This window comes from Novosphingobium huizhouense, assembly GCF_020179475.1.
Taxonomy (GTDB): Bacteria; Pseudomonadota; Alphaproteobacteria; order Sphingomonadales; family Sphingomonadaceae; genus Novosphingobium; species Novosphingobium huizhouense.
The window spans coordinates 277,567-391,025 of the sequence record NZ_JAILXZ010000002.1 but is presented as its reverse complement, the minus strand read 5'-3'; the positions used below and the strand labels follow the sequence as shown (position 1 = coordinate 391,025).

Genomic DNA, 113,459 nt, shown 5'->3' with positions numbered 1-113,459 from the left:
CGCCGCCGTGCACCAGCGCGATGCCTACGAGCTATGGCTGGCCATGGTGCCGCCAAAAACCCCGCGCGGCGTGGTCGTGGTCGATCCGCCCTACGAACAGACCGACGAGCGCGAGCGCATCGCCACGACGCTCGCCGCCGCGCATCGCAAGTGGGCACATGGCGTCACCGTGATCTGGTATCCGCTCAAGGACCGCGCCGCCCACGCACGCTGGAAGGAAAAGCTGCGCCGGCTCGGCATCCCCAAATTCCTGAACGTGGAGCACTGGCTCTACGATGCCGACCAGCCCGGTATCTACAACGGCGCCGGCCTGTTCATCGTCAACCCGCCCTATGCCTTCACGCAAGACCTGCTGCCCCTGCTCGAAGCCCTGCGCACCGCCCTCGCGCCCGCAGGCCACAAGGGCACGCTCAAGGCCGAATGGCTGGTGCGGTAAAAGAATGGTTCGCGCAGAGGGCGCAGGGGACGCAGAGAAGAAGAGAGTTTTCGCGCAAAGACGCAAAGACGCGAAGAAGGGAAGGTAGGGACAAACCAGTCCGTCCGCCCTGAGCTTGTCGAAGGGCTGTCCATCACTTGCGGACTGACGCCGACCTTGAGGGGAAGGACGCTCCTTCGACAAGCTCAGGTTGGCCGCAAACAGGTGCGGGCAAAAACAGCGGCGCAGCCGCGCAGCCGCAAACGTCCCGGCAGCACACAACCGCGCGCCCACTCGCAACCTCTTCGCGCCTTTGCGTCTTTGCGTGAGAAAGGTCTCTCCAGCGCTCGCCTCCCGGCGCTGACCCTGCAAGCATTGATCGCACGCAAAGACGCGAAGACGCAAAGAAGGGAAAGAAAAGGGACACAAAAGTCCGTCCGCCCTGAGCTTGTCGAAGGGCTGTCCTTCACTTGCGGACCAGCTCGACCTCGAGCGAAACGACGACCCTTCGACAAGCTCAGGATGGCCGGTGACAGGGGCGCGCAGAAACTGCGGCGCAGCCGCGCTCCTTCGAGCGACCCCGCGCCGCCCTCGAACTTGGTCAGAACCCCTTCGCGCCTTCGCAACTTTGCGCGAAAACTCTCTTCGTCTCCGCGATCTCTGCGCCCTCTGCGCGACCCCCCGCTAAACGCCTTCCCCAACCGCAGCCCACGCGATACCAAGCCGCGCCATGACCCAGCGCCTCTATCTCCGCCCGATCGCCTTTGCCGACAGCCCGCAGAGCGAACACGGCGCCGCCGTCCGGCTCGCCGGGGGCCTGGTCTATGCCAGCCGCTTCGCGCTGATCGTGCGCGAAGGACGCAGGATCGTCGCGCGCACGCTCGTCGCCGCGCCCGACATGGCCGAGGCGCTGGCGCGGTTACCCGATGACCTCGCCGCAGCAGGCGAGGCGCAGTGGTCCGCCTTGCGCACCGCGCACCCGCCGCTTCAGTGCGGGCAGCGCACGGTGCGGCTCGACCAGCCGCAGGTCATGGGCATCCTCAACGTCACGCCCGACAGCTTTTCGGACGGCGGCAAGTTCCTCGACGATCCCGCCGCCGCGCTCGAACACGCCCACGCCATGCTCGAGGCAGGCGCTTCAGTGATCGACGTCGGCGGGGAATCGACCCGGCCCGGCGCCGCCGCGGTGTGGGAGGGCGACGAGGTCCGCCGCGTCGTTCCGGTGATCGAGCGGCTGGCGGCGAGCGGCGCGGCGATCTCGATCGACAGCCGCCGCTCCTCGGTGATCGAGGCGGCGCTCGCCGCAGGCGCGCAGATCGTCAACGACGTTTCGGCGATGCGCCACGATCCGCGCACGCTCGATGTCGTCGCCCGCTCGGGCGCGCCGGTCGTGCTGATGCACGCGCCGGGCGGGGAAGGGGACCTGCACGCCGATGGCGCCTATGCCGACGTCGTGCTCGACGTGTTCGACTGGCTCGGCGAGCGGCGCGACGCCGCGCTGGCTGCCGGCATTGCGCGCGAGAAGATCCTGCTCGATCCGGGCATCGGCTTCGGCAAGTCGCTTGCCGAGAACCTCGCGCTCGTCAACGCGCTGCCGCTGTTCCACGCGCTCGGCCAGCCGGTGCTGTTCGGCGCCAGCCGCAAGCGGCTGATCGGCGCGCTGTCGAACGAGGCGGCGGCGCACCAGCGCCTTGGCGGATCGCTCGCGCTCGCCTGCCGCGCCTTCGATGCCGGGTGCCAGCTGGTGCGGGCCCACGATGTCGCCGAGACGGTCCAGGCGCTCCACGTCTGGCGGGGCCTGCGCGATGCCGCGCTGACCGACTTTTCCCAGCTCGAGGCAAGTTGACACGTTCCTGACGCGTGCGTCAGGTATTTTGCGCTGTCCTACACCGGCCGGCTTGCGCACAATCGCCGCGTGACCACCGACTTCCCCTTTGCTTCAGCAACTTGGCTCGACGGGCGGGAGCGCGAACCGGGGCCCGGAATTTTGCTCCAGGACTGTGTAAACCCCGTCACCCCCCCCCCTGCTTTTCGCGTTCCTCAGGCTGCGCGGTCGGGGGCCGAATCGATGCCGAGTTCGGCGAGCTTGCGGTAGAGCGTGGACCGTCCGATCCCCAGCCGGCGGGCGACTTCGGTCATCCGGCCGCGGTAGTGCCCGATGGCGAGGCGGATGACGTCGGCCTCGATGTCGTCGAGCGGGCGCAGGTTGCCGTCGGGGGTGAACAGGACGATGCCGGCGCCCTCGCCGATCTGGGGCGAGGGGCGCGGGGCGTCGCCGACCATGCTGGCGAGGTGGGGGAAGTCCTGCGCGGTCAGCATCTCGCCGTCGCAGAACACCGCGGCGCGGAACAGCGTGGCCTGGAGCTGGCGGACGTTGCCCGGCCAGTCGTAGGCCGAGAGCAGCGCCAGCGCGCCGTCGGTCACGCCCAGCGGCCGCAGGCCGGGCTGCTCGCCGATCCGGGCGAGGAAGTGGCGGGCGAGCGCGGGAATGTCGGCCACCCGCTGGCGCAGCGGCGGCAGGTGGACAACGAGGCCGGCGAGCGCGTCGGCGAGCGGGCCGCTGAACATCCGCGCGTCGGCAAGGTCGCGCAGCGAGGCGTTGGCGCAGAGCAGCAGGCGGACGTCGACCTTGAACGAATGGCGCGCGCCGATCGGCTGGACGTCGCCGCGCTCGAGGAACTGGACGAAGCGCTCCTGCACGCCCGACGGCATGCGCTCGATCTCGTCGATCACTAGCGTGCCGCCGTCGGCCTGCTGGAGCGCGCCGGTCTGGCGGTCGAAGGCGCCGGGGAAGGCGCCCTTCTCGTGGCCGAACAGCACGGATTCGAGCTGGTTGGCCGGGATGCCGCCGGCGTTGACGATCCGCAACGGGGCGCGGGCGCGCGGGCTTGCGGCATGCATCGCGCGCACCAGCATCTCCTTGCCGGTGCCGCTCTCGCCTTCGATCAGCACGGTGTTCTGCGTCCGCGCGGCCTTGGCCGCCACCGCCAGCGCGGCGCGGAAGGCGGGCGCGGCGCCGATCATCGAATCGAAGTCGAGCGCGGTGTCGAACTTCTCGGTCAGCGGCTGCAGCTCGGCCGCCGGCTGCTCGCGCGTGGTCGCGCTGCGCAGGGCCTTGAGCAGGCGGTCGGGCGAGACCGGCTTGATCAGGTAGTCGGTCGCCCCGGCGCGCATCGCCTCGACCGCGAGCAGCGGCGAGGAGCTGGTGGTGACGACGAGGATCGGCAGGGCCGGGCGCCGCGCCTTGAGCTCGGCGATCAGCGCGCAGGTCTCGTTCCCGACCGCTCCCTGGTGGAGCATGATCGCGCCCAGCTGCATCCCCTGGCGCGTGCCGAGCGTGGCGATCCCGGTTTCGCCATCGCGCGCCACGATCGTGCGCCAGCCCTCGCGCCCGGCCAGCGCGGTGACCAGGCGGCACTGCGCGGGGTCGTTGTCGATCAGCAGCAGCAGGCGATCTTCGGGCTCGGCCATCGTCGGAACGTCTCTCGCAAGTCGGTGTCCGTGCCGGCGGCCCCTTCTTTTGGAGAGCCCCTCATTTGGACAGGAGCCGCGTTAAACGGATCGGGTAAAGACCCGATTAAGCGAAACACCCGAGGCAACGTCGCAAGCGCATGCTTGAGTACGTCAAGGCCATGTGGTTAGAGCATGCGCGCGCTACAGCGCGGGATTTTGAGGGAAACGAACACATGGCTCCGGCAAACGACATCAAGGCCGCCAAGGCGACCTACGAAGGCTTCATCAACATGATCAAGGTCTCGACCCCGATCATCGCGCTGATCGTCGCCTTCGTCGTCCTGATCATCCAGTAAGACCGTCATGGCGGGGGCAACCACGATCGCCGTGCTGCGCGAGCGGGCGGAAGGCGAAACGCGCGTCGCGGCAACGCCCGAGACGGTGAAGAAGTTCATCGCGCTCGGCGCCGTCGTGCGGATCGAGAGCGGCGCCGGCGCGACCGCGTCGATCGGCGACGACGACTACCGCGCGGCAGGAGCCGAGGTCGTGGCCGAGGGCGCGGCGGCGACGGGTGCGGACATCGTGCTCGGCGTGCAGGGGCCCGAAGCGGAGCTTCTCGCCGGGGCAAAGCCCGGTGCGTGGGTGGCGGCAGGGCTCGATCCTTTCCGCCGCCGCGACCGGGTCGACGCCTATGCCGCCGCCGGCCTGGAAGCACTGGCGATGGAGTTCATGCCGCGCATCACCCGCGCGCAGTCGATGGACATCCTCTCCAGCCAGTCGAACCTCGCCGGCTACAAGGCGGTGCTCGTCGCGGCCGACCACTACGGCCGCGCCTTCCCGATGATGATGACCGCCGCCGGCACCGTTTCGGCGGCCAAGTGCTTCGTCATGGGCGTCGGCGTCGCCGGGCTGCAGGCGATCGCCACCGCCCGCCGCCTCGGCGCGCAGGTTTCGGCGACCGACGTGCGCTCGGCCACCAGGGAGCAGATCCAGTCGCTCGGCGCCAAGCCGATCTTCGTCGAGAGCGTCGCCGGGATCGAGGGCGAGGGCGCCGGCGGCTATGCGACGGAGATGAGCGAGGAATACCAGAAGGCCCAGGCCGAGCTGGTGTCGAGCCACATCGCCAAGCAGGACATCGTGATCACCACCGCGCTGATCCCGGGCCGGCCTGCGCCGCGCCTGGTTTCGGACGCGCAGATCGCCAGCATGAAGCCCGGCTCGGTCATCTTCGACCTCGCCGTGGCGCAAGGCGGCAACGTCGAAGGTTCTGTGGCGGACCAGGTGGTCGTGAAGCACGGCGTAAAGATCGTCGGCTATTCGAACACGCCCGCGCACCTGCCGGCCGACGCTTCGGCGCTGTTCAGCCGCAACCTCTACAACTTCCTCTCGGCGTTCTGGGACAAGGGTTTGGGCAAGCCTGTGCTCGACGAGGAAATCGGCACCGCCATCCGCCTGACGCAAGGCGGCAAGGTGGTGCATGAGAGGCTGCTCGGGTGATCGGTTCGGGGGACCGGAAGCAGTTCGGGGGATTCTCCCCCATTGGGGGAGGTGGCAGCGCGAAGCGCTGACGGAGGGGGAAGCCGATGGAAGACCACACGCCCGAGGCGTTGGCATCCGCCCGCAGGTTGCGGCGGCTCATGTCGTTGCCCGAGGGGCTGCTCTGGCAACAGCTTCGCCGCCGCCCCATGGGGTTCAAGTTTCGCAACCAACATCCCGTCAGTCGCATGGTGGTCGATTTCTACTGCGCGCAAGCGCGTCTCGTGATCGAGATCGACGGTATCGCCCATTCGATGGGCGACAATCCGGACCACGATGAAGTCCGCGATTCCGTTCTCCGTTCCCGAGGCTTCGCGGTCATGCGTATTGCCGCCGCCGAGGTCCTGCGCGACCCCGAGGCAGTCGCCAATTCCATCGTCGCCCAGTGCGGCAAAGTTCCCCCTCCGTCAGCCCTTCGGGCTGCCACCTCCCCCAGAGGGGGAGACTCTTTCGGAGTCACGTGCTGATATGGACTTCATCTCAATTCTCTCGATCTTCGTGATGGCCTGCTTCGTGGGCTATTACGTGGTCTGGTCGGTTACCCCGGCGCTGCATACGCCGCTGATGGCGGTGACCAATGCGATTTCCTCGGTGATCGTGGTCGGCGCGCTGGTGGCTTCGGCGGCGGAAGGGTCTGCCGTGTCGAAGTGGCTGGGCCTTGGCGCTGTGGTGCTGGCTTCGGTCAACATCTTCGGCGGCTTTGCCGTGACCGAGCGCATGCTGGCGATGTACAAGAAGAAGGAGAAGAAGTGATGGAACACGTCACTGCCGTTCCTTCGTGGGCGATGCTCGCCTACCTCGTCTCGGGCGTCCTCTTCATTCTCGCGCTGCGCGGGCTTTCCAGCCCGGCGACGAGCCGCGCGGGCAACCGCTATGGAATGATCGGCATGACCATCGCGATGGTCACCACGCTGGTCACGCACGGCATCGCCAGCCTGCCGGAAATCGCAGGCGCGATCGCCATCGGCGGCGGGGTGGGCTTCGTCACCGCGCGCAAGATCAAGATGACCGACATGCCGCAGCTGGTGGCGGCGTTCCACTCGCTGGTCGGCCTTGCCGCCGTGCTGGTGGGCCTTGCCGCCTACCTCAACCCGCAGGCTTTCGGCATTGCCGGCGCTGACGGAATCATCGAACCGCAGAGCCGGATCGAGATGGGCCTTGGTATCGCCATCGGTGCGATCACCTTCTCGGGTTCGATCATCGCGTTCCTGAAGCTGGCGGGCAAGATGAGCGGATCGCCGATCCTGCTGCCGGGCCGCCACGTGCTGAACCTCGGCACGCTGATCGCGATCCTCGGCCTCGTCGCCTATTTCACGCAGGACCAGAGCCAGTGGGTGATCGCGACGATCACCGTCCTGTCGTTCATCATCGGCTTCCTGCTGATCATCCCGATCGGCGGCGCGGACATGCCGGTGGTCGTCTCGATGCTCAACTCGTATTCGGGCTGGGCCGCGGCGGCGATGGGCTTCACGCTCCACAACACCGCGATGATCATCACCGGCGCGCTGGTGGGCTCTTCGGGCGCGATCCTTTCGTACATCATGTGCAAGGCGATGAACCGCGGGTTCCTGTCGGTGATCGCGGGCGGCTTCGGCGCGGAAGCGGCGGCCGGCGGCGGCGCGGCCAAGGAGCAGCGCCCGTGGAAGCGCGGCAGCGCCGAAGACGCCGCCTACATGATGAAGGAAGCCGAAAACGTCATCATCATCCCGGGCTACGGCATGGCCGTGTCCCAGGCGCAGCACGCGCTGCGCGAGATGGGCGACGTGCTGAAAAAGGAAGGCGTCAACGTGAAGTACGCCATCCACCCGGTGGCGGGCCGCATGCCCGGCCACATGAACGTGCTGCTGGCCGAAGCCAACGTGCCCTATGACGAAGTGTTCGAGCTGGAGGACATCAACTCCGAGTTCGCGCAGGCCGACGTTGCCTTCATCATCGGCGCCAACGACGTGGTCAACCCGGCCGCCAAGACCGACAAGTCCTCGCCGATCTACGGCATGCCGGTGTTCGACGTCGACAAGGCCAAGACGATCTTCTTCGTCAAGCGCTCCATGGGCGGCGTGGGCTATGCCGGCGTGGACAACGACGTGTTCTACATGGACCAGACCATGATGCTTCTGGCCGACGCCAAGAAGATGGTCGAAGACATCGTCAAGGCGCTGGCGCACTAAGCGCCGGCAGCCACGATTTCGAAAGGCCCGTCACCGCGAACACGGTGGCGGGCCTTTCTGCGTTGAGCCGATTGCGCGATCGCGATTGACTTACACGAATGTCAGCGCATTCTCTCGGGCCATGAGGATGCCAGAAAAGAAGCTCGCCGTGGCGGGAGCGCTCGCCCTTGCCGCCATCTCCCACCTTGCCGTCGCCAGGACGATCGCGGTCGCGCCCGGGGACGGCGCGCAAGGCCGGCTGCAGGAGGCGCTGATCACCGCGCACCCGGGTGATGTCGTAGAACTCGGCGCCGGGCGCTTCGCGCTCGACGACGGGCTATCGCTCGATGTCGACGGCGTGACCGTCAAGGGCGCAGGGATGTACGCGACGGTCCTCGACTTCGCCGGGCAGAAGGGCGCGGGCGAGGGCCTGCTGGTCACGTCCGACGACGTCACCCTGCGCGACTTTGCGGTCGAGGACGCACACGGCGACGGGATCAAGTCGAAGGGCGCGGACCGGGTGGTCTATCGCCGCGTCCGCGTGACATGGAGCGGCGCGCCCAAGGAGACCAACGGCGCCTATGGCATCTACCCGGTGCAGAGCACGGGCGTGCTGATCGACGGCTGCGTGGTGCGCGGCGCGTCCGATGCCGGGATCTACGTCGGACAGAGCAAGGACATCACCGTGCGCCATTCGATCGCGCGCGAGAATGTGGCCGGGATCGAGATCGAGAACAGCCGCAACGCGCTGGTGACCGCCAACATGGTGACCGGCAACGCGGGCGGCATCCTCGTCTTCGACCTCCCCGGCCTGCCGGTGATGGGCGGCGGCAACACGGTGATCGAGAACAACCTCGTGGTCGCCAACGACACGCCGAACTTCGCGCCCAAGGGCAACATCGTTGCGGGCGTGCCGCGCGGAACCGGCGTGATGGTCATGGCCAACGACGGCGTGCTGGTCGAACACAACACGCTCGAGAACAACCCGACCGCGCAAGTGCTGGTCGTCGCCTATCCCAAGGCGTTCGAGGACAAGCGCTACAATCCTTATCCGCGCAACGTGGTGGTGGGCGACAACCTCGTGCGCGGGGGCGGCGACGATCCGCAGCTTCCGGGCGGCGCGCAGTTGAAGGCGGCGCTGGGCGGCGCGCTGCCGCCGGTGCTGTGGGATGGCCTGGGCAAGCCCGGAGAGGCGCTGATGGTGGCCGCCTCGCTGCCCGGCCTCTCGCTCAACCTCCCGGCGCAGGGCGCATCGGCCGAGGCGGCAAGGCCTTCGCCGCTCAAGCTGACCGCGCCGGTCAAGCGCGTCGACCGCGCGAGCGTCGGCGCGCCGGCGGCGCTGGAGGCGCGGATCGCGCGATGAAGCGGCTGGTGCTGCTGGCCGCGGCGCTGACCGCGCTCGTCGCGGCAAGCCCGAGGCCCGACGCGCTGGCGGACGGCGCGCGGGTGAACGATGCGGCGGTGACGGCGGAGGGTTACCCGCAGACGCTGGCCGAGTTCGGCTTCTTCGCCGATGCCGCGGCGCAGGTTCCGGCCGACGGGGTCGTGCCCTACCGGCTCAACACGCCGCTGTGGTCGGACGGGGCGGAGAAGCTGCGCTTCGTCTATCTGCCCAAGGGCGCGAAGGCGCGGGCGCAAGGCGAGGGGCTGCTCGACCTGCCCGTCGGCGCCGCGCTGATCAAGACCTTCGCCTTTCCGGCCGGGGGCAAGCGCCGGCTGATCGAGACGCGCGTGCTGCTGCATCGCGCTTCGGGCTGGGTGGCGCTGCCCTATCGCTGGAATGCGGAACAGACCGAGGCGCGGTTGGCGCTGGCCGGCGCAAGGCTTGCGCTGACGACTCCGGCCGGGGTCGCGATCGACTATGCCATCCCCAACAAGAACCAGTGCAAGGAATGCCACGCGCTGTCGGGCGCGGTGACGCCGATCGGGCCGAAGGCGCGCAACCTCGCGGCGACGTGGCTCGCCGCGCAGGTCCGGGCGGGCAGGCTCGATGCCGTGCCGGTGGTCAAGACGCGCCTGCCGGTGTGGGAGGAGCGCGACGGTGCGCCGGTGGCGCTTGCCGCGCGCGGTTATCTCGAGGCCAACTGCGCCCATTGCCACAACCCGGAAGGCTCGGCCTCGAATTCGGGGCTCGACTTGCGCTGGGAGCAGGACGACCCCTATCGCACCGGCGTGATGAAGCGTCCGGTGGCGGCGGGACGCGGCGCGGGCACGTTCGAGTTCGACGTGGTGCCGGGGGACCCCGAGCATTCGATCCTGCCGTTCCGCATGGCCAGCACCGAGGGCGGCGTGGCGATGCCCGAACTGGGCCGGGCGAGCGTCGATCCGGCGGGGATCGCGGTCGTGAAGCGGTGGATAGCCACGATGAGGCGGTGACCGGGGCGCGGCGCCCGCTTGCCGCCCGCGCGGCGGTTGCGTAATCCCCGGCGGGACGGGGGGACCGTCATCCCGCGGGGAGATTCCACGTTGCGCAAGATTGGCCTGATCGGAGGCATGAGCTGGGTTTCGACCCGGACCTACTACGAGCATATCAACAAGCTGGTGCAGGCGCGCACGACCAGGCTCGCCAGCGCGCCGATGCTGATCGAGAACCTCGACTTCACCAACCTCGTCCGCCTGTCGACGCCCGAGGAATGGGCGCGCGCGGGCGACGTGCTCGAAGCGAGCGCGCGGCGGCTCGAACAGGCGGGGGCGACGGCGATCCTGATCGGCGCCAACTCGATGCACAAGGTCTATGACCGGATCGCCGCTGCGGTCGGCGTGCCGGTGCTGCACATCGCCGACGCGGTGGGCGACAAGATGCAGGCGGCAGGCGTCAAGACCGCCGCGCTGATCGGATCGCGCAACGTGATGGTCGAAAGCTTCTACCGCAAGCGGCTGGTCGAGCACGGCGTCACGCTGCTGCCGCCGGTGATGGACAATGTCGAGGAGATCGACCGGATCATCTACGAGGAGCTGATGCAGGGCCGCGCCACGCGCAGCGCCGAACGCACGTTCCGCACGATCCTGACCAACATGGGCCAGGCCGGCGCGCAAGCGGTGGTGCTCGGCTGCACCGAGCTCGACATGGTGATCGACGTCGATGCCAACGTGCTGCCGATCTACGACGGCACGCGCATCCACGCCGAAGCCGCGGTGGAGTGGATCCTCGGCGCGTGACGACGGCGTGCGCGCCCTATGCCTCGGACCCGGCGCGCACGCGCGGGCGGGAATACGGGCTCGAGCCGGAGACGGCGCGCGGGCCCCGCTCGGCCTTCCAGCGCGACCGCGACCGCATCGTCCATTCGATCGCGTTCCGGCGGCTGCGCCACAAGACGCAGGTGTTCATCGCGCCCGACGGCGACCACTACCGCGTGCGGCTGACGCACAGCCTGGAAGTCGCGCAGATCGGCCGGGTGATCGCGCGCACGCTGGGCCTCGACGAAGACCTGACCGAGGCGCTGTGCCTGGCGCACGACATCGGCCATCCGCCGTTCGGCCACGCCGGCGAGGACGCGCTCGAGGCGGCGCTCGCCGATGCCGGCGGGTTCGACCACAACGCCAATACCTTGCGCGTGCTGATGCGGCTTGAAAGCCCCTATTGCGGGCACGAGGGGCTGAACCTGTCGTGGGAGACGCTCGAAGGCATCGCCAAGCACAACGGGCCGATCCACGCGCCGACCTGGGCGCTGGCCGAGCTGGACGCGGCGTTCCCGCTCGATCTTGCGAGCCACGCTTCGCTCGAGGCGCAGGTGGCGGCGATCTCGGACGACATCGCCTATGACAACCACGACATCGACGACGGCCTGCGCGCCGGGTTCCTGACGCTCGACGACCTGATGGAGCTGCCTTCGGTGGCGGAACAGTGGCGCACGATCGAGCAACGCTTCCCGGGCGCCCCGCGCGAGCGGATGCAGCGCGAGCTGGTGCGCGGCCAGATCGGGCGGATGGTCAACGACGTGCTGGCCGAGACGCAGGCGCGGATCGCGGCGAGCGGGGTGCGGACGGTCGAGGACGTGCGCGCCGCCGGCGTCACGCTGTGCCACTTCTCGCCGGCGATGCGCGAGGAGGAGCGCACGCTCAAGGCGTTCATGTACGAGCGGCTCTACTACCATCCCGAGCAGATCGCCGCGGCCGAGCGCGCGCGGCACGTCGTCGCACGGCTGTTCGAGGCCTATCGCGCCGAACCTGCCGCGATGTCCGAGGGCTGGCGCGCGCGGCTGCCCGATGCCGAGCCCGCGCGCAGCCGCCACATCGCCGATTTCATCGCAGGGATGACCGATCGCTACGCCGCCGACTGCTACGCCAGGCTGTTCGGCGAAAGCCCGGAGGGTTTGCGCAATGTATGATGCCGCGCGGGTGATGCTGGTGGGGGCGACCGGGCTGGTCGGGCGCGAGGTCATCGCCGCCTGCGCCCGGCGCCCGGACATCGCGCTGTCGGGCCTCGCCCGGCGGGAGTTGGCCATGCCGCAAGGCGCGCGGATCGAGCTGCTGCTGGCAGACCCGTCGCACTGGCCGCAGGCGATCGCCGAGACGCGGCCGCCGACGCTGGTGGTCGCGCTCGGCACCACGATCAAGGCGCAGGGCGGCGACCGGGCGAAGTTCCGCGCCGTCGACCACGACCTCGTGCTGACCTGCGCGACGGCGGCCAAGGCTGCCGGCACGCGGCAACTTATCCTGGTATCCTCGGTCGGTGCCGCGCTTTCCTCGCGCAATTTCTACCTGTCGGTGAAGGGCGAGGTGGAGGAACGGCTGGCGCAACTGCACTTCGCCCGGTTCGACATCCTGCGCCCGGGACTGCTGCGCGGGAAGCGGGAAGGGCCGCCGCGCCCTGCCGAACGGCTGGGCATGCTGGCGAGCCCGCTGGTCGATCCGCTGCTGCTCGGCAACCTCGCGCGGTTCCGGTCGGTGCGCGCGCGAGACCTCGCGCAGGTGATCGTGGCGCTGGTCGGTGCGCGCCCGGACGGGCGGTTCATCCATCATTACCCCGAGTTCCGCCGGCTGCTGGCCCGCTGAGCGACCTTTCCGCCGAAAAGTCGGGTCGCGCGGATTGACTTCGCCATGCTGCATGCGCGAAGGGTCGTGCGTCGCTGATCGCGCGGGAGAGCTCCTGCGATTCGGGCTTCCGCCAGGTGGAGGCCGGGTTCGCAGGGCGCCGAAGGAGCAACCGCCCCGGAATCTCTCAGGCAAAAGGACCGCGTGGGTCGATAGCGTCGCTCTGGAAAGTGTTCCCGCATCGCGCATGGCGCGGATGGGGGGGCCGCCGAAGGGGTAACCCCGCCGCCATGCGATGGCGCGGGGGAAAGCTCTCAGGTTTCCGTGACAGAGGGGGCACCGGAAATGGTGCCATCCTTGCGCGCGGAGTCCACGTTTGTGAGCGACTTGAACGACATTCCTGCGAACGATTTCGAAGATCCGGAGGTCCCTTCGGGTCCGCTCGAACTGCCGCTCGACGCCTGGCACCGCGCTCGCGGCGGCCGCATGGTCGACTTTGCCGGCTATGCAATGCCGGTGCAGTATGAAGGCATCATCGCCGAGCATGTGTGGACGCGGACCAGCGCCGGGCTGTTCGACGTCAGCCACATGGGCCAGCTCTACATTTCGGGGGAGGGCGTGGAAGCCGCGCTCGAGGCGGCGCTGCCGATCGACCTGTCGACGCTGCCGCTGGGCGGCGTGCGCTATTCGCTGCTGCTCGACGAGACCGGCGGCATCCTCGACGACCTGATGGTCACCCGTTGGGGCACCGGCTTTTATCTCGTGGTCAACGGCGCGACCAAGTGGGACGACATCGCCCACTTGCGCGAGATCCTGCCCGATGCGGTAACGATCAACCACCTCGACGACAGCGCGTTGCTCGCGCTGCAGGGGCCGAAGGCCGCCGAGGCGCTGGCGCCGCTGGTGCGCGGCGAGCAGGCGCTCGAGGACCTGAGCTTCATGCGCGGCGCCGCGTTCACGTTTGCCGGCAAGCTGGGTGACGTCGACGCGTGGATCAGCCGCTCGGGCTACACCGGCGAGGACGGCTTCGAAATCTCGATCCCGGCCGGGAAAGCCGCCGAGATCGCCGACCAGATTGCCGCGCAGCCGCAGGTCAGGCTGGTCGGACTGGGCGCGCGCGACAGCCTTCGCCTCGAAGCCGGGCTGCCGCTCTACGGCCACGACATGACCGCCGACAACGAACCGGTCGAGGCGGGCCTTGCCTTCGGCATCAACAAGCGCCGCCGCGCCGAGGGTGGTTTTCCCGGCGCCGAGCGCGTGATCGAGGCGCTGATGGAAGGCCCCGCGCGCCGGCGCATCGGCCTTTCGATCGAAGGGCGCATGGCCGCGCGCGAAGGCGCGGTGGTGCTGCTCGGCGACAATCCGGTCGGCACGGTCACTTCGGGCGGGTTCTCGCCCAGCCTCGAGCGCCCGATCGCCATGGCCTACGTCGAGAGCGCGCATGCCGCGCCCGGCACCAGCCTGTTCATCGACGTGCGCGGACGCAAGCTTTCCGCGACGGTCGTTCCCATGCCTTTCGTACCCCACCGCTATCATCGCAAAGGAGCCGCCTGATGCCCCGCTATTTCACCAAGGACCATGAGTGGATCGAGGTCGAGGGCGATGCCGCGACCGTCGGGATCACCGAGTACGCGCAGAGCCAGCTGGGCGACATCACCTTCGTCGAACTGCCCGCCGCCGGTGCGAGCGTGGGCAAGGGCGACAGCTGCTCGGTGGTGGATTCGGTCAAGGCGGCGAGCGATGTCTATGCACCCGTCTCGGGCAGCGTGACCGAAGGCAACGCCGCGCTGGAAGACCAGCCCGAACTGGTCAACTCCGACGCCGAAGGCGCGGGCTGGCTGTGGCGGATGACGCTGTCGGATGCCGGCGAACTGGCCGACCTGATGGATGAAGGCGCCTACAAGGCCTACGTCGCGGAGCTTTGAGCCGATGCGTTATCTGCCCCTCAACGATGGCGACCGCGCGGCCATGCTCGAGCGCGTCGGCGCGGGCTCGGTCGACGACCTGTTCGCCGACGTGCCGGTCGAAGCACGCCTGGCGGGTCCGGTGCCCGGCCTGCCGATGCACGCCAGCGAAATGGCGGTCGAGCGCCACATGGCGCGGCTTTCGGGCGAGAGCCTGACCGCCGGGCAGGCGCCGTTCTTCCTCGGCGCGGGCGCCTATCGCCACCACGTGCCCGCCAGCGTCGACCACCTGATCCAGCGCGGCGAGTTCCTGACCGCCTACACGCCCTACCAGCCCGAAATCGCGCAGGGCACGCTGCAGGTGCTGTTCGAGTTCCAGACGCAGGTGGCGCGTCTGTTCGGCACCGATGTCGCCAATGCCTCGCTCTACGACGGGTCGACCGCGTGCTGGGAGGCGATCACCATGGCCGGCCGCGTGACCAGGCGGAGCAAGGCGGTGCTGTCGGGCGGCGTGCATCCGCACTATGTCGAGACGGCGCGGACGATGGCGAAGTTCACCGGCGACAGGCTGGTGACGCGGCTTCCCGAACTGGTGGCGGCGAGCGACGACGATGCCGTCATCGCCGACATCGACGGCGAGACCGCCAGCGTGGTGGTGCAGTATCCCGACGTGATGGGGCGCGTTCCCGACCTCGCGAAGATCGCGCAAGCCGCGCAGGCCAAGGGCGCGCTGCTGATCGTGGTGGTGACCGAGCCGGTGGCCTTGGGCCTGCTCGAAAGCCCGGGCGCACTCGGCGCCGACATCGTGGTGGGCGAAGGCCAGTCCCTCGGCGTCGGCCTGCAGTTCGGCGGGCCGTACCTCGGCCTGTTCGGCTGTCGCGAGAAGTACGTGCGGCAGATGCCGGGCCGGCTGTGCGGCGAGACGCTCGATGCCGATGGCAAGCGCGGCTTCGTGCTGACGCTGTCGACGCGCGAGCAGCACATCCGGCGCGAGAAGGCGACGAGCAATATCTGCACGAATTCCGGGCTTTGCGCGCTGGCTTTCTCGATCCACCTGACCTTGCTCGGCGGCAAGGGGCTGGAAAAGATGGCCAAGCTCAGCCGCATTCGTGCGGTGCAGACCGCGCAGGCATTGGCGAAGGTGCCGGGCGTCACGATCGTGAACGACAGTTACTTCAACGAGTTCGCGGTGGTTCTTCCCAAGGATGCAAGGACGGTGGTGCGCGACCTTGCCGACAAGGGTGTGCTCGGCGGGGTGTCGCTGGGCCGGCTTTATCCGGGCGCCGAGGCGCTTTCGGGCGGGCTGCTGGTGACGGCGAGCGAATGCACCAGCGCGGACGATATCGCGGCGCTTGTTTCCGCACTCGAGGAGGTGCTGGCATGAACGAGATCAATCCATCGGGCTGGCGCCCGTCGATCAGTGCATCCGGCGTCGCCGCCCCGTCGATCGAAACCTTCACCGACAACCGCGCGCTGCAGCTGGAAGAAGCGCTGATCTTCGAGATCGGCAATCTGGAGCACTGCGGCGTCGACTTCGACGATGACGACCTCGACGAGACCTTGCTGGGTGGGCTGCCCTCGCGCCGCAGCGCGCCAGTCGACCTGCCCGGGCTGACCGAGCCCGAAGCGGTGCGCCACTACACTCGGCTTTCGCGCCAGAACTATGCGATCGACCTCGGCCTGTTCCCGCTGGGATCGTGCACGATGAAGCACAACCCGCGGCTCGACGAGAAGGTCGCGCGGATGCCGGGCTTTGCCGACGTGCACCCGCTGCAGCCGCAGTCGACGGTGCAGGGCGCGCTCAAGGTGATGAACGAGCTGGCGCAGTGGCTGATCACGCTGACCGGCATGCACGGCGTGGCGATGACCCCCAAGGCCGGCGCGCATGGCGAGCTGTGCGGCCTGCTGTGCATCCGCGCCGCGCTGGAAGCGCGGGGCGATGCGCGCGAGGTCATCCTCGTGCCCGAAAGCGCGCACGGGACCAACCCGGCGACGGCGGCCTTTGCCGGCTACCGCGTCGAGAACATTCCCGCGACCGCCGACGGGCGCGTCGACGTGGCGGCGCTGACTGCCAGGCTCGGGCCGGACGTAGCCGGGGTGATGATCACCAATCCCAACACCTGCGGCCTGTTCGAACGCGATCTCAAGACGATCTCCGACGCGGTCCACGCGGCGGGCGGTTTCGTCTATTGCGACGGCGCCAACTTCAACGCGATCGTCGGCCGGGTCCGCCCGGGCGACCTCGGCGTCGATGCCATGCACATCAACCTGCACAAGACCTTCTCGACCCCGCACGGCGGCGGCGGGCCGGGTTCGGGGCCGGTGGTGCTGTCCGAGGCGCTCGCGCCGTTCGGGCCGCTGCCGTTCACCGCGCGCCAGGCCGACGGCTCTGTCCGCCTGGTCGAGGAGGAGACCGCGGCCGAGGAAGGGCACGCGCAGGCCTTCGGACGGATGTGCGCGTTCCACGGGCAGATGGGCATGTACACGCGCGCGCTCGCCTACATCCTGAGCCATGGCGCGGACGGGTTGCGGCAGGTTTCGGGCGATGCCGTGCTCAACGCGAACTACGTGCTGCGCAGCCTCGACGACGTGCTCGACGCACCGTTCGGCGCGGCGGGGCCGTGCATGCACGAGGCGCTGTTCAGCGACGACGGCTTTGCCGAAGGCTTCTCGACGCTCGACCTCGCCAAGGGGCTGATCGACGAGGGCTTCCACCCGATGACGGTGTACTTCCCGCTGGTGGTCCACGGGGCAATGTTGGTCGAGCCGACGGAGACCGAGAGCAAGCGCAGCCTCGACCAGTTCATCGGGGCGATGCGGTCGCTGGCCGAACGCGCGCGCGCCGGCGACGAGGCGCTGAAGTCCGCGCCGCACCTTGCGCCGCGGCGTCGGCTCGACGAGACGCTGGCGGCAAGGAAGCCCAAGCTCGTGTGGAAGGGCTGACCAATGCAGGAACCCCCGCGCCGGATGGCCGGCGCGGGGGTTTCGCCATAAGGTTCGATCGCGGGTTTATTTGCCGTTGATCGCGTCCTCGGTCGACTGGCTGGCGGACTTGAGGTCCTGGCCCGCGCCCTTGACCGTGTTGCAGGCCGAGGCCGAGAGGACGAGGCCACCCAGTGCGGCGGCAAAAAGCATCTTGCGAACCATCGCGTTTGCTCCTTTAATCGGATAATTAACAAGCGATGGATCGGGCCGCCGAGAAGGGGGCCGGGTCCGCCGCTGCTTGCTCCAGTGGTTTGACGCAAGCGAGAACGGTTGCAGCCCGGGCGGGTTCCGCCACCGGGCACGGAGAGGACGATACAATGCGCGAGACCGCAGATTTCCTGACGTTCGACGAACACTTCAGACATTGGGCGAAGGACCGGCCCGATGCCGTGGCGATGGAACAGGGCGATCGGCTGACCACCTACGGCGAGCTCGAGGTGATCTCGCGCCGGATCGCGGGGTTCCTCGAATCGAAGGGAGTCAAGAAGGGCGATCGCATCGCCTGGATCGGCAAGAACGACGATCTCTATTTCCAGCTGCTGCTGAGCGCGGGGCGCATCGGCGTGGTGATGGCCCCGATCGGCTGGCGGCTGGCGCCTGCCGAGATGTGCTACATCCTCAACGATACCGGCACCAAGCTGGCGGTCGTGGGCGAGGAGTTCGTCGGGCTCTCGGCAACGCTCAAGGACAAGTGCCCCGCGCTCGAGCATGTGATCGGCGAGGCCGAGGCGCGCCGCGCGATCATGGCGACGCCGCCTGCGGAAACGATCGCGCCGGCCGGCCCCGAGGATGCCTTCCTCCAGCTCTACACCTCGGGCACGACGGGCAACCCCAAGGGCGCGGTGCTGTGCCAGCGCAACATGTTCGGGCTGCGCAAGGCGAGCCTCGAGGCCGGCCTCCCCTGGGCCGAGTGGGACAAGGACGAGGCGATCCTGGTGTGCATGCCCTGCGCGCACATCGGCGGCACGGGCCTTGGCACGATGGCCTTCGGCGCGGGCGTGCGCGGGATCATCCACGCCGAGTTCACCGCCGAGGGCGCGCTGACCGCGATCGGGCAGGGGATCACCCGCTTCTTCATCGTGCCGGCCGCGCTGCAGATGCTGATCCAGCATCCTCTGGCGGCGCAGACCGACTTCAGCAAGCTGCGCTACGTGATGTACGGCGCGGCGCCGATCCCGCTCGAGCTGCTGCGCGAGGCGTGCAAGACGATCCCCAATGCGGGCTTCATGCAGTGCTACGGCATGACCGAGACGACCGGCACGGTGGTTTCGCTGGTGCCCGACGACCACGATCTGAACGGCAGCCCCAAGATGCGTTCGGCCGGGCGCGCCAATCCGGGCGTCGAAGTGCGCATCGTCGATCCCGAGGGCAACGAAGTGCCGCGCGGAACGGTGGGCGAGATCGAGACGCGGTCGGCCAACAACATGCTGGGGTACTGGAACCTGCCCGAAGCGACCGCCAAGACGCTGTCCGAGGACGGCTGGGTGCGCACCGGCGATGCCGCCTACATGGACGACGAGGGCTACATCTACATCCAGGATCGCATCAAGGACATGATCATCTCGGGCGGCGAGAACGTCTACCCCGCCGAAGTCGAAAGCGCGATCTACGGCCACCCCGACGTGCTCGAAGTGGCGGTGATCGGCGTGCCCGATGCCAAGTGGGGCGAAGCGGTCAAGGCCGTCTGCGTGCCCAAGGAAGGGCACAGCATCGACCCCGCGAGCGTCATCACCTGGGCGCGCGAGCGCATCGCCGGCTTCAAGGTGCCCAAGAGCGTCGACGTGATGGATGCCTTGCCGCGCAATCCTTCGGGCAAGATCCTGCGCCGCACGCTGCGCGAGCCCTATTGGGCGGGGATGGAGCGGCAGGTCAACTGAGCGCGCGCCGAGCGCGCACCGGGCGGGGGCGCCGCGCGGCTCAGGCGTTGAGCAGGGCGGCGCGTTCCTTTGCGAGGACGTGTTCGCGCCATGCAATGACGAGGCCGGCGGCGACGATCAGCGGCGCGCCGGTCCAGGTCGTCGCCGGCGGCAGCTGGCCGAAGAAGGCGAAGCCCCACAGCGTCGCCCAGGCGAACTGCGAATAGTCCATCACGATCACGCTGGCGACCGCGCCGTAGCGGAGCGCCGAGGTCATCAGGATCTGCGCGAAGAGCCCGGTGACGCCGATCCCGGCGAGCATCGCCCATTGCACGCCGTCGTGGTGGACGCCGGTGTGCAGCAGGAACAGCGCCAGCACCGGCGCGCTCATCGCCGAGAACCAGAATACCACCGTCAGCGGCTCTTCGGTGCGGCCGAGATCGCGCAGCTGGATCGACACGAGCGCGACGAAGAACGCAGCGCCGATGCCCACCGCGAGGCCGAACAGCGGCAGGTGGCTGCGATCGGGACCGGCGATCACCAGCACGCCGGCCAGCCCTGACACCACCGCCGTCCACCGCCAGGGACCGACGTGCTCCTTTAGCACCACTGCCGAAAGGATCACGGCGAAGATCGGCGCGGTGAACCCGAGCACGGTGGATTCGGCAAGCGGCAGGATCTGCACGACGCCCAGGGTCATGAACATCCCGGTCGTGCCGATCGCGGCGCGACGGGCGTGAACCCAGGGGCGCCTGGTGGCGAGACGGCCGAGCTGGCCCCGTGCGCCGAGCCAGAGCGCCAGCAGCACCGCGGGAATCGCCTGGCGCCAGAACATCGCTTCGGGCAGGCTGACGCCGCGCTCGCCGATCATCTTGACCAGCAAAAGCATGACCGAGAGCATCAGCATCGCCGCAAGGCGCAGGGCCAGCGCGAGCATCGGTCGTTGGGCGACGGGCATGGCGCTTGCCTTAGGCCGCGCGCGACCGTGCGCAAGGCCCCAATGCAGCGGTGTCAGAGGCAGGCTTCGAGATAGGCCTGGTCGAACCCGAACTGGCGCGCCTTTTCGAGCGTGTAGGGGCGCAGGCCCGAGGGGCGGAACTCGCCGATGATCTTGCCCTCGTCGGTCTCGTCGAGATACTCGAACTTGAACAGCTCTTGCGTCACGATCACGTCGCCTTCCATCCCGATCACCTCGGTGATGTTGGTGGTGCGGCGCGAGCCGTCGCGCAGGCGCTTGACCTGGACGATGAGATCGACCGATTCGGCGATCTGCCGGCTGATCGCCTCCTTGGGGATTTTGATGTCGCCCATCAGGATCATGTTCTCCATACGGCCGAGGCATTCGCGCGGGGAGTTGGCGTGGAGCGTACACATCGAACCGTCGTGGCCGGTGTTCATCGCGGCGAGCAGGTCGAAGCACTCCGCGCCGCGGATTTCGCCCAGGATGATTCGATCCGGGCGCATACGCAGCGCGTTCTTGACGAGGTCGCCGATGGTGATCGCGCCTTGGCCTTCGAGGTTCGGCGGGCGCGTTTCGAGCGGCAGCCAGTGCGGCTGCTGCAGCCGGAGTTCGGCCGCGTCCTCGATCGTCAGCACGCGCTCGCCCGGGTCGATCATCTTCGACAGAGCGTTGAGCATGGTCGTCTTGCCCGAACCGGTGCCGCCCGAAATGACGATGTTCATGCGGCACGCGCCCGCGATCTTGAGCGCGGTGCACATCTTGTCCGACATCGAGCCGAAGTCGCGCAGCATGTCGAGCGTGATCGGCTTTTCGGAGAACTTACGGATCGAGATGGCGGTGCCGCGCAACGACAGCGGCGGCACGATCACGTTGACGCGGCTGCCGTCCTTGAGGCGGGCGTCGGCGAGCGGGGTGGTCTGGTCGACGCGGCGGCCGACCTGGTTGACGATCCGCTGTGCGATCTGGAACAGGTGGCTTTCGTCGCGGAAGCGGATCGGAGCGAGCTGGAGCTTGCCCTTCTTTTCGATGTAGGTCTGTTCCGGCCCGTTGACCATGATGTCCGACACGTCGGGGTCGTTGAGCAGTTCCTCCAGCGGGCCGAAACCGAGCAGCTCGTCGATCAGCACCTTTTCGAGCGCGAACTGTTCGCGCCGGTTGAGCGTGACCTTGAGCTCGGCCAGCACCTCCATGATGATCGGGCGGAATTCCTCCGACAGCTCTTCCTTGGTGAGCGTGGCGGCGGCCTCGGGATCGACGCGTTCGAGCAGGCGTGGCAGCACCTGTTCCTTGATCTTGTGGACCGAGGCTTCGAAGCCTTCGGCCTGGTACTGGTTGTCGACGACGGCGTTGGCGCGGTCGGCGAGGCGGGTCATCGCATCGGCCTTGAGCGCGGCCTGGCTCATCGGCTGGTCGGCGAAGTCCATCGGCGGAAGCGGCGGGAACTGGTCGCCGCCGCCGCCCAGCGGCACCTGCTGCGGCGCGGGCGCGGGCGCTCCCTGCGCCGCCGCGCCGCCATCGCCGATCTTCATCGGGCGGGCCACGCCGAATGCCGGACGCCCCTGCGCCAAGCCACCCATCCCCGGTTTGCGACCAAATGCGCTCATTCGCTGTGCTTCCGTAATCCCAGAATGGCCATGCCCGGGCTTTGGTCAGTGGCCGGTAACCTGAAATGGTGAATAGGCTGGAAAGGTTCAGGATTTCCTAACCGGGTCGAAACGAGGGCGAAACGCGTGGACGAGGACGTCGGAGCGAAGGATGTACGGCGCCTGTGCTGGCTCTGCACGAGGCCGCTCGGGCGCAAGGTCGAATGGCATCACCCGGTGCCCAAGTCGCGCGGCGGGCGAGAGACCGAACCGGTTCACCCGATCTGCCACCGCACGCTCCACGCGACCTTCAGCAATGCGGAACTGGCGCGCTTCGGTGGCGATCCGGAGCACTTGCGGGCAAGGGGCGAACTGGCGCCGTTCCTGCGCTGGATCGCAGGCAAGCCTGCCGATTTCCATGCGCCGACGGCTAGGCGCAAGGGCTAGGCGCGACCGGGTTCGCGCACCTGCAGCGTGGCGAGCGCCGCGGCCAGCATGACCACCGCCGCGACGAGCATCGTCCAGATCGGGGCGGCCGGGAAGAAGCTGCGGATCACGCCGCCCATCACCGTCGCCACCAGCAGCTGTGGCAGCACGATGAAGAAGTTGAACACGCCGATGTAGACCCCGAACTTGCGCGGGGGGAGCACACTGGTGAGAATTACGTAGGGCATCCCCAGGATCGAGGCCCAGGCAAGGCCAATCAATGCCATTGGCACGAGCAGGGCCGTGCGGTCGCGGATCACGAGCATCAGCGCGAAGGCGAGAGAGCCTGCGAGCAGGCAGACCATGTGCGTGCGCACGTTGCCGATGCGCCGGGCCATGACCGGGAGGAGGAAGGCGGCGAGCGCGGCGACGCCGTTGTAGAAGGCGAACATCACGCCCACCCAGTCGGCGCCCGCGTTATAGGCGGCGCTGGTGGTGTCGGTCGATCCGAACACGTACTGCGTGACCACCGGAGTGGTATAGATCCACAGCACGAACAGCGCGGTCCAGGTGAAGAACTGGGCGAGCGCCAGCTGCTTCATCTCGACCGGCATCTGCGCGAGGTCACTCAGGATATGGGCGACCGCGCCGGTCGACCGGCGCGCGCGCGAGACGATCTGGGCAATGCCGAAGGCGATCAGGCCAGCGCCCAGCACGAACAGTTGCTTATCGAGGCCGGCGAGCGCGACGAGCGCAAGCAGCGCGATCCCCGCCGCGGTCCACAGCGCGCCGCGTGCCGGATAGACCAGCGGCTCGGGCGCTGCCTCGTCGCCGGGCGCGCGGCCGTCGAAGCGCGCCATGTCGTCGGGGCTGTATTCGCGGGTGGTGAGCGCGGTCCAGCCGACTGCGAGCACGATCGCCGCGGCGCCGAGCAGGAAGCTCGCCCGCACCGACGGCGGCACGACTCCTTCGGGGGCGGTGTTGGCGATGCCGATCGCGGTGAACAGCGCCGGCGCCAGGCTGCCGACGACCGCGCCCGCGCCGATGAAGCAGGTCTGTATGGCGAAGCCCTGGGCGCGCTGGTCGGGCGCGGTCATGTCGCCGACGAAGGCGCGGAACGGCTCCATCGAGACATTGAGCGAGGCATCGAGAAGCCACAGGAACGCCGCTGCGAGGAGCAGGGCGCCGGAATGGGGCAGGCCCACCAGCGCCAGCCCGGCGAGCAGGGCGCCAGCTGCGAAATAGGGCCGCCGCCGCCCGAAGCGCCCCCAGGTGCGGTCCGAATAGTGGCCGATCAGCGGTTGGACGAGCAGGCCCGTGACGGGACCGGCGATCCACAGGAACGCCAGGTCGTCGATGTTGCTGCCGAGCGACTGGAAGATGCGGCTGACGTTCGCGTTCTGCAGCCCGAAAGCCACCTGGATGCCGAAGAACCCGAAGCTGATGTTCCACAGCCCGGCAAAGCTCTGTCGCGGCTTGGCGACGGGCAGGGGCGTGCTTTGCGCGGTCATCTCGTCTCCCGACGGGGCTTCGTGCCGCGTCCTGCGGCCGGCCCCTGGCCTTGCGCCGATGGCACGGACGGACCGTCAGCGGCAATCGCATTGCATACGAATACTATTCACACAGTGGCGCTGCGCGCCTTTCGCGCCGGCGCCATTCAGCCGCCGGTGCTGCCGCGTACGATCAGCCGCGTGGGCATGACCGAGGGCGGCAGCGCGCGACCGTCGATCTGGGCGAGCACCGTTTCGACCAGCGCCTCGCCCGCATGGCGCATGTCCTGCATCACCGTGGTGAGCGGAGGGCTGGTGAGGCTTGCTGCGGGAAGATCGTCGAAGCCGACCAGCGCGACGTCGCCGGGCACCGACAGTCCGGCCTCGTTGAGCGCGCGCAGGGCGCCGATCGCGATCAGGTCGCTGGCGGCGAAGATCGCGTCGAACGGCCTGCCGCGCTCGATCAGCGTGCGCGCGGCGCGGTAGCCCAGCTCCTCGGAGGAAATGACGTCGACGAACAGCGCCGGGTCCGCGGCGATCCCGGCGGTCTCGAGCGCGCGCAGGAAACCGGCATGGCGCTGCTGGAACTCGGGATAGTGCGGATCCGCCTGGCCGAGGAAGGCGATCGCGCGCCGTCCCCGGGCCAGCAGGTGTTCACCGACCAGCCGCCCTGCGCCGAAGTTGTCGCTGCCGATGGTCGCTCCGATGGTGCCCTGGTCGACCGAGCCCCAGCGCACGAAATGGGTGCCGCTGCGCACGAGTTGCCGCAGCCGCGCCTCGTAGAGCGTATAGTCGCCGTAGCCGAGGAGGATCAGCCCGTCGGCGCGGTGGCTCTCCTGGTATTTCTTGTGCCAGTCGTCGTCGAGCTTCTGGAACGAGATCAGCAGATCGAGCCCGCGCGCGGCGCAATGGCGGGTGATCGGGCCGAGCATCGACAGGAAGAAGGGGTTGATGTTCGATTCATCGGGCGTCGGGTCCTCGAAGAACAGCAGCGCCAGCGTGTTGGCGCGTTGCGAGCGCAGCGAGGATGCGTTCTTGTCGACGGTGTAGTTGAGCTGGCGGGCGATGGCCTCGACCTTCTGCCGGGTGGCGAGGCTGACGGCCTTGCTCCCGCGCAGGGCGCGGCTCACCGTGGGCTGCGACACGCCCGCAAGATATGCGATGTCGAAGCTGGTAGGCTTGTTCGACGGACGGCGCCCCATCTTCGTCTCTCCCCTTACGGATCAAGTGATTAGTCTTGCGCTCGAAGCGTTGCAACCAGATTGGAGGCAAACCTTTGCGGCGCTGTATACGTATGCCATGTTCGCATGATCGACGGCGAGGCGTAATCGGGGCGTCGGAGAGGATGCGAACCTGACAGGCTGCGGCAGCGATGGCCGCATTCCTCCACTTTGGCGCGTCGCGCCGACAGGGTTCAGGCCGGCACGAGCCGGTTGGGGGAGAAAACCAGCACCATGAATAAGCACGCAATTTCCGCAAGCCGCCTGGGCGGGTCGCTGCTTGCGCTGAGCATCGCGCTCGTCGCTGCGCCGTCGTTCGCGCAGGACGCGGCCCAGGCGGACGCCGCCGCACCCGCCGACGAAGGCATCGTCGTCACCGGCATCCGCGCCAGCCTGCAGCGTTCGCAGGACATCAAGCAGAACAGCACGACGGTCGTCGAAGTGCTGGCCGCCGAGGACATCGGCAAGCTGCCGCAGTCGTCGGTCGCCGATTCGCTCGGCCGCTTGGCCGGCCTTGCCGGCGAGCGCCGCGCCGGCCGCATCAGCGGCATCTCGGTCCGCGGCTTCCGCGAAGACTTCGTCGGCACCACCATGAACGGTCGCGAACTGATCGGCATCGGTGACAACCGCGGCGTCGAATACGATCTCTACCCCTCGGAAATCATCGACAGCGCCGTCGTCTACAAGACCCCGAGCGCCGATCTCAGCGCGATGGGCGTGGGCGGCACGGTCGACCTGCGCACGATCCGCCCGCTGGCGCACAAGCGCACGCTGGTGGTCAACGGCACGTTCGAGAAGAACGGCATGAAGTCGATGAATCCCGACTTCAAGGACACCGGCTATCGCGTCGCGCTGTCGTACAGCGACAAGTTCGCCAACGACACCATCGGCATCGCGCTCACCGCCGCGACCACCTCGTCGCCGACGCAGGACCGCTTCTTTAGCGTCTGGGGCTACGACAAGGGCGCGATCACCTCGGGTCCCGATGCGGGCAAGTACGTCCCCGCCGGGCTCGACATCTCGTCGCGTTCGCGCGTGCTCAAGCGCAAGACGCTGGCCGGCGTGCTCGAGTTCAAGCCGTCCGATGCGTTCTCGATCACGCTGGACGGCCTCTACATCGACTTCTCCGACCGCGGCATCTCGCGCGGGTTCATCGAGGCCCTCCCGGTCGCGTCGAACGGCAGCACGGTGCTGAGCTCCAATGCGACCGCGGTCACTTCGGCCACCACCACCGGCTTCAACTCGGTCCTGCGCACCGACCCGCTCGACAAGCGCGGCAAGCTCAAGACCTTCGGCGGCAACCTCAAGTGGGAGCCGTCGCACGACTTCCACGTGACGCTCGACGTCTCGCATGCCGAGAGCGACAAGCGCGACACCCGCGGTGAGAGCTATTCGGGTCTCGGCCGCGCCGGCCTGACCACGCAGGGCCCGAACAACATCCGCACCTACACCTACACCAAGGACGGCCTGCGCTTCTCGAACAGCTCGCAGTCCTACGACGACTACAACGTCGTCCGCCTGGCCGGGCCGCAGTCGTGGGGCGGCAGCCTCGCGCCGATCGACGAGCTCGACCAGACCGCCGTGATCGGCCGCAACGGCGAGCCGATCGGCTTCGCCCAGGCGCAGGACGGCTTCGTCAACACCGGCATCTTCGACGAGCACCTCAACTCGCTGCGGTTCGAAGTGCAGAAGGACTTCGACGAAGGCTTCGTTCGTCACGTCAACGTCGGCGTGCGCTATGCCGAGCACAAGAAGGCCAAGACCAACCAGGGCTTCTTCCTCACCGCCGAGACCTACCCGCTCGACGGCGCCATCCCCGAAAGCGCGCGCCGCGGCACCGCCGACCTCAACTGGGTGGGCATGGGCAACGTCGTCGCCTACGATGCGCTGGGCCTGATCAACAGCGACTTCTACACCAAGTACGACGCCGGCAGCCTCGAGCCCGATCGCCTCGGCGATACCTACACGATCCGCGAGAAGATCTGGCAGCCGTTCATCAAGGTCGACTTCGAGACCGAGTTCAGCGGCGTGCGCATGTTCGGCAATGTCGGCGTGCAGGGCGTGATCACCCGCCAGCGCGGCTCGGGCTTCAACTCGCTGATCGGCGCGGACTTCCGCACGATCGCGACGCCGATCAACGATGGCGCGAACTACAGCCGCGCGCTGCCCAGCCTCAACCTCAACTTCGACCTCGGCAGCGGGCACACGCTGCGCCTGGCGGCGTCGAAGGTGATCAGCCGCGCGCGCATCGACTACCTCAATCCGGGTTCGTCGGTGAAGTTCCGCAACAACATCGCCAACGTCACCAACACCGATCCGGGCCTGGGGCCGTGGGTCTCGACCGGCGGCAATGCGCGGCTGCGGCCTTATGAAGCGAACCAGTTTGACGCGAGCTACGAATACTACTTCGCGCCCGACGGCTTCATCTCGATCGCCGGCTTCTACAAGGACCTGGTGAACTGGAACGTCGCCACCACGACCGTGCGCGATTACACCCAGTTCTACATCCCGAGCTACCACTACGGCACCGACGACAACGGCAACAAGGTCGCGCCGGCCACCTTCAAGGGCCTCAACACCACCTTCACCGGTGGTCTGAAGGGCTCGGTGAAGGGCGTCGAGCTTCAGGTGAGCGTGCCGTTCGGCCGGATCGTCCCGGCGCTGTCGGGCTTCGGCGTGGTCGGCGGCGCGGCCTTCACCGACGGCAAGCTCGACAACGGCACGGACGTTCCGGGCCTGTCGAAGCGGGTCTACCAGGTGACCGGCTACTTCGAGAAGGCGGGCTTCTCGCTGCGCGGCTCGCTCAACAAGCGCTCGCCGTGGCTGTCGGAAGACCGTGGCGGCTCGAACACGATCTCGCCGGTCAACCGCGCCGGCCAGACCCTGGTGGACGCGCAGATCGGCTACGACTTCAAGGACAGCGGGATCAAGTATCTCGAGGGCCTGCGTCTGTCGCTCCAGGGCCAGAACCTGACCAACCAGAAGGACGTCTACACCGACTCGGCCAGCGGCCTGGTGACGCGTGTCGAGACCTTCGGGCGCAACGTCCTGCTCAACGCAACGTACTCGTTCTTCTGAGCATGGATCGGGACTTCCTGCCGGACTTCGGTCCGGCAGGGATCCTGCGAATCAAAGCTGTAGCAAGGGGCGCATGCCTCGGGCGTCCGGGCACCCGACCGGAGGCGCGAGACCCCGGCAGTTTCTCTCCGACGCAAGAGGCCCGGACACGGCATGAGACGCGCAGCTTCCCTTGCATTGTCGGCCTTGCTCGCCGGCGTCGCCGTTCCGGCCGGGGCGCAAAGCTATCTCGAGCGGCCGCCTGCGGGTGAAACCGTCTACTTCGTGCTGCCCGATCGGTTCGAGAACGCCAACCCGCGAAACGACGCGGGCGGGCTGCGCGGCGACCGGCTCGTCACCGGCTTCGACCCGACCTCGAAGGGGTTCTATCATGGCGGCGACCTCAAGGGGCTGATCCGCCGGCTCGACTATATCCAGGGCCTCGGCGCGACCGCGCTGTGGGTCGGCCCGGTGTTCAAGAACAAGCCGGTGCAGGGACCCAAGGGGCAGGAGAGCGCAGGCTACCACGGCTACTGGATCACCGACTTCACCAAGGTCGATCCGCACCTTGGCACCAATGCCGAATTCAAGGCGCTGGTCGATGCCGCCCACGCGCGCGGCATGAAGGTCTACATGGACATCATCGCCAACCACACCGCGGACGTGATCCGGTATCGCGAAGGCCTCGCCGAAGGCTACCCGTACCGCAGCCGCGCCGACTATCCCTATTCGCGCGCGGGTGGGCTTGGCGGCAGGGCGATCAACGCAGGCTTTGCCGGCGACGAGGATTCGAGCCCCGCCAATTTCGCCAGGCTCACCGACCCTTCGTTTGCCTACACCCCGTACGTTCCCGAGGGCGAAGAGCACGCCAAGGTGCCCGATTGGCTCAACGGCCCGATTCACTACCACAACCGCGGCAACACCACCTTCAGCGGCGAGAGCAGCCGGTTCGGGGATTTCGTCGGGCTCGACGACCTGATGACCGAAAGCCCGGCCGTGCGCGCCGGCATGATCGCGATCTACGCGAAGTGGATCGAGGACTTCGGCGTCGACGGGTTCCGCATCGACACCGCCCGCCATGTCGATCCCGGCTTCTGGCGCGCGTTCATCCCGGCGATGCTGGAAACGGCGAGGAAGCGCGGCATCGCCAACTTCCATATCTTCGGCGAGGTGGCGCACGAGAGCGCCGACAATGGCCACATCGCGCGGTACACGCGCCGCGACGGCTATCCCGCAGTGCTCGATTTCGCGTTCCAGGGCTCGGTGCGCGCGGTGCTGGGGCAGGGCAAGGGTACCAGCGTGCTCGCCGACCTGTTCGACGGCGACGTGCTCTACGAAGGCGGCGAGGCGGCCGCGCTCGCCATGCCGACCTTCCTTGGCAACCACGACATGGGCCGCTTCGCCACGCTGGTGCGGACCGATCGCCCTGGCATCTCCGATAAGGAGTTGCTCGACCGCGTGGCGCTGGGGCACGTGATGCTAATGACGCTGCGCGGCTCCCCCGTGATCTACTACGGCGACGAGCAGGGCTTCGTCGGCGACGGCAACGACCAGGACGCGCGCGAGGACATGTTCGCGAGCAAGGTCGCAAGCTACAACGACAATCGCCTGCTCGGCACGACGCGGACCACGGCGCAGTCGAGCTTCGATGCCGACCATCCTCTGTACCGCCTGATCGGTCGCCTCGCTGCCTTGCGCGCCGCGCACCCGGCGCTCGCGCGCGGGCGCCAGGTGACCCGGGCCTGGTCGGAAACGCCGGGCCTGTTCGCGGTCTCGCGGTTCGATCCGGCAAGCGGCGCGGAATACCTCGTCGCGTTCAATACCAGCGACCAGCCGATCCGCGCGGCGACCACAATCGGCGCTTCGGCCAGTGGCATCGAAAGCCTGTTCGGGGCATGCCCGACGCAGGTCGACGCGCCCGGTTCGGTCGTGCTCGCGCTCCCTCCGTTCGGCAGCATGGTCTGCCGCCTCCTCCCCGATCACGTCCCGGACAAGCAAGGTTCATGAAGCACTCCGACCGTCACGATGTTGCGAGCGCCACCGCCGCCACCACCGGCCATCCCTGGTGGCGCGGCGCGGCGATCTACCAGATCTATCCCCGCAGCTTCGCGGATTCGAACGGCGACGGCATCGGCGATCTCCCCGGCATCACCGCGCGGCTCGAACATGTCGCGAAGCTGGGCGTCGACGCGATCTGGATTTCGCCGTTCTTCAAGTCGCCGATGGATGATTTCGGCTACGACGTCGCCGACTACTGCGATGTCGATCCGATCTTCGGCACGCTCGCCGATTTCGATGCGCTGGTGGCGCGGGCGCACGAGCTGGGCCTCAAGGTCACGATCGACCAGGTCTATGCGCACACTTCCGACCAGCACCCCTGGTTCGTCGAAAGCCGCCGGTCGAAGGACAACCCGAAGGCGGACTGGTACGTCTGGGCCGATCCCAAGCCCGACGGTTCACCGCCGTCGAACTGGCAGTCGGTGTTCGGCGGCCCGGCGTGGCGCTGGGACGCGCGGCGCTGCCAGTATTACCTGCACAACTTCCTCGCGAGCCAGCCGCAGATGAATGCGCACAATCCGCAAGTGCAGGAAGCGCTGCTCGGCGTCATGCGCTTCTGGCTCGACCGCGGGGTCGACGGGTTCCGCATCGATGCGCTCAATTTCCTGATGCACGACCCGCTGTTGCGCGACAACCCGCCCACGCCCGAGGATGGCCGGCGCCGCACGCGCCCGTTCGATTACCAGCTCAAGATCTACAACCAGTCGCATCCCGGGATCGTCGGGTTCATCGAGCGCATCCGCGCGCTCTGCGACGAGTACGGCGCGGTGTTCACCGTCGCCGAAGTCGGCGGCGATCTCGCCGAGAACGAGATGAAGGCGTTCACCGCGGGCGACACGCGGCTCAACAGCGCCTACGGCTTCGATTTCCTCTATGCGCCGGCGATCACGCCGCGGCTCGTCGCCGACGTTCTCGCCAAGTGGCCCGATACGCCGGGGCTTGGCTGGCCGAGCTGGGCGTTCGAGAACCACGATGCGCCGCGCGCGCTCTCGCGCTGGACCGAGGCCGCGGACGCGGCGGCCTTCGCGCGGATGAAGGCGGTGCTGTTTGCGGCGCTGCGCGGCAACATCATCCTCTACCAGGGCGAGGAACTGGGGCTCGAGCAGGTCGAGATTCCGTTCGAGCTGCTGCAGGACCCCGAGGCGATCGCCAACTGGCCGCTGACGCTGTCGCGCGATGGCGCGCGCACGCCGCTGCCGTGGGTGACCCAGGCAGAGCAGGGCGGTTTCACCTCCGGCCAGCCGTGGCTCCCGATCGGCGAGGACAACCTCTCCCGCGCGGTCGACCGGCAGGAGGCCGACAGCGGCTCGTTGCTCAACCTGACGCGCAGCCTGCTCGACCTGCGGCGGGCCTCGCCCGCGCTGCGCCTGGGAGCGTTCGAGGTGATCGAGGCCGGCGAAAGCGTGCTTTCGGCCCGCCGTCGCCACGGCGACGAAACGGTGCTGGTCGCGGTGAACATGGGGCGCGAGCCGGCCGCGTGGCCCGACGGGCTGGCGCGCGAGGGAACGGTCCTTGCCGCGGTCAATGGCGCGGCAGTCGGATCGCTGCCGCCGTTCGGCGCCGTGCTCTACGCGCCGGCGCGCTAGGAGCAGGGGCGCCCGGTCGGCCGGGGGCGGGCGCACGCCAAGGCGGACAGGCATCGACAAGACGGCAAAAGCCGACTTTATACAGCGCCGCGACGAGCGGGACCGATCGTCCCGTCTATGAGGAGACACGACGACCATGGCACTGGCCCCTGCTGCGCACACGGCACCCGGCGGCGATGACCGCGACGGAGTCGATGCGCCCGAGCTACGCCTGTTCGTCATGGCGCTGTTCTTCATCTTCGGCGGCATCACATCGCTCAACGACGTGATCATCCCCAAGCTGAAGGAGCTGTTCACGCTCAACTACACCCAGGCGATGCTGGTGCAGTTCTGCTTCTTCACCGCCTATCTGCTGGTCGGCATTCCCGGCGCGGCGCTGGTCAAGCGGGTGGGCTACATGCGCGGCGCGACCGTGGGCCTGCTGACGATGATGGCCGGCTGCGTGCTGTTCATCCCGGCCTCGCACAGCGCGGCCTATCCGCTGTTCCTCCTCGCGCTGTTCGTGCTGGCGAGCGGGGTGGTGGTCGTCCAGGTCGTCACCAACCCGCTGATCACGCTGCTCGGGCCCGCAAGGACCGCGAGCAGCCGCCTAACATTTGCGCAGGCCTTCAATTCGCTCGGCACGGTGATCTTCCCGGCAGTCGGCGCCAGCCTGATCCTCGGCAGTCTCGCCAAGGTGAGCGCGGCCGACCTTTCCGGTCCGGCGCTCGACGCCTACCGCATCGCCGAGACGCAGACGGTCGTGCGCACCTACATCGGGCTCGCCGTGGCGCTCGCGCTCGTGGCCGGGGTGGTGTGGATGAACCGCAATCGCCTGAAGGGCGAGCGGCACGAGGCGGGATCGCTGTTCTCGAGCTTCGACCTGCTTCGTCGCCGGCGCTTCGCCTTCGGCGCGGCCTGCATCTTCCTCTACGTCGGGGCCGAAGTCTCGATCGGCTCGCTGATCGTCAACTACTTCCAGCAGCCGCGCGTCCTCGCCATCGGCGCGGAGGCGGCCGGGCACTACATCCCCTACTACTGGGGCGGCGCACTGGTCGGCCGCTTCTTCGGCTCGGCCATCCTGGCGAAGATCAACCCCGGCAAGGTCCTGGCATTCAACGCCGTCGCCGCGATCGCGCTGATTGCGGTCTCCGCGGCGAGCGGCGGGCAGGTCGCGGCCTGGAGCCTGCTGCTGATCGGCCTTGCCAACTCGATCATGTTCCCGACGATCTTCACGCTCGCGAGCGAAGGCCTCGGCCGGCGCGCGGCCGACGGCTCGGGGCTGATCAACATCGCGATCTTCGGCGGCGCGGTCGTGCCCTTGCTGACCGGGACGATCGCCGACCTCTCGGGGCACCTGACGACCGCGCTGGTCCTGCCGGCGATCTGCTACGCGATCATCGCCGTCTTCGGCCTCCAGGCGCGCCGCCCGGCGGCCGGCCTTGCGGAAGCTTGAAACCTCTTCGTATGAGCAGGGTATAAATCTACCGGCGACGTTGACTTTCGTCTCCCCGTCGCCAAATTCGTCGCATGCTTTCGCAGAAGACGCGATACACCATCCGCGCGCTGCAGCACCTTGCCGATGCCTTCGGACAGGGGCCGATCCGGCTCGACACCATTGCCGAGGCGCAGAACATCCCGCGCAAGTTCCTCACGGTGATCCTGTCGGAGATGGCGCGCGAGGGCGTCGTGGTCTCGCAGCGCGGGCGCGACGGCGGCTATGAACTGGCGCTCCCGCCGGTCGATATCCGTTATGGCGACATCATTCGCCTGACCCGCGGCAGCCTCGCGCTGGTGCCCTGCGCCAGCCGCAACGCGCACGAGACCTGCGCCAATTGCCTGCCCGAATCCGAATGTCGCCTGCGCGGGCTGATGCTGCAGCTGCGCGACGAGATGGCGGCCATGCTCGACCGCATGACGCTGGCCGATCCGATCCCGCTCGAACCCCCGTTCGAAGAGGCGGCATCGCCCGCCTGAGCGGCGCGCGCCCCATTTGCGGATGGGCGCGGAACTTCACTTGGCGTTCATCGGGCGGCTGGTTATAGCGCTGGCCATGACCCTTGCTGCCCCCTTCGCTGCTTCGCTCCGCACCCCCGCGCGGCTCGCCGTCCTTGCCGTCGCCACGGCCGCCATCGGGCTGACTGCGGGATGCGCAGGCGGTGCCAAGGCGAAGAAGGATGTCGCCTACGTCGCCCGCGACGTCGACACGCTCTATGCCGCGGCAAAGGACCGTCTCGATCACGGCAACCCCAAGCAGGCCGCAGCGCTGTTCGACGAAGTCGAGCGCCAGCACCCCTATTCGCCCTGGGCCCGCCGCGCCCAGCTGATGAGCGCGTTCAGCTACTACGCCGGCCGCGACTATGCCAAGGCGGTGCAGTCGGCGCAGCGCTTCCTGTCGATCCACCCCGGCAACAAGGACGCGCCCTACGCCTACTACCTGATCGCGCTGTGCTACTACGAGCAGATCAGCGACGTGACGCGCGACCAGAAGATCACGCTGCAGGCGCTGACCGCGCTCAACGAGGTCGTGCGCCGCTATCCCTCGACCCAGTACGCCACCGACGCGCGGCTCAAGATCGACCTCGTCAACGATCACCTCGCCGGCAAGGAAATGGAGATCGGCCGCTACTACGAACGCAGCGGCAAGTGGCTGGCGGGCGCGCTGCGCTTCCGCACCGTGGTCGACAAGTACCAGCCGACGAGCCACACGCCCGAGGCGCTCTACCGCCTGGTCGAGACCTACCTCGCGCTCGGCGTGCCCGAGGAGGCGCAGAAGTCGGCGGCCGTGCTCGGCAACAACTATCCGGGCAGCGAATGGTACCAGCGCGCGTTCAAGCTGATGAACGAGAAGGCGCCGGGCACCACCGCGTCGTAAGCAGGCCCACCGCCTTGTAAGGATATGCCGCGTAAGCGTGTGCCGCGCCGTGTTGCGGCATCGGGCGCGGGGCGGCGATCGTGTCGGAAAAAGCAAGGGGCCGGGCCGCAAGGCCGCGGCCCCTTCTCAGTTTGCCCGTCCCGGTTCGGCGTGGGGGGAGGACGGGAAAGTCGTGCGCCCGGTTGCCCAGGTGGTCGCGCAGGCTGTCGATCAGGCGGCGATCGCTTCGCGCACCCGCCGCGATGCCGCTGCGGTCAGCGCGGCGAGGAACTGGTCGGTGGCGCGGTCCCAGTTGTAGCTCGCGCCGTGGACCGCGGCGCCGAGGCGGTCGCAGCGCAGCGCCTTGGCGATCGCGAGGCCGAGATCGTCGTCGAGCGCGCCGATCTGCATCGGCAGGTCGCCCCCCGGGCCGCGCCCGGTCTTGCCGACGATGTCGAGCGGACCTGCCACCGGGTAGCCGGCGACCGGAAGCCCGCAGGCCAGCGCCTCGATCATCACCAGCCCGAAGGTGTCGGTCCGGCTTGGAAACACGAACACGTCCGCGCCCGCATAGGCCTGCGCCAGGCGTTCGCCCGACAGCGCGCCGAGGAACCGGACATGCGGATAGCGCGCGCGCAGCGCGGCGAGGTCGGGGCCGTCGCCGACGACGACCTTGGTGCCGGGCGCATCTGCATCGAGGAAGGCGGCGAGGTTCTTCTCGATCGCGACCCGGCCGACGTTGAGCATGATCGGCCGCGGCAGGCCCTCGTAGAGGTCGAACGGCGCATGGTCGGGACGGAACAGATCGCCATCGATCCCGCGCGACCACAGCTGCGCATGGCCGATGCCGTGGCCCGCGAGCTCGGCCGCCAGCGTCGGCGTCGAGACCAGCACCGCATGGCTCGCGGCGTGGAAGCGGCGCATCAGCGGCCAGAAGTGCGCGGCGTCGATCCCGGTGCGCACTGCGGCATAGTCGGGAAAGCGGGTGTGGAAGGCCGAGGTGAACGGCACCCGGTTGGCCTTGCACCAGCCGCGCGCGCTCCAGCCGATCGGGCCTTCGGTGGCGATGTGGACGATGTCGGGCGCGAAGTCGCCCAGCGTGCGCCGCGTGCCGAAGCGCGGCGCCATGGCGAGGCGGATTTCGCTGTAGCCGGGCAGGGGCAGGGTGAAGAACTGGCTGGGGGTGACCAGCTCGACTTCGTGCCCGCGCCGGATCAGCCGGTCGACCGTGGTCGCCAGCGTCCGGACGACGCCGTTGACCTGCGGGTGCCAGGCGTCGGTGCAGATCGCGATCTTCATGCGGGCTGCTTTTCGCCCGGCGCTGCGGCCGCGGCCATCGCGGCGCGCGCGGCGTGCGCCTTGCGGGTTTCCTCGGCCCAGTCGACGATGCTCATGTTGCCGGCGAAGTCTTCGACCAGCGCGGTGCAGCTTTCGACCCAGTCGCCGTCGTTGTAGTAGGTGACGCCGCTGATCTCGCGGATTTCGGCGCAGTGAATGTGGCCGCAGACCACGCCGTCGACGCCCAGGTCGCGCGCGGCGTGCGCCACCGCTTCCTCGAAGTCGCAGACGAACTGCACCGCGTTCTTCACGCGCTTCTTCATGTAGGCCGACAGCGACCAGTAGGGCAGCTTGAACTGGCGGCGCACCGCGTTCACCCAGCGGTTCGAGCGCAGCAGCACCTCGTAGGCCTTGTCGCCCAGGAACGCGAGCCAGCGGGCGTAGAGGACCACGCCGTCGAAGCCGTCGCCGTGCGTCACCAGCAGCCGGCGCCCGTCGGCGGTCTCGTGGATCGTGTCGAGCGCCAGCTCCACGCCGCCGAAGCTCATGCCGGCATAGGGGCGCAGCATTTCGTCGTGGTTGCCCGCGATCAGCACCACGCGGGTGCCGCGGTGCGCCATCTTCAGCACGCGGCGGACCACTTCGTTGTGCGCGTCGGGCCAGTACCAGCCCTTCGACAGGCGCCAGCCGTCGACGATGTCGCCGACGAGGTAGAGCGTCTCGCACTCGATCTGGCTGAGGAAGTCGAGCAGCATCGCCGCGTTGCAGCCGCGCGTGCCGAGATGGATGTCCGAGATCCAGACTGTGCGCACCTTGCGCTTGGGACGGAAGCTGACCGGCTCGGGATGATCGAGCCAGGCGGGGATCGAAGTGGCGAGCTGAGCGGCAGTCGGCAGGCCCTTGGCGGTCTTCGTGCGGGCAGCCTTGGCTTGGGTCGGCATGGCGATCCCTCTTCCTGTGTGGTCCTGCCCGAATCCTCTGTCACAATCACGTTTCGTTCGCGTGGCACCCTGTCACGGTGCTGCAACGTGACGTCAGCCGCCTCCGCGCGACGGCGAACAAGGCAAGAACGGATGGTGACGCGGCGCTTTCGCCGCGCTAAGACCACGGGCAGATGCTCACCGGGCTTTCCATCCGCAACGTCGTCCTGATCGAGGCGCTCGATCTCGCTTTCGGGCGTGGCCTTGGCGTTCTCACCGGCGAGACCGGCGCGGGCAAATCGATCCTGCTGGACTCGCTCGGGCTTATTCTCGGCGATCGCGCCGACAGCGGACTGGTCCGCGCGGGCGAGGACCAGGCGCTGGTCACCGCCACCTTCGAATTCGCCGCGCTGCCCGAACCGATCCGCGCCGCGCTCGCCGAGGCCGAGGTGGAGGTCGAGCCGGGCGAGCCGCTGATCGTACGCCGCCGCGTGCGCGCCGATGGCGGCAGCAAGGCCTTCGTCAACGACCAGCCGGTGGGCGTCGCGCTGCTGCGCGAGATGGCGCGCAGCCTTGTCGAACTTCACGGCCAGCACGACGACCGCGGCCTCGTCAACGCGCGCGGCCATCGCCTGCTGCTTGATCGCTACGCGCGTGCCGATACCGCCGCGGTCGGCGCCGCGTGGGACAAGTGGCGAGCGGCCGAAGCCGCGCTGGCGCAGGCGAAGGCGCAGGTCGAGCAGGCCGCCGCCGAGCAGGACCTGCTGGTCGCGCACCTCGCCGAGCTCGCCGCGCTTGCGCCGGTCGAGGGCGAGGAGGACGATCTCGCCGCGAGCCGCGCCGCGATGCAGAAGGGCGAGCGGCTGTCGGGCGACCTTGCCGAGCTGCAGCACCTCTGGAGCGGCTCCGACTCCGCGCTCGCCAGCTTGCGCAGCGCGGCCCGCCGGCTCGACCGCATCGCCCATGAACACCCCCTTCTCGGCGAGGCGCTCGCCGCCATCGACCGCGCGGTGATCGAGGCGGGCGAGGCCGAGGACAAGCTCGTCGCCGCCGCCGATGTGCTCGCGCACGATCCCGCGCTGCTCGATCGGATCGAGACGCGGCTGTTCGACTTGCGCGCGGCGGCGCGCAAGCACCACTGCACAGTCGACGAACTGCCAGCGAGGATGCGCGCGATGCGCGAGGCGCTCGACGCGATCGAAGGCGGCGGCGCCCAGATCGCGGCGCTGCAGCGCGCGGCGCAGGAGGCCGGGCTCGACTATCGCGCCAAGGCCGAGGCGCTGTCGGTTGAGCGGGCAGAGGCGGCACGGCGGCTCGACCAGGCGGTCGCGGCCGAACTCGCCCCGCTCAAGCTCGATGCGGCGAAGTTCCACACTGCGGTCGTCCGCTTGCCCGAGGACCGCTGGAGCGCGCTCGGCGTCGATGCGGTCGAATTCCTCATCTCGACCAACCCCGGCGCCGATTTCGCCCCGCTCGCCAAGATCGCGTCCGGCGGCGAACTGTCGCGCTTCATCCTCGCGCTCAAGGTCGCGCTTGCCGAAGAAGGCGGCGCGGCGACGATCATCTTCGACGAGATCGACCGCGGCGTCGGCGGCGCGGTGGCGAGCGCGATCGGCGAACGGCTCGCCCGGCTCGCCGCGGGCGGCCAGCTGCTCGCGGTTACTCACAGCCCGCAAGTCGCCGCGCGCGGCAATGCGCACTATCTGATCGCCAAGTCCTCCGAAGGCACGGTCACCCGCACTTCGGTCACCCTGCTCGACCCTGCCGGGCGGCAGGAGGAGATCGCGCGCATGCTCTCGGGCGCCGAGATCACCGCTGAGGCGCGCGCGCAGGCCGACCGGCTGCTGGAACAGGCATGAGCACCGAGCATCCGCTCGACCGGCCGATGTGGCATGCCCTCGGCGGTCCGCAGGCGGCGCTGAACGTCGGGCAGGGCAACGTGCGCCGGATCGATCCGGCTTACGGCCCCTTCGCCGGTTGCGCGCCGGGGTGCGAACAGGACCTCGCCGCGCTCGTTGCCGATTACGGCGAAGTCTGGCTCGTCGAACCGCACGAAGTCGCGCCGCCGCCGGGCACGCGCCTGATCCGCAGCGCGCCGCTGTTGCAGATGATCGCGGATGGCGCGCCGCACCCTTGCGCATCCGACCCGCAGACCGTGCCGCTCGGCGAAGCTGATGTGCCGGAGATGACTGAGCTTGCGCTGGCCACCGAGCCCGGCCCCTGGGGTCCGTCGACCTGGCGCTACGGCCAGTTTTACGGCTTTCGCAGCGAAGGCCGCCTCGCCGCCATGGCGGGCGAGCGGATGCGCCCCGCCGAGGGTCTGGCCGAAGTCAGCGGCGTGTGCACCTGGCCCGAATTTCGCGGGCAGGGGCTTGCCGCGCGGCTGATCCGCCGGGTCATGGCCGACCAGCGCGCGCGCGGCGACGTGCCCTATCTCCACAGCTACGCCGGCAATGCGGGCGCGATCCGCCTCTACGAAAGCCTCGGCTTCCGCGCGCGCCGGGCGATGGTGGCGACCATTCTCGGGAAGGCGGTATAGCCCCCCGCCGCAAATTGACATGACCTGAAACGAGGCCTATTTTCAGGTCATGAACGCGCCACTCAAACCGCCCGTCATTGCCGAGGTGCTTGCCGACGCCTGCGTCAGCATCAGCAACCTCAAGGCCAACCCCGCCGCCGTGATCGCCGAGGCGCAGTTGCGCCAGGTCGCGGTGCTCAACCGCAACAAGCCGGTCGCCTACGTGATTTCGCCCGAGGTGTGGGAATATCTCTGTTCGCTGCACGACGACGCTGCCGACAGTGAACTGGCGCGCGAACGTCTTGCCGAAGGCGACGATGGCATTGCGGTAACGCTGGATGACCTACTCGATTGAGATCGCTTCCGAGGCGCTGAAGGAGTGGGCGAAGCTCGACGCGTCGGTGAAGCGGCAAGCGGTGCGCAAGCTCGAGACGCTGCTCGAAAATCCGCGCGTTCCGTCCGCCGCTCTTCGCGACATGCCCGATTGCTACAAGATCAAGCTGCGCAGCGCCGGCTTCCGCATCATCTACAAGGTTATCGAGCAGCGGCTCGTGATATTGATTGTCGCAGCGGGTAAGCGCGATTCCACGACGGCCGACATCTACGCGACAGCGCGACGCCGCGTGCGCGACCGGTCCGGCTGAGCAAGGGGCGACAATGAACATCACCGAAGCCGATGCCGCCAACGAGCTGATGCGGCTCGCGAAGGCCATCGCCAGGCACAACCGGCTCTATCACGCCGAGGACGCGCCCGAGATTTCGGATGCGGAATACGATGCGCTCGTGCGCCGCAATGCCGAGCTCGAGGCCGCATTCCCGCACCTGATCCGGCCCGATTCCCCGAGCGCGCTCGTCGGCCACGAAGTCGCTGCCTCGCCGCTCAGCAAGGTGCGCCACGAGGTTCGCATGATGAGCCTCGACAACGCCTTCACCGACGAGGAGGTCGAGGAATTCGTCGCGCGCGTCCGCCGCTTCCTGAATCTGCCTGCCGACGCCGAAGTGGCGATGACCGCCGAGGACAAGATCGACGGCCTGTCGTGCTCGCTGCGCTACGAGAACGGCAAGCTGGTACGCGCCGCCACGCGCGGCGACGGGCAAGTGGGCGAGGACGTCACCGCCAATGTCGCCCACATCGCCGATATTCCGCAGGAGCTGAAGGGCGAGGGGCTGTTCGACGTGCCCGGGCTGTTCGAGATCCGCGGCGAGGTCTACATGGCCAAGGCCGATTTCCTCGCGCTCAACGAACGGCAGGCCGAAGCGGGCGACAAGGTCTTCGCCAACCCGCGCAACGCCGCCGCCGGCTCGCTCCGCCAGAAGGACGCCGCCGTCACCGCCGCCCGCCCCTTGCGCTTCCTCGCCCACGGCTGGGGCGCGGCGAGCGAAGTGCCGGCGGCGACGCAGTTCGAGATGATGCGCAAGATCGCGGGCTGGGGCGTGCCCGTCTCGCCGCTGCTGGTGCGCTGCGCCTCGGGCGCCGAGATGGTCGCCCATTACCGCGCCATCCAGCAGGCCCGCGCCGACCTTGCCTATGACATCGACGGCGTCGTCTACAAAGTCGACCGGCTCGACTGGCAGGAACGCCTCGGCTTCGTCGCCAAGGCGCCGCGCTGGGGCCTTGCGCACAAGTTCCCGGCCGAGCGGGCCGAGACGACGCTCGAAGCCATCGACATCCAGGTCGGCCGCACCGGCAAACTCACGCCCGTCGGCCGCCTCAAGCCGGTGCTCGTCGGCGGCGTCACCGTCACCAACGTCACCCTGCACAACCGCGACGAGATCGGCCGCCTGTCCTTGCGCGTCGGCGACCGCGTCGTGCTCCAGCGCGCCGGCGACGTGATCCCGCAGGTGGTCGAGAATCTCACCCCCGGGACCCAGCGCGAGGCCTACCATTTCCCCGACCACTGCCCCGAGTGCGGCTCCGAGGCCGTCGCCGAGGAGGGCGAGGTCGACGTGCGCTGCACCGGCGGCTTGATCTGCCCGGCGCAGCGGGTCGAGCGGCTCAAGCACTTCGTCAGCCGCGCGGCGCTCGACATCGAGGGGCTGGGCGAGAAGACCATTGTCGAATTCTTCGGCCTCGGCTGGCTGGAAAGCCCCGCCGACATCTTCCGGCTGCGCAAGCGCCGCAGCGAGATCGTCGGCCGCGAGGGCTGGAAGGACAAGTCTGTGGACAACCTGTTGGCGGCGATCGAGGCCAAGCGCGCGCCCGACGCCGCGCGGCTGCTGTTCGGCCTCGGCATCCGCCACGTCGGCGCAGTCACCGCGCGCGACCTGATGAAGCGCTTCGTCACGCTGCCCGCGCTGCGCGCAGTCGTCGAACTGGCCCATACCTCCCCGGAACGGGGAGGGGGACCGGCGCAGCCGGTGGAGGGGTATTCGAGCAGCGACGCGGTGGCCGACCTGCTCTCGATCGACGGCGTCGGCCCGGTGGTGGTCGAGGCGCTGGGCGATTTCTTCCACGAACCGCACAACATCGCGGTCTGGGACGACCTGCTCTCCGAAGTCAGCCCGCCGGACTACATCGTCGAGACCCGCGCCAGCGCGGTCGCGGGCAAGACGGTCGTCTTCACCGGCAAGCTCGAAACCATGAGCCGCGACGAGGCCAAGGCGCAGGCGGAATCGCTCGGCGCGCGCGCGGCCGGGTCGGTCTCGCCCAAGACCGACCTGATCGTGGCCGGGCCGGGGGCGGGCTCGAAGCTCAAGAAGGCGGCAGAGCTTGGCATCGAGGTGATCGACGAAGCGGCCTGGGCGGACATCGTCCGCAACGCCGGCTGACCGGCATCCGTGGGGGACCCGGTATGCTCACTGCACTGTTGCTGCTCGCGATGACGCCCGCGCAGGCGCGCCATGCGGTGAAGGTCGCGCCGCCGCCGGTGCGCGCGCTGCTGGTGCGCCAGACCGGCTGCAACCACTTCGCCGGCGAGGAAGCCTACGACGCGGAGCGCGCCGCCTACATCGACGCGCAGGTGCGCAAGCTGCGCTGTCGCACCGTCGAGGAGGATGCGCGCGCGCTCAGGAAACGCTATGCCGGCAATGCCTCGGTCCGGCGCCTGCTGGTCGAGGCGCAAGGCTGGGACACGCTGCCCTGAACGTCGGCTGGGGGAACTTCGAGATCATGGCCCTTCACACCTGGTGGCTGTTCGTCGTCACCGTCTTCTTCGTCTCGGCCTCGCCGGGGCCCAACATGCTCCATGTGATGGCGCGCAGCGTCGAGCTGGGGCTGGCCCGCTCGATGCTGGCGATGACGGGGTGCTTCGTCGCGGTGCTGAGCCTGCTGACCGCCTCGGCGCTCGGGCTCACCGCGCTGCTCGTCGCCATTCCGGGCGCGTTCCTCGTGCTGCGCCTCGTCGGCGCGGGCTACCTGATCTGGCTCGGCTACAAGGCGTGGGTTTCCGACGACGCCCCGGTTGATATCGGCGAGGGCGAGATTGCGCCGCGGCTTTCGGCCGGCAAGGTGTTCCGCACCGCCTTCACCATCGGCATCTCGAACCCCAAGGCGCTGCTCTTCGCCGCTGCCTTCCTGCCGCAGTTCATCGACGCTGCGAAGCCCGAGGCCCCGCAGTTCGGGATCATGGTGCTGACCTTCGGCGTCATCGAGATCTCGTGGTACTTCGTCTATGCGCTCGGCGGCCGCTCGATCGCCACCGCGCTGACGCGCCCTGCGCTCAAGAAGGCGTTCAACCGCACCACCGCTGCCGTCTTCGTCGCCTTCGGCCTTGCCATGCTCGGTTCGCGCGCCTGATAAGGCGCCGAAACGAAAAGGGGACGGGAATGCTCGAAGAACTGGCCGGGATCGGCGCGCAAGCCGGGGCGCTGCTCAAGGCGCGGGGCGAAACCATCGCGGTGGTCGATGGCGCGACCGGCGGGCTGATTTCCGCAGGCCTGCTCGCGATGCCGGGCGCCTCGGCCTATTTCGCCGGGGCCGGCATCGTCTACACGCTGAAAGGGCGGCGCATCCTGCTGGGGCATGAGCCGGGCAGCCTGCGGCAATACCGGTCCGCGACCGAGCCCTATGCCCTGCGCCAGGCCGAGCTGATCCGCGAGCGGTTCGATGCTGCGTGGGGCTTGGCCGAAACCGGCGCGGCGGGGCCGGGCAAGCATCCGCTGGGCGTTGCCTCGGGCACCAGCGCGATCGGCCTCGTCGGACCGGGCGGCCTTGCCGCCTCGGTGCTCGTCGAGACGGGCAGCGAGGACCGGCTCGGCAACATGCAGGCTTTCGCGAGCGCCGCGCTCGCGCTGCTGCGCGATACGCTCTCGCGCGCCTGACGTCTTACTCGGGCACGTAGTTCGGCCTGCGCTTCTCGAGGAAGGCGGCCATCCCCTCGGCGAAGTTCTTGCTGCCGGCGGTCATCAGCTGGTTGCGGTTCTCGAGCGCCATGACGTGTTCAAGGCTCGAGCCGTCGACCGAGACGTTGATGCCTTCCTTGGTCATGCGCAGCCCCATCGGCGAAGCGGCAAGCAGGTCCTCGACCCAGCTTTCGCCCGCCTTCTCGAGCTGGTCGTCGGGCACCACTTCGGAAACGAGGCCGACCGCCAGCGCGCGCGGGGCATGGATGAAGCGGCCGGTCAGCATCAGCTCCGAGGCGATCCCGGCGCCGACGATGCGCGGCAGGAAGTAGCTGACGCCCATGTCGCAGCTCGACAGGCCGAGCTTGATGAAGGCGGCGTTCATCCGCGCGCTTTCCCCCGCGATGCGGATGTCCGAGGCGAGCGCGAAGGCAAAGCCGCCGCCGCAGGCAGGGCCATGGATCAGCGAGACGATCGGCTGCGGGCAGCGGCGCATCTTGATGTAGACGTCGGCGAGCCAGCCCTGGAAGCCGAAGCCGCCGCCAAACGGGATTTCGCCGCGATCCGAGCTGCGTTCCTTGATGTCGAGCCCGGCGCAATAGGCTTTGCCCGCGCCGCGCATGACGACGACGCGGACGGTGCGGTCGTGGTAGAGCTTGCCGAAGTAGTCGTTGAGCTCGCCGACCATTTCCGACGAGATCGAATTGAGCGCCTCGGGCCGGTTGAGCGTGAGCCAGTCGGCGCTGCCGCGCTTCTCGATCGCAATCGTGTTGTAGCCCATCGCCTCGCACCTCTCTTAATCAGTTGATTAAGTCAGGCGGATAATCGAGGCGAAGGCGCTCCGCAAGCTGCTACCAGCGGCGCGACCATTCGGGCAGTGCGCCGACGCGGGTCGCGCGGGAGCTGCCGCCGCTGCGCCGCCGCAGCCACAGGATCGACCAGTCGCCGCGCACCATCCGCGCGGCAAGGCGCAGGCCGGCGCGGCGATAGGCGGCGCGCACCGCTGCCTCCTGCGTTTCGAGCAGGCCGGCGAGCAGCACGCTGCCGCCCGGCGCGACCGCGGCGGCGAACTGCGGGGCAAGCTCGACCAGCGGCCCGGCGAGGATATTGGCGATCAGCAGGTCGTAGGGCGCCGCCGCGGTCAGCAGCGGGTGGTCCATGCCGCCGGCGATGACCATGGCGAGCCTGCCCGGCCCGTCACCGAGGGCCACGCCGTTGGCGTCTGCGTTGTCGGCGACGACCGGGCCGCAGACCGCGTCGATGTCGCTCGCGACGGCGCGGGCGCGGGGCCACAAGTGCATCGCGGCGAAGGCGAGCAGGCCGGTGCCGGTGCCGATGTCGGCGAGGTTGCGCACGACCACGCCTTCGCGCTTCATGTGGTCGAGCATGACGAGGCAGCCGGCGGTGGTCGCGTGCTGGCCTGTGCCGAAGGCCTGGCTGGTGGGGATCACGAAGTTGCGGACGCCCGGCCGATCTAGCGCGGGATATTCGGGCGTATGGACGTGGAAGCGGCCCTCGCGGATCGGTTCGACGCCATGCTGGCTCAGCGTGACCCAGTCCTCGTCGGGCAGCTTCTCGACGACCAAGTCGACCTGTCCATCGCCGAACAGGGCAGCGACGGCGGCCTTGTCGCCCTCGCCCGGCTCGCGGCCGAGCCAGGCTTCCAGTTGCCAGTCGTCGGGCTTGTCCTCGGCGATCTCGCTGCCGGCGATGACGATGTCGGCGTCCCAGTCGAAGGCGTCCTCGTGCGCGACGAGCGCGGCCTGGACGATGTCGCGCGGGGCGAGGACGGTGATCTTCCAGCTTTCCTCAGCGGACATAGCTGGCTCCGTTGGCGTCGATGGTGGCGCCGGTCATGCTCGGCGGCGCATCGAGCGCGCAGAAGGTGGCGATCGCGGCGATCTCGTCGGGCGTGGCGACGCGGCCCAGCGGAATGTCGGCGAGGAGGCCGGGGCCGCCGCGGCTCGCGAGATAGTCGCCCGCCATGTCGGTGTCGGTGAAGCCCGGCGTGATGGCGAAGCTTAGCACGCCTTGCGCGGCATAGCCCCGCGCGATCGTCTTGTGCATCGCGATCATCCCGCCCTTGGCGGCGGCATAGTGCCAGTGCGCCGGGGAATCGCCACGGTATCCGGCGCGGCTCGCAATGTGGACGCAGCGGCCGGCGAAATCGCGCTCCAACCAGTGCCGCACCGCGAAGCGCGACAGCTGCGCGGCCGAGGTGAGGTTGATGCGCAAGGTATCCTCGAAGCCGTCGAGCCAGACGATGTCGGATGCATCGAGCGGGTTCGCCTCGAACAGGCCGGCGTTGTTGACCAGCACGTCGATCGCGCCTCCCGCCGCCTCGAGCGCCTGCTGCCAGAGCGCTTGCGGGGCGTGAGGCTCGGCGAGATCGGCGCCGATGACGCCGGGGGAGGGGCGGCGGCCGTGGCGGATCACGCGGGCGCCGCGCGCTTCGAGCGATGCGGCGATGGCCGCGCCGATGCCGCGGGTCGAGCCGGTGACGAGGATCGTCGGAGCGGAGGCCGGAGATAGGGTGCTGGTGGTCATGCGCCCCTCTAGGGCATGGATTTGCGGGGCCGCAACAGTGCTTTGCGCCTTGCACTTTCGGCGCAGTTGCACGACCGGACATTTCGACTAATACGAATCGCGATCCGGCCGTGCCCTTGGCGCGGCGCACAATCTTGACCGAGGGGGTTACCATGGCGCAGGCGCGCAGCAACCGGCCGCTTTCACCACACCTGCAGATCTGGCGGTGGGGTCCGGCGATGCTGGTTTCGATCCTGCATCGCATCACCGGCAACGGCATGGCGTTCGCAGGGATCGGCCTGCTGCTGTGGTGGGTCGGCGCGATCGCGAGCGGGCCCGAGGCCTACGCGACGTTCCTCGACTATGCCTGGACCGGCGCATCGGGCGGGATCGCGGTGCTTACCGCGCTGCTCGGCAAGGTCGTCCTGGTCGGCCTGACCTGGGCCTTCTTCCAGCACGCGGCGAGCGGCGTGCGTCACCTCTTCCTCGACGTCGGCGCGGGCTACGAGCTCGAGTCCAACGCGCGCTGGTCGACGCTGACGCTGGTGTTCTCGGTGCTCGCCACCATCCTGTTCTGGGCCTTCGTGCTGCTGCGCTGAGGCGCCGGCACGATACCGAACCTCACATAGCAGAGGGTTTCCATGGGTAACGGTACCTCCATCGGCCGCGTCCGCGGGCTCGGCTCCAGCCACCAGGGCACGCATCACTGGCTGCTCCAGCGCCTCACCGCGGTCGGCAACCTCGTCCTCATCCCCTTCCTGATGCTCAGCCTCGCGCTGCTGCCCTCGCACGACTATGCGACGGTGCATGCCTGGGTCGCCAAGCCGATCCCGTCGACCGCGCTGATCCTGATCATGCTCAACACCATCACCCATGCCCGCCTCGGCGTGCAGGTGATGCTCGAGGACTACATCCACGAGGAAGGCGGCAAGGTCGCCGCCTGGCTGCTGGTCAACATCGTGCCCTTCGCCGCTGCCGCCTTCGGCATCATCTCGGTTATCCGCATCGCTCTCGGGGGCGCCTGAGCCATGACTGCTTCGACACAGCCTGCCTACAAGATCATCGACCACACCTACGACACCGTCGTCGTCGGCGCGGGCGGCTCGGGCCTGCGCGCCACGATGGGCTCGGCCCAGGCGGGCCTGCGCACCGCCTGCATCACCAAGGTGTTCCCGACCCGCTCGCACACCGTCGCGGCGCAGGGCGGCATCGCCGCGAGCCTCGGCAACAACTCGCCCGACCACTGGACCTGGCACATGTACGACACCGTCAAGGGGTCGGACTGGCTGGGCGACCAGGACGCGATCGAATACATGGTCCGCGAAGCCCCGGCGGCGGTCTACGAGCTCGAGCACGCGGGCGTGCCGTTTTCGCGCAACCCCGAAGGGACCATCTACCAGCGTCCGTTCGGCGGCCACATGCAGAACATGGGCGAGGGCCCGCCGGTGCAGCGCACCTGCGCCGCCGCCGACCGCACCGGCCACGCCATGCTTCACGCGCTCTACCAGCAGAGCCTGAAGTACGACGCCGACTTCTTCATCGAGTACTTCGCGATCGACCTGATCATGGAAACCGGCGCCGATGGCGTTCCGGTCTGCCGCGGGGTGATCGCGATGTGCATGGACGACGGTTCGATCCACCGCTTCCGCAGCCACGCGGTGGTGCTGGCGACCGGCGGCTACGGCCGCTGCTACTTCACCGCGACCTCGGCCCACACCTGCACCGGCGACGGCGGCGGCATGGTGCTGCGCGCCGGGCTCCCGCTGCAGGACATGGAGTTCGTGCAGTTCCACCCGACCGGGATCTACGGTGCGGGCGTGCTGATCACCGAAGGCGCGCGCGGCGAGGGCGGCTACCTCACCAACTCCGAGGGCGAGCGCTTCATGGAGCGCTATGCGCCTTCGGCCAAGGACCTTGCCAGCCGCGACGTCGTCTCGCGCTCGATGGCGATGGAAATCCGCGAAGGCCGCGGCGTGGGTCCGCACAAGGACCACATCTTCCTGCACCTCGACCACATCGATGCGGGCGTGCTCGCCGAGCGCCTGCCGGGGATCACCGAGAGCGGCAAGATCTTCGCCGGCGTGGACCTTACCCGCCAGCCGCTGCCGGTGGTGCCGACCGTCCACTACAACATGGGCGGCATTCCCTGTAATTACCACGGCGAGGTCGTCACGATCGGCGCCGACGGCAACCCCGAGACGGTCGTCCCGGGCCTGTTCGCGGTGGGCGAGGCGGCGTGCGTGTCGGTGCATGGCGCCAACCGCCTCGGCTCGAACTCGCTGATCGACCTCGTGGTGTTCGGCCGCGCGACCGGCCTGCGGCTCAAGGAGCTGATCAAGCCGGGCACCGCGCACAACGCGCTGCCCAAGGACAGCGCCGACCTCGCGCTGACCCGCCTCGACCACTTCCGCAACGCCAAGGGCGGCTCGCCGACCGCGCAGGTCCGCCTCGAGATGCAGCGGACGATGAGCCAGCACGCCGCGGTGTTCCGCACCGACGAGCTGATGGCCGAGGGCAAGGTCAAGCTCGCCGATACCTACAAGCGGATGGAGGACATCAACGTGTCCGACCGCTCGCTGATCTGGAACTCGGACCTGATCGAGACGCTCGAACTCGACAACCTGATCGCGCAGGCTTCGGTGACGATGCATTCGGCGTTCAATCGCAAGGAAAGCCGCGGCGCGCATGCGCACGAGGACTTCCCGGACCGCAACGACGCCGAGTGGATGAAGCACACCGCCGCCTGGTTCGAAGGCTGGGGCGGCAAGGGCGGCGCGGTCAAGCTCGACTACCGCCCGGTCCACGAATACACGCTGACCGACGACGTCGAGTACATCAAGCCGAAGAAGCGCGTGTACTGACGCCGGGGCGCCCGCGCGCTTCGGAAACGGCATCACGGGGGCCGCGGATCGGACGATCCGCGGCCCCTTCTGCATGGCGATTCGCGGCTGGCGGGACGCTTGCGACGCCGGGCAAGTTTACACAGTTGACACAGTCCAGAAGGAAAATTCGCCAGAGGCCCGATGAGCCGGACTTCGCGGGCAAGTCGTTGAAGGGACGATCCTTTCCGGCCATGATCGCGAGCTTGCGCCAAAAATGCCCTTGTAGGAAAGTGCTTAATACCTGACATGCGCGTCAGGAACGCATCCGGCCGACTCTGGCGACGAAATCTGACGCACGCGTCAGGAACGAGGGCGCCTCTTTGCGAGGGGCAGCCGCGGCCCTTGCCACTCGCTCCCGCGGACGTTCGTCAGGCGGCGCGATGCGTTCGTCGATCACGCCGGGCGCCGGGCCGGGGGAATGCTAGGGCCGAGCGGGGTTCGGGGGAGCCCTGCTGAAGAGGACCCAGCATGCCCATTCCCGCCCGTCCGCTGCTGCTTGTCGTCGCGAGCCTTTCCGCTGCCGCCCCGGTGGCGCTGGCCGCGGCCGAGACGCGACCGCGCGACTGCCCGGCGCCGCCCGCGCCACCGCAGCCCCCAGCCCCGCCATCGCTGCCCGAAGGTCTTGCGCCCCCGGCCCCGCCGGCGCCGCCTGCGCCTCCCGCTCCGCCGGAGCCGCCCGTACCCCCGATCGCATACGAGGAGCGCGACATGTCCGAGATCATCGCCGACAGCCAGCGCGAGGCGCTCGCCGCCATCCGGGAAGCGCGGCACGAAGTGGAGCGCGAGCCGAACATGCCGCGCGACATCCGCGCGAGGGTGCTGGCCGAACTCGACGCCGCGGTGCAGCGGGTCGAGCGCGAATTCCGCAGCGCGAGGGATTGACCGGGCCGCGGGTGTGCCCGGCGGGTTCGGCTGGTCCTAGCGGCGCTGCTGCCTGGGTTCGGCCGAACGCCGCTCGGCGTCCTTCGCTGCGACTTCCTTCGCGCGCGCCTGCTTGATCAGCGCAATGTCGGCGGCCGACGCGGCGCGCGCCGGATAGCGGCAGCCCTTCTGTGCGCCGACGCCCTTGAGGTAGGCGCGCCGCACCGAGCCCGCGTAGAGCGCGATCGCCCATTGCCGCTCGTTTTCGTTGGCGCCGGAAATCTCGCGGATCACCCCGCCGAACGGGATCAGCGAGCCGACCACCGAGCGGGCGATGTTGGCGACGGTGTTGCCGCGCTTTTCACCGAGCGACTTGTCCTGCGCGATGTCGATGTCGTCGCCCAGCACCGCGTCGAGACGGCGCACCTCGGCCTGGATCGCCGGGCAGCCGCGCAAGCCCGCAGTGCCATAGGGGTTGTTTCGCGCGGCGATCAGGAGCGGCGGAACCTCGTCCTTCCGCAGGTTCACGTCGGCGAGCGGCTTGGTGATGACATCGGTTGCGGTGACGTTGTCGGGGTCGACGACGGTCTGCGCCCCGGCCCCCTGCGCGGCGAGGACGAAGGCCGCCGTCGCGGCAAGGCCGCGATGGAAAAGGGTGATCGTTTTCATGAAGAGTTTCCACGTTTTGGCAGCACTACGCAGCACGCCCCCGGGGGTTCCCCTCAAGACGCCATGTCGGCGAAGGTGTTGCAGGCCTGCACGTTGCCGCTGTCGAGCCCCTTCTTGAGCCATTCCATCCGCTGCGCCGAACTGCCGTGGGTGAAGGCGGCTTCGACCGGGCGGCGGCCGGCGGCCTTCATCAGCGTGTCGTCGCCGATCTGGTGCGCGGCGGTCAGGCCCTCCTGGAGATCGCCCGGTTCGATCCGGTCGCGGTTGTTGGCGGCCCAGACCCCGGCGTAGCAATCGGCCTGCAGCTCGAGCCGGACCGAAAGCTGGTTGGCGCGCGAGGGGTTGCGCCGCTGCGCCTGCTGGACCTGTTCGGACAGGCCGGTGAGGTTCTGGATGTGGTGGCCGTATTCGTGCGCCATCACGTAATCGCGGGCGAAGTCGCCGCCGGCGCCCATCTTCTTGTCCATCTCGGTATAGAAGTCGGTGTCGATATAGATGCCCTGGTCGGTCGGGCAGTAGAACGGTCCCATCGCGCTCTGCGCCGCGCCGCAGCCCGACTGGCCGGCCTGCGAATAGAACACCAGCTTGGGCGCGACGGGCTGAATCCCGGCCTGCGCCAGCAGCGGGCGCCAGGTCTTGTTGAGCGAGGACAGCGCGTTGCAGCTTTCCTTGCTGAAGGCGTTGACGTTGCAGCTTTCGGCCACGGTTTCGCCCCCCTGGCCGGCGCCGGGCGCCTCCAGCGCCGACTGGCCGCCGCCGCCCAGCAGGTTGCCGAGCCCGCCGAACAGAGCAAAACCGATCACCACGACGATCACGCCGACGATGCCGAAGCGGCTGCCGACGAAGGCAAGGATGCCGAGCGGCAGGCCGCCGCCGCCGCCGCCGAAGCCGCCGCCGCTGCCGCGCTGGTCCTCAACCCGGATGGAATCGTCGTAGTCGTCGAGACGCATGGTCGGTCCTCTCGTGTGGCGGGCGATCGCGGCGCCTGACAAAGCCAAAATGCACGCGGACCATAAGGTTCCGCAAGTCTTGCGCGGCGCCGGGCGGGCTCGCCATCACAAATCGTTCATGGCCGCTGCTTGATCGGGAACTTGCGGTAACGCTACGGCTTTGACAGTCAGGGTCGTGCGGCAGGCCGTTTGGGGGCGTCGATGAGTCGTTGGGGATTGCGGCGGACGACTGGGCGGGGCGCGGTTCGCGTGCTCGGCGCGCTCGTCGTCGCCGCCGTCGCCGCCGTCGCCGCCGCCGCCGTCGCTGTCGCGGCGGCTCCGGCCCCGACCCCGGCCCCGACTACGGCGAAGCGCGAGACGCCGCTCGAAGGCGCGCTGCGTCAGCACGTCGAAACGCTGGCGGGCGATGCGTTCGAGGGGCGCGAGCCGGGTACCCCGGGCGAGACGCTGACGCTGCGCTATCTTGCCCGGCAGTGGTTCGACATCGGTCTCGAATCCGGCACCAACGACCCGGCGCATGGCTGGTTCGCGCCGGTCGAGGTGGTCGAGCGCGAGCCGCTGTCGTTCCGCGCCAGCTTCGCCAAGGGGCGCAAGCGCGTGGTCGTGCCGCAGGATGGGGCGCTGATCGTCACCTCGGGCATCCGCAGCCTGGTCGAGGATGCGCCGGTGCTGTTCGTGGGCAGGGCCGCCGGCCGCACCCCGCCGCGCACCGACCTTGCCGGGCGGATCGCGCTGATGCTCGACGGCGGCGAGAGCGACGGCGGCGGCGATGCGCGGGCCGACCGCCTGCTCGATGCCGGGGCGGTGGCGGTGCTGATCGTGCTCGACGCGCGCCGGACGATCGAGGAGGTGGCGGCGCGGCGCCGGCGTGCCGGCTATGCGCTCGCCGGCGAGGGGCTGGGCGACGAGATCGAGGGCTATGTCAGCCCCGCGGTCGCGCGCTCGCTGCTGTCGGTCGCGGCAAGCGCCGCGTCGCTCGAGGACCTGCAGCGCGAGGCCGATGCGCCCGATTTCGCGCCGCGGCTGCTGGGCGTGACCGGAACGCTAGAGGCGACCAGCCGCGAGACGCGGATCAGCACGCACAACCTGATCGGCAAGCTCGAAGGGCGCAATCCCAAGGCGGGCGCGGTGCTGTTCATGGCGCATTGGGACCATTTCGGGCGCTGCGCCGAGCCGCCGGCCGAGGACCTGATCTGCAACGGCGCGGTCGACAACGCCAGCGGCCTTGCGGTGATCACCGAGACCGCGCGCCTGCTGTCGCGCGCAAGGCCGCTCGACCGCGACGTCTATTTCCTCGCGACCACCGGCGAGGAGCTGGGGCTGCTGGGCGCGCTCGCCTTTGCCGAGAGCCCGCCGCTGCCGCTCGACCGGATCGTGGCGGTGTTCAATGTCGACGGCACCGGGCTGGTGCCGCGCGGACTGCCGTTCAGCGTCGTCGGCAAGGGCGCGACCGCGCTCGATCCCGGCATTGCCGCGGTGGCGAAGGCGATGCGCCGCAAGCTGATCGCCAACGACGACGCCAATGCCTTCGCCCGGCGGCAGGATGGCTGGGTGTTCCGCCAGCACGACGTGCCCGCGGTGATGGTCAGCACGAGCTATTCGGATCCCGCACGCCTCGAAAGGTTCATGGAGGAGGACTACCACCGGCCCTCGGACGCGCCGGGCAAGGTGCAGTACGGCGGGATGGCAGACGACGTGCTGATGCAGGTCGAGCTGGCGCGCTATTTCGGCGATGCGCGGCGCTATCCCGGCCCTGCGGCGCAGGCCCTGCGTACCCCCTAGCGGAATGCGGCCCGCTTGATTACATGGGCCGCCACGAATCTCCCCGGACAGGAAGTGGCGACCAGCATGGAAATCCCTCTCGGCCTTACCTTCGACGACGTGCTGCTGCGTCCCGCCGAGTCGGACATCCTGCCCTCGATGGCCGATACCCGCACGCGCCTGACGCGCAGCATCGCGCTCAACATCCCGGTGATCTCCTCGGCGATGGACACCGTGACCGAAGCCGACATGGCGATCGTGATGGCGCAGCTGGGCGGGATCGGCGTGCTCCACCGCAACCTGACGGTCGAGGAACAGTGCGCCGCGGTGCGCGCGGTCAAGCGGTTCGAGAGCGGCATGGTGGTCAACCCGATCACGATCTCGCCCGACGCCACGCTGGGCGAGGCGCAGGCGATCATGCTCGCCAACCGGATCAGCGGCATCCCGGTGGTCGAGGCGAGCGGCAAGCTCGTCGGCATCCTTACCAACCGCGACGTGCGCTTTGCCGACAACCCGGCGCAGCCGGTGCGCGAGCTGATGACCCACCAGAACCTCGCCACGGTGAAGGCGGGCGTCAACCAGGAGGACGCGCGCCGCCTGCTGCACCAGCGCCGCATCGAGAAGCTGCTGGTGGTCGACGACGACTATCGCTGCGTCGGGCTGATCACGGTCAAGGACATCGAGAAGGCGGTGACCTACCCCTCCGCCACCAAGGACGAGGCCGGGCGGCTGCGCGTCGCCGCCGCGACGACGGTCGGCGACAAGGGCTTCGAGCGCACCGAGGCACTGCTCGCCGCGGAATGCGACGTGATCGTGATCGACACCGCGCACGGCCACAACCGCGACGTCAGCCGCGCGGTCGAGCGGGTGAAGAAGCTGTCCAATTCGGCGCAGGTGATCGCCGGCAACGTGGCCACGGCTGAAGCGGCGCGGGCGCTGTGCGATGCCGGCGCCGATGGCGTGAAGGTGGGGATCGGGCCCGGCTCGATCTGCACCACCCGGATCGTCGCGGGCGTCGGCGTGCCGCAGCTCACCGCGATCATGGAAGCGGCCGAGGCGGCCGACAAGCTTGGGGTGCCGGTGATCGGCGACGGCGGCCTGCGCACCTCGGGCGATGCCGCCAAGGCGCTGGCCGCGGGCGCATCGGTGGTGATGATCGGCTCGATGCTGGCGGGCACCGAGGAAGCGCCGGGCGAGACGTTCCTCTACCAGGGCCGCGCCTACAAGTCGTACCGCGGGATGGGTTCGGTCGGCGCGATGGCGCGCGGCAGCGCCGACCGCTACTTCCAGCAGGACATCAAGGACCAGATGAAGCTGGTGCCCGAGGGCATCGAGGGCCAGGTGCCGTTCAAGGGCCCGGCCAAGGACGTGATCCACCAGCTCGTCGGCGGGATCAAGGCAGCGATGGGCTATACCGGATCGGCGACGATCGACGACCTGCGGCACAATGCGCAGTTCGTGCGGATCACCAATGCGGGCCTGCGCGAAAGCCACGTCCACGACGTGACGATCACCCGCGAGGCGCCGAACTACAAGGTCGGCTGAGTGGGGTCGGCCGAGCAGCGCTCGTGACGCCAGCGGCGCGGGTCCAGGCGGCGATCGACCTGCTCGATGCCGTGATCGCGGCCGCGCGCTCCGGCGGGGCTTCGGCCGATCGCGTGGCCGGCGAATGGCTGCGGGCACGGCGCTTCATTGGTTCCAAGGACCGGCGCGCGATCCGCGACCTCGTCTGGGCGGCGATCCGCGTTTGCGGCGACGTGCCCCGAAGCGGGCGCGCGGCGATGCTGCGGCTGGCGCAGGGCGATGCGGCGCTTGTCCATCTGTTCGACGGTTCGACTTATGGTCCGGCGGTGGTTGCGCCGGGCGAGCCGGTGGCCGAAGGCGGCGTCGCGCCGGGGTGGCTGGTCGAGGCGCTCGAGGCCTCGGGGCTCGACGCGGCGGAACAGGCGGCGCTGCTGGACAGGGCGCCGCTCGACATCCGCGCCAATACGCTGAAGATCACGCGCGAGGCGCTGGCGCTGCGCCTGCCGGTGGAGAGCGCGGCCGTGCCCGCGCGCAACGGGCTGCGGCTCGCGACCGGCGCGGCGGCGGAAAGCTGGCCGGAATATGCGCAAGGGCTGTTCGAGGTGCAGGATGCGGGCAGCCAGCTGACCTGCGAGGCCTTTGCCGCGCAGCCGGGCGAGACGATCGTCGACCTTTGCGCGGGCGCGGGCGGCAAGACGCTGGCGCTGGGCGCGGCGATGGAGAACGCAGGGCGCCTCGTCGCCTGCGACATCGACCGGGCGCGGCTGTCGCGGCTGCCCGAGCGGGCGACCCGTGCGGGCGTGCGCGCGGAAACGCGGCTGCTCGATCCGGGCAAGGAACGGGCGGCGCTGGCAGACCTTGCCGGCCAGTGCGACGGCGTGCTGGTCGATGCGCCCTGTTCGGGGACGGGCACCTGGCGGCGCAATCCCGAGGCGCGCTGGCGGCTCTCCCCCAAGGCGATCGCGCGCTATGCGGCGATGCAGGACGGCGTGCTCGACGTCGGCGCCGAGCTGGTGCGGCCGGGCGGGCGGATGCTGTTCATCGTCTGCTCGCTGCTCGATGCCGAGGGCGCCGAGCGGGTCGAGGCGTTCCTTGCGCGGCATCGCGAATGGCGAGCCGAGACAACGGCCTGCCCGCTCGGGCGCCCGCGCGGAAAAGGGTGGCGGCTGACCCCCGGGCAAGACCGTACGGACGGGTTTTTCTTCGCAAGCCTGCGGCGGGTGTGATAGGTGTCTGCGATGGTCGTTCGGGGGTCTCGCAAGCCGGAGAACCGGCTCAAGGAGTTTTTGATGCGCTACACGCCTGCTGCCGCTGCCCTGTCCCTGCTGGTTCTGGTCACCGGAAGCATGGGCGCGGCGAAGGTGAGCGAGGCGATCGACCCGCGCGCGCAGATCCTGCTCGACGACGGCAAGGCGCAACTCGCCAAGGGCGCGGTCGATGCCGCGACCGACAGCTTCGAGGCGGCGCTCGCCGTGGATCCGGGCTACCCCGCGACCTACATCGCGCTGGGTGAAGCGGCGCGCCGCGCAGGGCTGCAGGGCAAGGCGATCCACTACTATCGCGAGGCGCTCGAACGCGATCCCAACAATCTGTCGGCGATTTCGGGCGAGGGCGGGGCGCTCGCCGAGAAGGGCGCGCTCGAGAAGGCGCGCGCAAACCTTGCGCGGCTCGAAGGGCTGTGCGGCAAGGGCTGCGCCGAGACCGAAGCGCTGAGCGCAGCCATCGCCAAGGGCGCCGCGCCCCGCGTGGTCAGCGCCGAGGCGGTCAAGCCGCAGCCGACGGTCGAGAACAACTGACGCGTCGCGTCGCGCGGGGCGCGAACGCCCTCAGATCAGCGCGCGGAATTCCTCGAGCACCTGGCGATAGACGCGGCGCTTGAACGGCACGATGAGGTCGGGCAGCAGCTCGGGCTCGACCCACTTCCACGCGAGGAATTCGGCAGGATCGTGCGCGTCGAGGTCGATCTGCGCGTCCTCGCCGGTGAAGCGCAGCAGCAGCCACTTCTGGCGCTGGCCGCGGTACTTGCCGCCCCACAGCTTGCCCATCAGCTCGCCGGGGAGATCGTAGAAGTGTTCCTCGCGGCTCTCGGCGATGACGGTGACGAGATCGGGCGTGACCCCGGTTTCCTCGTGCAGTTCGCGCATCGCCGCGGCGTGGAGGTCCTCGCTAACGTCGATCCCGCCCTGCGGCATCTGCCAGGCATCGCCTTCCTTGCTGTCGATGCGCTGGCCCACGAACACGCGGCCCTGCGCATTGACGAGCATGACGCCGACGCAGGGGCGGTAGGGCAGCCCGGCAAAATCACCCGTCATCGCTTCGAACGTCCTCTTGTGTCTCAGGCTCCGCTGCGAGCCAGCTTCAGCCTTACCTCGGCAAGGATTGCCGAAAGGTCATCGTTGGCCGAAGGAAGTGCCTTGCGGGTTTGCGCAAAGCCGTGGATCGTGCCTTTCAACTCCAGATAGCTTACGTCAACCCCCGCCTGGATCAGCGCGGCGCCATAGGCGCGGCCGCCGTCGCGCAAGGGGTCGAGCCCGGCGGTGACGAGCACCGTCGGCGGCGTGTTCGCAAGGTCGCCCTTGATCGGCGCCGAGCGCGGATGGCCGGGCTCGGCGGCGTAGCAGTTGCCGAACCAGATCATCGTGTCGCGGGTGAGCAGGAAGCCTTCGGCGAAGGCGTGGTACGACCAGTCGTCGAGGTTGTCGTCGGCGACCGGATAGAGCGGCGCCTGGACCAGCACGGGCACGGCGGCGGGATCGGCGGCGAGCGCCTGGCTGACGACGATGGTGAGGTTGCCGCCGGCCGAATCGCCGGTGGTGACGAGCCCGGTGACGGTGCGGCCGAGCTCTGCGGGGCTGCCCGCGATCCAGCGCGTCGCGGCCTCGCAATCGTCGGGCGCGGCGGGGAAGGGATGTTCGGGCGCGAGGCGATAGTCGACCGCGACGACCGGCAGGTCGAGCTCGTCGGCGATCGCGGTGCACAGGCTGTGGTGGCTTTCGAGATCGCCAATGACGAAGCCGCCGCCGTGGTAGAACACCACCACCGGGCTCGCCTCGCGAGTCTCGCGCTTGTCGTAGAGACGCAGGCGGATGTCGCCAGCGGGGCCGGGGCAGGAAAGATCGCGGATCACGGCGAGCGGGCGCGGATCGGCTTCGGCGAGCTGGCCCATCGCGAGATAGCCGGCGCGCGCCATTTCCGGTCCCACTTCGCTCATCGGCGGGGCTTCGGCGGCGTTCATCATGGCGAGGAAGGCCGCGACGTCGGGGCGGACGTAGTGCTGCGGCTTCTCGATCGTATCGCTCTCGGACATTGGCTTTCCTCTCTTTTGCAGGTTGCGGCGGCTTGTCCCGCTGCCCTGCCGGACCATATTGAGTCTGCTTTTTGCAACTTGACTAGTGTCGGCGAACAGAATCAAGTCCGCAGGGCGTTTTGGGGCATGGCAGATTTTCTTCTTTGCCCCGGGCCGCATCGGGGAATAGGCGCGACACGAGCATCGGCGGAGGGCGACTCTCCGGCGCGCAGCAGAGGATAGTATGGCGACACTTGCAGATGGACCGGACGCTCTGACGGGCGGCAAGGAAACCCCCGCTCCCGAGGCGGTCGTGGTGCGATTTGCCGGCGACTCGGGCGACGGCATGCAGCTGACCGGGGGTCAGTTCACCCTTTCGACCGCGCTTGCCGGCAACGACCTTGCGACCTTCCCCGATTTCCCCGCGGAAATCCGCGCGCCGCAGGGCACGCTGTTCGGCGTTTCGGCGTTCCAGATCAACTTCGGCTCGACCGACATCGAGACCGCGGGCGACCAGCCCGACGTGCTGGTGGCGATGAACCCGGCAGCGCTCAAGACCAATGTCGGCGCGCTCAAGGCGGGCGGGCTGATCATCGCCGACAGCGGCGAGTTCAACAAGCGCAACCTCGAGAAGGCCAAGTACGAGGTCAATCCGCTTGAGGACGGCAGCCTCGAAAAGTGGCAGCTGCTGGCCTTCGACATCTCGGCGCTGACGCTCGAGGCGGTCAAGCCCTTCGGCCTTGGCAACAAGGAAGCGCTGCGCTGCAAGAACATGTGGACGCTCGGCCTTGCGCTGTGGATGTTCGACCGCGACCGGCAGCCGCTGATCGACTGGCTCAACGCCAAGTTCAAGAAGAGCCCGGTGCTGGCCGAGGCCAACATCGCCGCGCTCAACGCCGGCCACGCCTATGGCGAGACGGCCGAGCTGGCGGGCCCGCTCAAGCAGTACCACATCGCTCCGGTCGAGAGCGAACCGGGCCTCTATCGCACGGTGACCGGCGCCGAAGCGATCAGCCTCGGCCTCGTCGCGGGCGCGCAGCTTGCCGAGCTGCCGATGTTCTTCGGCGGCTATCCGATCACGCCGGCTTCGGCGATCCTGCACAACCTCGCCAAGCTCAAGGAATACGGCGTCACCACCTTCCAGGCGGAAGACGAGATCGCCGCGATCGCCTCGGCCATCGGCGCGAGCTATGCGGGGCAACTGGGCGTGACCTCGTCGTCGGGCCCGGGCATTGCATTGAAGGGTGAGGCGATGGGCCTTGCCATCATGACCGAGCTGCCGCTGGTGATCGTCAATTCGCAGCGCGGTGGTCCGTCCACGGGCCTGCCGACCAAGACCGAGCAGTCGGACCTCTACCAGGCGATCTATGGCCGCAACGGCGACGCGCCGATGCCGGTGATCGCCGCGCGCAGTCCGGCCGACTGCTTCGACGTCGCGATCGAGGCCTGCCGCATCGCGGTGGAATACATGACCCCGGTGATGCTGCTGACCGATGGCTACATTGCCAATGCTGCCGAGCCGTGGAAGGTGCCGGATCCTTCGGCCTATACCCCGTTCCCGGCCAAGTTCCTGACCGAGAAGAACGGTCCCGATGGCGAGCTGCTGCCCTTCGCGCGCGACGAAAAGGGAGCGCGGCCCTGGATCAAGCCGGGCACGCCGGGCCTGATGCACCGCATCGGCGGCATCGAGAAGAACCCCGGCACCGGCAACATCGACTACTCGCCCGCAAGCCACCAGATCATGACCGACGCGCGCAAGGCCAAGGTCGACGGCGTGGCCAAGGGCATCCCGCCGCAGGACATCGCGCTCGGCGACGAGAGCGACACGCTCGCGGTGGTCGGCTGGGGCAGCACCTACGGCCCGATCCACCAGGCGGTGCGCCGTGCGCGTCGCAAGGGGCTGAAGGTGAGCCACATTCACGTCCGCCACGTCTGGCCGCTGCCGGAGAACCTCGGCGACCTGCTCAAGGGCTACGACAAGATCCTCGTGCCCGAGATGAACACCGGCCAGTTCAAGACCGTGCTGCGCGACCAGTACCTGGTCGATGCCAAGCCGCTCAACAAGACCAGCGGCCAGCCCTTTACCATCGCGGAAATCGAAGCCGCGATCATGCACGCGCTCGGCGGTGACATCGGTGGCGAAGTCGACGCCGACGCAACGCAGCTGCCCAGCATCAAGAGTGTCAATCCATGAACGACATGACCCCCATCGCGAAGTTCCAGACCACCATCAAGGACTGGGAAACCGACCAGGAAGTGCGCTGGTGCCCGGGCTGCGGCGACTATGCGATCCTGAAAGCGGTGCAGCGCACCCTGCCCGAAATCGGCGCGGACCCGTCGAAGACCGTGTTCGTTTCGGGCATCGGCTGCTCGAGCCGCTTTCCGTACTACGTCGAAAGCTATGGCTTCCACACGATCCACGGTCGTGCACCGGCCTTCGCCACGGGCATCAAGCTCGCCAATCCCGAGCTCGACGTCTGGCTGATCACCGGTGACGGCGACGGCATGTCGATCGGCGGCAACCACACGATGCACATCCTGCGGCGCAACGTGAACACGCAGATCCTGTTGTTCAACAACGAGATCTACGGCCTGACCAAGGGCCAGTATTCGCCGACCAGCCGCGAGGGCACCAATTCGCCGACCTCGCCGCTGGGCTCGGTCGACCGCCCGGCAAGCCCTTGCGCTTTCGCGCTCGGCGCGGGCGCGCGCTTCATCGCCCGCGGGTTCGACGTGTCGAAGGAACTGCCGAGCGTGCTCAAGGCGGCGCACGCGCATCAGGGCGCGGCCTTCGTGGAAATCTTCCAGAACTGCATCGTCTACAACAAGGACCGGTTCGAGGACTTCGCCGCACCCAAGGGCGCCGAGCAGAACCAGCTGTGGGTGAAGCACGGCGAGCCGATGCTGTTCGGTTCGGTCAAGTCGGGCGGCATCCGCGGCATCGCGCTCGACACCAAGACGCTGAGCCTCAAGGTCGTCGACGTGGCCACGAGCGAGGACGGAACGCCCGACTGGCAGGCGGCGGGCGTGATCGTCCACAACGTCAAGAACCGCGCCGTCGCGCACATGCTCGTGGAAATGCCGTTCGGGCCGTTCCCGATGGCGCTGGGCGTGATCTACGACGACCCGCGCCCGACCTACGAGGCGACCGCGCTCGCACAGGACGAACAGGCGCGCGCGGGCAAGGACGCGAACCTCGCCAAGCTGCTCGGCAAGGGCCAGACCTGGACCGTCGGCGGAACGGCGGCCGATCCGGTTTGATCGCCGGGGTTTGTCAAGGCTTCAGAGGCCGCGAGGATGTGACATGGTCGCACCCTTGCGGCCTTTCCTGTTTGAGGTCATCGATTGGACAATCTGACGCATAGCCTGGTCGGCTGGGCGCTGGCGGAAACGGGGCTCAAGCGCCGGACGCGGAAAGGTCTGGCGGCGCTGGTGCTGGCGGCGAACATGCCGGACATCGACGTGTTCTTCGGCTGGGCGCCGTGGCCGCCGCTTGCGATGCATCGCGGCTTCACGCACGGGCTGGTGGGGGGCGTTCTGCTGCTGCCGCCGGTGCTGGCGGGGCTGCTGTGGCTGCTCGACCGGTGGCAGGCGGCGAGGGGGCGAGTCGGCCCGGATGCGCCGCGCTTGCGGTACGGGTGGCTGGTGCTGCTGAGCTATCTCGGCGCGATCACGCATCCCCTGCTCGACCTGCAGAACGTCTATGCGGTGCAGCTGATGTCGCCGCTGAGCGCGCGCTGGTTTCACAGCGATGGGCTGTTCATCGTTTCGCCCTGGCTGCTGGGGATGCTGGGTCTCGGCATCTGGCGAAGCCGTGCGCGCGGGCGGGCGTTGCCGGCGGCGGCTGCCCTGCTGGCGTCGGCGGCGTTCATTGTCGGCAACGTCGGCATCTCGGCGCTGGCGTGGCGGGCGGTGCCGGGCCGGCCCGACCGGGTGTTCGCCTCGCCCGCGCCGCTCGCCTTCTGGCGGCGCGAGGTGGTGTGGCGGCAGCAAGGCGTGATCGCGCGGGGCGACTACGATCCGTTGCGCTCGCCGACGGCGCTGTCCATCTCGGGAGAGCTGGCCGCGGACAACATGGCGCTGCCTGTCGTGCGCGAGGCCGTGGCCGCATCGGCGGAGCTGCGCGATTTCCTCGCCTGGTCGCAGATGCCGATGGCGGCGGTCGAGCAGCACGGTTGCGTTGCGCGGGTGACGGTGGCCGACGCGCGCTTCGCCGCGACCCCGATCCGCGGCTCGTTCAGCCGGACGGTCGAGCTGGATCGCTGCCGCCCGCAGGGGTGAGCGCATCGAGCGTGTCGCCCGCCTGCTCGGCCACGGCCTTGGCGGGGCGGTGGAGCAGCGCGGAGGCAAGGAAGGCCCAGCCTGCGCCGCCGAGCCAGCCTGCCGCGACGTCGCTGGGGAAATGAACGCCGAGCCAGACGCGAGTAAAGGCGACGGCGAGGCTCAGCACCACCGCCGCGCCGATCAGCGTCCAGCGCACGGCACGGCGCGGGCTCATCGCGGCGAAGGCGAGCGCGATGGCGATGTAGACCACCGCCGAATTGAAGCTGTGGCCGCTGGGAAAGCTCTGGCCGCCCGCTTCGGTCAGATGCGGCACGATCAGCGGGCGCGGCCGGCCGACGGCGAGCTTGACGAGGGTGTTGACGAACCATCCGCCGACGACGGTCGCAACGAGCAGCACGGCTTCGCGGCGCAGGCGCAGGAACAGCAACGCGGCAAGGACGCCCGCAACAACGAGGTGACGCAGCAGCACGCCGCCGAGCGAGGTGAGGTCGCGAACCGCCTCGAGCAACCAGACGGGGCCGGCGGGCACCAGCCCTGCGCCGCGCCGCCAGAACAGCAGGCCGGCATCGTCGATCGGGCCGCTGCGGCCGGTGGCGACGGCCCAAGCGACGAAGGCGAAGCCAGCCCAGCACAGCGCGGACGCGACGAGCGCATGGGCGGGCGCGATGCGCCAGCTGTATGGCCTTTCGGGCAATCGACCTGGGATGGGGGAATCGGACATGGCGGGACGGAACGGTCAGGCGTCGTGCGGTGTTCCCGCCCCGTCGTCGCCAGCGCAACAGGAAAAACGGCTCGTGTCATCCCCGGGGAGCACCCCCACCATCGTCTGGCTGCGCCGCGACCTGCGCCTGGCCGACCAGGCGGCGTTCGTCGCCGCTGCCGCGACCGGCCAGCCGGTCATCCCGGTCTACGTACTCGACGATGAGGTCGCGAAGCAGTGCCGCATGGGCGGCGCCTCGCGCTGGTGGCTTCACCACAGCCTCGCGAGCCTCGACGCCGACTTGCGCAAGCTGGGCTCGCGGCTGATCCTGCGGCGGGGCAGGGTGCACGAGGAACTCGCCAAGATCCGCCGCGACACCGGCGCGCGCACGGTCCACGCGCTGCGGCACTACGAGCCGTGGTGGCGCAATGCCGAGAAGGCGGTGGTCAAGGTGCTGTCGCTCGAATGCCACGACGGCAATTACCTCGCCCCGCCGGGCTCGGTGACCACGGGCGGCGGCGGGATGTACAAGATCTATACGCCGTTCTGGAAGGCGCTGTCGGAGCGGATGCCGCCGGGCGATCCGCTGGCCAGACCCCACAAGCTCGAGGCCCCGGCGCATTGGCCGGCGAGCGACGCGCTTGCCGACTGGAACCTGCTGCCGAGCAAGCCCGACTGGGCCGGCGGCCTGCGCGCGGAATGGACGCCGGGCGAGGGGGGCGCGCGGGCGCGGCTCGAGGACTTTGCCGACAAGGCGCGACGCTATGAAGAGTGCCGCAACTTGCCCTCGGTCGAGGGCACCTCGCGCCTTTCGCCGCACCTGCACTTCGGCGAGGTCTCGCCCGCGACGGTGTGGCACGCCGTGGCCGATGCGGGCGGTTCGGTGCGCACGTTCCTCGGCGAGCTGGGCTGGCGCGACTATGCGCAGAACGTGATCCTGCAGTTCCCCGACTACGGCTCGCGCAATGCGCGCGAGGCGTTCGACCAGATCGCCTGGCGCGATGCGCCGGAGGAACTGAAGGCGTGGCAGCAGGGGCGCACCGGCTATCCGATCGTCGATGCCGGCATGCGCGAATTGTGGCACACCGGATGGATGCACAACCGCGTGCGGATGATCGCGGCGAGCTTCCTCGTAAAGCACCTGCTGATCGACTGGCGGGAAGGCGAGCGGTGGTTCTGGGACACGCTGGTCGATGCGGACTACGGCTCGAACGCGGTCAACTGGCAGTGGATTGCCGGCACGGGCATCGATTCCAACATGTTCGTGCGGATCATGGCGCCGCTGACGCAATCGCCCAAGTTCGACGCGGCGGGCTATATCCGGGAATGGGTGCCCGAGCTGAAGCACCTGTCGGACGAGGAGATCCACGATCCCAAGCGCGTGCCGAAGGGCTATCCGGCGAAGATCATCGGCCATGCCGAAGCGCGGGCGAGGGCGCTGGCGGCGCATGCGGCGATCAAGGGGTAGGATGGACCAGAGCGCCCGCCGTCGCGCGAGGCCGGCCGTCCAAACGCGATCGGCGGGCTAACCAAGCCGAAACATATGTTCGCGCTGTCCGTCGGGCCCCTCGTCCTCGCCTACGTGGGTAAAACCGCACCGGAGCAGGATGGCACTGGAGGCCGGGTTGGTATCGGCTACGGTTGCAAACAGGGGCCTTTGGCCGTGCATCTGCAGGAATTGCGCCACTGCATTTTTACCGATGCCCTTGTGCCAGTGTTCGCGCCCGAACCAGTAGGCAATTTCCTGCCTTTCGCCCCGGGGAAATGCCGACACGTACCCTACGACATTTCCATCGCTCTCGACGGTCATCACGATGCACTGGGGATCGCTGATGATCCGCTTCCAGTGCTTCTCGAAGGCCACGCGGGTTCGCGAAGTGAATCCGACCATCTCTGCTGCTTCCGCATCACATTGATGCTCGAAGAATACGGGCAGATCGGAAGGCTCGACGGCGCGGAGTTCGATCTTCATGCCATGTTTCTAAGTGCTCTTGAGGGTAATGCAAAGTCGGGTGGCCGGCACGCGAGTTTGGAGCCAACGGGGCTGCGGACCGTGCCGGGCGCCGGCTATTGCCGGTAGGCCCGAGGCTGTCTGCTACTCCTGCCGTGCTGCGTTACGCCGGCGCCGCCCCATAGCGCGCCAGCAGGTCGTCAAGCACCACGACGCCGAGCAGGTTGGCGAAGGCGCAGCCGACGAGGCCGTCCTGCCACCAGACGACTTCGGCCTGCATCGATTCCATTCCCGGCAGGGTCAGCCAGCAGATCGTGCCGACGTGCATGCGGTGCAGCGCGACGGCCGCGAAACCGCCCAGCGACAGGTCCTGCACGGTGGTGGGGAAGCTCTTGGCGGCCGAAGCGCGCAGCGTCGCGGGGATCTCCACGCGCTGGCGCGGGGCGCAGCGGTCTTCCTGCGCCGAGTGTTCGTAGCTGCCCGGCCCGAACCGGGAATCGCGCCATGTCGTGCTCATCGACCCAATCCCTGTTGCCGCAATGGCCGGCAGGATCGGAAGAATGTAACGTGACGGCGTTAACGTGCGCTTATGCAGGCTGGTTAACGCGCTCGCGATGGGGGCTGGCGAAAGGCTCGGCGAGCAGCGCCGCGATGCGGTCGGCCACGACCTCGGGCTCCTTGACCGTCTGCGGGTCCTCGCCGGGATAGGCCTTGGCGCGCATCGCGGTGCGCGTGGCGCCCGGATCGACCACGGCGACGCGCACCTTCGACGTGCCGCGCGTTTCGAGCGCGTAGCTTTCGAGCAGGTTGTCGAAGGCTGCCTTGGACGAGCCGTAGGCGCCCCAGTAGGCGCGCGGGGAGGCGCCCACGCTGCTGGTGACGCCGAGCACCCGGGGATCGGCGCTCTTCTTGAGCATCCGGTCGAAGCCCATGATCAGCGCCTGCGTCGCCAGCACGTTTAGCGTCAGGCCACGCATGAAGTCGCGCTGCTCGATCTGCCAGACGGGCGTGAGCACCGGCAGCACCGCGGCGTTGATGACCAGCATGTCGAGCGCGTCCCAGCGGCCCGAAATGGCGGTGGCGAGGCGAGCGATGCCCTCGGGCTCGGCCAGATCGACCGGCGCGATCGTGGCGTTGCCGCCGGCAGCGAAAATCGCTTCCTCGACCGCTTCGAGATCCTTGGCCGTTCGCGCGACGAGGATCACGTGCGCGCCCGCTGCGGCAAGCGCCCTGGCCGTCGCTGCGCCGATCCCCCGGCTGGCGCCGGTGACGAGTGCGAGCTGGCCTTCGAACGGCCGCGCCGCCTGCGTCATCAGGCGACCTTCTCGACCGGCAGGGCGAGCTGGCCCTGGTCCTCGCGCTCGGCAAGGTCGGTCAGGCGCGTGGGATAATCGCCGCTGAAGCAGGCGTCGCAATATTGCGGGCGCGCCGCATTCCGCTGCGCTTCGCCGACCGCGCGGTAGAGTCCGTCGATCGAGACGAAGGCGAGGCTGTCGGCTTGGATGAACTTGGCCATCGCCTCGACGTCCATGCGCGCGGCGAGCAGCTTCGAGCGCTCGGGCGTGTCGACGCCGTAGAAGCACGAATGCTCGGTCGGCGGGCTGGCGATGCGCATGTGCACTTCGCTGGCCCCGGCATCGCGCATCATCTGCACGATCTTGAGGCTGGTGGTGCCGCGCACGATCGAATCGTCGATCAGCACGATGCGCTTGCCTTCGACGAGGGCGCGGTTGGCGTTGTGCTTGCGCTTGACGTCGAGATTGCGCGCGCCGTCGGACGGCTGGATGAAGGTGCGGCCGACGTAGTGCGAGCGGATGATGCCGAGTTCGAAGGGCAGGCCCGACTGCTGGGCATAGCCGAGCGCGGCGGGCACGCCGCTGTCGGGCACCGGGATGACGAGGTCGGCGTCGGCCGGGGCCTCGATCGCGAGTTCGGCGCCAATCGCCTTGCGCACCTGGTAGACCGAGCGGCCGCCCATGATCGAATCCGGGCGGCTGAAATAGACATGCTCGAAGATGCAGGGGCGGCCGGCCTCGTTGCCGAAGGGGCGGTGGCTGCTGATCGCGCCGTCGAGGCTGACCTGGACGAGCTCGCCCGGCTCCACTTCGCGCAGCAGTTCGGCGCCGACGACATCGAGCGCCACGGTTTCGCTGGCGAAGACCACCGCATCGCCGAGCTTGCCCATGACGAGCGGACGGATGCCGAGCGGATCGCGGCAGGCGATCATGCCCTCGGGCGTCATGCAGATCAGCGAATAGGCGCCTTCGACGAGGCGCAGGGCATCGACGAAGCGGTCGAGCAGCGTGGGATAGCGGCTGGTCGCGACGAGGTGGATGATGACTTCGGTGTCCGAGGTCGACTGGAAGATCGCGCCCTTCTGGACGAGGTCGCGCTTCAGGAACATCGCGTTCGAGATGTTGCCGTTGTGCGCGATGGCAAAGCCGCCCGAGGCGAGGTCGGCGAACAGCGGCTGCACGTTGCGCAGGCCGGACCCGCCGGTGGTGGAGTAGCGGACGTGGCCCGCGGCCATCATGCCGGGCAGTTCGGCGATCGCCTGGCCCGAGGAAAAGTTGGCGGCGACGTGACCGATGCCGCGGCGCGAGTAGAACTCCTGGCCGTCGAAGCTGGTGATGCCGACCGCTTCCTGCCCGCGATGCTGCAGGGCGTGGAGGCCGAGCGCGGCCATGGCAGCGGCATCGCGCGCGCCGAGCACGCCGAAAATGCCGCATTCTTCGCGCAGCTTGTCGCCGTCGCGGTCGAGGAAGGGATCGGTGATGTTCATGTGTCTTGGTGGACTCGCGCCGTGGACTTTTGGGGGCGGACGAGGCCGCCGGCCAGGGTCGGCGCCCATGTGGCGACGTTTGCCGGCAAACGCAAGGGGATTGCTCGCACGCCCGGTCGCGGCGCCCGATGCTGCCCCGATGCTGCCCCGATGCTGCAATGCGACGGTTCCGCCCGGAACCGCAAGGGCGGGCTGCCGTATCGCTGGGGACCCTCACGCCGTTTCTCACCCACCAGACTTGCCAGGGAGCATGAAGTCCGATGACAGGCCATATTCTGCGCAGCGCCATCCTCGTGATCGCGGTGCTCGTGTTCGGGCTGCTGACGATCGCTTATGGCGCGCATATCCTGCGCTGAGCCCGGCGCCTTGCGGGCCAGGGTTTAGCGGACCTTAAGGAATATCGGGCAGGCAGCAGGCCATGCGCGCCGCCCGCGAGCCCACGACCTGCCTGGTCACCGTCGCAGCCTATGCGGCAGCCGTCGCCTACTCGATCGTGTCGAGCCGGGTCGATGGCGGGATCGCGATGGTCTGGATCGCGGGCGCGGTGCTTGCCGCGCGGCTGGCGGACTTGCGCCGGCGCGCCTGGCCGGCGGTGGTGCTCGCCTGCGTGCTCGCCAACGTGCTGGTGACCGGGCTGGTCGGGTTGGGCTGGAGCGCGGCGCTGCCGCTTGCGCTGGTCAATGCCGGGGAGGCGGTCGCCGCCGCGCTGATCCTGCGGGTCCTGCTGCGCACCTGCTGGCCGTTCGATGCGCTCGAGGTGGTCGCCGGCTACTATCTAGGTATCGGCATCGCCGTGCCGCTGTGCGGGGCGGTGGTGGCGACCATGCTGCTGCCGCTGGTGCTGCCGGGGCCGCTGCCGCACGGCTTCTTCCACTGGTTCATCGGTCATTCGGTGGGGCTGATCATGGCGATCCCGGTGTCGCTGATGGCGACGCGCCTCGCGTCGGGCCGGCTGCGCTCGTTCGACCTGGGCGAGGGCGCTTCGAGCGCGCTGCAACTGGCGACGATGGCGCTGCTGACCCACGCGGTGTTCATGCAGAGCGCGCCGGTCGCGATCCTGTTGCCGGTGGCCTTCGTCGTGGTGGTCGGCTGGAAGGGCAACCCGATCGTCGCCACTGCGCTGCCGGTGGTGCTGGGCGCGGTCGGCGGGCGGCTGACCCGCGCCGGCCACGGGCCGTTCCGGCTGCTCGACCTTGCGACCGCCGACCGGATGCAGGTCTTCGCGCTCTATGCCGCGGCGGTGATGCTTTGCGTGCTGCCGCTGCTGTGCGACCGCGCCGCGCGCCGGCGCCGGACGGCGGAGCCCGTGCTGGCGCTGGAGTGAGCGCGGGAACCGATCGCGGCGGCTGCGGTTGTGCGGCGCGAGCGGTCGGGATGGGGAGCCATTGCCAGTTGCGGCAAGTCGCCGTAAATCCGCGACGCGCATCCTCCCGCGCCGCACCACGCGGCAGAAGCGAAAGACCCGCCGCTTGATCCTCTCGCCGTTCGAATGGACCATCGCCAAGCGCTACATGCTGCCGGGGCGGGGCGAGGCGTTCATCGCGCTCGTGGCCGGGATCAGCTTCGTCGCGGTCATGCTGGGCGTTGCCGCGCTGGTGATCGTGATGAGCGTGATGAACGGCTTCCGCGCCGAACTGCTCGACAAGATCGTCGGGCTCAACGGCCATGCGATCATCCAGGCCTATGGCGGGCGGCTCGACAACTGGCAGGAGATCCTCAGGAAGGTCGAGGCGACGCCCGGCGTGACGCACGCCTCGCCGCTGATCGAGCAGCCGCTGCTGGCGACGTTCAACGGCCGGGTCGAGGCGATTCTCGTGCGCGGCAACACCCAGGGCGACCTCAAGCGGTTGTCGCAGAAGGTCGTGGCGGGCAACTTCGCCGCGCTCGCGGCCAATTCGGGCAATGTCGCGCTCGGCTCGCGCCTTGCCGAGAACCTCGGCGTGCGGATCGGCGACACGATCACGATCATCAATCCGGCGGGCCGATCGACGCCCTTCGGCACCGTGCCGCGCCAGGTCGGCTACACCGTGGCGGCGATCTTCGAGATCGGGGTCTACGACTACGACAACGCCTATGTGGTGATGCCGATACCCGATGCGCAGACGCTGCTGCTGACCGGCGACACGATCGGCATGATCGAAGTGACCACCACCGACGCCGACACCGCGATGCAGACGATGGCGCCGGTCAAGGCGGCGCTTGCCGGGCGCGCGGTCGTGACCGACTGGAAGACGATCAACGCCAGCCTGTTCGAGGCGCTGGCGGTCGAGCGCGTGGCAATGTTCGTGGTGCTCTCGATCATCGTGCTGGTCGCGGTGTTCAACATCCTGTCCTCGCTGATCATGCTGGTCCGCGCCAAGACCCGCGACATCGCGATCCTGCGCACGATGGGCGCGACGCGGAAGAGCCTGCTCAAGGTCTTCGTCACGATCGGCTTCGTCATCGGCGCGCTGGGCACGCTGGGCGGACTGCTGCTGGGCTTCGTGTTCCTGTTCTTCCGCCAGCCGATCGTCCATGCGGTCGAGTTCCTGACGGGGCAGAACCTGTGGGACCCTTCGATCCGCTTCCTCACCGACCTGCCGAGCCGCAGCGATCCGGTCGAGATCACGGTGATCTGCATCATGGCGCTCGTGCTCAGCTTCCTCGCCACGCTCTATCCGGCGCTCAAGGCGGCGAGCACCGATCCGGTCCAGGTGCTGCGCTATGAGTGATCCTGTCGTCCGCCTCGACAACCTGCGCCGCAGCTTCACCCAGGGCGGCGTCACCATCGACGTGCTGCGCGGTGTGAACCTCGAGATCCGGCCCGGCGAGATCGTGGCGCTGCTGGGGCCGTCGGGCTCGGGCAAATCGACCATGCTCCAGGCGGTCGGCCTGCTCGAAGGCGGGTTCGAGGGGCTGATCGAGATCGCCGGCATCAACGCCTCGGCGCTTTCGGGCGATGCGCGCACCACGTTGCGGCGCGATCACCTCGGCTTCGTCTACCAGTTCCACCACCTGCTGCCCGATTTCAACGCGACCGAGAACGTCGTGCTGCCGCAGATGGTCGCGGGCCGCCCGGCGAGCGAGGCGAGGGCGCGCGCGGCCGAACTGCTCACCGCGCTCGGGCTCGGCCACCGGCTCGACCATCGGCCCAACCAGCTTTCGGGAGGCGAACAGCAGCGCGTCGCGGTGGCGCGGGCGCTCGCCAACCGGCCGGCGCTGGTGCTGGCCGACGAACCCACCGGCAACCTCGACGAGGCGACCGCCGACCGCGTGCTCGAGGAGTTCCTGAAGCTGGTGCGCGGCGAAGGCAGCGCGGCGTTGATCGCGACGCACAACGAACGGCTTGCCTTCCGCATGGACCGCGTGGTGCGCCTGCACGAAGGGGTTCTCGGCTAGGTTCGGGGATACGGGAACCGGTCTCGCGCGTTGTCGCCGCGCAAAGGAGAGCGCATCCCATGAACACCACGATCCGCGGCGAATCCGGCACGTCCGACTTCTGGAACGACCATGCGACGGTCCTGCGGCGCGAGGCCGCCGACGGCGTGTTTCACGGCTTTGCCGCGCTGCATTCGGGCACGTTTGCGGCCATGGTCCGGCTCGTCGCGCGCATGCCCGAGCACGAACGCGAGGGTCTGGTGATCGAGAAGTCGGGCGATAGGCAGTATGGCCCCGGCGAGATCCTGGCTTTGGCCCGCCGCAACGACTTTCCGGCTTGAACGACGCGCGCGCCTGTGACACCACCGGGGTTGTATTGCACACAACCTAACAGGGTCGTCCGACATGGCAGAGCCGCGCACCATCGCCGATTTCACCGCCAAGCTGCCCAATGGCGAAAGGCTCGACCTTTCGGCCAAGGCGGGCAAGGTGCTGCTCGTCGTCAACACCGCATCGAAGTGCGGCTTCACCCCGCAGTACGACGGGCTCGAGAAGCTGTGGAAGAGCTACGGCGAACGCGGGTTCGAGGTGCTGGCCTTCCCGTGCAACCAGTTCGGCGGACAGGAACCCGGCACCGCCGAGGAGATCGACAGCTTCTGCAAGGTCAACTTCGGGGTGAGCTTCCCGCTGATGGCCAAGATCGAGGTCAACGGCCCCGGCGCCGACCCGCTCTACGACTGGCTCAAGGCCGAAGCGCCCGGGGTGCTGGGGACCAAGGCGATCAAGTGGAACTTCACCAAGTTCCTGATCGGTCGCGACGGCAAGGTCGTCAAGCGCTACGCCCCGACCGACAAGCCCGAGAGCATTGCGAAGGATATCGAGGCGTTGCTCTGACTCCTGTTTCGCGCAGAGGCGCCTGGGAAGGAGAGAACAAAAGAGGTATCTCACGCAAAGACGCAAAGACGCCAAGATGTAGCGCCATGCGGCTAGGCCGCCTTGCTCGACTGGCGTTTGTTCGATGGGCGATAGACGCCTGCGGCGTGCGCAACCTCTTTGCGTCTTGGCGGCTTTGCGTGAGCCATTCCGGGCGAAGCCCGTGACCTTCGCCACCGTCTGCGTCCTCCGCGCCTCTGCGCGAGACCATTTTCTCCAGTGGATGAGCGCCGCCAGCCCCTCCTGAATTGCCGCTTCAGTTGCTATATCGGCTGGATGCCTTTCGCCCCCTTCGTTCCGCTGCGGGTCTTTTCCTCCTACACCATGCTCGATGGCGCGGTGGATCCGAAGGCGATCGCCAAGACCGCCGCCGAGCGGGGCTTTCCGGCGATCGCGATCACCGACCGCAACGGGCTCTACGGCAGCGCGGCCTTCGCAAAGGCGTGCAAGGACGTGGGCGTCCAGCCGGTCATCGGCGTCATGCTGGCAGTCGCGCGGCCCGAGCGCGAAGGCGCGGCGACCGGCTTCGGCCCCGCTGCGCCGACGATCGACTGGCTCGGGCTCTATGCGCAGGATGCGCGCGGGTACGACAACCTCTGCCACCTCGTCAGCCGCGCGCACCTCGACCGCCCGCTGGAGCATGCGCCGCACGTCGTGCTGGCCGATCTCGTCGGCCATACCGACAGCCTGATCTGCCTGACGGGCGGCGGCGAGGGCGCGCTGACGCGGCTGCTCGCCGGGGGGCAGGCGGCGGCGGCCGAGGCCTATTGCGACCGGCTGCAGGAGCTGTTCGGCGACCGGCTCTACATCGAATTGGCGCGCACCGGCGATCCCGTCGAGAGCGGCGGCGAGGACGGGCTGTTCGACCTCGCCTTTAGCCGCGACATCCCGCTCGTCGCGACCAACCCGGCGTGCTTTGCAGAAAGCGGCTTCTACGCCGCGCACGACGCGATGCTGTGCATCGCCAGTTCGACCCATGTCGACAGCCCCGATCGCCCGCGCTCGTCGCAGGAATGGTGGATCAAGCCTGCCGACGCAATGGAGCAGCTCTTCGCCGACTGCCCCGAGGCGCTCGCCAACACGCTCGTCGTCGCGCAGCGCACCGCCTGCATGCCGCCCAAGCGCAAGCCGATCCTGCCGAGCCTTGCCGGCGACAAGGAGGGCGAGGCGAAAGCCTGCGCCGCCGACAGCCGCACCGGCCTCGTCGCGCGGCTCAAGCCCTATTATCCCGAAACGACCCATGGCGAGCTGTCCGCCCTGCTCACGCTCGGGCCGGACGCCGAGCCCGATCCCGCAGCGTTTCCGCAGCTTGCCGCCGCGGGCGTGCTCGAGGAGGTTCTGAACTATCGCCAGCGGCTCGAGTTCGAGATTTCGATCATCAACCGCATGGGCTTCGGCGGTTACTTCCTGATCGTTGCCGACTTCATCAAGTGGGCGAAGGAGAACGACATTCCGGTGGGACCCGGGCGCGGCTCGGGCGCGGGCTCGCTGGTCGCCTGGGCGCTCACCATCACCGATCTCGACCCGATCCGGCTGGGGCTGCTGTTCGAGCGGTTTCTCAACCCCGAGCGCGTGTCGATGCCCGACTTCGACATCGACTTCTGCGAAACCCGGCGCGGCGAGGTGATCCGCTATGTCCAGCGCAAGTACGGCGAGGACCACGTCGCGCAGATCATCACCTTCGGCAAGCTGAAGGCGCGCGCGGTGCTGCGCGATACGGGGCGCATCCTGCAGATGAGCTACGGCCAGGTCGACCGGCTCTGCAAGATGGTGCCCAACCATCCGACCGACCCCTGGCCGCTGCCGCGCGCGCTCAACGGCGTGCTCGAGCTGAAGCGCGAGTACGACCGCGATCCCGAGGTCAAGCGCCTGATCGACCTTGCGATGCAGCTCGAAGGCCTGCCGCGCAACAGCTCGACCCACGCGGCCGGCGTGGTGATCGGCGACCGGCCGCTGGCGCAGCTGGTGCCGCTCTACCGCGATCCGCGCTCGGACATGCCGGTCACGCAGTTCGACATGAAGTTCGTCGAGGATGCGGGCCTCGTGAAGTTCGACTTCCTCGGCCTCAAGACGCTGTCGGTGCTGCGCAAGGCGGTCGACCTGATGAAGAAGCGCGGGATCGAGATCGACCTCTCGACGCTCGCCTGGGACGACGCCGATACCTACAAGCTGCTCCAGTCGGGCGACACCGTGGGCGTGTTCCAGCTCGAATCCGAAGGCATGCGCCGCACGCTTGCGGCGGTGAAGCCGACCAACTTCGGCGACATCATCGCGCTCGTCTCGCTCTATCGCCCAGGGCCAATGGACAACATCCCGCTGTTCGGTCGGCGCAAGAACGGGCTCGAGAGCATCGAGTACCCGCACGAGAAGCTCGCCGGGATCCTCGCCGAAACCTACGGCATCTTCGTCTACCAGGAACAGGTGATGCAGGCGGCGCAGATCCTCGCCGGCTATTCGCTGGGCGATGCCGACCTGCTGCGCCGCGCCATGGGCAAGAAGGTCCAGGCCGAGATGGACGCGCAGCGCCAGCGCTTCGTCGATGGTTGCAAGACCGTGTCCGACATCCCGGCGGCCAAGGCCAACGAGCTGTTCGACTTGATCGACAAGTTCGCCGGCTACGGCTTCAACAAGAGCCACGCGGCGGCCTATGCGCTGCTTGCCTACCAGACGGCCTGGCTCAAGACCCATTATCCGCACGAATTCTATGCCGCCTCGATGTGCTTCGACATGCACCAGTCGGAAAAGCTGGCGGTGTTCGTCGACGACATGCGCCGCAACGGGGTGGCGCTGGCGGGGCCCGACATCAACCATTCCGAAGCCGAATTCACCGTCGAGCGGACCGACGACGGCTTTGCCGTGCGCTATGCGCTGGCGGGCCTGCGCAACGTGGGCGAAAAGGCGATGGAGGCGATCGTCGCCGAGCGCGAGGCCAAGGGGCCGTTCGCGAGCCTCGACGACCTGTTCAAGCGCATTCCGGCAGGATCGATGAACCGGCGCCAGCTCGAAGCGCTGGCAGCTGGCGGCGCGCTCGACGGCCTCGAACCCAATCGCGCCAAGCTGATCGCCAATGCCGAGCTGCTGATGGCGGTGGCCGACGAGGCGGCGCGCGCGCGCACCTCGGGGCAGGGCGGTCTGTTCGGCGGCGACGATCACGCCGCCCCCGCAACGCGCCTTGCCGAAACCAAGCCATGGAGCCGCGCCGAGCAGATGGCGGCCGAGCGCGAGAATTTCGGCTTCTACTTCGCCGCGCACCCGGTGGAGGAATATCGCGCGGTCGCTTCGGCCAACGGCGCGCGCTCCTACGGAAGCCTGATGACCGGCGGCGGCGAGGGCGGCGGCGGCCGGTCGGGCGCGGTCATGGCCGCGCTGGTCGAGAACGTGCAGAAGCGCAAGACGAAGAAGGGCAAGGACTTCGTCATGGCGGACTTCTCCGATTCGTCGGGATTGTTCTCCGCCTCGTGCTTCGAGGAGGCGCTGGTCGACGATTTCGTGACCTGGGCGCGCGATGGCACCTGCGTGCTGCTCAACGTCGAACTCGACCGTCCGAACCCCGACGAGCCGCCGCGGGTGACCGTGCGCAATGCCCGCCCGCTCGCTTCGGTGACCAGCGCGGCGCGCATGATGCTCAAGCTCGACGTTACGAAACCCGAGGCCATGGCCGAGCTGGCGATGCTGCTGCCGCGCGGCGGCGAGGCCAAGGGCGAGGTGCTGGCGCGGCTGCGGACGGGCAAGGGGCGCGAGCCGCTGGTCCGCCTCGGCACCGACTTCCGGCTCGACAGCGACCTGATCGAACGATTGATTCCGATCGAGGGGCTTGCCAATGTGGCCCTGACCGCAAGGCCGGAAAGGCATCTGCGGCTCGTAGAATAAAAGGAGAGGGTCATGTTTCAGCTGGGCGCCATGCAGGACTGGAAGCTGCGGGTCACTCACCTGATCGACCATGCCGCCCGCGAGCACGGCACGCGCGAGATCGTCACGCGCTGGGCCGACGGATCGACCACCCGTACCAACTGGGCCGGAATCCGCCACGATGCGCTACGCATGGTCCAGGCGCTGCGCCGGTTTGGCATTGGCCCTGGCGACCGCATCGCCACGCTGGCGATGAACCATCACCGCCACCTCGTCAGCTGGTACGGCGCGGTCGGCGTCGGCGGCATCCTCCACACGATCAATCCGCGCCTGTTCGACGACCAGCTCGACTACATCGCCAACCACGCCGAGGACAAAGTCCTGCTGTTCGACAAGGTCTGGGCGCCGGTGGTCGAGCGGATGAAGCCGCGCTGGAAGACGATCGAGCACTACGTCTGCTTCGATGGCGACGAAGGCGCGCAAAGCTTCGAGGACTGGATCGCGCCCGAGGACGGCAAGGCCGAATGGGCCGACGGCGACGAGCGCGATCCGTGCATGCTGTGCTACACCAGCGGCACCACGGGCAACCCCAAGGGCGTGCTCTATGAGCACCGCTCGACGATGCTCCATGCGATGACCTGCCAGTCGCCCGCCGTGTTCGGCATCGACACGCGGATGGTGATGATGCCGATCGTGCCGATGTTTCATGCCGCGAGCTGGGGCATTCCCTGGGCCGGCGCAGCGGCGGGGGCAAAGTTCGTCTATTGCGCGACCAACGATCCGGCGACCTTGTGCGATCTGTTCGAGACCGAGAAGGTCACCGCCTCGGCCGGCGTGCCGACGGTGTGGCTCGGCCTGCTCCAGCACCTCGACGCAACCGGCAAGGACATCCCCGCCAGCTTGCGCCAGGTCGTCTGCGGCGGGTCCGCCATGCCGCGCGCGATGATCGAGCGGTTCATGAAGAAGGACATCCGCATCGCCCATGCCTGGGGCATGACCGAGACCTCGCCGATCGGGACGACCGGAGCGGAACCTGCCGACTGGGACGAGATGAGCTTCGACGAGCGCGTCGATCTCAAGGCCAAGCAGGGCCGCGTGCCGTTCGGCGTGGAACTGCGCTGCGTCGACCTCGGCGATCCGACAAAAGTGCTGCCCCGCGACGGCGTCACCTCGGGCGCCTTGCAGGTGCGCGGGCCCTGGGTGGTCAAGCGCTACTTCAAGGCGGAGAAGGACGCGACCGACGACGAGCAGTGGTTCGATACCGGCGACGTGGCGGTGATCCACCCCGACGGCACGCTGCAGCTGACCGACCGGACCAAGGACGTGATCAAGTCGGGCGGTGAATGGATCAGCTCGGTCGAGCTCGAGAACGCCGCGATCGGACATCCGGCGGTGGCCGAGGCGGCGGCGATCGGGATATATCATCCCAAGTGGGACGAACGCCCGCTGCTGATCGTCGTGCGCAAACCCGGCGTTGCCTGCGAGTCCGAGGAAATCCGCAGCTTCCTCGGGCAGCACGTGGCCAAGTGGTGGGTGCCCGACGCGATTGCCTTCGTCGACGCGATCCCGCACACGGGCACCGGCAAGATCAGCAAGAAGGACCTGCGCGAGCAGTTCAGGGACTATGCCTGGCCCGAACTGTCCGGCGCTGCCTGACCAGAGGCGAGGAACGGCGATGACCACCTACATCGATCCCAGCAGGGAAAACTTCGACCATTTCAAGAGCCTGCCGCGCGACACGCCCGTGCACATGCTCAACCTCGTTCGCTTCAAGCCGTTGGCGACCTACCCGGACGGGCATGAGCTTGCCGACAAGGGCCTCACCGGCGCCGAAGCCTATGCCGAATACTTCCGCACGATCCAGCCGGTGCTGGACCGCGCGGGTGGCAAGATCGCGTGGAAGGGCGGCTTCGAGGCGATGGTGACCGGGCCTGCCGAATGGGAGTGGGACGAGACGTTCGTGATGTCCTACCCCAGCGCGGCCGCGTTCATGGGGATGGTCAAGGACCCCGACTACGCGCCCGTCGTGGTGCACCGCCAGGCGGCGGTCGAGGATAGCCGCCTGGTCCGTTTCGCTCCGATCGAGGAATAGGACTTGGCCTACGAAAAGCTTGCGCAGCCGATGACGCTGCAGCGCGGTCCCGCATGGAAGAACCGCCTCATGCTCGCGCCGCTGACCAATCAGCAGAGCCACGACGATGGCACGCTGTCGGACGACGAATACAACTGGCTCGTCGCGCGGGCGAGGGGCGGCTTCGGCATGGTGATGACCGCAGCGGCGCACGTGCAGCGGGTGGGGCAGGGCTTCGTCGGCCAGATCGGCGCGTTCGGCGACGAGCACCTCGCCGGGCTCGCCCGCCTTGCCGACGGCATCCGCGCGAACGGCGCGGTCTCGTCGGTCCAGCTGCACCACGCAGGATCGCGATCGGACAAGAAGGTCGTCGCCAATCCCGTCTCTGCTTGGGACAACGAGGCAGCCGGAGCCCGGGGGTTGACGACCGACGAGGTCGAGCGACTGCGCGACGATTTCGTCGCGGCGGCGGTGCGGGCGGAAAAGGCTGGCTTCGACGGCGTCGAGGTCCACGGCGCGCACGGCTACATCCTCGCCGAGTTCCTTTCGCCCGAGATCAATCTCCGCACCGACAAGTACGGCGGCAGCCCGGAGAACCGGGCGCGGCTGGTGCTCGAGATCATCGACGGCATCCGTGCGAGCTGTGGCGCCGGGTTCCAGCTGGGCCTGCGCGTATCGCCCGAGCGGTTCGGGCAGAAGCTGCTCGAGATCCGCGACCTCGTCGGCCAGGTCCTGGCCGCGGGCAAGCTCGACTACGTCGACCTCTCGCTGTGGGACGTGCGCAAGATCGCCAACGATGCCGAAGGCGAGGGGCGGCCGCTGATCGACTGGTTCCTGGACCTGCCGCGCGGAAACACGCGCGTGGGCGTGGCCGGCAAGATCCTGGGCGCCGCCGATTGCGCCTGGGTGATCGAAAAGGGCTGCGACTTCGCCGCGATCGGCCGCGGTGCGATCCTGCGCCACGATTTCCCGAGGCGCGTCCTTGCCGATCCCGCCTACCAGTCGCCGCCGCTGCCGGTAACCGAGCAGCACCTGCTCGACGAGGCGCTGAGCCCGACGTTCGTGCATTACATGAAGAACTGGAAGGGCTTCGTCACGGAGCCCGCCTGAGCGGAATTCTGCCGATCTGCATGATGTATTAAGTATTCCCGCGTAGATCGGCCCCATCGCATCACACGAGATGGGGCACGAGTACGATGCAGGTTCAACCGAGCGGCGGTTTCTTCGAACAGATCGACCTCGAGGGCCGCCTGGTCCGCGTGAGCAATTTTGCGCTCGACCACTGGTGGCTTTGGCTCGTGCTGGGCCTGGCGTTGTGGCTGGGCTTGAAGGTGCGGGCGCAACATGCGCTGATCGCCAGGCTCGACGAGCGGGCCGAGGCCGCCTTCGCCGACATCGACGCGCTGATGCTCGAACGCAAGACGCTGGTCGGCAACCTCGTCGAGGTGGTGCGCGCTTTCGCCACGCGCGAGCACGATGTCATCCGTGATGTCATCAAGGGCCGCATCGATGCGCTCGCCGCGATCAGCGAGGCCGACGCGCTGGTGGGGTCGCAGACCGCGGGCCTGCTGCAGAACCTCGTCTCGCTCGACGAGGCCTATCCGCGCCTCGCCTCGGAAGGGCATTACGCCTCGCTGCGCAGCGAACTGACCCGGGTCGAGGAGCGCCTCACCGCGAGCCGCCGCTTCTACAACCTCGCGGTCGAGGAAGTGAACGCGGTTCGCCGCGCCTTCCCGGGCAACCTCATTGCTCCGTCGAAGTCGGCGCCGCTGCGCGAGAAGTTCACGCTCGGCGAGGAGCGCCGCGCGCAGTTCGAGGAACCGGCGCAGATCACGCTCTGATCCTTCCGGGGGCGCGCGCCCCCGGCAACGAGGGCTTCACCTATGGCCGCGATCGACCGAGCCAAGGGCTACACCACCCATGCCGCCGAAGCGCGGCGCCATGTGGCGTTCTACCTTGCCGCCTATGTCCTCGCCTTCGAGCTGATCGGCGCCTTCGCGCTGGTCGTGCCGCTGCTGATGTTCGACGAGCAGCACACGATCCTCACCGATCCGCTGGGCTATGCGCTGCGCTATGCCCTGCCGCTGGCGGCGCTCGCCGCGCTGGTGTTCCGCCACGTCTATCGCGGCCATGCCGAAGCGGTGCGCAGCGCGCTCGACATCCGCGTGGTCGACCGGTCGGCCGAGCCGCGCTTCGTGACCATCGTCGAGGCGCAGTGCACCGCGCTCGGCGTGCGTTTCCCGCGCTTCGGCGTGATCGAGATCGACGCCCCCAATGCCCTGACGGTGGGCGAGGGGCCGGTGCGCGGCCTGATCGCGGTGACGCGCGGGCTGCTCGACCGGCTCGACGACGACGAGTTGGCCGCCGTGCTCGCGCACGAGGCTTCGCATATCCGCAACGGCGACACGCGGATGCTCGCCGCCAATCACGCGCTGATGCGCACCGCCGTGCAGTTGCAGGTCAACAATCCGCTGCGGCTCGAGGACTGGCGGCAGATGCTGATCCCGCTGTTCCTGCCGCCGTTCCTGCCGATCCTGCTCGCCGGCAGCATGGCGACGATGCTGTCGATGAAGCTCGCCTTCGCCGCGCGGCGCGGGATCAAGCTGTCGCGCGACCATGTCGCCGATGGCGAGGCGGTGCGGGTGACGCAGTACCCCGAGGCGCTGATCGATGCGCTGAACAAGGTCGGCGGGCGCGGCCAGTTCACCGGCAGCCGCCGGATCGAGGCGCTGCTGTTCGACGGGCCGAGCGATGGCGACGGCTCGCATCCGCCGGTTGCCGAGCGGCTCCACGCGATCGCGACGCTGGGCAAGGCGCTGATGATGCCGGGCCGTTCGCGCCGCGACACGCGCGCAGAACAGCGCGTGCGTCCCCGCTTCGGTCAGCGTGGCGCAGCGGCGGCGGCCGCAGTCCCGTCGGGCGCGATGCACTTCCCGACCGACGCCGACGGACGCCCGCTGACGCAGCCGCCGACCCCGACGCTCGCGCTGCAGGCGCTGTGGTTCACCGATCGCCCGGCGTACAACCGCTGGCGCGACGCGACGATCGCCTGGTTCGAATGGCGCGCGAGCGACCAGCGCAACCTGCTCGGCCTGACGCCCAGGATGCTTATCCCGCTGGTGTCGGTCACCGCGTTCCTGTTCGTGTTTCACTGGCCGACCGACAACGATCCGGCGAAGTTCGTCCAGACCTTCAGCCCGGCGCGCGTCGTGGCGATGTTCCACGACGTCAACGCCAATCCGACCTTCTGTTCGGGCCCCTCCTATCCCGATGGCACTTGTCGCCAGGGCCAGACTCCGGTTTACGAGACGACGCGGCGGCACGGCCCCAACCACGCCAACCCGTGGTCGGCCAAGGATGCGCCGCGCGCTGCCGAAACCGGCGACGCGCCGCCGATCGACGCCGGCCCGATGCTGATGTTCCTGTTCCTGCTGGTGCTGGTCGGCCTCGGGATCTTTGCGCCCCATCGGCTGAAGCAGCTGGTCGGAGTGGTCGAACACAAGCCGGAGAAGCACCAAGCCGAGCCGCAGGGGTTCTTCGCGCCGTCGCAGGCTCCTTCGATGCCGCGCCGCAATTCGAAGGCCGACGGAGAGGATCTCGGCACGCGGACGTTGCGTGCGCTGGTCGAGCTCGAGGCCGAGCAGAAGGGCAGCGCGGTCCATTCGCCTGCGCCGGTCGAGCGCCCTGCGGCACGACCCGTTGCGGAGCAGACGCCTCGCCCTGCGCCGCGTCCGCAAACCCCGGTTTCGCCGCCCGTGCGCGGCTTCGGGCGCAAGCAGGTCTAGAACAGCGCCAGCTGTCCGTCGGCGCTCGGCGCGCGGAACTGGGAGCAGTCGAGGTCGATCCTGACCTGGCCGATCCCGGCGCGGCGGCAGGCGAGGCGGAAACGGCTGCGGATGAGGTCGGCCCAGACGCCCTGCGGCTTCATCCGCGTGAAGAAGTTCGCATCGTTGTCCTTGCCGCCGCGCACGTCGTTGATGATCGCCATGACCTTGCCCGCGCGTTCGGGGAAATGGACGTCGAGCCATTCGCGGAACAGCGGGGCGACTTCGTGCGGCAGACGGACCATGATCCAGCTCGCCGAGGTCACCCCCCGTGCGCCCGCTTCGGCTAGGATGGCCTCGAGGTACTGGTCGGTGATCGACGGAATGACCGGCGCCACCGAAACGTGCGCGGGAACGCCGGCCTCGACCAGACTGGCCAAGGCGTCGAGACGCTTGGCCGGCGCCGAGGCGCGCGGCTCGAGCAGGCCGGACAGGCGCGGGTCGAGGCTGGTGACCGAGATGCCGACCGCAACGAGTTTTTGACGCGCGAGCTCGGCCAGAAGATCGAGGTCGTCGATCACGCGCGCCGACTTGGTGGTGATCGTCACCGGATGGCGCACTTCGAGGCACAGCTCGAGCACGCTGCGGGTGATCCGGTAGTCGCGCTCGATCGGTTGGTAGGGATCGGTGTTGGTGCCCATCGCGAGCGGCTTGGGGCTGTAGCCGCGCCCCGCGAAAGTCTTGCGCAGCAGCTCGGCCGCGTTCGGCTTGGCGAACAGCCGGGCCTCGAAGTCGAGGCCCGGCGAGAGATCGTGAAACGCGTGCGTCGGCCGGGCGTAGCAGTAGATGCAGCCGTGCTCGCAGCCGCGATAGGCGTTGAGCGAGCGGTCGAACGGGATGTCGGGCGAGCGGTTGAAGCTGACGATGGTCTTCGGGAATTCCTGCGTCACCGTGGTGCGCAGTTTCGGCCCCGGCCCGTCGATGTCCTCTTGACCGTCCAGCCAGTCGCCATCGGCCTCGCGCAAGGCAAGGCCGAAGCGGGTCGGCACGGCGCTGCTGGGCGCGCCGCGACCGCGAAGGGTGGGACTCGACATCGCAGCATTAGAACATTTGTAGAACATTCGCGCAAGACGGCGCGTGTCGCCTCAGGTCTCCAGCAGGCGCGGCATCAGTTCGACGAAGTTGCAGGGCCGGTTGCGGCTGTCGAGCTGCTCGGCAAGAATGCCGTCCCAGCCGTCCTTCACCGCCCCGTTCGAGCCGGGCAGGGCGAAGATGTAGGTGCCGCGCGCGACGACGGCGCAGGCGCGCGACTGGATCGTGCTGGTGCCGATGGTCTTGAAGCTGAGCCAGCGGAACAGTTCGCCGAAGCCCGGGATATCGCGGGTCTTGACCCGATCGAGCGCTTCGGGCGTGACGTCGCGGCCGGTGAGGCCGGTGCCGCCGGTCACGACCACGGCGTCGATCGCCCGGTCGTCGATCCAGTTGTTGAGCCGGCTGACGATGCGGTCGGCATCGTCCTTCTCGATCGCCCGGGCGGCGAGCTTGTGGCCCGCGGCCCTGACCCGTTCGCACAGGATGTCGCCCGAACTGTCGTCGGACGGACCGCGCGTGTCCGAGACCGTCAGGACGGCGATGTTGATCGGCTTGAACGGCCGCGCAGGATCAATCGCCACGCGATGCGATCCTGACGTTGCTGGCGCCATCGAGCCCGGGGAACTTCGGCCACATGCCCTGGACTAGCCCGATCCGGCTTTCCGACGGGCCACCGGCCTGCTTTTCGTACATCCAGTAGTTGCGCATCACCGTGGCGACATAGCCGCGCGTTTCCCAATAGGGGATCGATTCCATCCACAGCAGCGGATCGCCCTTGTCGCGCACCTCGACGTTCCAGCGGCCGATCGGCATCGGCCCGGCGTTGTAGGCGGCGATCACCTTGGGCAGCAGGCCCTGCGTCTCGGGCCGCGCCTTGAGCTGGGCGAGGTAGGTCTGGCCGAAGGCGAGATTGACGTCGGGCAGGTCGAGCTGCTTTTCACGCCCGAGCATGACCGGATCGATGCGGGTGAGATCGCGCGCGGTGCCGGGAAGCACCTGCATCAGGCCCTTGGCGCCGGCGGGGCTCGTCACCGAAGTGCGGAAGTTCGATTCCTGCAAGCTGTGCGCAAACAGCAGCGCCGGGTCGACCTTCCAGCCATTGGCCGGGGTCCACTTGGGCGCGGGGAAGCGTGCGGCTTCGTCGGCGCGCGCCCCGGCGGGCGCGTTGTAGGCCATCCACAGCTGGGTGGAGGGAAGGCCGAGATCGCGCGCGAGGCGCGAGAGCGGGGCGTACTGGCCCGGCGCGCCGATGCGGGCCTGGTAGCGCAGCACTTCGTCGGCAAGGCCGTCCTCGCCGATCTCGGCAAGCTGCACCGCAAGACGGACGTTGCTGACGGTGCGCAGTTGCTGCCAGTCCTGTTCGGAGAAATCGGGGGCCGCAGCGGGCACCGCCTCGCGCAGGCCGAGCGCTTCGGCCGCCATCAGGCCGTAGAGCGAATCGCGATTGCGCGCAGCGGCGCGCAGCGAGGCGCTGACCTTCTCGGGCTTGCGGCAGCGCATCCAGGCGCGGCCCGCCCAGTAGTTCGCGGCGGCGGCGAGTTCGGGATTGGTGGCCATCCCCGCCGCGCGTTCGAAGGTTTCGCCCGCGGCCATGCAATCGTCCATCCGCCAGGCGGCGAGGCCAGCGGTCCACAAGGCTTCGGGCACCCAGGCGCCGCTGCCGGCCTCGAGCGCCGACAACGAAATCAGCCGGGCGTTGGCGTCGTCGTTTTCGATGTAGAAGGCCCAGCCGACCTTCTGGCGCCATTCGGCGCGCGCCTCGGGCGAGAGCGTGGCATCGACGCCATCGAGCAGCAAGCGGGCGCCGAGCGGATCGTCGTTCTTGATGCGATCGGTGATCGCGGCGGCGATGCTGTCGGGCATCGTGCCGTCGGCCACCGAGCGCGGCTTGAGCCGCTTCGACAGCGAAGGCACGTTGAACATCGCCTGCGTGGCCGGCGGCGTCGCGGGAAGGACGGTGGCCCCGCGCTTGAGCGCGAGGCGGCCGATCTGGTCGGCCCAGGGCATGTCGGGCGCCTGCGCCAGCAGGTCGGCAAGCGGCTGCAATTCGACCTTGGGCGAGGTCGCGGCAAGGTAGAACTGCGCCTTCGCCACGGCGTGGAGCGGGCCGTCGCTGCGCTGCTGGAGCATTTGCTGGACCGTCGTCCAGTCTTCGCGTTCGATCGCGCCGAACAGGCCCTTGTAGTAGGTCCGGTCGTCCTGGCTGAGCAGCGCGGGCACCACGGTGCGATCGGCGCGGCTGCGGAAGTAATCGACGGCAGCGCTGTTGGCCTGGGCCGGAACCGCGCCGCAGAGCGCGAGACAGACCGCCACGGCCGAGAGTCCAGCGCGGGTTCGCCACCCGATCATCACGTTGGTTCGTTCCCCGTCCATTCCAGCCAGCGATTCCACAGACTTGCCTTGAAGGCGGGTCGCGCCAGCAAGGCATCGAGGTCGTACGTCGAAATCGCGGCTGTGCTGCCCCCCTCATGGTTAAACGTCGGTAAATCCGAAAGCTTATGCGGCGAATCGTGGTCGATCAGCGCCGAAACGAGGGTCTTGCCGAAGACCAGCAGCCGCTGCGGGCGGGCCAGTGCGACATGATGTTGCAACACGTCGCCGAGCCGACGCGCCTTCCACTCGGTCCAGTCGGGCGCTGCGATTCGCGCCGGCAGGATCGAGGCGAGGTAGCTGTCCTCGCGCCGCAGCCCCATCGCCGCGAGCATCGCGTCGACCAGCCTGCCGCCTCGCCCCGACAGCAGCGTGGTCCCGTCTTCGGCTTCGGGCATTGCGACGAGGATCATCAGCGGGGCGCCGGCGGACCCCGAGGGCGCGACCCGAAGCAGGCCGGGCGGCGCGAGGGACGGTTCGGCCAGCCACCAGGCCGCAAAGGCTTCAAGCGTGGTCGGCCAATGGGCGCGATCGCCGCCTGCCGGGGGCACGGACGCTACGGCCTCGACCGGTGGGGCCGGCGCCTTCGCCCGCGTCGCCTTGGCCGGCGCCGCGCTCGCCAGCCAGTCCTGCGGCGCATCGCCGAAGGCGAAGTCGAGCCCGGCGTCGCGCCACCACCCGAGCGCGGCGTCAACCGCGTCTGCCAGGCGCGCGCCTTCGCGTGGATCGGTCCCGTTCACCTGTCGCTATATCCAGTCACGAAGGCGGTATTGACCTTGGACGCCGCAGCTTTCAAGGCAGTCGGGAAATTCAATCGAGCGATTAGGCGGAGCCTGGTGATGAGTGAACGCGAATCGATGCCCTATGACGTCGTCATCGTCGGCGGCGGCCCGGCGGGTCTGGCGGCTTCGATCCGCCTCAAGCAGGTGAACCCCGACATCTCGGTCTGCCTGCTCGAGAAGGGGTCAGAAGTCGGCGCCCACATCCTTTCGGGCGCGGTGGTCGATCCCAAGGCGCTCGACGAACTGCTGCCCGAATGGCGGACGATGGGCTGTCCGATGGCCGAGACCCCGGTGACCGACAACTGGCACTGGGTGCTCACCAGCAAGGGCAAGATGAGCATCCCGCACTGGCCGATGCCGCCGTTCATGTCGAACCACGGCAACTACACCGGCTCGCTCGGCAGCCTGTGCCGCTGGCTCGCCGAGCAGGCAATGGAGCTGGGCGTCGAGATCTTCCCCGGCTTCCCCGCCGCCGAAGTGCTGTTCGACGAGAACGGCGCGGTGATGGGCGTCGCCACCGGCGACATGGGCATCGGCAAGGATGGCGAGAAGAAGCCGGACTACCAGCCGGGCATGGAACTCCATGCCAAGTACACGCTGTTCGCCGAAGGGGCCCGCGGCCACCTGACCAAGCGGTTGAAGGCGCACTTCGATCTCGAACGCGATTGCCAGCCGCAGGTCTATGGCATCGGCATCAAGGAGCTGTGGGACATCGATCCCGAAAAGCACGTGCCGGGCCGCGTGCTGCACACGCAGGGCTGGCCGCTTTCGGAAAGCAACACCTGGGGCGGCGGCTTCCTCTACCACCAGGCCAACAACCAGGTGGCGCTGGGCTTCGTGACGGCGCTCGATTACGCCAACCCCTACGTCTACCCGTTCGAGGAATTCCAGCGCTGGAAGACGCACCCCGAGATCGCCAAGATCCTCGAGGGCGGGCGCCGCGTCTCGTACGGGGCACGCGCGATCAACGAGGGCGGCTGGCAGTCGGTGCCGCGCCTGTCGTTCCCCGGCGGCGCGCTGATCGGCTGCTCGGCGGGCTTCGTCAACGTGCCCCGGATCAAGGGCAGCCACACCGCGATGAAGAGCGGCATGCTCGCGGCCGAAGCGATCAGCGCCGCGATCGCTGCCGGTCGCGAGAAGGACGACATGGTCGAGTACGACGCCGCCGTCCGTGACAGCTGGATCGCGACCGAGCTCAAGAAGGTGCAGAACGCGCAGCCGCTGATCGCCAAGTTCGGCGGCGAGCTCGGCACCGTGCTCGCCGGCGCCGACATGTGGCTGCGCCAGCTGTTCAAGTTCGGCATCGCCAAGCCGTTGAAGCATCACCGCGACAGCGAAGCGACGCAGCGCGCCGACCTGTTCCGCCCGATCGTCTATCCCAAGCCCGACGGCGTGCTGACTTTCGACCGCCTGTCGAGCGTGTTCCTTTCGGGCACCAACCACGAGGAAGACCAGCCGAGCCACCTCAAGCTCAAGGACCCGACGGTTCCGACGCGGATCAACCTGCCGCTCTATGCGGGGCCCGAGCAGCGCTACTGCCCGGCGGGCGTCTACGAATATGTCGGCGTCGAGGAAGGAACCCCGCGCCTGCAGATCAACGCGCAGAACTGCGTCCACTGCAAGACCTGCGACATCAAGGACATGACCCAGAACATCGAATGGGTCACGCCCGAAGGCGGCGGCGGCCCGAACTATCCGAACATGTGAGAATTCCTCCCCGAACGGGGAAGGGGAGGAACGGTGAGGGAAACAGCCTACGCCAAGATCAACCTCGCGCTGCATGTCCGCAGGCGGCGCGAGGATGGCTATCACGAGCTCGAGACGCTGTTTGCGTTCGTCGACGCGGGCGATGAACTGCGCGCCGCGCCGGCGGGCGCGGATCGGTTGCGCGTGACCGGGGAGTTCGCCGGCACGCTTTCGGACCCGTTTGGAAATATCGTCGCCAAGGCGCTGACTTCCTTGCCGCATGGGCCGGGCTGGGACGTCCTCCTCGACAAGCGCCTGCCCGTCGCGGCGGGGCTGGGCGGCGGCTCGGCCGATGCGGGCGCGGTGTTCCGCATGGTGCGCGACGTCCATGGCCTGCCCGAGGACTGGCATGCCCGCGCTGCCCGCCTCGGCGCCGACGTTCCGGCTTGCGTCGAGAGCCTGGCCTGCATCGGGCGCGGCACCGGGACCGAACTGGAGCCGGTCGCCAACGACCTTGCCGGAACCCCGGTCTTGCTCGTCAATCCGCGCATTCCGCTCGCCACGGGCCCGGTGTTCCAGGGCTGGGACGGAATCGACCGCGGCCCCATGCCGCAGGGCGACCTGCGCACGATCGCTCTCGAAGGCCGCAACGACCTCGAACCGCCGGCGCGCGCGCTGGTGCCGCAGATCGGCGACGTTCTGGCAGCCTTGCGCAATAGCGGTGCTTGGGCATCGCGGATGAGCGGATCGGGTGCGACCTGCTTTGCGGTCTACGACAGCCCTGCCCAGCGCGATGCCGCGCAAGCCGCGCTCCCGCCCGCCTGGTGGAGCCTTGCCGGGGCCTTGCGCTGATGGAGCACGAAGCCTTCCGCATCCTCGGCACGCCCCGTTTCGGCGGCATCCTCGTCGTGTCGGACCATGCGTCGAACCGCGTACCCGCCGACATCGACCTCGGCATCGCGCCCGAACTGCTCGACCAGCACGTCGCGATCGACATCGGCGTCGGCGCGATCGGCGCGATCATGGCGCAGCGCCCGGGCATCGCCGCGTTCCAGGGCGCCGTCAGCCGCCTCGTCTGCGACTTCAACCGCGACGAGCACCTGCCGACGGTCGTCCCCGTCGCCAGCGACGGCCATGCGATCCCCGGCAACGCGCTCGACCACGCGGGCCACGAAGCGCGGCTCGCCCGCTTCTTCCGCCCCTATCACCAAGCGCTCGCGGCCACGATCGAGGCCGCGCCGCCGGCGCTGATCCTGTCGCTGCACAGCTTCACGCCGCGCCTTGCCACCAGCGCGGAACCGCGCCCCTGGCACGTCGGCGTGCTCTACAACGCGGACGAGCGCGCCGCGCGCCTCGCAATCCCGCTGCTCGAGGCCGAGGGGCTGATCGTCGGCGACCAGCAGCCCTATTCGGGCAAGCTGCTCAACGCGACGATGAACCGCCATGCCGAGGCCGACGGCCGGCCGTATCTCGGCATCGAGATCCGGCAGGACCTGATCGGCGACCTCGCCGGGCAGCAGGAATGGGCCGAGCGCCTGGTGCGTATCGCCAATACGGTCGCGATCGCCATCGAAGGCTGAATCGCGGCGATCGTCTCAAAATTAACTTTCGACCGGTGACGTTTGCTGGGGTAGGGAGCGCACGGTCGCAAACCTCATAAATTACCCGAACACCGGAGTCCTCCGCATGCCCGCCTATCGTTCCCGCACCACCACCCATGGCCGAAACATGGCAGGCGCGCGCGGCCTGTGGCGCGCCACCGGCATGAAGGACAGCGACTTTGGCAAGCCGATCATCGCGGTCGTGAACTCGTTCACCCAGTTCGTCCCCGGCCATGTCCACTTGAAGGACCTCGGCCAGATGGTCGCGCGCGAGATCGAGGCGGCGGGAGGCGTCGCCAAGGAATTCAACACCATCGCGGTCGACGACGGCATCGCCATGGGCCACGACGGCATGCTCTATTCGCTGCCGAGCCGCGACCTGATCGCCGACAGCGTCGAATACATGGTCAACGCGCACTGCGCCGACGCGATGGTCTGCATCTCGAACTGCGACAAGATCACGCCCGGCATGCTGATGGCGGCGATGCGGATCAACATCCCGGTGGTGTTCGTCTCGGGCGGGCCGATGGAAGCGGGCAAGGTCGTGCTGCGCGGCAAGGAAGTCGCGCTCGACCTGGTCGACGCGATGGTCGCCGCCGCCGACGAGGCCTACAGCGACGAGGAAGTACAGACGATCGAGCGCTCGGCCTGCCCGACCTGCGGTTCGTGCTCGGGCATGTTCACCGCCAATTCGATGAACTGCCTCACCGAAGCGCTGGGCCTGTCGCTGCCGGGCAACGGCTCGACGCTGGCCACCCACGCCGACCGCAAGCGCCTGTTCCTCGAAGCCGGCCGCCTCGCGGTCGACTTGTGCAAGCGCTACTACGAGCAGGACGACGAAAGCGTGCTGCCGCGCGCGATCGCCAGCTTCAAGGCGTTCGAGAACGCGATGAGCCTCGACATCGCGATGGGCGGGTCGACCAACACGGTGCTCCACCTGCTTGCCGCCGCGCACGAAGCCGGCGTCGACTTCACCATGGCCGACATCGACCGGCTGAGCCGCAAGGTTCCGTGCCTGTCGAAGGTCGCCCCGGCCAAGGCCGACGTCCACATGGAGGATGTCCACCGCGCCGGCGGGATCATGGCGATCCTGGGCGAGCTCGACCGGGCCGGTCTGCTCCACACCGACCTCCCCACGGTGCACAGCCGCACGATGGGCGATGCGCTCGCCCAGTGGGACATCGCGCGCACCAATGCGCCTTCGGTGCAGGAATTCTTCCGCGCCGCGCCCGGTGGCGTGCCGACGCAAGTCGCCTTCAGCCAGGACCGCCGCTGGAAGGAGCTCGATCTCGACCGCGAGAAGGGCGTGATCCGCTCGGCGGAGAACGCTTTCTCGCAGGACGGCGGGCTCGCCGTGCTGACCGGCAACATCGCGCTCGACGGCTGCATCGTGAAGACCGCCGGGGTCGACGAGAAGATTCTCAAGTTCACCGGCCCGGCCAAGGTCTACGAAAGCCAGGACGCCGCCGTCACCGCGATCCTCACCGGGCAGGTCGTCGCGGGCGATGTCGTGGTGATCCGCTACGAAGGCCCCAAGGGCGGCCCCGGTATGCAGGAAATGCTCTATCCCACGAGCTACCTGAAATCGAAGGGCCTGGGCGCGGCCTGCGCGCTGCTCACCGACGGCCGCTTCTCTGGCGGCACCTCGGGCCTCTCGATCGGCCACGTCTCGCCCGAAGCGGCGGAAGGCGGCACGATCGGCCTGGTCGAGAACGGCGATGTCATCGCCATCGACATTCCGGCGCGCACGATCACGCTGCAGGTCTCGGACGACGAACTCGCCCGCCGCCGCGCCGCGCAGGACGCGAAGGGGTGGAAGCCCGCCAAGGAGCGCCCGCGCAAGGTCTCGACCGCGCTCAAGGCCTATGCCGCGATGACCACCAGCGCCGCGCGCGGCGCCATTCGCGACATCTCGCAGCTCGATGCGAAAGGCTGAGGCGCTGCTTCCGCTGCTCGCGCTCGCCGCCTGCGGGCGCGGGGGCGAGGCGGGACCGCCCTTGCGACACATCGACTGCGCGCTCGCCGGGGCGGCCGGCTTCAAGCCCGACTGCACGGTCGAGGAAGTCATGCAGAACGGCCGCACCATGCTGGTCGTGGCCGCGCCCGACGGGATGTTCCGCCGCTTCGAGAAGGTGGCAGACGGACGCGGCGTGATCGCGGCCGATGGCGTCGAGGAGTCGCTGGCGCACTGGGTGGCGGACGGCGTGCTCGAGGTGTCGGTCGGACAGGACCGCTATCGCTTTCCCGCGAGCCTGAAAGGCGATACCGGTCCCTCCGATGCCGCAACACCGTGACGTAACACTCTCGCAAGTCCTCACCGTGGCGCAGATGCGCGCCGCCGAAGACGACCTGATTGCCGGCGGAACCACGGTCGAGGCGCTGATGGAGACCGCCGGACGCGGCGCGGGCGAGATCGTCCGGCGCGTCGCTGGCGGGCGCGCGGTGACCGTGCTGTGTGGCCCCGGCAACAACGGCGGCGACGGCTACGTCATCGCGCGGCACCTGATGGAGCATGGCAATGCCGTCACCGTCGTCGCCCCGCGCGCCCCCGCAACGCCCGCCGCGCGCAACGCCCGCAACCTTTTCAAGGGTCACGTAACGGACGGCCAAGCTGTTGTTCCGGGTGACGTTTTCGTCGACTGCCTGTTCGGCAGCGGGCTGACCCGCGCGCTTCCCGATGAGCTGCTGGTGCTGCTGCGGCAGCTCGCTGCGGCGCACGCCCTGACCGTCGCGGTCGATCTGCCGAGCGGAGTCGAAAGCGACACCGGAACACCGCTCAACGAGGGCTTGCCGCGCAATGACCTGACCATTGCGCTCGGCGCATGGAAGCACGCGCACTGGGCGATGCCGGCCAGCGCGACGATGGGCGCGCTCAAGCTGGTCGATATCGGCGTGACGTTGCGCCCTGAAGCGCCGCGCCTGTTGCAGCGCCCGCGCCTCCGCCCGCCTGCGCCCGACGCGCACAAGTACCGGCGCGGATTGCTCGGCATCGTGGCGGGGGCCATGCCCGGCGCGCCGCTGCTTGCGGCCACTGCGGCGCTCAGGGCGGGGGCAGGCTACGTCAAGCTGCTCGAGACCGGCGGGCCAGTGGTCGCTGCGCCGCCGGAACTCGTCGTGCAGACCGGCGCGATCGACGCGCTTCTCGGCGACGACCGCCTCTCCGCCTTGCTAATCGGCCCCGGCCTCGGCCGCGACCATGCCGCGCGCGCCCGTTTTGCTGCCGTGATCGCGCGCTGCGTTCCGACCGTCCTCGATGCCGACGCGCTGATGCTGCTCGGCCCCGACTTGCCCCTGAAAGCACCGACGATACTCACCCCTCACGAAGGCGAAATGGCCGCGCTCGAACGCGCCCATGCGCTCACGCCTGAAGGTTCGCGCCTGACCCGCGCCAAGGCGCTTGCGGCAGCTTGTGGCGCCACGGTCCTGCTAAAGGGGCCGGACAGCGTGATCGCCGATCCCGATGGCGCCGCCACGCTCGCCCCGCGCGCCTCGAGCTGGCTTTCGGCGGCGGGGACCGGCGACGTGCTCGCAGGGCTCGTCGCCAGTCGCCTCGCGACGCATGGCGACGCGGCGCTTGCGGCGCGCGAAGGGCTGTGGCTCCACGGCGAGGCGGCGCGGCTGTGCGGGCCGGCGTTCACGTCGGGTGAACTGGCGCAGGCCGCATCGCGGGCGCTGGCAGGAGCGCTGGCATGACCGGCAGCCGCGTCATCCGCATCGCCGCCAAGGGCGAGGGGCAGACCGCCGACGGCCGCTATGTGCCGCTCGCCGCGCCCGGCGATGTGCTCGAGGCCGATGGCAGCCTGACCCGGGGGGCCGACCATGTCGATCCGCCCTGTCGTCATTTCCCGGCCTGCGGCGGATGCCAGTTGCAGCACCTGTCCGAACGCGCGCTCGAGGAATACGTGTTCGGCCGCGTCGAGGGCGCGGCGCTGGGGCAGGGGATCGCCCCGCCGCCCGCCGAGCCTGCGCACCTCTCGCCGCCCGCCGCGCGTCGCCGCACCACGCTCCATGCGCAGGCGATCGGCAAGCGCGTGGTCATCGGCTTTCGCGAACAGGGCAGCCATCGCATCGTCGACATGCGCGAATGCCACGTGCTTGCCCCCGAACTCTTCGCCCTGGTCGCCCCGATCCGGCGGCTGCTCGAAGGCTGGAACGAGCGCAAGCTCGTCGTCGAAGTCGAAATGACGCTGGCCGATCAAGGGGTTGCGCTCGGGCTCCATGGCCTCGTCGCCGACAACCTCGCGCGCACCGAAGCGCTGCTCGACTTCGCGCGCGACCACGGGCTCGCCCGCCTGACGCTCGACAACGGCTTCGGCCCCGAAGCGACCTGGGAACCCGATCCGGTGACGGTCACGCTTGGCGAGACGCCCGTCGGCCTGCCGCCCGGCGCCTTCCTCCAGGCGACGCGCGACGGCGAGGCGGCGCTGACCGGCGCCGCGCGCGAATGGTTGGCGGGAAGCGCGACGATCGCCGACCTGTTCTCCGGCCTCGGCACCTTCGCCTTCGCGCTCGCCGAGGGCGGCACGAAAGTGCTCGCGGTGGAAGCCGCGCGCGACGCGCATCTCGCCTGCCAGGCGGCGGCGCGCGCCAACGGACGGCAGGTCCACGCGCTCCACCGCGACCTGTTCCGCAATCCGCTGCGCACCGAGGAACTCGATCGCTTCGCCGCCGTCGTGCTCGATCCGCCGAGAGCGGGCGCAAAGGAGCAGGTCGCGCAGATCGCCGCGAGCAAGGCGGGACGCGTCTGCTACGTCAGCTGCAATCCGGCGAGCTGGGCGAAGGATGCGGCGACGCTGATTGCGGGCGGCTATCGGCTCGCGGCGCTGCGGGCGGTCGGGCAGTTCCGCTGGTCGACCCACGTCGAGCTGGCGAGCCTGTTCCTGCGCGAAGAGTAGGACCACCCGCGGCCCGGGCGGGTGGTCCGTGTCGTCATGCGGCGATTCAGAACACCGCCATGGCGGCGTGCACGATGAGCGCCATCAGCGCGAGGCTCGACAGCGCGAACAGTCCGAAGCGCACGCCGACCTTGTTGACGGTCGATTGCCAGATCGAGTGCACCACGCGCAGCGCGACGTAGGCCCAGGCGATCATGGTGTTGAGCCCGTCGCCCTGTCCGATCATGGCAAGCACGATGCACACCGCATAAAATACGGTAGGTGCTTCGTGCAGGTGGTTGTAATTGTGGGCCTTCCACTGGATTTCCCGCGGGATCAGGGTTTCCAGCATCGCGCCGGTCCAGCCCTGGTCGGCGCCCGGCTCGGTCGGCTTCGGCAGCTTGCCGATGGCCGGGATGCGCGTTGCGTACATCCACAGCCACATGATCATGGTCCACGCCGCCAGCGCCACCACCGGCTTGAGGATCGTCATGCCAATCATCGTCTTTCTCCCCCTAGTTCACGTAATGCCTGAGGCAGCGGGACCCTTGCCCGCAGAGCGGTGCGCCTGACGTGATCGCGCGTGTTCGGAACAGCGCCGGCCCGGCATTGCCGGCCCGTGCGCGCGCTTCCTGATCCGTTGCAACCCGGTGCTTCATCGGCCCCGCTCCCCGGGGGGCAGACTGCGCAGCGGTCAACAGATTGTCAAACGCAACCTATGCGTTGCGCGTCAGCACGCCGATCTGGAAGTAGCCGAGCGCGCCGCGCGTGGTCGTGGCCGAAAACGGGCCATCTTCGCAGATCGCCGTCAGCGCCGCGCCGAGGTCGGTGCGGGGCGTGACGTGGAAGCTCGCCAGCCAGGCGCGCAGCGCGGCCCGCAAGGGTCCGGGCAGCCCGCCGAGGTCGCCGAAGTCGACGATATGGAGCGATCCGCCGGGGGCGAGCAGGGTCGCCGCGTGGGCAATCGCCTCGCGCCAGACAGGAATCATCGACACGGCATAGGAAATGACCACGCGGTCGAAGGTGGAGCGGCCGAACAGGCTCGCCGGATCGAAGTCGGTGGCGTCACCCAGCGCGAGCACCGCCTTGTGCCCCAGCTTCTCGTCCGCGATCGAGAGCATCTCGCTCGAGATGTCGAGCCCGTGCAGCAGCGCGCCGGGCCAGCGCTTGCCGATCAGCGCGAGATTGCGCCCGGTGCCGCAGCCGACTTCGAGCACGCTGGTCCCGGCTGGCGCATCGAGCGCGCCGATCAGGCTGTCGCGGCCGAACAGGTAATACTTCCGCGTGGCGTCATAGATGTGCTTCTGGCGCCGGTAGACGGCGTCCATCAGCGCGCCATGCCCGCCCTGTGCGGGCGACGCGGACCGGACTGCGCTCGCCATCACGCCAGCTCGTAGAGGTGGACGCCGCCATAGATCGAGGAGCGGTCGCGCCGCGTGTAGTCGAGGCTCGCCTCGGCGTGGTAGGTCCAGCGCGCCAGCAATGCGTCATCGACCCGGCCGGGCAGCAGGCTCGGCTCGGCGGCGGTGCGGAACAGCACGCGCGCGCCGGGCCGCGCGGTGCGGGTGATCTGACGCCAGAGGTCGCCCAACTGCTCGTCGGTCATCCAGTCCTGCGCATCGAGCAGCACGTAGCGGTCGAGCGAGGCATCGCCCTGCGCCGCGAGCCATTCGGTCATGTTGGCATGGCGCACGTCGACCCGGTCGACCCGGTTGCGCACGGTCTGCCAGTTCGCGGCCTGGAGATAGGGCGGCAGCGGGCAATCGGGCGCACGGCCATAGCCGCGCGAAAAAGCCTGCCAGGCGAAGTAGTTGTCCGACACATCGAAGTCGCAGGCGAGCTTTTCGAGGCGACGGCGCAGCACGTTGGCCATGGGCTGGTCGCCGGCGAGCGCATCGAACTGGGCGGGCGGAATGCCGAGCCCGAACAGCGAGGCGGGCTGCTCGGTCAGCCAGCGCACGAACTTCTTGTCGAACACCGGCGCCATCTCGGTCTCGAACACCGCGCGCTGTTCCTCGACCGAGCGCGCGGCGAGGATCTTCGACAGGTCGATCCGGTAGATCTTGGCAAGCAGGTGGGCGATGCCGATGAAGTTGCCGAGCAGCCCGCGCTTGTAGATGCCCTTGCGGAAGCCGCCGATGCGGCGCCGGCCGGTCAGGTCGCGGCCTTCCCAGTAACGACGGGTCGGCTCGTCGAGGTGTTGCGCGACGAAGGCATGGTAGGCCTCGATGTTCGCCTTGCTGTCGGCCTCGGCGAAGAAGCGGCGGAACAGCGCGTAGTCGGGCAGGTGCCGCGCCGAGGCGAGCTTGAGCTTGTTGAGCGCGATGTGCGCGGTGTTGAGATCGACCGCGGTGATCTGCGCCGGATCGGCGACGAGATAGGACAGCACGTTGCAGCCGCCGCTGGCGATCGCGACCATCCGGCTGTCCGGCTTGATCTGCAGCGCCTCCATGTCGACTTCGGGATCTTCCCAGATCTGCGCATAGACGAGCCCGCGGAAGGCGAAGGCGAAAGCATGATCGAGCAGCCGGCTGCCGACTCCTGCGCTCTTGCGGACGACGGCGCCCTTGACCTTCTTCTGGGTTTCTGCGGCGAATTGCGGCTTGCTGGTCTGCATAAGCGCGGCTCAAGTCCTTGCGTTCGGTGCTTGTCCGGCGCGAGTAGGACCGTGGCGTTGCGGTATTGTTGCAAAGTGCCGGGCGCTCAATCCAAACTCGACAGAACCGTAACAAAGGCGGCGGGATCGACGTTGCCCCCCGAGAGGACGACGACGGTGCGTTCGTCGTGCGGCGTCTTGCCCGCCAGCACCGCGGCCAGCGCTGCCGCGCCGCCCGGTTCGATCACCAGCCGCAGCTTGCTGAAGGCATGGCGCTGGGCCTCGCGCACCTCGGCTTCACTGACGGTCACGCCGCGCATGCCGTGCGCCTGCATCACCGCGAAGTTGACCGGGAACGTGAACGGCGTCTGCAGCGCGTCGCAGGCGGTGGCAGGCGGGGACGAGGCGAGGGCTTCGATCCGCCCGCTCGCCAGGCTGCGGGTGACGTCATCCCAGCCTTCGGGCTCGACCGGCACGATCTCGGCTTCGGGACAGGCGAGCGCGAGGCCGCTGGCAAGCCCGCCGCCGCCGCAGGGGCAGACGATGCGCGAGGGCGCGCCGAGCGCGCGTTGCTCCATCTGCCGTGCGATCTCGATCCCGGCGCTGCCCTGGCCCTCGATCACCCAGGGATCGCCATAGGCATGGACCAGCACCGCGCCGCGTTCGGCGCAGTGCGCGCGCGCGATGGCGTCACGCGATTCGCGCATACGGTCGTAGAGGACGATGTCCGCGCCCATCGCGCGGGTCGCGGCGAGTTTCACCTCGGGCGCGTTCGAGGGCATCACGATGGTGGCAGCGGTGCCGAGCCGGCGCGCGGCCCAGGCGACGCCCTGCGCGTGGTTGCCGCTCGATACGGCCACGACGCCGCGCGCGCGTTCGGCCTCGTCGAGGTCGGAAAAGCGATGCCAGGCGCCGCGGATCTTGAACGCGCCCACCGGCTGCAGGCTTTCGACCTTGCACAGCACCGTGCCGCCGCCCGGCAGGTCGAGCGGGAGCAGCGGCGTTTCGGGCAGCAGCGCGTCGATCTTCGCCGCGGCGCGCAGTACGCCCTCGCGGGTCGGTGCGCGCTCGGGCTCGGGCAGATCAACAGGACTTGGGTTTGTCATTCCTTTAGCCTAAAGGCGCTCGCCATGCCTGTCGCGCCCCGATGTGGACACGCGCGACCCCATTTCATGATCGACCAGGAGTATCCCATGGCCAAGGTCCTCGTCATCGGCGCCGGCGGCGTCGGCTCGGTTGCCGTTCACAAGATGGCGATGAACCCGGACATCTTCAGCGATGTCGCGCTCGCCAGCCGCACCAAGGCCAAGTGCGACGCCATCGCCGCCTCGGTCAAGGAGCGCACCGGCCGCGACATCGCGACCTACCAGATCGACGCCGACGACGTTGCCGCGACGACCGCGCTGATCAACGAGGTCAAGCCGGTGCTGGTGGTCAATCTTGCGCTGCCCTACCAGGACCTCAACATCATGGACGCCTGCCTTGCCGCTGGCGTCAACTACATGGACACCGCGAACTACGAGCCGATCGACGAGGCGAAGTTCGAGTACAAGTGGCAGTGGGCCTATCAGGAGCGCTTCAAGGAAGCGGGGCTGATGGCGCTGCTCGGGTCGGGCTTCGATCCGGGCGTGACCAGCGTCTTCGCAACCTGGTTGAAGAAGCACAAGCTCGACACGATCCGCACGCTCGACATCCTCGATTGCAACGGCGGCGACCATGGCCAGCATTTCGCCACCAACTTCAACCCGGAAATCAACATCCGCGAAGTGACCGCGCCCGCGCGCCACTGGCTGAACGGCGAATGGGTGGAGACCCCGGCGCTGACCATCCGCCACCAGTTCGACTTCGAACAGGTCGGCCCGAAGAACATGTATCTGATGTACCACGAGGAACTGGAAAGCCTCGCGCATCACCTGCCCGAGATCGAGCGCATCCGCTTCTGGATGACCTTCGGCGACGCGTATATCACCCACCTGACCGTGCTGCAGAACGTCGGCATGACGCGGATCGACCCGGTGATCTACGAGGGCAAGGAGATCGTGCCGCTGCAGTTCCTCAAGGCGGTGCTGCCCGAGCCCGCTTCGCTGGGGCCAACGACCAAGGGCAAGACCAACATCGGCGACATCGCCACCGGCCTCAAGGACGGCGAGGAAAAGACCTTCTACGTCTACAACATCTGCGACCACGAGGACGCCTATCGCGAAACCGGCAACCAGGCGGTGAGCTACACCACGGGCGTTCCGGCGATGATCGGCGCGGCGCTGATGGTGCAGGGCGTGTGGAAGGGCGAGGGCGTGTTCAACATGGAACAGTTCGATCCCGATCCCTACATGGACATGCTCAATAAGCATGGCCTGCCGTGGAGCTGCAGGGAACTGGCCGGGCCGCTGGAGTTCTGATCGGATGGAAACGAGGGCCGGCGATCCGGGCGCGTTCGCGCATTTCGACCTGTCGCGGGTGGACAGCCCGGCCTTTGTCGTGGACGTCCAGAAGCTCAGGCAAAACCTGAAGATCCTCGCCGATATCCGTGATGCGGCGGGGATCAAGGTGCTGGCCGCGCTCAAGGCGTTCAGTATGTGGCGCGTGGCGCCGGTCGTCGGGGAATACCTCGACGGTGTGTGCACGTCGGGCCTGTGGGAAGCGCTGCTGGCGGCCGAGCACTACAAGGGCGAGATCGCGACCTATTGTGCCGCCTACAAGGCCGAGGACCTGCCGGAGATCCTGCGGCTGTCGGATCATGTGATCTTCAACTCGCCCGGGCAGCATGCGCGCTTCCGGCCGCAGATCGAGGCGGCGCGCGCGCAGGGCCAGCGGTTCGACATTGCCCTCAGGATCAATCCCCTGCACGCCGAAGGTGAAGTGCCGCGTTACGATCCTTGCGCGCCGCATTCGCGCCTTGGCTTTCCGGTCGACCAGCTCGAGGATGCGCATCTCGAAGGCGTGACGGGCCTCCATTTCCACACGCTGTGCGAACAGGATTTCGAGCCGCTGCAGCGCACTTGGGAAGCCTTGAAGCCCCGCATCGAGCGGTTCTTCCCGCAGCTCGAGTGGCTGAACTTCGGCGGCGGTCATCATGTCACGCGCGCCGATTACCAGCGCGATGACCTCATCCGCTTTCTCAAGAACGTGCGCGAAGAGACCGGCTGCCAGATTTATCTGGAGCCGGGCGAGGCGGTGGCGCTCGATGCGGGCATTCTCGTCGGCACGGTGCTCGACACGCACTGGAACGGCATGCCGCTCGCGATCACCGACATCTCGGCGACCTGCCACATGCCCGATGTGATCGAGGCGCCCTATCGCCCGGCGATGCTCGGCGAATTGCCGATCGACGAGTATGAGGACTCGCAGGGAGAACCCCCGGTGCGCCTCGGCGGGCCGTCGTGCCTCGCCGGTGACGTCATCGGGGACTATCGCCTGCCGGTGCCGTGCGAGCCGGGCGCGCGCTTCGCGTTCCTCGACCAGGCGCACTATTCGATGGTCAAGACGACGACGTTTAACGGCGTGCCGCTGCCCTCGATCTGGTTGTGGGACAGCGAGACCGATGCGCTCGAACGGGTGCGCAGCTTCTCCTATCAGGACTTCCGCGACCGGCTTTCGTGAGGCATCCTCTTGTCCGACAACGATAAGGGACAGGAGAGAGCGATGACGCGCGAAGTGCTCGACGGGCGCAGCAGCGATCCGGTGGCGATGGGCTGGATGCAGGGCAGCCCGCCGCCACCCGACAGGCGCATCCTGCCTGCCCGCGCCGATCACATGCGCTTTCCGATGATCCGCTGGTCCTATTCGAACATGCGCCAGTTCCTGCCGACGGTGCGCATTGCCGCGTCGGGCGAGGGGCGGCCCTTGCCGCGCCGGCCCTTGCCAGACCTCGCGGACGTGCGCTTCGTGCCAACGGACCACCAGGAAGCGATCCGCTTCGAGGATTCGCTCGTCGAAGGCTTTACCGACGGGATCATGGTGGTCCACCGGGGCGAGGTCGTGTTCGAGCGCTGGTTCGGCGTCACCGGTCCGGAAACGCGCCACATCGCCTTTTCGGTCACCAAGAGCTTCGTCGGCACGATCACGCGGCTGCTGATCAGGGAAGGGCGGCTCGATCCGGCGGCGCCGGTCTCTTCGATCCTCCCGGAACTCGGGTCGAGCGGCTACGCCGACGCCACGGTCGCGCACGTGCTCGACATGACGACGGCGCTCGATTTTTCGGAAGACTACGGCGATCCTTCCTCGGGCATCGGCGCCTACAGTGCTGCACTCGGCCTGACGCCACGGCCCGAAGGCTATGCCGGCCCGCGCGACCTGTGCAGCTTTCTCGCCACCGTGCAGCGCGACGGCAGCGCGCACGGCGAGCGCTTCACCTACCGCACGATCAATACCGAAGTGCTCGCCTGGATGATCGCGCGGATCGAGGACAAGCCCTTCGCGCAAGTGCTTGAGGAGCGGATCTGGCGTCCTTGCGGGATGCTCGGCGATGCCGACCTGATCGTCGACGAGATCGGCATGCCGTTTGCGGGCGGGGGGCTCAACCTGCGGCTCGAGGATCTGGCGAAGTTCGGCGAGGCGATCCGCACCGGGGTCCTGCCGGCAGGCGCCATCGACGCGATCCGGCAGGGCGGCGATCCGGCCCGGTTCGATCCGGTGCGCTATCCGCAGCTTGGCGGGTGGAGCTATGGCAGCCAGTGGTGGCACAGCCACGATGAAAACGGCGCGTTCAGCGCCCGCGGCATCCATGGTCAGACCCTGTGGATCGACCCTGCGGCGCAGATGGTGGTGGCACGATTCGCCTCGCACCCGACCGCGGCCAACGGCGCGAATGATCCATGGTCGCTACCCGCCTGGGCGGCGCTCGCGCACGCCTTGAAAGTGTAAGATTTCTGCGGGCCGAACCATTTTCGTTTCAGTTTTGTGACGGAAATCTGAGTCGCCCATTTTTTCACTTGATGTTCAGCGCGGGGGTCCTATTTAGCGCCCTCTCGCTGCCCCATGGGGACTTCCAAACCGCAAGGCAGCTTCGTTCAACTGTTCCGTTTGGGGGTCCCTTGAGTTGCACATTCATCCTGACGCACTGGCTGTAGCGCGCACCTTCGCGCCCGACCAACCCGCCATCCTCAACCGCCCGCACGCCGCGGCGCGGGCCGCGAAGTTCTTTGTCGAGAGTTTCCCGGGCCGCTCGCTCTATGCGGTCAAGGCGAACCCGTCGCCCGATCTGCTCAAGGTCCTGTGGGACGCCGGCGTGACGCATTACGACGTCGCCTCGATCGCCGAAGTGCGGCTCGTCCGCGCGACGCTGCCGCAGGCCACGCTGTGCTTCATGCATCCGGTGAAGACGCCCAGCGCGATCCGGGAAGCCTATGGCGTCCATGGCGTTCGCGTGTTCAGCCTCGATTCGCTCGAGGAGCTGGAGAAGATCACCGCGGCGACGACCGAAGCGAACAACGGCGTCCAGCCCGAGGACCTCACGCTCTGCGTGCGCCTCCGGGTCTCGTCGGAGTATTCGGAGCTGAGCCTTGCCAGCAAGTTCGGTTGCGATCTTACGACCGCGGCCGAACTGCTCCAGGCGACCCGCCAGATCGCCGACTCGCTGGGCATCTGCTTCCACGTCGGCAGCCAGGCGATGAGCCCGCATGCTTACGTCCAGGCGCTCGAAAAGGCCCGCGCCGCGATCGTCGATGCCTCGGTGCTCGTCGACATCATCGATGTCGGCGGCGGCTTCCCCTCGATCTACCCCGGCATGGAGCCGCCCCCGCTCGAGGACTATTTCGGCGTCATCGACCGCACCTATGAATCGCTGCCGGTGTCGTACTCGGCCGAGCTGTGGTGCGAACCGGGCCGTGCGCTCTGCGCTGAATACAACTCGATGATCGTCCGCGTCGAAAAGCGTCGCGGCGAGGAGCTGTACATCAACGACGGCGCTTACGGCGCGCTGTTCGATGCGGCGCACGTGGGCTGGCGCTTCCCCGTCCGCCTGCTGCGCGACGGTGCTTCGGAAGACGTCGAAGGCTTCTCGTTCTGGGGGCCGACCTGCGACGACATGGACCACATGGACGGTCCGTTCGAACTCCCGTCGGACATCGGCTCGGGCGACTACATCGAGATCGGCATGCTCGGGGCCTATGGCGCGGCGATGAAGACTGCGTTCAACGGCTTCGACGCCACGCAGGTCTACACCGTGTCGGACGAACCGATGGCGAGCCAGTATCGGGGCGACCGCCGCGATCCGCGCGTTTCGGACAACGTGGTCTCGCTGCGCTGAGCCGACAGGCCTGCACCAAGAGGCAATTCGAAGAGGCCCTGCCGGAGACGGCGGGGCCTTTTTGATTTCAACTCCCTGACATTCCATCGCTTTTCTTCAATGATCGATCCAGGCGATCAAAGTATCGCTATAAATCGGTTTCACCTGTCCGCCACCCGCCTTCACTCTGGCTGCAGACAAGGGGAGGCCGGGTGCCGAAGCCGGATCGGTGCGCATGCACGTGCGTGCGACGACGCAAGGCCGCGTTTCGCCTGCGCCGTCGGCGCCGGGTCCTCTCCTTTCGTCGGCAACGCGATCAAAAGGAGGACCAACAATGCGTCGCACCCGAACATGCTTCCTCTCGCTGGCCATCGCCATCGCGATCGGCGCCCCCGCCACGGCCGCTTTCGCCGCCGAGGCCGGCCCCGCGCCTGCTGCAACCCGGCCGATGACCACCAAGGATTGGTGGCCCAACATCCTCGACCTGTCGTCGCTGCGGCAGAACGATCCGGGCTCCAACCCCTACGGACCCGACTTCGACTACGCCAAGGCCTTCGCCACGCTCGACCTCGCGGCGGTGAAGAAGGATATCGACGCCGCGCTGACCACGCCGCAGCCGTGGTGGCCCGCCGACTACGGCAACTACGGCCCGTTCTTCATCCGCATGGCCTGGCACAGCGCCGGCACCTACCGCATGGCTGACGGCCGCGGCGGCAGCGATGGCGGCGAGCAGCGCTTCGAGCCGCTCAATTCGTGGCCGGACAACGCCAACCTCGACAAGGCGCGCCGCCTGCTGTGGCCGATCAAGCAGAAGTACGGCCGCAAGCTTTCGTGGGGCGATCTCATGGTCCTTGCCGGCAACGTCGCGCTCGAGAACATGGGCTTCAAGACCATCGGCTTTGCCGGTGGCCGGGTCGACGCCTGGGAGCCGGACCTGGTGTTCTGGGGGCCGGAGACGCGAATGCTGGCGAGCGAGCGATTCGCCGACGGCCGCAAGCTGAAGGGGCCGCTGGCGGCGACCCAGATGGGCCTGATCTACGTCAACCCGGAAGGGCCGAACGGCAATCCTGACCCGCTCGCCGCAGCGCATGACATCCGCCAGGCGTTCGGCGCGATGGCGATGACCGACGAGGAAACCGCGGCGCTGATCGCCGGCGGCCACACCTTCGGCAAGGCGCACGGCGCGCACAAGCCCGAGGGCTGCGTCGGCGCCGATCCGACCGCCAGCGCGATCGAGAACCAGGGGCTGGGCTGGCAGAACACGTGCGGCAAGGGAAATGCCGGCGACACCGTGACCAGCGGGCTCGAGGGCGCATGGTCGGCCAACCCGATCGCGTTCACCACGCAGTACCTCGACAACCTCTACGGCTTCGAATGGGTCAAGAGCAGGAGCCCGGCCGGCGCGATCCAGTGGGTGCCGAGCGATCCCGCCGCCGCGGGCCTGGTGCCCGACGCCCACGACCCGAACAAGCGCCACGCGCCGATCATGTTCACCACCGACCTTGCGATGCGCGAGGACCCGGGCTTCCGCAAGATCACGCAAGGCTGGCAGAAGAACCCGCAAGCCTTCGCCGATGCCTTCGCCCGCGCCTGGTTCAAGCTCACCCATCGCGATCTCGGGCCGCAGGCGCGCTACCTCGGGGCCGACGTGCCCAAGGTGACCTTCGCCTGGCAGGATCCGCTGCCCAAGGCCGATTACGCGATGATCGAGGCGGCCGACATCGCCGCGCTCAAGGCCCGAGTGCTCGCCACGGGGATCGCGCCTGCGCGCCTGGTGCGCACGGCCTGGGCTTCGGCCTCGACCTTCCGCGGCACCGACATGCGCGGCGGCGCCAATGGCGCGCGCATCCGCCTCGCCCCGCAGAAGGACTGGGCGGCGAACGATCCGGCCGATCTCGCGCAGGTCCTCGCCGCGCTGTCGCGGGTCCAGGCCGACTTCAACCGCACCGCCACCGGAGGCAAGAAGGTGAGCCTCGCCGATCTCATCGTGCTGGCCGGCAATGCCGCGGTCGAACAGGCCGCGGCCAAGGCGGGGACGCCGATCGACCTGCCGTTCAAGCCGGGCCGGGTCGATGCCTCGCAGGCGCAAACCGACGTTGCCGGCATGGCGGTGCTCGAGCCGCGCGCCGACGGCTTCCGCAACTTCTATGCCGCCGATGCGGGCCGGCCCCCGGTCGAGGCGCTGGTCGACAAGGCCGACATGCTCGGCCTCACCGTCCCCGAGATGACCGTGCTGGTCGGCGGCCTGCGCGTGCTCGACGCCAATGCCGGGGGCAGCCGGGCAGGGGTCCTGACCGACCGTCCGGGCACGCTGACCAACGACTTCTTCGTCAACCTGCTCAGCATGGAGACGACCTGGTCGAAGGCGGCGCAGGAAGGGCTCTACGAAGGGCGCGACCGCGCGAGCGGCACGCTCAAGTGGACGGCGACGCCGGTCGACCTGATCTTCGGATCGAACGCCGAACTGCGGGCGGTCACCGAAGCCTATGCCTCGGCGGACGCGCGCGAGACCTTCGTCGCCGACTTCGCCAAGGCCTGGACCAAGGTGATGAACGCCGATCGCTTCTGATCCGCCGACGCCACAAACGGAAAGGGGCCTGCTGCGGCAGGCCCCTTTTTCGTTGCGGTCCGGCGTTCGGGCAGCGTTCCCGCTGCCCCGCCGGGCGGGAGGGACGCGCCCGTCAGGCGGCCTTCTTCATCTCGAGTTCGAGCCGCTCCCAGATCTCCACGAGCGCGCGGGTCAGCTCGACCATCATCGCTTCGGTGTGCTGTGGGCCCGGGGTGAAGCGCAGGCGCTCGGTCCCGCGCGGCACGGTCGGGAAATTGATCGGCTGCACGTAGACGCCGTATTCGGCGAGCAGGATGTCGCTGACCTTCTTGGCGCGCACCGGGTCGCCGACCATCAGCGGCACGATGTGCGTGGTCGAGGGCATCACCGGCAACCCGGCGTCGCGGAACAGCTCCTTCAGGCGCGCGGCGGCGGCCTGCTGGCCTTCGCGCTCGACGCTCGAGGCCTTGAGGTGGCGCACGCTCGCCAGCACGCCGGCGACCAGCACCGGCGACAGCGAGGTCGTGAAGATGAAGCCCGGGGCATAGGAGCGGATCACGTCGATGATCCGGGTGTCGGCGGCGATGTAGCCACCCATCACGCCGAACGCCTTGCCCAGCGTGCCTTCGATGATGTCGATGCGGTGCGCCGCCTCGTCCCGATCGGTGATGCCGCCGCCGCGCGGGCCGTACATGCCGACCGCGTGGACCTCGTCGATGTAGGTCAGCGCGTTGTACTTTTCGGCAAGGTCGCAAATCGCGTGGATCGGGGCGACGTCGCCGTCCATCGAATAGACGCTTTCGAACGCGATCAGCTTGGGCAGCGCCGGATCGGTCTCGGCAAGCAGCTCCTCGAGATGGGCGACGTCGTTGTGGCGAAACACGCGCTTTTCGGCGCCCGAATTGCGGATGCCGGCGATCATCGAGGCGTGGTTCAGCTCATCCGAGAAGATCACGCAGCCCGGCAGGATCTTGGCCAGCGTCGACAGCGTGGCATCGTTCGAGACGTAGCCGGAAGTGAAAAGCAGCGCGCCGTCCTTGCCGTGCAGGTCGGCGAGTTCGCGCTCGAGCTCGACGTGGTAGTGCGTGTTGCCGCCGATGTTGCGCGTGCCGCCAGAGCCCGCGCCGACGTCGTGCAGCGCCTCTTCCATCGCGGCGATCACCTTGGGGTGCTGGCCCATCGCGAGGTAGTCGTTCGAGCACCACACGGTGATCGGCTTCGGGCCGTTGTGGCCGGCGAAGCAGCGCGCGTTGGGATAGGCGCCCTTGTTGCGCAGGATGTCGATGAAGACGCGGTACCGACCTTCGGAATGCAGACGCTCGATGGCGGAATCGAAAACCTGATCGTAATTCACCCGCCGCTCCTCTGCTGCATGGAGACATCCGTCTCCAAGGAAGGCGCCCGATCCCTAAGGCCCTCCCTCGGCGTATGACGCGGCTCTTACGCCTGTTAAAACCGCTTTGCCAGCGTCAATTGAGGGCAGATCGACCCGAATCCTCGTCAGATTCCGAACGGTTCAGTCGCGCCCGCCGCCACCGTAGCGGAAGGCCGAGGAGAAGCCCGGACCGTGGCGCGGGTCCTGCAGCCACAGCACGTCGCTGCTGGGGACGACGGTCAGCCCCGGGTAGGTCACGGCGGCCTGGGCAAGGCCCCGGATCAGGCCGATCACGGCGTTGCGGTCCTCGCCGCCCTGCCAGCTCGAGGCGAGTCGCGAGCGCGGCCGGAGCCAGGCGAGGTTGCGCTGCATCGCCGCGGTGTCGCCCGCGAAGAGGTACTCGCGCCCGTCCGACAGGCGCACGTAGACCAGCTGCGATCCCGGCGAATGGCCCGGCGCCGGCACCAGCACGATCCCCGGCGCCACCGCGACGGCGCGGTCCGATGGCACGACTTGCGCCACTTCGTCGCGCACGCCGGGGCGCATCCGGTCCATCACCTCGACCTGCCGGCGCGACAGGATGGTCTTGCCCGCCAGCGCGGAAAAGGCATCGGCGCCGATCAGCGCGCCGACGAAGTCCGGGTGCTCGTGCGTGAACACGACGCGCCTGGCGTTCGCCATCCAGCCGTCGACGAGCCTGCGCGCGGCGGGGTCGAAGGTCCGGAAGCCCACGTCCGCCGCCTGCGCCGCCGTCGGGCCGGCATCGAGCACGGTGTCGCCGCCCGGCGTCACCAGCCGGAACGCGATCTTGCCCACCAGGTCGGTGCGCAGGCCGCCGCCCGCGACCAGCACCGTCCCGGCCATCCGCCGCACCGCGACCGGCGCATATTCGATCGAGACCGGCCGTTGTCCGGGCATGCTGTCGGCAAGGCGGCGGAGCGCAGGAACATCGATCGGCGTCGGCGCGATCCGCCCTGATCCCGTATCGAGCAGCAGCCAGTAATAGGGCACGGCCGCCAGCACGATGACCGCAAGGAAGATCCGCGACAACAGTCCCACGGGGCGCCTCTTCAGAAGATTGCGGTTTGCGTTAGCGCGTGCGCGGCGAGCACCGGGGCGAGGTCGCCCAGCGCCGGATCGTCGCGAGTGAACAGCGCGATGTCGTCGCGGGTGCGGCGCCACTGCTGGCCTTCGGTCAGCGCGGCGACCCGACGTGCGATGCCCTGCGCGCCGTCGACCAGACGGACTTCGCTGCCGAACGCGCGGGCGAGCTCGTCGCCGACCAGCGGGAAGTGCGTGCAGGCGAGCACGACGGTGTCGATCCGCTCGCCCTCGGGCATCGCGCGCAGCGCTGCTGCGGCGCGCGCGAAGACCGCCGGGTCCACTGCCCGCCCGCGCAGCTTCTGCTCGGCGGCCGCCACCAGTTCGGGCGCGCCGTGGCGGAGCAGGCGCTTGTCGGCGGCGAACTCGGCCTCGAGCCGGTCGACGTAGCCCTGGCGGATCGTCGCGTTGGTGCCGAGCAGGCCGATCACGCCGCTGCGGGTCAGCGCCGCGGCGGGCTTGATCGCCGGGACCGTGCCGACGATCGGCACTTCGAGCACTTCGCGCACCGACGCGAGCGCGATGGTCGAGGCGGTGTTGCAGGCGATGCACACCAGCCGCGGACGGAATCGCTCGGTCATCCGGCCGAGCAGGCCCGACACCCGTGCCGCGATCTGCGCCTCGGTCTTGTCGCCATAGGGGAGCCCGGCATTGTCGGCGACGTAGATCACCGGGGCGTCGGGCAGCAGCTCGCGGATCCGGGCGAGAACGCTGAGGCCGCCCACACCCGAATCGAAGACCAGCAGCGGCGCGGCCGGATCGACCTCCCGATCGATCACCGGCGCGGCGTTTGCCGCCGTTTCGGATGCAACTCCGGGGAAGTTCGATGCCCTCATGCGCGCCGTTCTATCGGCACTCCCGGCAAAAAGGAAAGCCGCCTCTCCCTTTTGTCGGGCAGGGCGGATATGAGCAGGGGCGTGGAACAGCATCTTCTCGCGCTTGCGCTCGGTTATCTCTGCGGCTCGGTGCCGTTCGGCCTGATCCTGACCCGGATGACCGGGGCGGGCGATCTGCGCGCGATCGGCTCGGGCAACATCGGCGCCACCAACGTGCTGCGCACCGGGCGCAAGGGCATCGCCGCGGCGACCCTGCTGCTCGACATGGGCAAGGGCATCGCCGCCGTGGCGATCGCGCGCAGCCTCTGGCCGGGCAGCGAGGCGCTCGCCGCGCTCGGCGCGGTGCTCGGCCACTGCTTCCCGCTCTGGCTCGGCTTCCGCGGGGGCAAGGGCGTGGCGACGACGATGGGTGTCGCGCTGGCGCTCGCCTGGCCGATCGGCCTTGCCTATGCGGTGGTCTGGCTGGGCGTGCTGGCGGCGACGCGCATCTCCTCGCTCGGCGGGCTGTCCGCCGCCTGCATCGCGCCGGTCGCGGCGCTGCTGCTCGGCCATCGCGAGGCCGCGCTTGTCCTTGCCGCGATCGCGCTGCTCGTCGTCTGGCTCCACCGGGCGAACATCGCCCGCCTGCGCGCCGGCACCGAACCCAGGATCGGCAAGGGCGGGAGCCGCGGCGAGGAATGAGCGGCGAGGGCGCAGCGCTGACCCGCGAGGAAGCCTTCGCCCGGATCCGCCTGCTGCGCTCGCCCAATGTCGGCCCGGTCAGCTACCTCCAGCTGCTGCGGCGCTTCGGCACCGCGTCGGCCGCGCTCGACGCGCTGCCCGATCTCGTCGCCCGCGGCGGCAAGCCGTACCAGCCCGCCGTGCCCGGGCGGATCGAGGACGAGATCGCCGCGGTTCGCAAGCTCGGCGCGCGCTATCTGTTCCACGACACGCCCGGCTATCCCGCCGCGCTGCGCCAGCTCGAGCATCCGCCACCGATCCTGACCGTGCGCGGCGACGGCGCGCTCGCCGAACGGCCGTCGGTGGCGATCGTCGGCGCGCGCAACGCCTCGGCCGGCGCGGTTCGGCTCGCGCGGACCTTTGCGGCATCGTTGGCCGAGGCGGGCTACGCCGTGGTCTCCGGGCTTGCCCGCGGGATCGACAGTGCCGCCCACGCCGGCGCGCTCGCGGCGATGGCCGAAGGCGGCGGCACCATCGGCGTGATCGCCAGCGGGATCGACATCGCCTATCCGCCGGAGAACGAAGCCTTGCAGGAGGACGTGGCGAGCCGCGGCCTGCTCGTTGCCGAAATGCCGCCGGGCACCGAGCCGCTCGCGCGGCACTTCCCCTGGCGCAACCGGATCATCGCAGGGCTCGCGACCGGCACGCTGGTGGTCGAGGCGGCGCCCCGCTCGGGCTCGCTGATCACGGCGCGGCTCGCCGCCGAGGCCGGGCGCGAGGTCATGGCGATCCCTGGCTCGCCTCTCGATAGCCGCTCGCAGGGGTGCAATCACCTGATCCGCGAGGGCGCGGTGCTGGTGCAGAGCGCCGAGGACGTGATCGAACTGCTCGTCGGCTTCACCGGCACGCCGCGCTCGCGGTTCCGCGAGGACGAACCCCAGCCGTTCGACGATCTCGCGCCGGTCCGCGAGGTCGACAGCGCCAGTATCGCCGCGCTGCTCAGCAACGCGCCGGTCGCGGTCGACGAGATCATCCGGCAGAGCGGCGCCGAGGCCGGGGCAGTGCAGATGGCGCTGGTCGAGCTCGAACTGGGCGGGCGCATCGTCCGCCACGCCGCCGGGCGCATTTCGCTCGCCTGACGGCAGGTCCTTGCACCGCCGGCGAAAGCTGCGACTATCCGGCGCGGGCGCGCATCGCCGCGATGCCCGGAGAGGAACCGCCATGACCGCGGACAACGATGCGCTGCGCCTGCCCCGCCGGATCTTCCGCGGTGCGGCGATCTGGGGATTTGTCGTGCTGCCCCCGCTCTATCTGGTCCCCCTGCCGGCGCAAGGGGCCGAAACCTACCTCGGCTTCGTCGGCTGCGCGCTGGTGTTCCAGGCGGTGTTCTGGATCATCGGCGGCGATCCGCTGCGCTATCGCGCGTTGATCCTGCCTGCGGTGTTCGAGAAGCTGGTCTTCGGCGTGCCGGCGCTGGTGCTGTTCGGCCAGGGGCGGGTGCTGCCGCTGGTGGCGTTCTTCGCCGCCGTCGACCTCGTCCTGGGCGCCTTGTTCCTCGTCGCTCTCGTCGTCGTTGCGATGCGAAACCACGGGACGGGTTGACGAGCAGGGCCTGCCGTCCCCACCCTCGCACGTACGCGTACGTGTAAGGGTTATCGTTTCACCGCCATGCAGCTTGTCATCGTCGAATCTCCGGCCAAGGCCAAGACCATCGAGAAGTATCTCGGTCCCGGCTTCCAGGTCCTCGCATCCTACGGCCACATCCGCGACCTTCCGGTCAAGGACGGCTCGGTCCGCCCCGACGAGGACTTCGCGATGGACTGGGAGCTCTACGGCGACAAGCAGGCGCGGGTGAAGGCGATCACCGACGCCGCGAAGCAGGCCGATCGCCTGATCCTGGCCACCGACCCCGATCGCGAAGGGGAGGCGATTTCCTGGCACGTCAGGGAGTTGCTGGGCAAACGTCGCGCGCTTCCGAAGGAAGTGGAGCGCGTCACCTTCAACGCCATCACCAAGCAGGCGGTGACCGAGGCGATGAAGCGCCCGCGCGAGCTCGACCAGGACCTGATCGACGCCTACCTCGCCCGGCGCGCGCTCGATTACCTGTTCGGCTTCACTCTCTCGCCGGTGCTGTGGCGCAAGCTGCCCGGCGCGCGGTCGGCGGGACGCGTCCAGTCGGTCGCGCTGCGCCTGATCGTCGAGCGCGAGCGCGAGATCGAGGCGTTCACCGCGCAGGAATACTGGTCGGTCGTCGCCAGGATGGAGAAGGGCGGCACCGAATTCCTCGCCCGGCTCGTGAAGTTCGACGGGCAAAAGCTTGAAAGGCTGTCGCTGAGCGAGGAGGGCGTGGCCCTTCGCGCCAAGGCCGTGGTCGAAGCGGCGACGTTCCGCGTCGAGGATGTCGAGACGCGCCCGACCCGTCGCAACCCCTCGCCGCCGTTCACCACCTCGACCCTCCAGCAGGAAGCGGCGCGCAAGCTCGGCTTTTCGGCCAGCCACACCATGCGCGTGGCGCAGACGCTCTACGAGGCGGGCGCGATCACCTACATGCGGACCGACGGCGTGCAGATGGACCCGAGCGCGATCTCGGCGGCGCGCAAGGCGATCAGCGACCGCTACGACGGCCACTACCTGCCCGAAAAGCCCCGCCACTACGAGACCAAGGCCAAGAACGCGCAGGAAGCGCACGAGGCGATCCGGCCCACCGACTTCGCCAAGGACCGGCACGGCGCGGGCGACGAGGCGCGGCTCTACGACCTGATCTACAAGCGCGCGATGGCGAGCCAGATGGCTTCGGCCAGCCTCGAGCGCACCACCGTCACGCTGCGCGAGGGCACCGGCCGGCACGAGCTGCGCGCCACCGGCCAGGTGGTCAAGTTCCCCGGCTTCCTCGCGGTCTACGAGGAAGGCCGCGACCAGAAGGCCGAGGGCGACGACGACGACAGCGGCCTGCTTCCGGCCATGGTCGCGGGCGATGTCCCGGCCAGGCGCGGCGTCGAGGCCACCCAGCACTTCACCCAGCCGCCGCCGCGCTATTCCGAGGCGAGCCTGGTCAAGCGGCTCGAGGAGCTCGGCATCGGCCGGCCCTCGACCTATGCCGCCACGCTCCAGGTGCTCAAGGACCGCAACTACGTCCGCACCGAGAAGAACCGCTTCTTCGCCGAAGAGAGCGGCCGCCTGCTGACCGCCTTCCTCGAGCGGTTCTTCGAGCGTTACGTCGCATACCAGTTCACCGCCGGCATGGAGGACGAACTCGACGACGTCTCGGGTGGTCGCGCCGCGTGGAAGCAGGTGCTCGAAGCCTTCTGGCGCGATTTCAAGCCCAAGTCCGACGAGGTGATGGAAAAGAAGCCGAGCGAGGTCACCGCCGAGCTCGACGCGTTCCTTTCGGATTACCTGTTCCCGCCCAAGGCCGACGGCAGCGATCCGCGCCTGTGCCCCAAGTGCCAGGCGGGCCGCCTTGCGCTACGCGGCGGCAAGTACGGCGCCTTCGTCGCCTGCTCGAACTATCCCGAGTGCAAGTACACCCGCAAGTTCGCGCAGCCCGGCGGGGCGGAGGACGGCGGCGAGGATGCGGGGCTCGGCAAGGATCCGGTCAGCGGCCTCGAGGTCACCCGGCGCGCGGGCCGCTTCGGCCCCTACATCCAGCTGGGCGAGGGCAAGGAGGCCAAGCGCGCCTCGATCCCAAAGGATATCGGCGAGCTCGACCTCGAATGGGCGCTCAAGCTGCTCTCGCTCCCGCGCGAGATCGGCATGCACCCCGAAAGTGGCAAGCCGATCACCGCGAGCATAGGGCGTTACGGGCCATATCTCGCCCATGATGGCAAGTACGCGCGGCTCAAGGCGACCGCCGAGGTGTTCGAGACCGGGATGAACGCCGCGGTGGTCAAGCTGGCCGAGGCCGCCGCCGGCGGACGCCCGGCGCGCGGCGCCGCGGCCGAGCCGCTCAAGCTGCTGGGGCCTCATCCGACCTCGGGCGGCGAGATCAAGCTGATGGCCGGCCGCTACGGTCCCTACGTCACCGACGGCACCACCAATGCGACGCTTCCGCGCGACAAGCAGCCCGAGGCGCTGACGGCAG

102 protein-coding genes and 2 riboswitches (2 of these 104 only partly in view) are annotated in these 113,459 nt (G+C 68.7%); of the genes, 71 read left to right on the top strand and 31 right to left on the bottom strand.

Annotation, left to right across the window (positions count from 1 at the left end):
• Window positions 1–436 carry the 3' portion of a 23S rRNA (adenine(2030)-N(6))-methyltransferase RlmJ gene (locus K3A85_RS10175; protein ID WP_225206400.1) on the top strand. The gene continues 395 nt to the left of window position 1, outside the view, so 436 of the gene's 831 nt are visible here — the last part of the coding sequence; the start codon falls outside the window, past its left edge; it ends in the stop codon at window positions 434–436.
• 709 nt (window positions 437–1,145) lie between these two features.
• On the top strand, window positions 1,146–2,261 hold the full coding sequence (gene folP / locus K3A85_RS10170) for a dihydropteroate synthase (RefSeq protein ID WP_225206399.1): 1,116 nt from the start codon (window positions 1,146–1,148) through the stop codon (window positions 2,259–2,261).
• Between the two features lie 194 nt (window positions 2,262–2,455).
• Here folP and K3A85_RS10165 read toward each other — a convergent pair whose 3' ends face one another.
• Window positions 2,456–3,886: a sigma-54-dependent transcriptional regulator gene (locus K3A85_RS10165; protein WP_225206398.1), complete on the bottom strand. Its 1,431-nt coding sequence runs from the start codon at window positions 3,884–3,886 to the stop codon at window positions 2,456–2,458.
• Window positions 3,887–4,101: 215 nt separating this feature from the next.
• Between K3A85_RS10165 and K3A85_RS10160 the strand changes: the two genes are divergently transcribed.
• From K3A85_RS10160 to gcvPB, 14 genes are all read left to right on the top strand, one after another.
• On the top strand, window positions 4,102–4,224 hold the full coding sequence (locus tag K3A85_RS10160; RefSeq protein WP_263624788.1) for an aa3-type cytochrome c oxidase subunit IV: 123 nt from the start codon (window positions 4,102–4,104) through the stop codon (window positions 4,222–4,224).
• 7 nt (window positions 4,225–4,231) lie between these two features.
• Entirely contained in the window at window positions 4,232–5,365 is a 1,134-nt protein-coding gene (locus K3A85_RS10155) for an NAD(P) transhydrogenase subunit alpha (protein ID WP_225206397.1), read from the top strand.
• An 86-nt stretch (window positions 5,366–5,451) separates the two neighbouring features.
• Entirely contained in the window at window positions 5,452–5,871 is a 420-nt protein-coding gene (locus K3A85_RS10150) for an endonuclease domain-containing protein (RefSeq protein WP_225206396.1), read from the top strand.
• Between the two features lies 1 nt (window position 5,872).
• The gene (locus tag K3A85_RS10145; protein WP_169494092.1) at window positions 5,873–6,157 is read left to right on the top strand and encodes an NAD(P) transhydrogenase subunit alpha; all 285 of its coding nucleotides are present in this window, start codon (window positions 5,873–5,875) and stop codon (window positions 6,155–6,157) included.
• Window positions 6,157–7,572, top strand: coding sequence for an NAD(P)(+) transhydrogenase (Re/Si-specific) subunit beta (locus tag K3A85_RS10140; protein ID WP_225206395.1), 1,416 nt, complete (start codon window positions 6,157–6,159; stop codon window positions 7,570–7,572). The genes K3A85_RS10145 and K3A85_RS10140 overlap by 1 nt, the downstream gene beginning before the upstream one ends.
• Before the next feature lie 121 nt (window positions 7,573–7,693).
• Window positions 7,694–8,914, top strand: coding sequence for a parallel beta-helix domain-containing protein (locus tag K3A85_RS10135; protein ID WP_225206394.1), 1,221 nt, complete (start codon window positions 7,694–7,696; stop codon window positions 8,912–8,914).
• Window positions 8,911–9,927, top strand: coding sequence for an SO2930 family diheme c-type cytochrome (locus K3A85_RS10130; protein ID WP_225206393.1), 1,017 nt, complete (start codon window positions 8,911–8,913; stop codon window positions 9,925–9,927). Before K3A85_RS10135 ends, K3A85_RS10130 begins: the two co-directional genes overlap by 4 nt.
• A gap of 117 nt (window positions 9,928–10,044) precedes the next feature.
• The gene (locus tag K3A85_RS10125) at window positions 10,045–10,710 is read left to right on the top strand and encodes an aspartate/glutamate racemase family protein (RefSeq protein WP_404822920.1); all 666 of its coding nucleotides are present in this window, start codon (window positions 10,045–10,047) and stop codon (window positions 10,708–10,710) included.
• Complete coding sequence (locus tag K3A85_RS10120; protein WP_225206391.1) at window positions 10,707–11,879, top strand: deoxyguanosinetriphosphate triphosphohydrolase; 1,173 nt, start codon at window positions 10,707–10,709, stop codon at window positions 11,877–11,879. Before K3A85_RS10125 ends, K3A85_RS10120 begins: the two co-directional genes overlap by 4 nt.
• A complete protein-coding gene (locus K3A85_RS10115; protein WP_225206390.1) occupies window positions 11,872–12,546 on the top strand; it encodes an NAD(P)H-binding protein in 675 nt (224 codons plus the stop codon). Before K3A85_RS10120 ends, K3A85_RS10115 begins: the two co-directional genes overlap by 8 nt.
• 73 nt (window positions 12,547–12,619) lie before the next feature.
• Window positions 12,620–12,738: riboswitch (glycine riboswitch) on the top strand.
• Window positions 12,739–12,866: riboswitch (glycine riboswitch) on the top strand.
• Window positions 12,867–12,912: 46 nt separating this feature from the next.
• Window positions 12,913–14,079 (top strand): glycine cleavage system aminomethyltransferase GcvT, encoded by a 1,167-nt coding sequence (gene gcvT / locus K3A85_RS10110; RefSeq protein WP_225206741.1) that lies wholly within the window; start codon window positions 12,913–12,915, stop codon window positions 14,077–14,079.
• Window positions 14,079–14,450 (top strand): glycine cleavage system protein GcvH, encoded by a 372-nt coding sequence (gene gcvH / locus K3A85_RS10105; protein ID WP_225206389.1) that lies wholly within the window; start codon window positions 14,079–14,081, stop codon window positions 14,448–14,450. The genes gcvT and gcvH overlap by 1 nt, the downstream gene beginning before the upstream one ends.
• A gap of 4 nt (window positions 14,451–14,454) precedes the next feature.
• Window positions 14,455–15,813 (top strand): aminomethyl-transferring glycine dehydrogenase subunit GcvPA, encoded by a 1,359-nt coding sequence (gene gcvPA, locus K3A85_RS10100; protein ID WP_225206388.1) that lies wholly within the window; start codon window positions 14,455–14,457, stop codon window positions 15,811–15,813.
• Window positions 15,810–17,372 carry an aminomethyl-transferring glycine dehydrogenase subunit GcvPB gene (gene gcvPB, locus K3A85_RS10095; protein WP_225206387.1) on the top strand — a complete coding sequence of 521 codons (1,563 nt, stop codon included), beginning with the start codon at window positions 15,810–15,812 and terminating at the stop codon, window positions 17,370–17,372. The genes gcvPA and gcvPB overlap by 4 nt, the downstream gene beginning before the upstream one ends.
• A 66-nt stretch (window positions 17,373–17,438) precedes the next feature.
• Here gcvPB and K3A85_RS10090 read toward each other — a convergent pair whose 3' ends face one another.
• Window positions 17,439–17,576 carry an Entericidin EcnA/B family protein gene (locus K3A85_RS10090; RefSeq protein ID WP_225206386.1) on the bottom strand — a complete coding sequence of 46 codons (138 nt, stop codon included), beginning with the start codon at window positions 17,574–17,576 and terminating at the stop codon, window positions 17,439–17,441.
• A 155-nt stretch (window positions 17,577–17,731) separates the two neighbouring features.
• On the opposite strand from K3A85_RS10090, the gene K3A85_RS10085 reads away from it, so the two are divergent.
• Window positions 17,732–19,291, top strand: coding sequence for a fatty acid--CoA ligase (locus tag K3A85_RS10085; protein WP_225206385.1), 1,560 nt, complete (start codon window positions 17,732–17,734; stop codon window positions 19,289–19,291).
• Window positions 19,292–19,331: 40 nt separating this feature from the next.
• Here K3A85_RS10085 and K3A85_RS10080 read toward each other — a convergent pair whose 3' ends face one another.
• Window positions 19,332–20,228: a DMT family transporter gene (locus tag K3A85_RS10080; protein ID WP_225206384.1), complete on the bottom strand. Its 897-nt coding sequence runs from the start codon at window positions 20,226–20,228 to the stop codon at window positions 19,332–19,334.
• Window positions 20,229–20,281: 53 nt separating this feature from the next.
• On the bottom strand, window positions 20,282–21,835 hold the full coding sequence (locus K3A85_RS10075) for a CpaF family protein (protein WP_225206383.1): 1,554 nt from the start codon (window positions 21,833–21,835) through the stop codon (window positions 20,282–20,284).
• 126 nt (window positions 21,836–21,961) lie between these two features.
• On the opposite strand from K3A85_RS10075, the gene K3A85_RS10070 reads away from it, so the two are divergent.
• Window positions 21,962–22,261, top strand: a complete 300-nt coding sequence (locus K3A85_RS10070; protein ID WP_225206382.1) for an HNH endonuclease — start codon at window positions 21,962–21,964, stop codon at window positions 22,259–22,261.
• On the opposite strand, the gene K3A85_RS10065 is transcribed toward K3A85_RS10070, so the two are convergent.
• Window positions 22,258–23,751, bottom strand: a complete 1,494-nt coding sequence (locus tag K3A85_RS10065) for an MFS transporter (RefSeq protein WP_225206381.1) — start codon at window positions 23,749–23,751, stop codon at window positions 22,258–22,260. The two genes, K3A85_RS10070 and K3A85_RS10065, sit on opposite strands and share 4 nt — an antisense overlap.
• A 146-nt stretch (window positions 23,752–23,897) precedes the next feature.
• Window positions 23,898–24,932 (bottom strand): LacI family DNA-binding transcriptional regulator, encoded by a 1,035-nt coding sequence (locus tag K3A85_RS10060; protein WP_225206380.1) that lies wholly within the window; start codon window positions 24,930–24,932, stop codon window positions 23,898–23,900.
• Window positions 24,933–25,184: 252 nt separating this feature from the next.
• Between K3A85_RS10060 and K3A85_RS10055 the strand changes: the two genes are divergently transcribed.
• The 6 genes from K3A85_RS10055 to K3A85_RS10030 all read left to right on the top strand — a co-directional run bounded on the left by K3A85_RS10055 (window position 25,185) and on the right by K3A85_RS10030 (window position 34,505).
• Complete coding sequence (locus K3A85_RS10055) at window positions 25,185–28,028, top strand: TonB-dependent receptor (RefSeq protein WP_225206379.1); 2,844 nt, start codon at window positions 25,185–25,187, stop codon at window positions 28,026–28,028.
• A 153-nt stretch (window positions 28,029–28,181) separates the two neighbouring features.
• Window positions 28,182–30,014 carry an alpha-amylase family glycosyl hydrolase gene (locus K3A85_RS10050; RefSeq protein WP_225206378.1) on the top strand — a complete coding sequence of 611 codons (1,833 nt, stop codon included), beginning with the start codon at window positions 28,182–28,184 and terminating at the stop codon, window positions 30,012–30,014.
• On the top strand, window positions 30,011–31,651 hold the full coding sequence (locus K3A85_RS10045) for an alpha-amylase family glycosyl hydrolase (protein ID WP_225206377.1): 1,641 nt from the start codon (window positions 30,011–30,013) through the stop codon (window positions 31,649–31,651). The genes K3A85_RS10050 and K3A85_RS10045 overlap by 4 nt, the downstream gene beginning before the upstream one ends.
• A gap of 136 nt (window positions 31,652–31,787) precedes the next feature.
• A complete protein-coding gene (locus tag K3A85_RS10040) occupies window positions 31,788–33,086 on the top strand; it encodes a sugar MFS transporter (RefSeq protein WP_225206376.1) in 1,299 nt (432 codons plus the stop codon).
• Window positions 33,087–33,160: 74 nt separating this feature from the next.
• Complete coding sequence (locus K3A85_RS10035; protein ID WP_225206375.1) at window positions 33,161–33,607, top strand: RrF2 family transcriptional regulator; 447 nt, start codon at window positions 33,161–33,163, stop codon at window positions 33,605–33,607.
• Window positions 33,608–33,683: 76 nt separating this feature from the next.
• Window positions 33,684–34,505, top strand: a complete 822-nt coding sequence (locus K3A85_RS10030) for an outer membrane protein assembly factor BamD (RefSeq protein WP_225206374.1) — start codon at window positions 33,684–33,686, stop codon at window positions 34,503–34,505.
• Window positions 34,506–34,715: 210 nt separating this feature from the next.
• Here the strand turns inward: K3A85_RS10030 and K3A85_RS10025 are convergent, their stop codons facing one another.
• Window positions 34,716–35,783: a glycosyltransferase family 4 protein gene (locus K3A85_RS10025; RefSeq protein ID WP_225206373.1), complete on the bottom strand. Its 1,068-nt coding sequence runs from the start codon at window positions 35,781–35,783 to the stop codon at window positions 34,716–34,718.
• Window positions 35,780–36,703: a UDP-2,3-diacylglucosamine diphosphatase gene (locus K3A85_RS10020; protein WP_225206372.1), complete on the bottom strand. Its 924-nt coding sequence runs from the start codon at window positions 36,701–36,703 to the stop codon at window positions 35,780–35,782. Before K3A85_RS10020 ends, K3A85_RS10025 begins: the two co-directional genes overlap by 4 nt.
• A 173-nt stretch (window positions 36,704–36,876) precedes the next feature.
• Between K3A85_RS10020 and recN the strand changes: the two genes are divergently transcribed.
• From recN to K3A85_RS09980, 8 genes are read left to right on the top strand one after another with little or no spacing between them, the layout of a single operon-like run.
• Window positions 36,877–38,541: a DNA repair protein RecN gene (gene recN / locus K3A85_RS10015; RefSeq protein ID WP_225206371.1), complete on the top strand. Its 1,665-nt coding sequence runs from the start codon at window positions 36,877–36,879 to the stop codon at window positions 38,539–38,541.
• On the top strand, window positions 38,538–39,221 hold the full coding sequence (locus tag K3A85_RS10010; protein ID WP_225206370.1) for a GNAT family N-acetyltransferase: 684 nt from the start codon (window positions 38,538–38,540) through the stop codon (window positions 39,219–39,221). Before recN ends, K3A85_RS10010 begins: the two co-directional genes overlap by 4 nt.
• Before the next feature lie 49 nt (window positions 39,222–39,270).
• The gene (locus K3A85_RS10005; RefSeq protein ID WP_225206369.1) at window positions 39,271–39,555 is read left to right on the top strand and encodes a type II toxin-antitoxin system Phd/YefM family antitoxin; all 285 of its coding nucleotides are present in this window, start codon (window positions 39,271–39,273) and stop codon (window positions 39,553–39,555) included.
• Window positions 39,539–39,844 (top strand): type II toxin-antitoxin system RelE family toxin, encoded by a 306-nt coding sequence (locus K3A85_RS10000; RefSeq protein WP_225206368.1) that lies wholly within the window; start codon window positions 39,539–39,541, stop codon window positions 39,842–39,844. The genes K3A85_RS10005 and K3A85_RS10000 overlap by 17 nt, the downstream gene beginning before the upstream one ends.
• A 13-nt stretch (window positions 39,845–39,857) precedes the next feature.
• Window positions 39,858–41,969 (top strand): NAD-dependent DNA ligase LigA, encoded by a 2,112-nt coding sequence (gene ligA / locus K3A85_RS09995; protein WP_225206367.1) that lies wholly within the window; start codon window positions 39,858–39,860, stop codon window positions 41,967–41,969.
• Between the two features lie 23 nt (window positions 41,970–41,992).
• Window positions 41,993–42,283: a hypothetical protein gene (locus K3A85_RS09990; RefSeq protein ID WP_225206366.1), complete on the top strand. Its 291-nt coding sequence runs from the start codon at window positions 41,993–41,995 to the stop codon at window positions 42,281–42,283.
• Between the two features lie 26 nt (window positions 42,284–42,309).
• Complete coding sequence (locus tag K3A85_RS09985) at window positions 42,310–42,936, top strand: LysE family translocator (RefSeq protein WP_225206365.1); 627 nt, start codon at window positions 42,310–42,312, stop codon at window positions 42,934–42,936.
• Window positions 42,937–42,965: 29 nt separating this feature from the next.
• Window positions 42,966–43,460, top strand: coding sequence for a CinA family protein (locus K3A85_RS09980; protein ID WP_225206364.1), 495 nt, complete (start codon window positions 42,966–42,968; stop codon window positions 43,458–43,460).
• A 4-nt stretch (window positions 43,461–43,464) separates the two neighbouring features.
• Here K3A85_RS09980 and K3A85_RS09975 read toward each other — a convergent pair whose 3' ends face one another.
• The 3 genes from K3A85_RS09975 to K3A85_RS09965 all read right to left on the bottom strand — a co-directional run bounded on the left by K3A85_RS09975 (window position 43,465) and on the right by K3A85_RS09965 (window position 46,028).
• Complete coding sequence (locus K3A85_RS09975) at window positions 43,465–44,262, bottom strand: enoyl-CoA hydratase/isomerase family protein (protein WP_225206363.1); 798 nt, start codon at window positions 44,260–44,262, stop codon at window positions 43,465–43,467.
• Between the two features lie 70 nt (window positions 44,263–44,332).
• The gene (locus K3A85_RS09970; RefSeq protein WP_225206362.1) at window positions 44,333–45,301 is read right to left on the bottom strand and encodes a 50S ribosomal protein L11 methyltransferase; all 969 of its coding nucleotides are present in this window, start codon (window positions 45,299–45,301) and stop codon (window positions 44,333–44,335) included.
• Window positions 45,291–46,028 (bottom strand): SDR family NAD(P)-dependent oxidoreductase, encoded by a 738-nt coding sequence (locus K3A85_RS09965; RefSeq protein WP_225206361.1) that lies wholly within the window; start codon window positions 46,026–46,028, stop codon window positions 45,291–45,293. The genes K3A85_RS09970 and K3A85_RS09965 overlap by 11 nt, the downstream gene beginning before the upstream one ends.
• 152 nt (window positions 46,029–46,180) lie before the next feature.
• On the opposite strand from K3A85_RS09965, the gene sdhC reads away from it, so the two are divergent.
• The 4 genes from sdhC to K3A85_RS09945 all read left to right on the top strand — a co-directional run bounded on the left by sdhC (window position 46,181) and on the right by K3A85_RS09945 (window position 49,771).
• On the top strand, window positions 46,181–46,606 hold the full coding sequence (sdhC, locus tag K3A85_RS09960; RefSeq protein WP_225206740.1) for a succinate dehydrogenase, cytochrome b556 subunit: 426 nt from the start codon (window positions 46,181–46,183) through the stop codon (window positions 46,604–46,606).
• 42 nt (window positions 46,607–46,648) lie between these two features.
• Window positions 46,649–47,032, top strand: a complete 384-nt coding sequence (sdhD, locus tag K3A85_RS09955; protein ID WP_225206360.1) for a succinate dehydrogenase, hydrophobic membrane anchor protein — start codon at window positions 46,649–46,651, stop codon at window positions 47,030–47,032.
• A 3-nt stretch (window positions 47,033–47,035) separates the two neighbouring features.
• A complete protein-coding gene (gene sdhA, locus K3A85_RS09950) occupies window positions 47,036–48,868 on the top strand; it encodes a succinate dehydrogenase flavoprotein subunit (protein WP_225206359.1) in 1,833 nt (610 codons plus the stop codon).
• 729 nt (window positions 48,869–49,597) lie between these two features.
• A complete protein-coding gene (locus K3A85_RS09945) occupies window positions 49,598–49,771 on the top strand; it encodes a hypothetical protein (RefSeq protein WP_225206358.1) in 174 nt (57 codons plus the stop codon).
• A 36-nt stretch (window positions 49,772–49,807) separates the two neighbouring features.
• Here the strand turns inward: K3A85_RS09945 and K3A85_RS09940 are convergent, their stop codons facing one another.
• Window positions 49,808–50,419, bottom strand: coding sequence for a hypothetical protein (locus K3A85_RS09940; RefSeq protein ID WP_225206357.1), 612 nt, complete (start codon window positions 50,417–50,419; stop codon window positions 49,808–49,810).
• A gap of 53 nt (window positions 50,420–50,472) precedes the next feature.
• Complete coding sequence (gene ypfJ, locus K3A85_RS09935) at window positions 50,473–51,369, bottom strand: KPN_02809 family neutral zinc metallopeptidase (RefSeq protein ID WP_225206356.1); 897 nt, start codon at window positions 51,367–51,369, stop codon at window positions 50,473–50,475.
• Between the two features lie 249 nt (window positions 51,370–51,618).
• On the opposite strand from ypfJ, the gene K3A85_RS09930 reads away from it, so the two are divergent.
• The 4 genes from K3A85_RS09930 to K3A85_RS09915 all read left to right on the top strand — a co-directional run bounded on the left by K3A85_RS09930 (window position 51,619) and on the right by K3A85_RS09915 (window position 56,450).
• Window positions 51,619–53,151, top strand: coding sequence for a M28 family peptidase (locus K3A85_RS09930; RefSeq protein WP_225206355.1), 1,533 nt, complete (start codon window positions 51,619–51,621; stop codon window positions 53,149–53,151).
• Window positions 53,152–53,217: 66 nt separating this feature from the next.
• A complete protein-coding gene (gene guaB, locus K3A85_RS09925; protein ID WP_225206354.1) occupies window positions 53,218–54,675 on the top strand; it encodes an IMP dehydrogenase in 1,458 nt (485 codons plus the stop codon).
• A gap of 23 nt (window positions 54,676–54,698) precedes the next feature.
• Window positions 54,699–55,880, top strand: a complete 1,182-nt coding sequence (locus K3A85_RS09920; protein ID WP_225206353.1) for an RsmB/NOP family class I SAM-dependent RNA methyltransferase — start codon at window positions 54,699–54,701, stop codon at window positions 55,878–55,880.
• 63 nt (window positions 55,881–55,943) lie between these two features.
• Window positions 55,944–56,450 carry a tetratricopeptide repeat protein gene (locus K3A85_RS09915; protein WP_225206352.1) on the top strand — a complete coding sequence of 169 codons (507 nt, stop codon included), beginning with the start codon at window positions 55,944–55,946 and terminating at the stop codon, window positions 56,448–56,450.
• A 30-nt stretch (window positions 56,451–56,480) separates the two neighbouring features.
• On the opposite strand, the gene K3A85_RS09910 is transcribed toward K3A85_RS09915, so the two are convergent.
• Complete coding sequence (locus tag K3A85_RS09910; RefSeq protein ID WP_225206351.1) at window positions 56,481–56,966, bottom strand: RNA pyrophosphohydrolase; 486 nt, start codon at window positions 56,964–56,966, stop codon at window positions 56,481–56,483.
• A 23-nt stretch (window positions 56,967–56,989) separates the two neighbouring features.
• Window positions 56,990–57,961: an alpha/beta hydrolase gene (locus tag K3A85_RS09905; protein ID WP_225206350.1), complete on the bottom strand. Its 972-nt coding sequence runs from the start codon at window positions 57,959–57,961 to the stop codon at window positions 56,990–56,992.
• A gap of 223 nt (window positions 57,962–58,184) precedes the next feature.
• On the opposite strand from K3A85_RS09905, the gene K3A85_RS09900 reads away from it, so the two are divergent.
• The 3 genes from K3A85_RS09900 to K3A85_RS09890 all read left to right on the top strand — a co-directional run bounded on the left by K3A85_RS09900 (window position 58,185) and on the right by K3A85_RS09890 (window position 62,221).
• Window positions 58,185–60,134, top strand: coding sequence for a 2-oxoacid:acceptor oxidoreductase subunit alpha (locus tag K3A85_RS09900; protein ID WP_225206349.1), 1,950 nt, complete (start codon window positions 58,185–58,187; stop codon window positions 60,132–60,134).
• Window positions 60,131–61,201: a 2-oxoacid:ferredoxin oxidoreductase subunit beta gene (locus tag K3A85_RS09895; RefSeq protein ID WP_225206348.1), complete on the top strand. Its 1,071-nt coding sequence runs from the start codon at window positions 60,131–60,133 to the stop codon at window positions 61,199–61,201. The genes K3A85_RS09900 and K3A85_RS09895 overlap by 4 nt, the downstream gene beginning before the upstream one ends.
• An 84-nt stretch (window positions 61,202–61,285) precedes the next feature.
• The gene (locus tag K3A85_RS09890; RefSeq protein WP_225206347.1) at window positions 61,286–62,221 is read left to right on the top strand and encodes a metal-dependent hydrolase; all 936 of its coding nucleotides are present in this window, start codon (window positions 61,286–61,288) and stop codon (window positions 62,219–62,221) included.
• Here K3A85_RS09890 and K3A85_RS09885 read toward each other — a convergent pair.
• Window positions 62,178–62,918, bottom strand: a complete 741-nt coding sequence (locus K3A85_RS09885; protein ID WP_225206346.1) for a phosphatase PAP2 family protein — start codon at window positions 62,916–62,918, stop codon at window positions 62,178–62,180. The two genes, K3A85_RS09890 and K3A85_RS09885, sit on opposite strands and share 44 nt — an antisense overlap.
• 100 nt (window positions 62,919–63,018) lie before the next feature.
• Between K3A85_RS09885 and K3A85_RS09880 the strand changes: the two genes are divergently transcribed.
• On the top strand, window positions 63,019–64,392 hold the full coding sequence (locus K3A85_RS09880) for a cryptochrome/photolyase family protein (RefSeq protein WP_225206345.1): 1,374 nt from the start codon (window positions 63,019–63,021) through the stop codon (window positions 64,390–64,392).
• A gap of 57 nt (window positions 64,393–64,449) precedes the next feature.
• Here the strand turns inward: K3A85_RS09880 and K3A85_RS09875 are convergent, their stop codons facing one another.
• The 4 genes from K3A85_RS09875 to purF all read right to left on the bottom strand — a co-directional run bounded on the left by K3A85_RS09875 (window position 64,450) and on the right by purF (window position 67,657).
• Window positions 64,450–64,896 carry a GNAT family N-acetyltransferase gene (locus K3A85_RS09875; RefSeq protein ID WP_225206344.1) on the bottom strand — a complete coding sequence of 149 codons (447 nt, stop codon included), beginning with the start codon at window positions 64,894–64,896 and terminating at the stop codon, window positions 64,450–64,452.
• 142 nt (window positions 64,897–65,038) lie between these two features.
• Entirely contained in the window at window positions 65,039–65,392 is a 354-nt protein-coding gene (locus K3A85_RS09870) for a PilZ domain-containing protein (protein ID WP_225206343.1), read from the bottom strand.
• A gap of 70 nt (window positions 65,393–65,462) precedes the next feature.
• Window positions 65,463–66,188, bottom strand: a complete 726-nt coding sequence (locus K3A85_RS09865) for an SDR family NAD(P)-dependent oxidoreductase (RefSeq protein ID WP_225206342.1) — start codon at window positions 66,186–66,188, stop codon at window positions 65,463–65,465.
• The gene (gene purF, locus K3A85_RS09860; RefSeq protein WP_225206341.1) at window positions 66,188–67,657 is read right to left on the bottom strand and encodes an amidophosphoribosyltransferase; all 1,470 of its coding nucleotides are present in this window, start codon (window positions 67,655–67,657) and stop codon (window positions 66,188–66,190) included. Before purF ends, K3A85_RS09865 begins: the two co-directional genes overlap by 1 nt.
• 418 nt (window positions 67,658–68,075) lie before the next feature.
• Here purF and K3A85_RS09855 point away from each other — a divergent pair, with 418 nt between their 5' ends.
• The 11 genes from K3A85_RS09855 (at window position 68,076) to K3A85_RS09805 (ending at window position 81,652) form a co-directional block, all read left to right on the top strand.
• Entirely contained in the window at window positions 68,076–68,981 is a 906-nt protein-coding gene (locus K3A85_RS09855; protein WP_225206340.1) for an MASE1 domain-containing protein, read from the top strand.
• Window positions 68,982–69,126: 145 nt separating this feature from the next.
• The gene (locus K3A85_RS09850) at window positions 69,127–70,368 is read left to right on the top strand and encodes a lipoprotein-releasing ABC transporter permease subunit (RefSeq protein ID WP_225206339.1); all 1,242 of its coding nucleotides are present in this window, start codon (window positions 69,127–69,129) and stop codon (window positions 70,366–70,368) included.
• Window positions 70,361–71,035 carry an ABC transporter ATP-binding protein gene (locus tag K3A85_RS09845; protein WP_225206338.1) on the top strand — a complete coding sequence of 225 codons (675 nt, stop codon included), beginning with the start codon at window positions 70,361–70,363 and terminating at the stop codon, window positions 71,033–71,035. Before K3A85_RS09850 ends, K3A85_RS09845 begins: the two co-directional genes overlap by 8 nt.
• Window positions 71,036–71,094: 59 nt before the next feature.
• Window positions 71,095–71,355: a hypothetical protein gene (locus K3A85_RS09840; RefSeq protein WP_225206337.1), complete on the top strand. Its 261-nt coding sequence runs from the start codon at window positions 71,095–71,097 to the stop codon at window positions 71,353–71,355.
• A gap of 64 nt (window positions 71,356–71,419) precedes the next feature.
• A complete protein-coding gene (locus tag K3A85_RS09835; RefSeq protein ID WP_225206336.1) occupies window positions 71,420–71,908 on the top strand; it encodes a glutathione peroxidase in 489 nt (162 codons plus the stop codon).
• Between the two features lie 315 nt (window positions 71,909–72,223).
• The gene (gene dnaE / locus K3A85_RS09830) at window positions 72,224–75,817 is read left to right on the top strand and encodes a DNA polymerase III subunit alpha (protein ID WP_225206335.1); all 3,594 of its coding nucleotides are present in this window, start codon (window positions 72,224–72,226) and stop codon (window positions 75,815–75,817) included.
• A 12-nt stretch (window positions 75,818–75,829) separates the two neighbouring features.
• On the top strand, window positions 75,830–77,452 hold the full coding sequence (locus tag K3A85_RS09825; protein WP_225206334.1) for a long-chain fatty acid--CoA ligase: 1,623 nt from the start codon (window positions 75,830–75,832) through the stop codon (window positions 77,450–77,452).
• A 19-nt stretch (window positions 77,453–77,471) separates the two neighbouring features.
• Complete coding sequence (locus tag K3A85_RS09820; RefSeq protein ID WP_225206333.1) at window positions 77,472–77,888, top strand: DUF1330 domain-containing protein; 417 nt, start codon at window positions 77,472–77,474, stop codon at window positions 77,886–77,888.
• 3 nt (window positions 77,889–77,891) lie between these two features.
• Complete coding sequence (locus K3A85_RS09815; protein ID WP_225206332.1) at window positions 77,892–78,977, top strand: NADH:flavin oxidoreductase; 1,086 nt, start codon at window positions 77,892–77,894, stop codon at window positions 78,975–78,977.
• Between the two features lie 86 nt (window positions 78,978–79,063).
• Complete coding sequence (locus K3A85_RS09810; RefSeq protein WP_225206331.1) at window positions 79,064–79,708, top strand: LemA family protein; 645 nt, start codon at window positions 79,064–79,066, stop codon at window positions 79,706–79,708.
• Between the two features lie 42 nt (window positions 79,709–79,750).
• Window positions 79,751–81,652 (top strand): M48 family metalloprotease, encoded by a 1,902-nt coding sequence (locus tag K3A85_RS09805; RefSeq protein ID WP_225206330.1) that lies wholly within the window; start codon window positions 79,751–79,753, stop codon window positions 81,650–81,652.
• On the opposite strand, the gene K3A85_RS09800 is transcribed toward K3A85_RS09805, so the two are convergent.
• The 4 genes from K3A85_RS09800 to K3A85_RS09785 are packed head-to-tail and all read right to left on the bottom strand — an operon-like array spanning window position 81,649 to window position 85,833.
• The gene (locus K3A85_RS09800) at window positions 81,649–82,725 is read right to left on the bottom strand and encodes a PA0069 family radical SAM protein (protein ID WP_225206329.1); all 1,077 of its coding nucleotides are present in this window, start codon (window positions 82,723–82,725) and stop codon (window positions 81,649–81,651) included. The genes K3A85_RS09805 and K3A85_RS09800 overlap by 4 nt on opposite strands.
• Before the next feature lie 51 nt (window positions 82,726–82,776).
• The gene (gene moaB, locus K3A85_RS09795) at window positions 82,777–83,304 is read right to left on the bottom strand and encodes a molybdenum cofactor biosynthesis protein B (protein WP_225206328.1); all 528 of its coding nucleotides are present in this window, start codon (window positions 83,302–83,304) and stop codon (window positions 82,777–82,779) included.
• The gene (locus tag K3A85_RS09790) at window positions 83,294–85,096 is read right to left on the bottom strand and encodes a lytic transglycosylase domain-containing protein (protein ID WP_225206327.1); all 1,803 of its coding nucleotides are present in this window, start codon (window positions 85,094–85,096) and stop codon (window positions 83,294–83,296) included. Before K3A85_RS09790 ends, moaB begins: the two co-directional genes overlap by 11 nt.
• Window positions 85,072–85,833 carry a uracil-DNA glycosylase family protein gene (locus tag K3A85_RS09785; protein WP_225206326.1) on the bottom strand — a complete coding sequence of 254 codons (762 nt, stop codon included), beginning with the start codon at window positions 85,831–85,833 and terminating at the stop codon, window positions 85,072–85,074. Before K3A85_RS09785 ends, K3A85_RS09790 begins: the two co-directional genes overlap by 25 nt.
• Window positions 85,834–85,932: 99 nt before the next feature.
• Between K3A85_RS09785 and K3A85_RS09780 the strand changes: the two genes are divergently transcribed.
• The 7 genes from K3A85_RS09780 (at window position 85,933) to K3A85_RS09750 (ending at window position 94,057) form a co-directional block, all read left to right on the top strand.
• Entirely contained in the window at window positions 85,933–87,582 is a 1,650-nt protein-coding gene (locus K3A85_RS09780; RefSeq protein ID WP_225206325.1) for an electron transfer flavoprotein-ubiquinone oxidoreductase, read from the top strand.
• Window positions 87,583–87,615: 33 nt separating this feature from the next.
• A complete protein-coding gene (locus tag K3A85_RS09775) occupies window positions 87,616–88,413 on the top strand; it encodes a 4-(cytidine 5'-diphospho)-2-C-methyl-D-erythritol kinase (RefSeq protein ID WP_225206324.1) in 798 nt (265 codons plus the stop codon).
• On the top strand, window positions 88,413–89,141 hold the full coding sequence (locus tag K3A85_RS09770) for an N-formylglutamate amidohydrolase (protein ID WP_225206323.1): 729 nt from the start codon (window positions 88,413–88,415) through the stop codon (window positions 89,139–89,141). Before K3A85_RS09775 ends, K3A85_RS09770 begins: the two co-directional genes overlap by 1 nt.
• 106 nt (window positions 89,142–89,247) lie before the next feature.
• On the top strand, window positions 89,248–91,098 hold the full coding sequence (gene ilvD / locus K3A85_RS09765) for a dihydroxy-acid dehydratase (RefSeq protein ID WP_225206322.1): 1,851 nt from the start codon (window positions 89,248–89,250) through the stop codon (window positions 91,096–91,098).
• Window positions 91,085–91,456: a hypothetical protein gene (locus K3A85_RS09760; RefSeq protein WP_225206321.1), complete on the top strand. Its 372-nt coding sequence runs from the start codon at window positions 91,085–91,087 to the stop codon at window positions 91,454–91,456. Before ilvD ends, K3A85_RS09760 begins: the two co-directional genes overlap by 14 nt.
• Window positions 91,440–92,855, top strand: a complete 1,416-nt coding sequence (locus K3A85_RS09755) for an NAD(P)H-hydrate dehydratase (protein WP_225206320.1) — start codon at window positions 91,440–91,442, stop codon at window positions 92,853–92,855. Before K3A85_RS09760 ends, K3A85_RS09755 begins: the two co-directional genes overlap by 17 nt.
• The gene (locus tag K3A85_RS09750) at window positions 92,852–94,057 is read left to right on the top strand and encodes a class I SAM-dependent RNA methyltransferase (protein ID WP_225206319.1); all 1,206 of its coding nucleotides are present in this window, start codon (window positions 92,852–92,854) and stop codon (window positions 94,055–94,057) included. The genes K3A85_RS09755 and K3A85_RS09750 overlap by 4 nt, the downstream gene beginning before the upstream one ends.
• Window positions 94,058–94,103: 46 nt before the next feature.
• On the opposite strand, the gene K3A85_RS09745 is transcribed toward K3A85_RS09750, so the two are convergent.
• The 4 genes from K3A85_RS09745 to K3A85_RS09730 form a co-directional block, all read right to left on the bottom strand.
• Window positions 94,104–94,538, bottom strand: a complete 435-nt coding sequence (locus K3A85_RS09745) for an MAPEG family protein (RefSeq protein ID WP_225206318.1) — start codon at window positions 94,536–94,538, stop codon at window positions 94,104–94,106.
• 214 nt (window positions 94,539–94,752) lie between these two features.
• The gene (locus K3A85_RS09740; RefSeq protein ID WP_225206317.1) at window positions 94,753–95,418 is read right to left on the bottom strand and encodes a class I SAM-dependent methyltransferase; all 666 of its coding nucleotides are present in this window, start codon (window positions 95,416–95,418) and stop codon (window positions 94,753–94,755) included.
• Entirely contained in the window at window positions 95,418–96,653 is a 1,236-nt protein-coding gene (locus K3A85_RS09735; RefSeq protein ID WP_225206316.1) for a DUF3419 family protein, read from the bottom strand. The genes K3A85_RS09740 and K3A85_RS09735 overlap by 1 nt, the downstream gene beginning before the upstream one ends.
• Window positions 96,654–96,739: 86 nt before the next feature.
• Window positions 96,740–97,738 (bottom strand): threonine ammonia-lyase, encoded by a 999-nt coding sequence (locus tag K3A85_RS09730; RefSeq protein WP_225206315.1) that lies wholly within the window; start codon window positions 97,736–97,738, stop codon window positions 96,740–96,742.
• A gap of 87 nt (window positions 97,739–97,825) precedes the next feature.
• Between K3A85_RS09730 and K3A85_RS09725 the strand changes: the two genes are divergently transcribed.
• The 5 genes from K3A85_RS09725 to katG all read left to right on the top strand — a co-directional run bounded on the left by K3A85_RS09725 (window position 97,826) and on the right by katG (window position 105,427).
• On the top strand, window positions 97,826–99,031 hold the full coding sequence (locus tag K3A85_RS09725; RefSeq protein ID WP_225206314.1) for a saccharopine dehydrogenase family protein: 1,206 nt from the start codon (window positions 97,826–97,828) through the stop codon (window positions 99,029–99,031).
• Between the two features lie 4 nt (window positions 99,032–99,035).
• On the top strand, window positions 99,036–100,232 hold the full coding sequence (locus tag K3A85_RS09720) for a carboxynorspermidine decarboxylase (RefSeq protein ID WP_225206313.1): 1,197 nt from the start codon (window positions 99,036–99,038) through the stop codon (window positions 100,230–100,232).
• Window positions 100,233–100,274: 42 nt separating this feature from the next.
• On the top strand, window positions 100,275–101,495 hold the full coding sequence (locus K3A85_RS09715) for a serine hydrolase domain-containing protein (RefSeq protein WP_225206312.1): 1,221 nt from the start codon (window positions 100,275–100,277) through the stop codon (window positions 101,493–101,495).
• Window positions 101,496–101,670: 175 nt separating this feature from the next.
• Window positions 101,671–102,879, top strand: a complete 1,209-nt coding sequence (locus K3A85_RS09710) for a type III PLP-dependent enzyme (protein ID WP_225206311.1) — start codon at window positions 101,671–101,673, stop codon at window positions 102,877–102,879.
• 313 nt (window positions 102,880–103,192) lie between these two features.
• Entirely contained in the window at window positions 103,193–105,427 is a 2,235-nt protein-coding gene (gene katG / locus K3A85_RS09705; protein ID WP_225206310.1) for a catalase/peroxidase HPI, read from the top strand.
• Window positions 105,428–105,539: 112 nt separating this feature from the next.
• Here katG and hemA read toward each other — a convergent pair whose 3' ends face one another.
• From hemA to murI, 3 genes are all read right to left on the bottom strand, one after another.
• Window positions 105,540–106,760 (bottom strand): 5-aminolevulinate synthase, encoded by a 1,221-nt coding sequence (hemA, locus tag K3A85_RS09700; protein ID WP_225206309.1) that lies wholly within the window; start codon window positions 106,758–106,760, stop codon window positions 105,540–105,542.
• A gap of 162 nt (window positions 106,761–106,922) precedes the next feature.
• On the bottom strand, window positions 106,923–107,840 hold the full coding sequence (locus K3A85_RS09695) for an MBL fold metallo-hydrolase (RefSeq protein WP_225206308.1): 918 nt from the start codon (window positions 107,838–107,840) through the stop codon (window positions 106,923–106,925).
• A gap of 11 nt (window positions 107,841–107,851) precedes the next feature.
• The gene (gene murI, locus K3A85_RS09690) at window positions 107,852–108,718 is read right to left on the bottom strand and encodes a glutamate racemase (protein WP_225206307.1); all 867 of its coding nucleotides are present in this window, start codon (window positions 108,716–108,718) and stop codon (window positions 107,852–107,854) included.
• Window positions 108,719–108,787: 69 nt separating this feature from the next.
• On the opposite strand from murI, the gene plsY reads away from it, so the two are divergent.
• The 4 genes from plsY to topA all read left to right on the top strand — a co-directional run.
• Entirely contained in the window at window positions 108,788–109,399 is a 612-nt protein-coding gene (gene plsY / locus K3A85_RS09685) for a glycerol-3-phosphate 1-O-acyltransferase PlsY (RefSeq protein WP_225206306.1), read from the top strand.
• Entirely contained in the window at window positions 109,396–110,517 is a 1,122-nt protein-coding gene (gene dprA, locus K3A85_RS09680; protein ID WP_225206305.1) for a DNA-processing protein DprA, read from the top strand. Before plsY ends, dprA begins: the two co-directional genes overlap by 4 nt.
• A gap of 82 nt (window positions 110,518–110,599) precedes the next feature.
• Window positions 110,600–110,980 (top strand): hypothetical protein, encoded by a 381-nt coding sequence (locus tag K3A85_RS09675; RefSeq protein WP_225206304.1) that lies wholly within the window; start codon window positions 110,600–110,602, stop codon window positions 110,978–110,980.
• Window positions 110,981–111,046: 66 nt separating this feature from the next.
• Window positions 111,047–113,459 carry the 5' portion of a type I DNA topoisomerase gene (gene topA, locus K3A85_RS09670; protein ID WP_225206303.1) on the top strand. It continues 206 nt past the right edge of the window, so the window shows 2,413 of its 2,619 coding nt (coding positions 1–2,413); its start codon is at window positions 111,047–111,049; the stop codon falls past the right edge of the window.

Bases quoted from the DNA above. Each gene is read 5' to 3' on its own strand.
- K3A85_RS09910 (WP_225206351.1), bottom strand. From the start codon at position 56,966: ATGACGGGTGATTTTGCCGGGCTGCCCTACCGCCCCTGCGTCGGCGTC.
- K3A85_RS09750 (WP_225206319.1), top strand. From the start codon at position 92,852: ATGACCGGCAGCCGCGTCATCCGCATCGCCGCCAAGGGCGAGGGGCAG.
- K3A85_RS09965 (WP_225206361.1), bottom strand. From the start codon at position 46,028: ATGACCACCAGCACCCTATCTCCGGCCTCCGCTCCGACGATCCTCGTC.
- K3A85_RS09760 (WP_225206321.1), top strand. From the start codon at position 91,085: ATGCGAAAGGCTGAGGCGCTGCTTCCGCTGCTCGCGCTCGCCGCCTGC.
- guaB (WP_225206354.1), top strand. From the start codon at position 53,218: ATGGAAATCCCTCTCGGCCTTACCTTCGACGACGTGCTGCTGCGTCCC.
- plsY (WP_225206306.1), top strand. From the start codon at position 108,788: ATGAGCAGGGGCGTGGAACAGCATCTTCTCGCGCTTGCGCTCGGTTAT.
- K3A85_RS09915 (WP_225206352.1), top strand. From the start codon at position 55,944: ATGCGCTACACGCCTGCTGCCGCTGCCCTGTCCCTGCTGGTTCTGGTC.
- K3A85_RS09840 (WP_225206337.1), top strand. From the start codon at position 71,095: ATGAACACCACGATCCGCGGCGAATCCGGCACGTCCGACTTCTGGAAC.
- K3A85_RS09870 (WP_225206343.1), bottom strand. From the start codon at position 65,392: ATGAGCACGACATGGCGCGATTCCCGGTTCGGGCCGGGCAGCTACGAA.
- K3A85_RS10025 (WP_225206373.1), bottom strand. From the start codon at position 35,783: ATGAAGATCGCGATCTGCACCGACGCCTGGCACCCGCAGGTCAACGGC.
- K3A85_RS09855 (WP_225206340.1), top strand. From the start codon at position 68,076: ATGCGCGCCGCCCGCGAGCCCACGACCTGCCTGGTCACCGTCGCAGCC.
- sdhD (WP_225206360.1), top strand. From the start codon at position 46,649: ATGGGTAACGGTACCTCCATCGGCCGCGTCCGCGGGCTCGGCTCCAGC.
- K3A85_RS09715 (WP_225206312.1), top strand. From the start codon at position 100,275: ATGACGCGCGAAGTGCTCGACGGGCGCAGCAGCGATCCGGTGGCGATG.
- K3A85_RS10010 (WP_225206370.1), top strand. From the start codon at position 38,538: ATGAGCACCGAGCATCCGCTCGACCGGCCGATGTGGCATGCCCTCGGC.
- K3A85_RS10065 (WP_225206381.1), bottom strand. From the start codon at position 23,751: ATGACCGCGCAAAGCACGCCCCTGCCCGTCGCCAAGCCGCGACAGAGC.
- K3A85_RS10030 (WP_225206374.1), top strand. From the start codon at position 33,684: ATGACCCTTGCTGCCCCCTTCGCTGCTTCGCTCCGCACCCCCGCGCGG.
- ilvD (WP_225206322.1), top strand. From the start codon at position 89,248: ATGCCCGCCTATCGTTCCCGCACCACCACCCATGGCCGAAACATGGCA.
- K3A85_RS09725 (WP_225206314.1), top strand. From the start codon at position 97,826: ATGGCCAAGGTCCTCGTCATCGGCGCCGGCGGCGTCGGCTCGGTTGCC.
- K3A85_RS09800 (WP_225206329.1), bottom strand. From the start codon at position 82,725: ATGTCGAGTCCCACCCTTCGCGGTCGCGGCGCGCCCAGCAGCGCCGTG.
- K3A85_RS09805 (WP_225206330.1), top strand. From the start codon at position 79,751: ATGGCCGCGATCGACCGAGCCAAGGGCTACACCACCCATGCCGCCGAA.
- K3A85_RS09975 (WP_225206363.1), bottom strand. From the start codon at position 44,262: ATGGGCTACAACACGATTGCGATCGAGAAGCGCGGCAGCGCCGACTGG.
- K3A85_RS09895 (WP_225206348.1), top strand. From the start codon at position 60,131: ATGAACGACATGACCCCCATCGCGAAGTTCCAGACCACCATCAAGGAC.
- K3A85_RS09845 (WP_225206338.1), top strand. From the start codon at position 70,361: ATGAGTGATCCTGTCGTCCGCCTCGACAACCTGCGCCGCAGCTTCACC.
- K3A85_RS10040 (WP_225206376.1), top strand. From the start codon at position 31,788: ATGGCACTGGCCCCTGCTGCGCACACGGCACCCGGCGGCGATGACCGC.
- K3A85_RS10020 (WP_225206372.1), bottom strand. From the start codon at position 36,703: ATGCCGACCCAAGCCAAGGCTGCCCGCACGAAGACCGCCAAGGGCCTG.
- K3A85_RS10005 (WP_225206369.1), top strand. From the start codon at position 39,271: ATGAACGCGCCACTCAAACCGCCCGTCATTGCCGAGGTGCTTGCCGAC.
- K3A85_RS09835 (WP_225206336.1), top strand. From the start codon at position 71,420: ATGGCAGAGCCGCGCACCATCGCCGATTTCACCGCCAAGCTGCCCAAT.
- K3A85_RS09745 (WP_225206318.1), bottom strand. From the start codon at position 94,538: ATGATTGGCATGACGATCCTCAAGCCGGTGGTGGCGCTGGCGGCGTGG.
- K3A85_RS10130 (WP_225206393.1), top strand. From the start codon at position 8,911: ATGAAGCGGCTGGTGCTGCTGGCCGCGGCGCTGACCGCGCTCGTCGCG.
- K3A85_RS10125 (WP_404822920.1), top strand. From the start codon at position 10,045: ATGAGCTGGGTTTCGACCCGGACCTACTACGAGCATATCAACAAGCTG.
- K3A85_RS10160 (WP_263624788.1), top strand. From the start codon at position 4,102: ATGGCTCCGGCAAACGACATCAAGGCCGCCAAGGCGACCTACGAAGGC.
- K3A85_RS09970 (WP_225206362.1), bottom strand. From the start codon at position 45,301: ATGTCCGCTGAGGAAAGCTGGAAGATCACCGTCCTCGCCCCGCGCGAC.
- K3A85_RS10035 (WP_225206375.1), top strand. From the start codon at position 33,161: ATGCTTTCGCAGAAGACGCGATACACCATCCGCGCGCTGCAGCACCTT.
- sdhA (WP_225206359.1), top strand. From the start codon at position 47,036: ATGACTGCTTCGACACAGCCTGCCTACAAGATCATCGACCACACCTAC.
- ypfJ (WP_225206356.1), bottom strand. From the start codon at position 51,369: ATGCGTCTCGACGACTACGACGATTCCATCCGGGTTGAGGACCAGCGC.
- gcvH (WP_225206389.1), top strand. From the start codon at position 14,079: ATGCCCCGCTATTTCACCAAGGACCATGAGTGGATCGAGGTCGAGGGC.
- K3A85_RS10155 (WP_225206397.1), top strand. From the start codon at position 4,232: ATGGCGGGGGCAACCACGATCGCCGTGCTGCGCGAGCGGGCGGAAGGC.
- K3A85_RS09900 (WP_225206349.1), top strand. From the start codon at position 58,185: ATGGCGACACTTGCAGATGGACCGGACGCTCTGACGGGCGGCAAGGAA.
- K3A85_RS09825 (WP_225206334.1), top strand. From the start codon at position 75,830: ATGTTTCAGCTGGGCGCCATGCAGGACTGGAAGCTGCGGGTCACTCAC.
- K3A85_RS09985 (WP_225206365.1), top strand. From the start codon at position 42,310: ATGGCCCTTCACACCTGGTGGCTGTTCGTCGTCACCGTCTTCTTCGTC.
- K3A85_RS10050 (WP_225206378.1), top strand. From the start codon at position 28,182: ATGAGACGCGCAGCTTCCCTTGCATTGTCGGCCTTGCTCGCCGGCGTC.
- K3A85_RS10135 (WP_225206394.1), top strand. From the start codon at position 7,694: ATGAGGATGCCAGAAAAGAAGCTCGCCGTGGCGGGAGCGCTCGCCCTT.
- dnaE (WP_225206335.1), top strand. From the start codon at position 72,224: ATGCCTTTCGCCCCCTTCGTTCCGCTGCGGGTCTTTTCCTCCTACACC.
- folP (WP_225206399.1), top strand. From the start codon at position 1,146: ATGACCCAGCGCCTCTATCTCCGCCCGATCGCCTTTGCCGACAGCCCG.
- katG (WP_225206310.1), top strand. From the start codon at position 103,193: ATGCGTCGCACCCGAACATGCTTCCTCTCGCTGGCCATCGCCATCGCG.
- murI (WP_225206307.1), bottom strand. From the start codon at position 108,718: ATGAGGGCATCGAACTTCCCCGGAGTTGCATCCGAAACGGCGGCAAAC.
- K3A85_RS09810 (WP_225206331.1), top strand. From the start codon at position 79,064: ATGCAGGTTCAACCGAGCGGCGGTTTCTTCGAACAGATCGACCTCGAG.
- K3A85_RS10150 (WP_225206396.1), top strand. From the start codon at position 5,452: ATGGAAGACCACACGCCCGAGGCGTTGGCATCCGCCCGCAGGTTGCGG.
- recN (WP_225206371.1), top strand. From the start codon at position 36,877: ATGCTCACCGGGCTTTCCATCCGCAACGTCGTCCTGATCGAGGCGCTC.
- K3A85_RS09875 (WP_225206344.1), bottom strand. From the start codon at position 64,896: ATGAAGATCGAACTCCGCGCCGTCGAGCCTTCCGATCTGCCCGTATTC.
- purF (WP_225206341.1), bottom strand. From the start codon at position 67,657: ATGAACATCACCGATCCCTTCCTCGACCGCGACGGCGACAAGCTGCGC.
- K3A85_RS09735 (WP_225206316.1), bottom strand. From the start codon at position 96,653: ATGCAGACCAGCAAGCCGCAATTCGCCGCAGAAACCCAGAAGAAGGTC.
- gcvPB (WP_225206387.1), top strand. From the start codon at position 15,810: ATGAACGAGATCAATCCATCGGGCTGGCGCCCGTCGATCAGTGCATCC.
- K3A85_RS09945 (WP_225206358.1), top strand. From the start codon at position 49,598: ATGTCCGAGATCATCGCCGACAGCCAGCGCGAGGCGCTCGCCGCCATC.
- K3A85_RS10045 (WP_225206377.1), top strand. From the start codon at position 30,011: ATGAAGCACTCCGACCGTCACGATGTTGCGAGCGCCACCGCCGCCACC.
- K3A85_RS09820 (WP_225206333.1), top strand. From the start codon at position 77,472: ATGACCACCTACATCGATCCCAGCAGGGAAAACTTCGACCATTTCAAG.
- K3A85_RS09790 (WP_225206327.1), bottom strand. From the start codon at position 85,096: ATGGACGGGGAACGAACCAACGTGATGATCGGGTGGCGAACCCGCGCT.
- K3A85_RS09865 (WP_225206342.1), bottom strand. From the start codon at position 66,188: ATGACGCAGGCGGCGCGGCCGTTCGAAGGCCAGCTCGCACTCGTCACC.
- K3A85_RS09780 (WP_225206325.1), top strand. From the start codon at position 85,933: ATGAGTGAACGCGAATCGATGCCCTATGACGTCGTCATCGTCGGCGGC.
- K3A85_RS10140 (WP_225206395.1), top strand. From the start codon at position 6,157: ATGGAACACGTCACTGCCGTTCCTTCGTGGGCGATGCTCGCCTACCTC.
- K3A85_RS09770 (WP_225206323.1), top strand. From the start codon at position 88,413: ATGGAGCACGAAGCCTTCCGCATCCTCGGCACGCCCCGTTTCGGCGGC.
- K3A85_RS10000 (WP_225206368.1), top strand. From the start codon at position 39,539: ATGACCTACTCGATTGAGATCGCTTCCGAGGCGCTGAAGGAGTGGGCG.
- K3A85_RS09755 (WP_225206320.1), top strand. From the start codon at position 91,440: ATGCCGCAACACCGTGACGTAACACTCTCGCAAGTCCTCACCGTGGCG.
- K3A85_RS10145 (WP_169494092.1), top strand. From the start codon at position 5,873: ATGGACTTCATCTCAATTCTCTCGATCTTCGTGATGGCCTGCTTCGTG.
- K3A85_RS09675 (WP_225206304.1), top strand. From the start codon at position 110,600: ATGACCGCGGACAACGATGCGCTGCGCCTGCCCCGCCGGATCTTCCGC.
- K3A85_RS09740 (WP_225206317.1), bottom strand. From the start codon at position 95,418: ATGGCGAGCGCAGTCCGGTCCGCGTCGCCCGCACAGGGCGGGCATGGC.
- dprA (WP_225206305.1), top strand. From the start codon at position 109,396: ATGAGCGGCGAGGGCGCAGCGCTGACCCGCGAGGAAGCCTTCGCCCGG.
- K3A85_RS09990 (WP_225206366.1), top strand. From the start codon at position 41,993: ATGCTCACTGCACTGTTGCTGCTCGCGATGACGCCCGCGCAGGCGCGC.
- K3A85_RS10085 (WP_225206385.1), top strand. From the start codon at position 17,732: ATGCGCGAGACCGCAGATTTCCTGACGTTCGACGAACACTTCAGACAT.
- K3A85_RS10165 (WP_225206398.1), bottom strand. From the start codon at position 3,886: ATGGCCGAGCCCGAAGATCGCCTGCTGCTGCTGATCGACAACGACCCC.
- K3A85_RS09980 (WP_225206364.1), top strand. From the start codon at position 42,966: ATGCTCGAAGAACTGGCCGGGATCGGCGCGCAAGCCGGGGCGCTGCTC.
- sdhC (WP_225206740.1), top strand. From the start codon at position 46,181: ATGGCGCAGGCGCGCAGCAACCGGCCGCTTTCACCACACCTGCAGATC.
- K3A85_RS10115 (WP_225206390.1), top strand. From the start codon at position 11,872: ATGTATGATGCCGCGCGGGTGATGCTGGTGGGGGCGACCGGGCTGGTC.
- ligA (WP_225206367.1), top strand. From the start codon at position 39,858: ATGAACATCACCGAAGCCGATGCCGCCAACGAGCTGATGCGGCTCGCG.
- K3A85_RS09730 (WP_225206315.1), bottom strand. From the start codon at position 97,738: ATGACAAACCCAAGTCCTGTTGATCTGCCCGAGCCCGAGCGCGCACCG.
- gcvPA (WP_225206388.1), top strand. From the start codon at position 14,455: ATGCGTTATCTGCCCCTCAACGATGGCGACCGCGCGGCCATGCTCGAG.
- K3A85_RS10060 (WP_225206380.1), bottom strand. From the start codon at position 24,932: ATGGGGCGCCGTCCGTCGAACAAGCCTACCAGCTTCGACATCGCATAT.
- K3A85_RS10090 (WP_225206386.1), bottom strand. From the start codon at position 17,576: ATGGTTCGCAAGATGCTTTTTGCCGCCGCACTGGGTGGCCTCGTCCTC.
- K3A85_RS10080 (WP_225206384.1), bottom strand. From the start codon at position 20,228: ATGCCCGTCGCCCAACGACCGATGCTCGCGCTGGCCCTGCGCCTTGCG.
- K3A85_RS09940 (WP_225206357.1), bottom strand. From the start codon at position 50,419: ATGAAAACGATCACCCTTTTCCATCGCGGCCTTGCCGCGACGGCGGCC.
- K3A85_RS09905 (WP_225206350.1), bottom strand. From the start codon at position 57,961: ATGTCCGAGAGCGATACGATCGAGAAGCCGCAGCACTACGTCCGCCCC.
- K3A85_RS10055 (WP_225206379.1), top strand. From the start codon at position 25,185: ATGAATAAGCACGCAATTTCCGCAAGCCGCCTGGGCGGGTCGCTGCTT.
- K3A85_RS10075 (WP_225206383.1), bottom strand. From the start codon at position 21,835: ATGAGCGCATTTGGTCGCAAACCGGGGATGGGTGGCTTGGCGCAGGGG.
- K3A85_RS09720 (WP_225206313.1), top strand. From the start codon at position 99,036: ATGGAAACGAGGGCCGGCGATCCGGGCGCGTTCGCGCATTTCGACCTG.